99 protein-coding genes and 2 pseudogenes (1 of these 101 only partly in view) are annotated in these 115,343 nt (G+C 62.1%); 40 read left to right on the top strand and 61 right to left on the bottom strand.

Features of this window, described 5'->3' with window-relative positions:
• The 4 genes from G3O01_RS19460 to G3O01_RS19475 form a co-directional block, all read right to left on the bottom strand.
• On the bottom strand, positions 1 to 435 hold the 5' portion of the coding sequence (locus tag G3O01_RS19460; RefSeq protein ID WP_205806757.1) for a DNA-binding domain-containing protein. It extends 357 nt beyond the left edge of the window; only the first 435 of its 792 coding nucleotides appear in the window; it begins with the start codon at positions 433 to 435; its stop codon lies off the left edge, out of view.
• Positions 425 to 1,276, bottom strand: a complete 852-nt coding sequence (locus G3O01_RS19465; protein WP_205806898.1) for a DUF692 domain-containing protein — start codon at positions 1,274 to 1,276, stop codon at positions 425 to 427. Before G3O01_RS19465 ends, G3O01_RS19460 begins: the two co-directional genes overlap by 11 nt.
• 96 nt (positions 1,277 to 1,372) lie before the next feature.
• The gene (locus G3O01_RS19470) at positions 1,373 to 1,684 is read right to left on the bottom strand and encodes a DUF2282 domain-containing protein (RefSeq protein WP_205806758.1); all 312 of its coding nucleotides are present in this window, start codon (positions 1,682 to 1,684) and stop codon (positions 1,373 to 1,375) included.
• Positions 1,685 to 1,815: 131 nt separating this feature from the next.
• Positions 1,816 to 3,036 (bottom strand): ATP-binding protein, encoded by a 1,221-nt coding sequence (locus tag G3O01_RS19475; RefSeq protein WP_346779206.1) that lies wholly within the window; start codon positions 3,034 to 3,036, stop codon positions 1,816 to 1,818.
• Between the two features lie 94 nt (positions 3,037 to 3,130).
• Between G3O01_RS19475 and G3O01_RS45355 the strand changes: the two genes are divergently transcribed.
• The gene (locus G3O01_RS45355) at positions 3,131 to 3,661 is read left to right on the top strand and encodes a hypothetical protein (protein WP_241024092.1); all 531 of its coding nucleotides are present in this window, start codon (positions 3,131 to 3,133) and stop codon (positions 3,659 to 3,661) included.
• 143 nt (positions 3,662 to 3,804) lie between these two features.
• Here the strand turns inward: G3O01_RS45355 and G3O01_RS19485 are convergent, their stop codons facing one another.
• A complete protein-coding gene (locus tag G3O01_RS19485) occupies positions 3,805 to 4,551 on the bottom strand; it encodes a response regulator transcription factor (protein WP_205806760.1) in 747 nt (248 codons plus the stop codon).
• A gap of 815 nt (positions 4,552 to 5,366) precedes the next feature.
• On the opposite strand from G3O01_RS19485, the gene G3O01_RS19490 reads away from it, so the two are divergent.
• From G3O01_RS19490 to G3O01_RS19505, 4 genes are read left to right on the top strand one after another with little or no spacing between them, the layout of a single operon-like run.
• A complete protein-coding gene (locus tag G3O01_RS19490; RefSeq protein ID WP_205806761.1) occupies positions 5,367 to 6,173 on the top strand; it encodes an acetoacetate decarboxylase in 807 nt (268 codons plus the stop codon).
• A 20-nt stretch (positions 6,174 to 6,193) separates the two neighbouring features.
• Complete coding sequence (locus G3O01_RS19495) at positions 6,194 to 6,976, top strand: 3-hydroxybutyrate dehydrogenase (RefSeq protein WP_205806762.1); 783 nt, start codon at positions 6,194 to 6,196, stop codon at positions 6,974 to 6,976.
• 9 nt (positions 6,977 to 6,985) lie between these two features.
• On the top strand, positions 6,986 to 8,239 hold the full coding sequence (locus G3O01_RS19500) for a patatin-like phospholipase family protein (protein ID WP_205806763.1): 1,254 nt from the start codon (positions 6,986 to 6,988) through the stop codon (positions 8,237 to 8,239).
• A 5-nt stretch (positions 8,240 to 8,244) separates the two neighbouring features.
• Positions 8,245 to 8,766: a hypothetical protein gene (locus tag G3O01_RS19505; protein WP_205806910.1), complete on the top strand. Its 522-nt coding sequence runs from the start codon at positions 8,245 to 8,247 to the stop codon at positions 8,764 to 8,766.
• Between the two features lie 8 nt (positions 8,767 to 8,774).
• On the opposite strand, the gene G3O01_RS19510 is transcribed toward G3O01_RS19505, so the two are convergent.
• On the bottom strand, positions 8,775 to 9,674 hold the full coding sequence (locus G3O01_RS19510) for a LysR family transcriptional regulator (protein ID WP_205806764.1): 900 nt from the start codon (positions 9,672 to 9,674) through the stop codon (positions 8,775 to 8,777).
• A 121-nt stretch (positions 9,675 to 9,795) separates the two neighbouring features.
• Between G3O01_RS19510 and G3O01_RS19515 the strand changes: the two genes are divergently transcribed.
• The gene (locus tag G3O01_RS19515; RefSeq protein ID WP_205806765.1) at positions 9,796 to 10,206 is read left to right on the top strand and encodes a cupin domain-containing protein; all 411 of its coding nucleotides are present in this window, start codon (positions 9,796 to 9,798) and stop codon (positions 10,204 to 10,206) included.
• Positions 10,207 to 10,275: 69 nt separating this feature from the next.
• Here the strand turns inward: G3O01_RS19515 and G3O01_RS19520 are convergent, their stop codons facing one another.
• Positions 10,276 to 11,121, bottom strand: a complete 846-nt coding sequence (locus G3O01_RS19520) for a sugar phosphate isomerase/epimerase family protein (RefSeq protein ID WP_205806766.1) — start codon at positions 11,119 to 11,121, stop codon at positions 10,276 to 10,278.
• Between the two features lie 191 nt (positions 11,122 to 11,312).
• Positions 11,313 to 12,716 carry a PLP-dependent aminotransferase family protein gene (locus G3O01_RS19525; protein WP_205806767.1) on the bottom strand — a complete coding sequence of 468 codons (1,404 nt, stop codon included), beginning with the start codon at positions 12,714 to 12,716 and terminating at the stop codon, positions 11,313 to 11,315.
• 168 nt (positions 12,717 to 12,884) lie between these two features.
• On the opposite strand from G3O01_RS19525, the gene G3O01_RS19530 reads away from it, so the two are divergent.
• The 3 genes from G3O01_RS19530 to G3O01_RS19540 are packed head-to-tail and all read left to right on the top strand — an operon-like array spanning position 12,885 to position 16,749.
• Positions 12,885 to 14,294 (top strand): DUF4147 domain-containing protein, encoded by a 1,410-nt coding sequence (locus G3O01_RS19530; protein ID WP_205806768.1) that lies wholly within the window; start codon positions 12,885 to 12,887, stop codon positions 14,292 to 14,294.
• Positions 14,294 to 15,568: an enolase C-terminal domain-like protein gene (locus G3O01_RS19535; protein WP_205806769.1), complete on the top strand. Its 1,275-nt coding sequence runs from the start codon at positions 14,294 to 14,296 to the stop codon at positions 15,566 to 15,568. Before G3O01_RS19530 ends, G3O01_RS19535 begins: the two co-directional genes overlap by 1 nt.
• A gap of 59 nt (positions 15,569 to 15,627) precedes the next feature.
• Entirely contained in the window at positions 15,628 to 16,749 is a 1,122-nt protein-coding gene (locus G3O01_RS19540; protein ID WP_205806770.1) for a tyramine oxidase subunit B, read from the top strand.
• A 130-nt stretch (positions 16,750 to 16,879) separates the two neighbouring features.
• On the opposite strand, the gene G3O01_RS19545 is transcribed toward G3O01_RS19540, so the two are convergent.
• The 11 genes from G3O01_RS19545 to G3O01_RS19595 all read right to left on the bottom strand — a co-directional run bounded on the left by G3O01_RS19545 (position 16,880) and on the right by G3O01_RS19595 (position 28,918).
• A complete protein-coding gene (locus G3O01_RS19545) occupies positions 16,880 to 17,905 on the bottom strand; it encodes a 4-hydroxyproline epimerase (RefSeq protein ID WP_205806771.1) in 1,026 nt (341 codons plus the stop codon).
• Positions 17,906 to 17,997: 92 nt separating this feature from the next.
• Positions 17,998 to 18,888: a shikimate dehydrogenase gene (locus tag G3O01_RS19550; protein ID WP_241024094.1), complete on the bottom strand. Its 891-nt coding sequence runs from the start codon at positions 18,886 to 18,888 to the stop codon at positions 17,998 to 18,000.
• 64 nt (positions 18,889 to 18,952) lie between these two features.
• Positions 18,953 to 19,975, bottom strand: a complete 1,023-nt coding sequence (locus tag G3O01_RS19555; protein ID WP_205806772.1) for a proline racemase family protein — start codon at positions 19,973 to 19,975, stop codon at positions 18,953 to 18,955.
• 64 nt (positions 19,976 to 20,039) lie between these two features.
• Positions 20,040 to 21,335, bottom strand: a complete 1,296-nt coding sequence (locus tag G3O01_RS19560) for an FAD-dependent oxidoreductase (RefSeq protein ID WP_205806773.1) — start codon at positions 21,333 to 21,335, stop codon at positions 20,040 to 20,042.
• A gap of 46 nt (positions 21,336 to 21,381) precedes the next feature.
• On the bottom strand, positions 21,382 to 22,047 hold the full coding sequence (locus tag G3O01_RS19565) for an amino acid ABC transporter permease (protein WP_205806774.1): 666 nt from the start codon (positions 22,045 to 22,047) through the stop codon (positions 21,382 to 21,384).
• A gap of 10 nt (positions 22,048 to 22,057) precedes the next feature.
• Positions 22,058 to 22,729, bottom strand: coding sequence for an amino acid ABC transporter permease (locus tag G3O01_RS19570; RefSeq protein WP_205806775.1), 672 nt, complete (start codon positions 22,727 to 22,729; stop codon positions 22,058 to 22,060).
• Positions 22,730 to 22,738: 9 nt separating this feature from the next.
• A complete protein-coding gene (locus tag G3O01_RS19575; RefSeq protein ID WP_277403045.1) occupies positions 22,739 to 23,578 on the bottom strand; it encodes an amino acid ABC transporter ATP-binding protein in 840 nt (279 codons plus the stop codon).
• A 137-nt stretch (positions 23,579 to 23,715) separates the two neighbouring features.
• Positions 23,716 to 24,594 (bottom strand): transporter substrate-binding domain-containing protein, encoded by an 879-nt coding sequence (locus G3O01_RS19580; RefSeq protein ID WP_346779207.1) that lies wholly within the window; start codon positions 24,592 to 24,594, stop codon positions 23,716 to 23,718.
• A gap of 23 nt (positions 24,595 to 24,617) precedes the next feature.
• Entirely contained in the window at positions 24,618 to 25,088 is a 471-nt protein-coding gene (locus G3O01_RS19585; protein WP_205806777.1) for a RidA family protein, read from the bottom strand.
• A gap of 13 nt (positions 25,089 to 25,101) precedes the next feature.
• Positions 25,102 to 26,820, bottom strand: a complete 1,719-nt coding sequence (locus G3O01_RS19590; protein ID WP_205806778.1) for a hydantoinase B/oxoprolinase family protein — start codon at positions 26,818 to 26,820, stop codon at positions 25,102 to 25,104.
• A gap of 16 nt (positions 26,821 to 26,836) precedes the next feature.
• The gene (locus tag G3O01_RS19595) at positions 26,837 to 28,918 is read right to left on the bottom strand and encodes a hydantoinase/oxoprolinase family protein (protein WP_205806779.1); all 2,082 of its coding nucleotides are present in this window, start codon (positions 28,916 to 28,918) and stop codon (positions 26,837 to 26,839) included.
• A gap of 443 nt (positions 28,919 to 29,361) precedes the next feature.
• On the opposite strand from G3O01_RS19595, the gene G3O01_RS19600 reads away from it, so the two are divergent.
• Together G3O01_RS19600 and G3O01_RS19605 are read left to right on the top strand one after the other, a co-directional pair.
• On the top strand, positions 29,362 to 30,147 hold the full coding sequence (locus G3O01_RS19600) for an SDR family oxidoreductase (protein WP_205806780.1): 786 nt from the start codon (positions 29,362 to 29,364) through the stop codon (positions 30,145 to 30,147).
• 19 nt (positions 30,148 to 30,166) lie between these two features.
• Entirely contained in the window at positions 30,167 to 30,373 is a 207-nt protein-coding gene (locus G3O01_RS19605) for a tautomerase family protein (RefSeq protein ID WP_241024098.1), read from the top strand.
• Between the two features lie 79 nt (positions 30,374 to 30,452).
• On the opposite strand, the gene G3O01_RS19610 is transcribed toward G3O01_RS19605, so the two are convergent.
• Entirely contained in the window at positions 30,453 to 31,286 is an 834-nt protein-coding gene (locus tag G3O01_RS19610) for a GntR family transcriptional regulator (RefSeq protein ID WP_205806782.1), read from the bottom strand.
• Positions 31,287 to 31,522: 236 nt separating this feature from the next.
• On the opposite strand from G3O01_RS19610, the gene G3O01_RS19615 reads away from it, so the two are divergent.
• The 3 genes from G3O01_RS19615 (at position 31,523) to G3O01_RS19625 (ending at position 33,999) form a co-directional block, all read left to right on the top strand.
• Positions 31,523 to 32,275, top strand: coding sequence for a GntR family transcriptional regulator (locus G3O01_RS19615; protein ID WP_205806783.1), 753 nt, complete (start codon positions 31,523 to 31,525; stop codon positions 32,273 to 32,275).
• A 255-nt stretch (positions 32,276 to 32,530) separates the two neighbouring features.
• Positions 32,531 to 32,860: a helix-turn-helix transcriptional regulator gene (locus G3O01_RS19620; protein WP_205806784.1), complete on the top strand. Its 330-nt coding sequence runs from the start codon at positions 32,531 to 32,533 to the stop codon at positions 32,858 to 32,860.
• Positions 32,861 to 32,937: 77 nt separating this feature from the next.
• A complete protein-coding gene (locus G3O01_RS19625; RefSeq protein WP_205806785.1) occupies positions 32,938 to 33,999 on the top strand; it encodes an alkene reductase in 1,062 nt (353 codons plus the stop codon).
• A gap of 69 nt (positions 34,000 to 34,068) precedes the next feature.
• Here G3O01_RS19625 and G3O01_RS19630 read toward each other — a convergent pair whose 3' ends face one another.
• Positions 34,069 to 34,605 (bottom strand): GNAT family N-acetyltransferase, encoded by a 537-nt coding sequence (locus tag G3O01_RS19630; protein ID WP_205806786.1) that lies wholly within the window; start codon positions 34,603 to 34,605, stop codon positions 34,069 to 34,071.
• A gap of 108 nt (positions 34,606 to 34,713) precedes the next feature.
• Between G3O01_RS19630 and G3O01_RS19635 the strand changes: the two genes are divergently transcribed.
• Together G3O01_RS19635 and G3O01_RS19640 are read left to right on the top strand one after the other, a co-directional pair.
• On the top strand, positions 34,714 to 35,325 hold the full coding sequence (locus G3O01_RS19635; RefSeq protein ID WP_205806787.1) for a LysE family translocator: 612 nt from the start codon (positions 34,714 to 34,716) through the stop codon (positions 35,323 to 35,325).
• A gap of 27 nt (positions 35,326 to 35,352) precedes the next feature.
• Positions 35,353 to 36,507 carry an FUSC family protein gene (locus G3O01_RS19640; RefSeq protein ID WP_205806788.1) on the top strand — a complete coding sequence of 385 codons (1,155 nt, stop codon included), beginning with the start codon at positions 35,353 to 35,355 and terminating at the stop codon, positions 36,505 to 36,507.
• Positions 36,508 to 36,530: 23 nt separating this feature from the next.
• Here G3O01_RS19640 and G3O01_RS19645 read toward each other — a convergent pair whose 3' ends face one another.
• Together G3O01_RS19645 and G3O01_RS19650 are read right to left on the bottom strand one after the other, a co-directional pair.
• Positions 36,531 to 36,839, bottom strand: coding sequence for a helix-turn-helix domain-containing protein (locus G3O01_RS19645; protein ID WP_205806789.1), 309 nt, complete (start codon positions 36,837 to 36,839; stop codon positions 36,531 to 36,533).
• A gap of 29 nt (positions 36,840 to 36,868) precedes the next feature.
• Positions 36,869 to 38,296 carry a PLP-dependent aminotransferase family protein gene (locus G3O01_RS19650; protein ID WP_205806790.1) on the bottom strand — a complete coding sequence of 476 codons (1,428 nt, stop codon included), beginning with the start codon at positions 38,294 to 38,296 and terminating at the stop codon, positions 36,869 to 36,871.
• Between the two features lie 193 nt (positions 38,297 to 38,489).
• Here G3O01_RS19650 and G3O01_RS19655 point away from each other — a divergent pair, with 193 nt between their 5' ends.
• Entirely contained in the window at positions 38,490 to 40,811 is a 2,322-nt protein-coding gene (locus G3O01_RS19655) for an FdhF/YdeP family oxidoreductase (RefSeq protein WP_205806791.1), read from the top strand.
• Positions 40,812 to 41,568: 757 nt separating this feature from the next.
• On the opposite strand, the gene G3O01_RS19660 is transcribed toward G3O01_RS19655, so the two are convergent.
• Positions 41,569 to 43,458: a DUF3857 domain-containing protein gene (locus G3O01_RS19660; protein ID WP_205806792.1), complete on the bottom strand. Its 1,890-nt coding sequence runs from the start codon at positions 43,456 to 43,458 to the stop codon at positions 41,569 to 41,571.
• Entirely contained in the window at positions 43,455 to 44,417 is a 963-nt protein-coding gene (locus G3O01_RS19665; protein ID WP_205806793.1) for an AraC family transcriptional regulator, read from the bottom strand. Before G3O01_RS19665 ends, G3O01_RS19660 begins: the two co-directional genes overlap by 4 nt.
• Before the next feature lie 112 nt (positions 44,418 to 44,529).
• On the opposite strand from G3O01_RS19665, the gene G3O01_RS19670 reads away from it, so the two are divergent.
• Positions 44,530 to 45,078: a hypothetical protein gene (locus G3O01_RS19670; protein ID WP_205806794.1), complete on the top strand. Its 549-nt coding sequence runs from the start codon at positions 44,530 to 44,532 to the stop codon at positions 45,076 to 45,078.
• On the opposite strand, the gene G3O01_RS19675 is transcribed toward G3O01_RS19670, so the two are convergent.
• Both G3O01_RS19675 and G3O01_RS19680 read right to left on the bottom strand, forming a co-directional pair.
• Positions 45,075 to 46,463, bottom strand: coding sequence for a DHA2 family efflux MFS transporter permease subunit (locus tag G3O01_RS19675; protein WP_205806795.1), 1,389 nt, complete (start codon positions 46,461 to 46,463; stop codon positions 45,075 to 45,077). The genes G3O01_RS19670 and G3O01_RS19675 overlap by 4 nt on opposite strands.
• Before the next feature lie 124 nt (positions 46,464 to 46,587).
• The gene (locus G3O01_RS19680) at positions 46,588 to 47,802 is read right to left on the bottom strand and encodes an aminotransferase class I/II-fold pyridoxal phosphate-dependent enzyme (protein WP_205806796.1); all 1,215 of its coding nucleotides are present in this window, start codon (positions 47,800 to 47,802) and stop codon (positions 46,588 to 46,590) included.
• 149 nt (positions 47,803 to 47,951) lie between these two features.
• On the opposite strand from G3O01_RS19680, the gene G3O01_RS19685 reads away from it, so the two are divergent.
• Entirely contained in the window at positions 47,952 to 48,806 is an 855-nt protein-coding gene (locus G3O01_RS19685; RefSeq protein WP_205806797.1) for a LysR substrate-binding domain-containing protein, read from the top strand.
• Positions 48,807 to 48,828: 22 nt separating this feature from the next.
• Here the strand turns inward: G3O01_RS19685 and G3O01_RS19690 are convergent, their stop codons facing one another.
• Both G3O01_RS19690 and G3O01_RS19695 read right to left on the bottom strand, forming a co-directional pair.
• On the bottom strand, positions 48,829 to 49,878 hold the full coding sequence (locus G3O01_RS19690; protein WP_241024100.1) for an EAL domain-containing protein: 1,050 nt from the start codon (positions 49,876 to 49,878) through the stop codon (positions 48,829 to 48,831).
• A 255-nt stretch (positions 49,879 to 50,133) separates the two neighbouring features.
• Complete coding sequence (locus G3O01_RS19695; protein ID WP_241024102.1) at positions 50,134 to 51,831, bottom strand: methyl-accepting chemotaxis protein; 1,698 nt, start codon at positions 51,829 to 51,831, stop codon at positions 50,134 to 50,136.
• Positions 51,832 to 52,375: 544 nt separating this feature from the next.
• On the opposite strand from G3O01_RS19695, the gene flhD reads away from it, so the two are divergent.
• From flhD to fnr, 6 genes and pseudogenes are all read left to right on the top strand, one after another.
• Positions 52,376 to 52,690, top strand: a complete 315-nt coding sequence (gene flhD, locus G3O01_RS19700) for a flagellar transcriptional regulator FlhD (protein ID WP_205806798.1) — start codon at positions 52,376 to 52,378, stop codon at positions 52,688 to 52,690.
• Positions 52,690 to 53,262 (top strand): flagellar transcriptional regulator FlhC, encoded by a 573-nt coding sequence (gene flhC / locus G3O01_RS19705; RefSeq protein ID WP_205806799.1) that lies wholly within the window; start codon positions 52,690 to 52,692, stop codon positions 53,260 to 53,262. The genes flhD and flhC overlap by 1 nt, the downstream gene beginning before the upstream one ends.
• Before the next feature lie 71 nt (positions 53,263 to 53,333).
• Entirely contained in the window at positions 53,334 to 53,636 is a 303-nt protein-coding gene (locus G3O01_RS19710) for a flagellar transcriptional regulator FlhD (protein ID WP_205806800.1), read from the top strand.
• Between the two features lie 633 nt (positions 53,637 to 54,269).
• Positions 54,270 to 55,355: pseudogene (locus G3O01_RS19715) on the top strand (PAS domain-containing sensor histidine kinase); the annotation flags it as partial.
• Positions 55,352 to 55,999, top strand: a complete 648-nt coding sequence (locus tag G3O01_RS19720; protein WP_205806802.1) for a response regulator transcription factor — start codon at positions 55,352 to 55,354, stop codon at positions 55,997 to 55,999. The pseudogene G3O01_RS19715 and the gene G3O01_RS19720, both read left to right, overlap by 4 nt.
• Before the next feature lie 258 nt (positions 56,000 to 56,257).
• On the top strand, positions 56,258 to 56,992 hold the full coding sequence (fnr, locus tag G3O01_RS19725) for a fumarate/nitrate reduction transcriptional regulator Fnr (protein WP_241024113.1): 735 nt from the start codon (positions 56,258 to 56,260) through the stop codon (positions 56,990 to 56,992).
• 34 nt (positions 56,993 to 57,026) lie between these two features.
• On the opposite strand, the gene G3O01_RS19730 is transcribed toward fnr, so the two are convergent.
• The 8 genes from G3O01_RS19730 to hutH form a co-directional block, all read right to left on the bottom strand.
• Positions 57,027 to 57,689, bottom strand: a complete 663-nt coding sequence (locus G3O01_RS19730) for a hypothetical protein (protein WP_205806903.1) — start codon at positions 57,687 to 57,689, stop codon at positions 57,027 to 57,029.
• 363 nt (positions 57,690 to 58,052) lie between these two features.
• On the bottom strand, positions 58,053 to 58,862 hold the full coding sequence (hutG, locus tag G3O01_RS19735) for an N-formylglutamate deformylase (protein WP_205806804.1): 810 nt from the start codon (positions 58,860 to 58,862) through the stop codon (positions 58,053 to 58,055).
• Positions 58,863 to 58,892: 30 nt separating this feature from the next.
• Positions 58,893 to 60,296, bottom strand: a complete 1,404-nt coding sequence (locus tag G3O01_RS19740; RefSeq protein ID WP_205806805.1) for a formimidoylglutamate deiminase — start codon at positions 60,294 to 60,296, stop codon at positions 58,893 to 58,895.
• A gap of 26 nt (positions 60,297 to 60,322) precedes the next feature.
• Positions 60,323 to 61,540 (bottom strand): imidazolonepropionase, encoded by a 1,218-nt coding sequence (gene hutI / locus G3O01_RS19745; protein WP_205806806.1) that lies wholly within the window; start codon positions 61,538 to 61,540, stop codon positions 60,323 to 60,325.
• A gap of 30 nt (positions 61,541 to 61,570) precedes the next feature.
• Positions 61,571 to 62,182, bottom strand: a complete 612-nt coding sequence (locus G3O01_RS19750) for a HutD family protein (protein ID WP_205806807.1) — start codon at positions 62,180 to 62,182, stop codon at positions 61,571 to 61,573.
• Between the two features lie 11 nt (positions 62,183 to 62,193).
• Positions 62,194 to 63,882 carry a urocanate hydratase gene (gene hutU, locus G3O01_RS19755; protein ID WP_205806808.1) on the bottom strand — a complete coding sequence of 563 codons (1,689 nt, stop codon included), beginning with the start codon at positions 63,880 to 63,882 and terminating at the stop codon, positions 62,194 to 62,196.
• A 63-nt stretch (positions 63,883 to 63,945) separates the two neighbouring features.
• Positions 63,946 to 64,641: a histidine utilization repressor gene (hutC, locus tag G3O01_RS19760; RefSeq protein WP_205806809.1), complete on the bottom strand. Its 696-nt coding sequence runs from the start codon at positions 64,639 to 64,641 to the stop codon at positions 63,946 to 63,948.
• A gap of 36 nt (positions 64,642 to 64,677) precedes the next feature.
• The gene (gene hutH / locus G3O01_RS19765) at positions 64,678 to 66,201 is read right to left on the bottom strand and encodes a histidine ammonia-lyase (RefSeq protein ID WP_205806810.1); all 1,524 of its coding nucleotides are present in this window, start codon (positions 66,199 to 66,201) and stop codon (positions 64,678 to 64,680) included.
• Positions 66,202 to 66,588: 387 nt separating this feature from the next.
• Here hutH and G3O01_RS19770 point away from each other — a divergent pair, with 387 nt between their 5' ends.
• Entirely contained in the window at positions 66,589 to 67,494 is a 906-nt protein-coding gene (locus G3O01_RS19770) for an NAD-dependent epimerase/dehydratase family protein (RefSeq protein WP_205806811.1), read from the top strand.
• A gap of 177 nt (positions 67,495 to 67,671) precedes the next feature.
• A complete protein-coding gene (locus G3O01_RS19775; RefSeq protein WP_205806812.1) occupies positions 67,672 to 67,854 on the top strand; it encodes a hypothetical protein in 183 nt (60 codons plus the stop codon).
• Positions 67,855 to 68,633: 779 nt separating this feature from the next.
• On the opposite strand, the pseudogene G3O01_RS19780 reads toward G3O01_RS19775, so the two are convergent.
• A pseudogene (locus tag G3O01_RS19780) lies at positions 68,634 to 69,950 on the bottom strand (NCS2 family permease); the annotation flags it as partial.
• A gap of 666 nt (positions 69,951 to 70,616) precedes the next feature.
• Here G3O01_RS19780 and G3O01_RS19785 point away from each other — a divergent pair.
• Positions 70,617 to 71,645: a PRC-barrel domain containing protein gene (locus G3O01_RS19785; RefSeq protein WP_205806814.1), complete on the top strand. Its 1,029-nt coding sequence runs from the start codon at positions 70,617 to 70,619 to the stop codon at positions 71,643 to 71,645.
• Entirely contained in the window at positions 71,642 to 72,907 is a 1,266-nt protein-coding gene (locus G3O01_RS19790) for an MFS transporter (protein WP_205806815.1), read from the top strand. The genes G3O01_RS19785 and G3O01_RS19790 overlap by 4 nt, the downstream gene beginning before the upstream one ends.
• A gap of 757 nt (positions 72,908 to 73,664) precedes the next feature.
• Here the strand turns inward: G3O01_RS19790 and G3O01_RS19795 are convergent.
• Both G3O01_RS19795 and G3O01_RS19800 read right to left on the bottom strand, forming a co-directional pair.
• A complete protein-coding gene (locus G3O01_RS19795; RefSeq protein ID WP_205806816.1) occupies positions 73,665 to 75,014 on the bottom strand; it encodes an MFS transporter in 1,350 nt (449 codons plus the stop codon).
• Positions 75,015 to 75,032: 18 nt separating this feature from the next.
• Positions 75,033 to 76,205, bottom strand: coding sequence for a M20 aminoacylase family protein (locus G3O01_RS19800; RefSeq protein WP_205806817.1), 1,173 nt, complete (start codon positions 76,203 to 76,205; stop codon positions 75,033 to 75,035).
• A 126-nt stretch (positions 76,206 to 76,331) separates the two neighbouring features.
• On the opposite strand from G3O01_RS19800, the gene G3O01_RS19805 reads away from it, so the two are divergent.
• Complete coding sequence (locus G3O01_RS19805) at positions 76,332 to 77,282, top strand: LysR substrate-binding domain-containing protein (protein WP_205806818.1); 951 nt, start codon at positions 76,332 to 76,334, stop codon at positions 77,280 to 77,282.
• Positions 77,283 to 77,308: 26 nt separating this feature from the next.
• On the opposite strand, the gene G3O01_RS19810 is transcribed toward G3O01_RS19805, so the two are convergent.
• Complete coding sequence (locus G3O01_RS19810; RefSeq protein WP_205806819.1) at positions 77,309 to 78,736, bottom strand: aldehyde dehydrogenase family protein; 1,428 nt, start codon at positions 78,734 to 78,736, stop codon at positions 77,309 to 77,311.
• A 173-nt stretch (positions 78,737 to 78,909) separates the two neighbouring features.
• On the opposite strand from G3O01_RS19810, the gene G3O01_RS19815 reads away from it, so the two are divergent.
• Positions 78,910 to 79,281: a cupin domain-containing protein gene (locus tag G3O01_RS19815; RefSeq protein ID WP_205806820.1), complete on the top strand. Its 372-nt coding sequence runs from the start codon at positions 78,910 to 78,912 to the stop codon at positions 79,279 to 79,281.
• 752 nt (positions 79,282 to 80,033) lie between these two features.
• On the opposite strand, the gene G3O01_RS19820 is transcribed toward G3O01_RS19815, so the two are convergent.
• From G3O01_RS19820 to G3O01_RS19830, 3 genes are all read right to left on the bottom strand, one after another.
• Positions 80,034 to 81,425, bottom strand: coding sequence for an FAD-dependent oxidoreductase (locus tag G3O01_RS19820; RefSeq protein WP_205806821.1), 1,392 nt, complete (start codon positions 81,423 to 81,425; stop codon positions 80,034 to 80,036).
• Positions 81,426 to 81,485: 60 nt separating this feature from the next.
• Positions 81,486 to 83,084 (bottom strand): cytosine permease, encoded by a 1,599-nt coding sequence (locus G3O01_RS19825; RefSeq protein ID WP_205806822.1) that lies wholly within the window; start codon positions 83,082 to 83,084, stop codon positions 81,486 to 81,488.
• Positions 83,085 to 83,343: 259 nt separating this feature from the next.
• Positions 83,344 to 84,297: a LysR family transcriptional regulator gene (locus tag G3O01_RS19830; RefSeq protein ID WP_205806823.1), complete on the bottom strand. Its 954-nt coding sequence runs from the start codon at positions 84,295 to 84,297 to the stop codon at positions 83,344 to 83,346.
• Between the two features lie 126 nt (positions 84,298 to 84,423).
• Here G3O01_RS19830 and G3O01_RS19835 point away from each other — a divergent pair, with 126 nt between their 5' ends.
• Positions 84,424 to 85,776: an NAD(P)/FAD-dependent oxidoreductase gene (locus G3O01_RS19835; RefSeq protein ID WP_205806824.1), complete on the top strand. Its 1,353-nt coding sequence runs from the start codon at positions 84,424 to 84,426 to the stop codon at positions 85,774 to 85,776.
• Between the two features lie 28 nt (positions 85,777 to 85,804).
• On the opposite strand, the gene G3O01_RS19840 is transcribed toward G3O01_RS19835, so the two are convergent.
• Positions 85,805 to 86,698: a LysR family transcriptional regulator ArgP gene (locus G3O01_RS19840; RefSeq protein ID WP_205806825.1), complete on the bottom strand. Its 894-nt coding sequence runs from the start codon at positions 86,696 to 86,698 to the stop codon at positions 85,805 to 85,807.
• Between the two features lie 97 nt (positions 86,699 to 86,795).
• On the opposite strand from G3O01_RS19840, the gene G3O01_RS19845 reads away from it, so the two are divergent.
• On the top strand, positions 86,796 to 87,419 hold the full coding sequence (locus tag G3O01_RS19845; RefSeq protein ID WP_205806826.1) for a LysE/ArgO family amino acid transporter: 624 nt from the start codon (positions 86,796 to 86,798) through the stop codon (positions 87,417 to 87,419).
• Between the two features lie 41 nt (positions 87,420 to 87,460).
• Here G3O01_RS19845 and G3O01_RS19850 read toward each other — a convergent pair whose 3' ends face one another.
• The 8 genes from G3O01_RS19850 to G3O01_RS19885 all read right to left on the bottom strand — a co-directional run bounded on the left by G3O01_RS19850 (position 87,461) and on the right by G3O01_RS19885 (position 101,362).
• Positions 87,461 to 88,396 (bottom strand): endo alpha-1,4 polygalactosaminidase, encoded by a 936-nt coding sequence (locus tag G3O01_RS19850; protein ID WP_205806827.1) that lies wholly within the window; start codon positions 88,394 to 88,396, stop codon positions 87,461 to 87,463.
• A 9-nt stretch (positions 88,397 to 88,405) separates the two neighbouring features.
• On the bottom strand, positions 88,406 to 89,779 hold the full coding sequence (gene pelG / locus G3O01_RS19855; RefSeq protein ID WP_205806828.1) for an exopolysaccharide Pel transporter PelG: 1,374 nt from the start codon (positions 89,777 to 89,779) through the stop codon (positions 88,406 to 88,408).
• On the bottom strand, positions 89,779 to 91,392 hold the full coding sequence (gene pelF, locus G3O01_RS19860) for a GT4 family glycosyltransferase PelF (RefSeq protein ID WP_205806829.1): 1,614 nt from the start codon (positions 91,390 to 91,392) through the stop codon (positions 89,779 to 89,781). The genes pelG and pelF overlap by 1 nt, the downstream gene beginning before the upstream one ends.
• Positions 91,389 to 92,438 carry a hypothetical protein gene (locus G3O01_RS19865; protein ID WP_205806830.1) on the bottom strand — a complete coding sequence of 350 codons (1,050 nt, stop codon included), beginning with the start codon at positions 92,436 to 92,438 and terminating at the stop codon, positions 91,389 to 91,391. The genes pelF and G3O01_RS19865 overlap by 4 nt, the downstream gene beginning before the upstream one ends.
• A complete protein-coding gene (locus G3O01_RS19870) occupies positions 92,431 to 93,849 on the bottom strand; it encodes a PelD GGDEF domain-containing protein (protein ID WP_205806831.1) in 1,419 nt (472 codons plus the stop codon). The genes G3O01_RS19865 and G3O01_RS19870 overlap by 8 nt, the downstream gene beginning before the upstream one ends.
• An 88-nt stretch (positions 93,850 to 93,937) precedes the next feature.
• Positions 93,938 to 94,489, bottom strand: coding sequence for a penicillin-binding protein activator LpoB (locus tag G3O01_RS19875; RefSeq protein ID WP_205806832.1), 552 nt, complete (start codon positions 94,487 to 94,489; stop codon positions 93,938 to 93,940).
• A 59-nt stretch (positions 94,490 to 94,548) separates the two neighbouring features.
• The gene (locus G3O01_RS19880) at positions 94,549 to 98,511 is read right to left on the bottom strand and encodes a tetratricopeptide repeat protein (RefSeq protein ID WP_205806833.1); all 3,963 of its coding nucleotides are present in this window, start codon (positions 98,509 to 98,511) and stop codon (positions 94,549 to 94,551) included.
• Positions 98,501 to 101,362, bottom strand: coding sequence for a sugar ABC transporter (locus G3O01_RS19885; protein WP_205806834.1), 2,862 nt, complete (start codon positions 101,360 to 101,362; stop codon positions 98,501 to 98,503). The genes G3O01_RS19880 and G3O01_RS19885 overlap by 11 nt, the downstream gene beginning before the upstream one ends.
• Positions 101,363 to 101,863: 501 nt before the next feature.
• Between G3O01_RS19885 and G3O01_RS19890 the strand changes: the two genes are divergently transcribed.
• Positions 101,864 to 102,688, top strand: a complete 825-nt coding sequence (locus tag G3O01_RS19890; RefSeq protein WP_205806835.1) for an AraC family transcriptional regulator — start codon at positions 101,864 to 101,866, stop codon at positions 102,686 to 102,688.
• Positions 102,689 to 102,786: 98 nt separating this feature from the next.
• Entirely contained in the window at positions 102,787 to 103,440 is a 654-nt protein-coding gene (locus tag G3O01_RS19895; protein WP_205806836.1) for a LysE family translocator, read from the top strand.
• 7 nt (positions 103,441 to 103,447) lie between these two features.
• Here the strand turns inward: G3O01_RS19895 and G3O01_RS19900 are convergent, their stop codons facing one another.
• Positions 103,448 to 103,939: a DUF523 domain-containing protein gene (locus tag G3O01_RS19900; RefSeq protein ID WP_205806904.1), complete on the bottom strand. Its 492-nt coding sequence runs from the start codon at positions 103,937 to 103,939 to the stop codon at positions 103,448 to 103,450.
• A gap of 165 nt (positions 103,940 to 104,104) precedes the next feature.
• Here G3O01_RS19900 and G3O01_RS19905 point away from each other — a divergent pair, with 165 nt between their 5' ends.
• Positions 104,105 to 104,266, top strand: a complete 162-nt coding sequence (locus tag G3O01_RS19905) for a DUF1328 family protein (protein WP_109481802.1) — start codon at positions 104,105 to 104,107, stop codon at positions 104,264 to 104,266.
• Positions 104,267 to 104,344: 78 nt separating this feature from the next.
• On the opposite strand, the gene G3O01_RS19910 is transcribed toward G3O01_RS19905, so the two are convergent.
• From G3O01_RS19910 to G3O01_RS19920, 3 genes are all read right to left on the bottom strand, one after another.
• Positions 104,345 to 104,548, bottom strand: a complete 204-nt coding sequence (locus G3O01_RS19910) for a hypothetical protein (protein ID WP_205806837.1) — start codon at positions 104,546 to 104,548, stop codon at positions 104,345 to 104,347.
• A 204-nt stretch (positions 104,549 to 104,752) separates the two neighbouring features.
• Positions 104,753 to 105,424 (bottom strand): TetR/AcrR family transcriptional regulator, encoded by a 672-nt coding sequence (locus G3O01_RS19915; protein ID WP_205806838.1) that lies wholly within the window; start codon positions 105,422 to 105,424, stop codon positions 104,753 to 104,755.
• A gap of 144 nt (positions 105,425 to 105,568) precedes the next feature.
• Positions 105,569 to 106,465, bottom strand: a complete 897-nt coding sequence (locus tag G3O01_RS19920; protein ID WP_241024103.1) for a LysR substrate-binding domain-containing protein — start codon at positions 106,463 to 106,465, stop codon at positions 105,569 to 105,571.
• Positions 106,466 to 106,565: 100 nt separating this feature from the next.
• Between G3O01_RS19920 and G3O01_RS19925 the strand changes: the two genes are divergently transcribed.
• Positions 106,566 to 107,462, top strand: a complete 897-nt coding sequence (locus G3O01_RS19925; protein WP_205806840.1) for an EamA family transporter — start codon at positions 106,566 to 106,568, stop codon at positions 107,460 to 107,462.
• 82 nt (positions 107,463 to 107,544) lie between these two features.
• Positions 107,545 to 107,934 carry an SgcJ/EcaC family oxidoreductase gene (locus tag G3O01_RS19930; protein WP_205806841.1) on the top strand — a complete coding sequence of 130 codons (390 nt, stop codon included), beginning with the start codon at positions 107,545 to 107,547 and terminating at the stop codon, positions 107,932 to 107,934.
• A gap of 813 nt (positions 107,935 to 108,747) precedes the next feature.
• Here the strand turns inward: G3O01_RS19930 and mdeB are convergent.
• The gene (mdeB, locus tag G3O01_RS19935; RefSeq protein ID WP_205806842.1) at positions 108,748 to 111,462 is read right to left on the bottom strand and encodes an alpha-ketoglutarate dehydrogenase; all 2,715 of its coding nucleotides are present in this window, start codon (positions 111,460 to 111,462) and stop codon (positions 108,748 to 108,750) included.
• 168 nt (positions 111,463 to 111,630) lie between these two features.
• Here mdeB and G3O01_RS19940 point away from each other — a divergent pair, with 168 nt between their 5' ends.
• Positions 111,631 to 112,170 carry an Lrp/AsnC family transcriptional regulator gene (locus G3O01_RS19940; protein ID WP_205806843.1) on the top strand — a complete coding sequence of 180 codons (540 nt, stop codon included), beginning with the start codon at positions 111,631 to 111,633 and terminating at the stop codon, positions 112,168 to 112,170.
• 10 nt (positions 112,171 to 112,180) lie between these two features.
• On the opposite strand, the gene G3O01_RS19945 is transcribed toward G3O01_RS19940, so the two are convergent.
• Together G3O01_RS19945 and G3O01_RS19950 are read right to left on the bottom strand one after the other, a co-directional pair.
• A complete protein-coding gene (locus tag G3O01_RS19945) occupies positions 112,181 to 113,815 on the bottom strand; it encodes an acyl-CoA synthetase (protein WP_205806844.1) in 1,635 nt (544 codons plus the stop codon).
• A gap of 67 nt (positions 113,816 to 113,882) precedes the next feature.
• Entirely contained in the window at positions 113,883 to 114,410 is a 528-nt protein-coding gene (locus G3O01_RS19950; RefSeq protein ID WP_205806845.1) for an MgtC/SapB family protein, read from the bottom strand.
• A gap of 180 nt (positions 114,411 to 114,590) precedes the next feature.
• Here G3O01_RS19950 and G3O01_RS19955 point away from each other — a divergent pair, with 180 nt between their 5' ends.
• Positions 114,591 to 114,863 carry a hypothetical protein gene (locus tag G3O01_RS19955; protein WP_205806846.1) on the top strand — a complete coding sequence of 91 codons (273 nt, stop codon included), beginning with the start codon at positions 114,591 to 114,593 and terminating at the stop codon, positions 114,861 to 114,863.
• A 30-nt stretch (positions 114,864 to 114,893) separates the two neighbouring features.
• Here G3O01_RS19955 and G3O01_RS19960 read toward each other — a convergent pair whose 3' ends face one another.
• Positions 114,894 to 115,265, bottom strand: coding sequence for a DUF2591 domain-containing protein (locus tag G3O01_RS19960; protein ID WP_205806847.1), 372 nt, complete (start codon positions 115,263 to 115,265; stop codon positions 114,894 to 114,896).
• Between the last annotated feature and the right edge of the window lie 78 nt (positions 115,266 to 115,343).

Genomic DNA, 115,343 nt, shown 5'->3' on the forward strand with positions numbered 1-115,343 from the left:
TGCGAATACTTCGGCCGGCATCGCGGGCATGTCCGCGGCGTGATACGCGTCGAGCCAGGCGCGTTCGATGCGCGCAACATCAGCTAACCACGGGATCGATTGCGCGTATTCGTATTGCTCGATGAACGACGGAAAATCGCGCCCGTATTCGAATAACAATGGCGACACAGGCGGCGTCTTTCTGATGTGAAAGCGCGCCATCGCGCGGAAGAAATCGACACCCGTAATGCGCTGAACCGCCGGATAAATCGACGCAAGCGCATCGATAAGGCTGACCGTCACATTGTTTCGATAAACGTTGTACCGGGCCTGTACACCGTTCCCGTACGCCGTGCCTGCGTCATCCGGCACGCAAGCGCCGGGATTCAGCAGTCCCGCTGCGAACGTCGCTGCATATTCATGCCGGCTGTCCGATGCGGTCGTATCAGTCTGCATACGCCACTCCATCGGCAACGTACATCACTCGCTCGAGCCGTTCTCGCGCAGCAATGACCTGAGACCATAGGCCCGGCCAGGACGGCAGGTTGCTATCCCATTCGATCAGCGTGGGCACCGCGCCCAGTCGATGCAGCGTCTGTTCGTATAAGGCCCAGACTTCGTCGCTCACCGCACGATCGTGGCTATCGATCAGCAAGGGCTCGCCCGCTTCATCGACCTGTCTGCTATGGCCCGCGAGATGGATTTCACCGACCGCCCAAAGCGGAAAATCGTTCAGGTACGAGCCGGGCGTATAGCCGTGATTGACTGCCGATACGAATACGTTGTTCAGATCGAGCAGCAAGCCGCATCCGGTCTGTTTTGCAACCTCACACAGGAAGTCGGTTTCGGCGTATGTCGATGAATGGAAAGTCAGATACGTCGATGGATTTTCAAGCAGGATCGTGCGTCCAATCGCATCCTGCACCTGACTCACATGGTCGCAAACACGCGCGAGTGTCGACTTCGTATAAGGCAGCGGTAGCAGATCGTTGTAGAACGCGTTACCGTGCGTCGACCACGCCAGATGCTCCGACACCAGCACAGGCTCATAGCGTTCGATAACACGTCGAAAGCGCGCCAGATGATCGAGAGCGATCGCCTGCTCTGCGCCAATCGACATGCAAACACCATGCACTGATAGCGGATAGTCGCGCCGGATCGCCTGCAGCGCGCGATGCGGCGGACCACCGTCGCCCATGTAGTTTTCCGCATGAACCTCGAAGAACGCGCCCGTTGCACGATCGGCAAGAATGTCCGCGAGGTGCTCATGCTTGAAACTCGCGCCCACACGCGCCATCTGGTTCGACGCCGGGACGCGAAGGCGTGCCTCGCGATCCGTGACCGTTGCATCGCATGTCATTGCCATGACAGCCTCCCGTCCCAATGCGTCTGCTTACGACTTCATGGGTGACAACGAGCCGTGGCCGCCGCCCGGAACGCTAATGCTGGTACACGTTCCGCCCTGAACGAACTTCCACGAGTTGCCCTGGAAGTCGGTTTGCGATGTCCCCTGGCATGTCGTGCCCGGACCAGCGGCACAGTCGTTTTGCCCCTTCAGGGCGACGCCGTAGCACTTCTCCTTGTGGGCAGCCGTCGCCGCCTGGACTTCGCCCTGCGTCAACGGCGCGGCATTCGCCACAGACGACAGAAGACCTGCCACTGCGCCGGCAAGCAGAGCAACATTCACAACATTCCTGGAAGCCATGGATTCTCTCCGAATGATTGATTAGCGGTACTCAGGCGAGTACATCAGTCAATTCGTCTTCGCAGAGATGGCGGTTACAGGCGGGAGAAAATATTTTGCGGACGGCAACAGCGCGAGTCGTTTACGGCATCTCAACGATCATCGGGGAATGAGGCGATTGCCACGAAGCCGCCGTCGGCCGCATTTGACACTGTGAACATCCCGCCATTTTTTCGGACCAGCCTGTTGACGATCGCGAGTCCCAACCCGCTGTGCGAACTCGCGCCGCGCGCGGCGTCGAGGCGCACGAACGGCTGGATGACATTTTCCAGTTCGGTATCCGGCACACCTGCGCCGTGGTCACGTACGACGAGTCGAAAACTCCCCGCATATAGCGACGTCGATACTTCGACGGGCGGTTCGCCATAGCTCATTGCGTTTTCGATCAGATTCGACATGATCCGGTCGATATCGACGGCTGGCAGCCTGAACGATGGCCCCGCCCTCAAATCGAGCTTCACGAGCGCCTGCGCGTCGCTGCCTGCTGGTTCGTCCGTATAGTTTTGCCGGCAGTGCTGCTCGACGCTAACCTCTTCCGGTCTGTCCGTGCCCTTGCCTGCAAACGCAATAAACTGTTTGATGATGTGCGACATCGATTCGGTGTCGCGTAGAAAGCCGGCGCGATCTTTCTGATCGGCCAGCAGATCGGCTCGTACCTGAATGCGCGTGACAGGCGATCGCAGATCGTGCGCGATACCCGCGAGCATCACTGCCCGCTGGCGATCCGCTTCGGACAATGCGCTGACCATGTCATTGAAATCGCCAATCAGTTCTCTTATTTCCTGCGGGCCACGCACGTGGACCTTCCCGGATGGTCGCCCGCGACGATATTTGCGCGCTGCACGCGTCAGGTCCCGGATGGGCACCTGAATGTGCCACGCAAAGAAAATGGCGATGACGAGCACGGACGCAAACGTCACGATCAGAACCTTCGCGAACCGCTGGACGGACGGAATGCCTTCCGGAATGACGATCAGAAACGGTGACCGGTCGATCTGAACCCAGACCGTGCTGCCATCCGCGAGACCGACGCGACTGCCTGCAGGCAGTTGCGCTTTCAGTCTTGCCTCGATAGGGCCATGCGTTTCCTGACATCTGGCCGGACAGCCCGCCAATGCGGCGGCGTCGTTAGCGGCGACGTAGTTCACGCCCAGCGTCTCTGCCACATCGAATGACAGTGCCGGGTTCAGGTTGCGCACCTTTTCGGTTGCCATCACAACCCGAGACAGATGTTGCGCGTCAAGATCCATACGGTCCCGATCCACCATCACGAGCGCAATGAGATGGACGAGGATCATCAGGCCGACTGACATTAAAGCGAGTCGCCCAAATAGCGTATCGAATGGATTACTCAACTGTCGATTTATCCGGCACGAGTCAACTACATAGGGAATTGGGGTCCAGCGTATGTTTGTTACGCCAGAGAAGAACAACGAAGAGATTTTAAAGTGCGGTCAACAAAGAAAGCTTAGCGATTCTTTCCAGTTCATCTGGCGTGAGCAACTCACCATTGCGCGTGAATTCGGGGCGTTTTTTGCTGCATCGCAAACAACGGGAATCCTGAAGGATTTGCATACATCAGGGATTTCACCAAGTATTCTCGCGATGCCTGCTGTGCGACGCTATGTCGCAGTGCCATTCCTAATGGAGCCAGGCATGCAAACTGAAACACACAAGAAAGCGGTGGTCGGCGTTTTTCTCAACCGGTCAGCTCTGTCCCTGCTGTTGTTGCCAGTTGCGTTGTTTTTGTGGGCGCTCCACGCCTACCCTCCCCAGTATGCGTTCTGGCTTGGTTTTGCCGCTGTCATCTACATCTGGCCTATCGCCGGAGTCCTCTTCGTCATCGCCGCGGGCTTTCACGTCCGCCCTGCCGGTCAACGGCTGGGAGCCGCTGACGAGCATCCGCTGAGCAAGCGGAGATTCAGTTCCTTGCACTGAGAACGTCTGTTGCGGGGACGTTCGTTTCAGGGACGTCTACTCGCGCAGGTGCGCCGACAGCAAATCGCTGCCGGCAGCGCCGTGCTGCGTCGCAAGAGAAAACTGGATCAGCTGAGGCGATCAGCGGACACAATCCGGCCGACTCAAGCCGGCAGTGCGGCGCCCGCCCTCGCCGTGTGTGACTGACGCGCGCGAACCGGCTGGGAATCGTGCCGCTCGCGCATAGAGGTATCGGCAATTGTCAGCGTCCAGCCGACGCCACGCACGTTGCCAATCACGGAACGCCCGACGCGCTTGCGCATCGCGTGGATCAGGACGTCGAGTGCATTGCTCTCCATTTCCTTGTCGCCGCCATAGATGCGCTCTTCGAGTTGCGCGCGCGACAGAATCATTCCAGGCCTTTCGAGCAGCGCATACATCAACGTGAACTCACGCGCCGAAAGATCCAGCGCAACGCCGTGACGCCATAACGTACGGCTGTCGAGATCGAGGCTCATCTGTTCGTCGCCGAGCCGCGCAGCTGCATAACCCGCACGACGGCGCAGTACCGCCCGTATGCGGGCCAGTACTTCACGCACGTCAAAGGGCTTGACGATGCAATCATCTGCACCGGCATCAAGGATGTGCGCGCATATTTCCGGGTCGTTGCTGGACGTCAACGAAACGATAGGCACGCTGTTCCCCGCTTGCCTCGATGCGTCAATCAGATCGAGGCCAACGCAATATGAGAAACCGAGATCCATGACGACGGCCTCGTACCACGTGGCGTCGATAGCGGTACTCGCGGCTACCGGGTCGCGCACCCAATCGACTGCGTATCCCGCGTCTGTGAGACCTTGAAAAAGGCCTTCATCGAAATGTGGATCATCTCCAATCAGCAATACACGCATGATATTTCTTCGCCTGTTGAAAACGTACGTCGAAAATGAAACTGCGTTATGCATCGGCATTCTGTTTCGGATGCCGAATCATTCAACCATAAAGAAAATAAGTACCTTCGGTTATTCGATAAGAAAACCGAAAGCTGTTTCGAAGCAGTCAGAATCCAGGCATCTCAGACGGTGAGTCGAAGAGTGCCAATAACGGAGGATGAAAAGCGTTGCGATTTCATACGAATGCCCAATGCCCGAAAGGTGCGAGTTGCGCCCGAAGCATCTGGAAGATCGCCATCTGAGCGCAGGAAGGCAACCGCGCGCATGACATTGAATGGACCAAACAGGTTGAGTCCGTCCTGCGCGGTAACGACAGGTTCAGCAGAGTAGCAGACCTCTATAGATCCACTTGCGTACCAGTCGCTAGTTGGACGGCATTGTAGGAGCAGGTATTTCGGCTCGTCTTGCTCGAATTGCGCATGTTTTTCGATGATTTGAGCACAATTTCATGCGTCGCAACGAACGCGCTCGACACGCGCATTTCTGTTGCCAATGGCTGGCGCAGATTATAACGAACGTTCAGAAGAGCCTGTCGCATGGCGACAAATTCACGTCGGCTCGTCGATAGGGAGTCATTTTGCCGATCGATCGCAGGGTCAATCCGCGTGCGTTCTGATGCGCTGGTTAGCGCGATCTTTTTTACGCCATTACACGCACACCGAATAAGCGCTGCCTCTTAATTCCTTGCTAACTATGCCGGCTCAACATATCTGCAACGACACCTCTCGTACGTAACGCGAGCGGTTCCCTTCCCTCAGATATGAAGAGATGACATGGACATCAACACGATTCGCCAATCCGCCTTTGCGATGCCTGTTCACAATCCGGCTTACCCTCGTCCGCCGTTCCGGTTCCGCAACCGCGAGTATTTCATCATCTCGTACGAAACCGATATGGACGCGCTGCGCGCGATCGTGCCGGAGCCGCTGAAGCCGGAGAACGCGCTCGTCCACTACGAATTTATCCGCATGCCGGATTCGTCGGGCTTCGGCGACTACACCGAAAGCGGCCAGGTGATCTCCGTGCGCGACATGCAAGGGCGCCTCGCGAATTACACGCACTCGATGTATCTCGACGACGAAGGTCCCATTGCCGGTGGACGCGAAATCTGGGGCTTTCCAAAGAAGCTCGCGCACCCGACGCTCAGCGTCGACGGCAACGACACGCTGCTCGGCACGCTCGATTACGGCACGCAACGCGTGGCAACGGGCACGATGGGCTACAAGCACCACGCGCTCGATCTCGATGCGGAACGCGCGAAGCTCGCCGATACGCCCAACTATCTGCTGAAGGTGATTCCCCACGTCGACGGCAGTGCGCGCATCTGTGAACTCGTGCGCTTCTTTCTGCGCGACGTCACCGTGTATGGCGCATGGAGCGGCCCCGCCGCGCTCGAGCTGCACGCTCACGCGCTCGCGCCGGTCGCCGATCTGCCAGTGAAGCGTGTCGTCGGCGCGCGCCACGTCATTGCGGACCTCACGCTCGATATCGGTGAAGTGGCCTTCGACTATCTCGCGCCGGCTCGAACCGTCGCGTCGAACGTGAATAGCACACGCGAATCCGCCCTTCACGCTGTCTGATCTGCTCACAGGAAATCGCTATGTCATTGCAGAACAAAGTCGCGCTCGTCACGGGCGCCGCCAGTGGAATTGGCGAACAGTGTGCCCGCCGGCTCGCGAGCCTCGGCGCTACCGTCGTCATCGCTGATCTAAACCTCGCGGCTGCGCAAAAGGTGGCCGCAAGCATCACGCAGAGTGGTGGCAAGGCCTTCGCGCTCGCCATGGACGTGACGAGTGAAGACGCCGTCGAAAGCGGCATCGAATGGACTGTGCGGCAGCTTGGCCAGATCGACGTGCTGGTGTCGAACGCCGGCATCCAGATCGTTGCGCCGATCGAGAGCTATGCCTACTCCGACTGGAAGAAGATGCTCGCGATTCATCTGGACGGCGCATTCCTGACCACGCGGGCCGCGATCCGGCACATGTACGACAGCGGCCGCGGCGGCTCGATCATCTATATGGGCTCGGTGCATTCGCATCAGGCCTCGAAACTGAAGTCGGCCTATGTCACAGCCAAGCACGGCTTGCTCGGTCTCGCCCGTGTGGTCGCCAAGGAAGGCGGCCCGCGCGGCGTGCGCGCCAATGTCGTGTGTCCGGGCTTCGTGCGAACGCCGCTCGTGGAAAAGCAGATTCCCGAACAGGCGAAGGAACTCGGCATCTCCGGGCAGGACGTCGTGAAGAACGTGATGCTCAAGGAAACCGTCGACGGTGAATTCACCACGGTCGAAGACGTCGCGAATACGGTGGCCTTTCTCGCGGGATTCGAATCGTCGGCGCTAACGGGTCAATCGATCATCGTCAGCCACGGCTGGGAAATGAAATAAGGGTGCCCCATGCGTAACGACCTGAAAGAAATCAGCGGGCTGTCCGGTGAGTTCACCTTGCCGCGCTACGACGAGATCGCACTCGTTCTGCAAGGCGGTGGCGCGCTGGGCTCGTACCAGGCCGGCGTCGTCGAAAGCCTCGCCGAGGCGCGCGTCGAGCCGAACTGGATCGCGGGCGTGTCGATCGGCGCGCGGAATACGGCGATCATCGCGGGCAATGCACCGGAGAACCGCGTGAAAGCGCTGCACGGCTTCTGGAATGCGATCTGCCGGCCGCGCGACTGGGTCGCGAATGTCGGCGCATGGACGTTGCCGTATGCGGGCATGAATGAACTGGCGCGCAAATGGGCCAGCAACTGGGCCGCGGGACGCGCGCTGGCGGAAGGCCAACCGGGCTTCTTCGTGCCGCGTTTCCCGTTGCCGCTTGCGGGACTCGACAGACTCGATCCCGCCCGCGTCAGCTACTACGACACCACGGCGCTCAAGGCGACCCTGCTGAAATACGCCGACTTCGATCGTATCAACGACGGCCCGATTCGCGTGTCCGTGGGTGCGGTGAATGTGCGAACTGGAAACCTCGTCTATTTCGACAATACGAAGATCCGTCTCGTGCCTGAGCATTTCATGGCGTCGGGCGCATTGCCACCGGGCTTTCCTGCTATCGAAATCGACGGCGAGTACTACTGGGACGGCGGCCTCGTATCGAATACGCCGCTCACGGAAATTCTCGCCGAGGTCGAGCACAAGAGTTCGCTGATTTTTCAGGTCGATCTATGGAGTGCGCGCGGCAAGACACCTGTTGATTTCCTCGACATTTCGGAGCGCACCAAGGACATCCAGTATTCGAGCCGGACACGCGCAATTACTGACCTGCTCGCCGACCGGCAGAAACAGGCACGGCTTCTGAAGGAAGTGCTCAAGCATGTGCCAGAGAGCGTCGCGAAGACCGACCCGATCTTCCGCATCGCCGAAGCGGCTGCGGACGGCAGTTCGATCAACGTCGTGCATCTGATCTACCGTAACAAGCCGTACGAAGCTAACTCGAAGGACTACGAGTTTAGTGTCGATACGATGCGCGAGCATTGGCAGACGGGACTCGAAGATTGTCGCAACTCACTTGCGCATCGCGACTGGTTCGATATTCCGAGCCGGGAGCATGGCTTCGTCACGCACGATGTGCATCGGGTGGAGACGAGCTGTCGGGCAATGTCTCAACCGCCGCACGGGCAATCGCATCTGCGGGCACTGCCGTGCCACCAGTAAGCAGCGTGAGTGGCGCCGCGATAACCTCGATCGGTCAGGCAGAGCATGACGCCCATCCGGTTGCGCTTTCGCGCGCGGCGCTGGCTGTGCTGTTCGTCGGTGCCTTTCTCACGGCGCTCGACTTTTTCAGCGTCAATCATCCCATGTACGGCGCCATGCCGCCCGCCGCGTCGCAGGCGTTCAAGGACTTCGGCCTGTCCGCATTCGTTGCGGCAGTCGGGCTGGATTCGGGCGTGCAGGCGCTGTTGACCCTGAAAGAGAGCGGCGTCACGCTCCTGTTGCTCGGGATCTTCATCACGCTGTTCCCGATGATCCTGTCGATGCTGTTTGCCCGCTACGTTCACAGCTATCGCAACGCCGCTCTGCTGGCAGGCGCGATGGCAGGCTCACGCGGCGCGAGTCCCGCATTCGGGCAAGTGCTGGATAAGTCGGAGAGTCCGGTTGCCACCGTACCGTTTGCGGTCACGTATGCGTTGGGATCGGTATTGCTCGCGCTGTTGGGGCCTGTGCTGATAGAACTGGCCTGAACTCCCATTCAACCTCGCCGCCGATACCCCGATTTCAGCGCAGTCACCACAAGCTCGACTGCCCGCGACGATTTCCGCCTGCTCGGGTAGTAAACGTGATGCCCGCTGAAGGTCGGAAACCAGTCTTCGAGTACCCACGCGAGGCGTCCCGCCTCGACATAAGGCTCGACGAGGTCTTTCGGCACATACGCGAGACCAAAGCCAGCAAGCGCCGCCTCGACCATCTGATACACGTTGTTGAAGGTCAACTGCCCTTCCACCCAGACCTGCAATTCGCGCCGACCCTTGCTCAATTCCCATGGAAGCAGCGCATCGCGCGTCGGCAGCCGCAGGTTGATGCAATTGTGCAGCGTCAGGTCCTGCGGCGTCTTCGCTACGGGCCGGGTTTGCAGATAGTCGGGCGACCCCACGATCGCCATCGTCATGTCCGCCGCGATGCGTACCGCGATCATGTCTTTGGCCACCTGATCGCCGAGCCGCACGCCTATGTCGTAGCGATCGGCGACGATGTCCGACAGCCCGTAGTCATTCACGAGTTCGATCTTCAACTCCGGGTACTGGCGAAGCAACGCCTGCACCCGCGGCCAGACATACGTGTTGGCTGCGTAGTCCGTGGTCGTGATGCGAACGGTTCCGCCGGGCCGATCCGTCATCGCGCGCAGCGATTGCAGCTCCGCCTCGATCTCGCGAAAGCGCGGTTCCAGTGAGGACAGCAGCCGTTCACCCGCTTGCGTCGGCGACACGCTGCGCGTGGTGCGCACCAGCAACGGCAACCCCATTCGCTCTTCGAGCGCCCGCACCGTGCGACTCAGCGCCGATTGCGAAACACCCAGTTGCGCGGCCGCACGCGTGAAATTCCGCTCGCGCGCGACCGTCATGAAGGCGACGAGGTCGTTCAGGTCTTCCATCGATTGATGCTCCACAGCATAAGACCATGCCGATATTGCCATCTAGTCGCATGAATGGCGAGCCATTAAATTAGTGTCCATCGGCAACACTTTTTTAATCAACCTGATCTGCGAGAACACCATGGAACTGAAACGCGCGGGCTCTCAGCCCTCGATCAAAGGCCCCGAAGAATGGTTCACGGGCACCGTCCGCATCGATCCCCTTAACGCGCCGCCGCCGCCCGCACGTGTCTCGTGCGCGAGCGTCACGTTCGAGCCGGGCGCACGCACGGCCTGGCACACTCATCCGCTCGGCCAGACGCTGCTGGTAACGGCCGGATGCGGCTGGACGCAGTGCGATGGCGAGCCGCGTGTGGAGATTCGCGCCGGCGACGTCATCTGGTGTCCGCCCGGCCATAAGCATTGGCACGGCGCGACATCGACGACCGCGATGACGCATATCGCCATTCAGGAAGCGCTCGACGGCAAGAATGTCAACTGGCTGGAGAAGGTGACAGACGAGGAATACTACGGTCGCAACGAGCAGCAATGAAGATGAGCGCGGCTGCCATCGCTCGCACAGTTCGCTGTGTGAGCGATGGCAGCCGAATACGAATTCTGCTCAGGCGTGAGTGGAAGCTACCGTGCCGACATGTGGCCCACACCGTTCGATGGCCACACGCACCGTCTCCTCCGGCGGCCGCTCCCACCAGTCCAGTTCGGAAAAGATCTCCAGCTCGAAAGGCCCTGTATAACCAATCTCATCGAGCCATCCCTTGATGCGCGGAATATCGATAACGCCATCGCCGACCATGCCCCGATCGCGCAGGTTGCGCGTCGGCACGAGCCAGTCGCAGTAGTGAAACGTGATGATGCGCTCAGGTCCGGCACGGCGAAGTTCCTGCTCGAAGACGGGATCCCACCAGCAGTGATACACATCCGGGACGAGACCCGCCCCTTCCCCGAGTTCATCGCACAGATCGTTCGCCACCTTGATCGAGTTGAGTACGCTGCGGTCTCCCGCATACATCGGATGCAAGGGCTCCAGTCCGAGTTTGACGCCGACGTCTCTCGCGTGCGGGAGCAAGGCGAAAAGCGCATCGCGCACGCGGGCACGTTGCCCCTGAATGTCCTTGCTATCGGTCGGCATGCCGCCGACCACCATCATCAGGCAGGCGGCGCCGATCTCGGCGGCGGCATCGAGCAGGCGTCGATTCGTGTCGATCGCCGAGGACATGCTTTCGCCAACGCTCACGTTCAACCATTCGCTCGTGCACAGCGACGGCACCCACATCTCCAGTTCGCGAAGATGCTTGCGAGTGTTCGCTACACCGTACGCTTCAAGAAAATTTCTCCACACCGCAATGCCGTCGATGCCTGCACGCTTGTAGCCGTCCAGCGCCTCGGGCATCGTCCATTTGGGCGTGGTGATCTGATTGATGGCAAATCTCGACAGGTCGTGGCTCATGGTTCGTTGACTCGATAAGGTAGGCCGTCAGGTGGCTCGGATCGGCTTATCCGGATAGCGCGTGCAAGCGTACCGGGCTTCAGCGTATCGTCGCCCGAAGGCAATGCATCGACCATGTACACGCGCCGATACCTGTACAGGTGCGCGGGACTGCACAGTTGATACAGCCGCTGCGCGCCGCACAACGCGGCTCAGCGCCCGATGTTGTCTTCGAGAAAACTGAAAAGACGATCGAAATTGCAATGCGCCACGTTGAACCGCAGCCACCCCGTCTTTGCGCGACCCGCAAAGAAGAGATGCCCGGGCGCGAGCAATATGCGCTCCTTCAGGGCCAGTTCTGCCAGCCGTGCGGAATCGCGCTCCGCACCCGTCGGCTTCGCCCACACGAACATGCCTGAACGCGGCTCGCAGAAAATATCGAAGCCGACCGCCTCCAGCCTGCGACAGGTCTTTTCCTGCGCGGCCGCGAGCTTGTCTCTCAGTTGTTCCGTCTGCTTGCGGTAATGCCCTTCGGCCAGGATCGTGCTGACGAGCCGCTCGGTGACGGTCGGCGTCGACATGCCCGACACGAGTTTCTGATAAAGCAGTCCTTCGATAATGTCGTGATCCGCGACGACAAAGCCGACCCGCAATCCCGCGCCGATCGTTTTCGAAAAGCTGCCCACGTAGATGACATGCCTGAGCTGGTCCATCGACGCCAGCGTGAAATGCGAGCCTTGCACCAGATCGGCGGAAACGTCGTCCTCGACGATCAGGCAATCGTAGCGTTCAGCCACCTTCAACACCTTGTACGCGGCCGCCGAACTGTAGCTGGCGCCCGTCGGATTGTGCAGGCGGCTGTTCGTGAAGTAGAGCCGCGGACGATGCGTTTCGAAGGCTGCTTCCATCGCGGCGACGTCCGGTCCGGTGGGCGTCATGGGTATGCCGATGGTGTCGACATCGCGCATGCGCAGCGCAACCAGCAGATCGCTGTAACAAGGCTCATCGACCATCACGACGTCGCCCGGCTGCGTGAATTGCCGGATCACCAGATCAAGCGCCTGATTCGCGCCTAGCGTGGTCATCACGCCGGCGACATCCGTTTCGATTTCGTATTCGCCCAGTTGCCGCGCGATCTGCTCGCGCAACCGGTCGTAGCCGCTTGCCTGCCCGTAGCCCAGCAGGTGTTCCGGATGCAAGGCCAGTTGCCGCAGTGAGCGCGCTACGCCCTCGCTGTCGAGCCACGTTTCAGGCAGCCATCCTGCGCCCGCGTTGATCGCGCCTTCATTCGCGCCCAGAAAGTTGCGAACCAGCCAGCCGTTCGTGACCTTTTCGTCGAGCTTCTCGGCGGCTCTCTGCGGCGCGCCCGTTCGCCTGTCCGACACATAGAAGCCCGAGCCGCGCCGCGCGACCAGCACACCTTGCGCGACCAGCCGGTCGTACGCCTCCACCACGGTGAAGGTCGACACGTCGTGCGCGCTGGCAAAGGCGCGAATGCTCGGCACGCGCGAGCCCGCTCGCCAGCGCTTCGCTTCCACTTCCTGAACGACGCCGGCCACGATCTGCATGGTGAGCGAAATCTCTGAACTGGCATCGAGCGTAAGAACGGGTTTCATGAGCGTGCGCGAAGAAATGACGTGATGGTGTGCAGGCCGCGACGCCTATACAGCGATCCGACCGTGCGACCAAGTGTACATGTATCTGTGCAGGGTGTTTGTCTAAATTTCAAACCAGTTCGTCGCTGATTCACTCGCGCGACGTGGCAACCCTCATGGATTCCTCGTATGAAGAAAATACGCAATTCCGAAGCGCTCCTTTCGCACGGTGACGTGGCTTCCCGGCGCGTCGTGCTGGAGATCGCCGATCGCACACTCGCACGCCTGGACAGCTACCAGCGCATTCAGAGCATCATGCGTCTCGAAGGCGATACGCTTCATATCGGCACACGCACGTGGGACCTGTCGAAGAAGCGCAACGTCTATCTGATCGGCGCGGGCAAGGCCTGCAATCACATGGCAATGGCCGTCGATCACGTGCTGGGCGACCGGCTGACGCGCGGCATCGCCATCGTCAAGATTCACGAGGAATCGGACCGCTTTAACCGGACTGAAGTGTTCGTTGGCGGTCATCCGTTGCCTAATGAAGAGGGGCATCGTGCGTCGAAAGCGATCATCGAACTCGTCGATCAGGCCGGGCCGGACGATCTCTTCATCGCCGTGATCAGCGGCGGCAGTTCGGCGCTGATGTCGTGTCCGATCGACGGCATCACGCTGCAGGACGAAATCGACACCACGGATGTCCTGCTCAAGTCCGGCGCGGGTATCTACGAGATCAACGCGGTGCGCCGTCATATCTCCGCGCTCAACGGCGGCATGCTCGCCAAACGCATTCAGGCAGTCGGCGCAGAACTGATCGGCTTCGGTATCAGCGATGCCGTCGGCTCGCCCGCGACTGGCGACATCGCCGTTCCGTATGCGGCGTACAAGAGCACGCCGATCGGCCCCGATATGACCACGCTCGACGATGCGCGCGCGACCATCGTCAATCGCAATGTCGCGGATCGTCTGCCGAAGAGCGTCGTCGATTACCTGATGAACGCGGGCCCCGAAGCGGAAACGCCGAAAGCGTTCCCCGACAACACGTATTTCCTGCTCAACACGCTGCCGGATTCCTGCATCTACGCCAAGGAAATCTGCGAGGAAATGGGCCTGCCGGCGATGATCGTCTCGTCCTTCCTCGAAGGCGAGAGCCGCGACGCCGGCACGTTCTTCGCGTCGATGGCGCGCGAAATCCAGAGCTACGGCAATCCCATCAAACCGCCTTGCGTGCTGCTCAGCTCCGGCGAAGTCACGACGCACATCGGCGATAACAGCGTCATCAAGGGGCACGGCGGTCCGGGTCAGGAGATGACAATCAGCTTCGCCATCACGGCGGAGAAGACTCAAGGCGCGTGCCTGCTTTCTATCGACAGCGAAGGCACCGACGGCACCGCGAAGGTCGCCGGCGGCATCACGGATTCGAGCAGTTTCAAGGCGGCTGCGAAAAAAAGCGTGAGCCTTTATCAGGCTTTGCGCGAACACAGCTGCTTTGAGGCGCTTGCGTCGATCGATTCAGCCGTCTTCACGGGCAACACGGGGACCAATCTGTGTGACCTGAACATTCTGTATGTCCCTGCCCTGAAGGAGGGCGCGTGATGGAAGACAAGATCATTTCCGTTCGCGCGCAGCAGATCATCGACTGCAAATGTCGCCCAGCCGTCGAAGTCGAAGTGCAAACCCAAAGCGGCGCGCTCGGGCGCGGCGCGGCGCCGACGGGCACGTCGGTCGGCATGCACGAATCGTTCGTGCTGCGCGACGGCGATCCTTCGAGCTACAAAGGGCTTAGCGTGCACAAGGCCGTCGACCATGCGGTGAATGTGATTGGCCCGGCGCTGATCGGCATGAACGTGTTCGACCAACGCGCGATCGACGAAAAAATGATCGCGCTCGACGGCACGCCGGACAAGCATCGGCTCGGCGGCAATACGATCTACTCCGTTTCCATCGCGGTTTTTCGCGCGGCGGCGGCGGCTCGCTCCATTCCCCTTTACGAGCATATTGCGGGTCGCGAAATCTGGACCGTTCCCGTGCCCTGCTTCAACGTGATCAACGGCGGCCGCTACGATGGCTTCACGCAGGCGTTCAATGAGTTCCTTATCGTGCCCTATGGCACGAACAGCATCGATTACTCGATTGAAATGGCGGTCGCGGTCTTTCACAAGCTCTCGGATGTACTCACCGAATATCTCGGGCATAAGCCTCAGGTCGCGAGTTCCTATGGCTATGCCGCGCCATCCGATGATCCCGAAGTCATCCTCACGCTGATGCAAAAAGCGATCGACGCCTGCGGCTACACGAACCAGATTGCATTTGCACTGGATTGTGCATCGAGTGAAATGTACGACAAGCAAACCGGCCGTTATTTGCTGAAAGGCCGTCACGTTTCGTCGAGTGAGATGGTCGCGTATGCGAAGTCATTGACCGAGAAATTCAACCTCGTTTTTATCGAAGATCTGCTCGATGAAAACGACTGGACCGGCTACAGCCTCGCCGTGAAGGAACTCACGCGCACGATCGTATTGGGTGACGACCTCACGGTGACCAATCTCGAACTGCTGCGCAAGGCGCACGAAACGCGCGCAGTAGACGGCTTCGTGCTCAAGCCCAATCAGGTCGGCACGATCACCGAAGCGATGGACGCCTATCAGTTCGCTCAGGCGCACGGAATGATCGCGGTGCCGTCGGGCCGCTCGGGCGGCGTCGTCGATGACGTGGTGATGGATTTTTCCGTCGGTCTCGAAGTGCCGTTCCAGAAAAACGGCGCACCACGTTCGGGCGAGCGCATCGAAAAACTCAACTTCCTGATGCGCGCCAATGCGCGCAGTCCCGCTTGCCGTCTTTACGACATCTCGCCGTTGCTGCGGTTCTGATGCATCGCATAGCCGCGTTTTGAACCGTCACATCTTTAACTGTTGAAGAAGGACTTTCCATGTATCCGAAGATCGATTTCCTCTACCTCTCCGAGCCCGACATGATCGAGGCCGGCGTGCTCGACGCCGAGCGTTGCGTTGCCGTCTGCGAAGAGACGTTCAGCCTGCTCGGCAAGGGCGACTACCTGATGGGCGGCGCCAATCACAACAACCATGGCATGAACATCGTGTTCCCCAAGGAAACGAAGTTCCCCAATATGCCGGTGGCAGGTCCGGACCGCCGCTTCGCCGCGATGCCCGGCTATCTCGGCGGACGTTTCGATGTGTGCGGCAACAAGTGGTATGGCTCCAATCACGCGAATGCGCAGAAAGACCTGCCACGTTCGATCCTCACGATGATGATCAACGACAAGGACACGGGCGCCCCGCTCGCGCTTATGTCCGCCAACCTGCTGAGCGCGGCGCGTACGGGCGCCGTTCCGGGTGTCGCTGCCAAACATCTGGTCAACAAGGATGCGAAGACAGCATCGGTGATCGGCTGCGGTCCGATCAACAAGGCGTGCTTTACTGCGATCATGAGCCAGCTTGGCGCGATCGAGCAGGTTGTGTGCTTCGACGTGTTCATCGACAAGGCGAATGAGTTCGCGAGTTGGGTCGAAAAGAAATATGGCATTAGCGCGATTGGTGTCGACGAAGCCGAGACGGCCTTTCGCGGCGCCGATGTGATTACCGTTGCCGCCTCGCGACTCAAACCGCTCTACTTCAAGGACGAATGGATCAAGGAAGGCGCGACGATTCTGGTGTCCGGCCCGTTCAACACTGACGAATCCTTCCTGACCAATTGCAAGATCGTCTACGACCACACGCCTTTGCAGGAAGCGTATGTCGAGGATGCGATTGCTTCGGGTAACAAGGAAGGCTATTACAGCGGCGTGATCGGTGGCCCGTTTTATCGGCTGATCGACGCGGGGAAACTGCCGGCGCTGCCCGATTCGACGGGTCTCGGCGATGTGGTCAACGGCGACAAGCCCGGCCGCGAAAATGCGAAAGAGCGTGTGATTTTTATCGCTTGCGGTATGGCGGTGTTCGATATCAGCTGGGGCTTTGAGATGGTTGAAAGCGCCCGGAAGAAAGGCATTGGGCAATCGTTGAATCTTTGGGAGAAGCCGGCCGGGCTTTGATATTCGAAGCGCGCTTGACCTCGGCTTCGCCGGGGTCAAAAAACTGTCGCCCTATGACCGGATCATTCAGTCATAGGGCGACAGTTTTTTTTGTGCAAGGAAGCACCCGACGCATCGGGCGCTCACCATACTAAACGCCTGCCTTGGCAAACTCGGACAGATCGAAACCTTGTGCATACGGCTGTGTGTCATCGACATAATGCTCGCCACGGCCAGTGATATATGCGCGCCCTTCCACACTCGGATATACCGCATCGAGACCACTCTCCAGCCGCGTCTGCGATTCCACGCGACCGATAAAGCGGCTGAGAATCAGGCTTTCATGGCGGAACGCTTCGCCCTCCGACAGCAGACCGCGCGCGAATCGTTGCGCGACCCGTGCCGACGTGCCAGTGCCGCACGGCGACCGGTCGATGATCAGATTGCCCGCGATCACGACTGCGCGTGCATGCGAGTCGCTTGCGACCGCGCGTCCCGTCCACATGCAGTGCTTGACGCCGCGAATCTGCGGATTGTCCGGATGAATGACGTCGAGTGCCAGGTTCACGCGTTTCTGAACCTCGCGGCCCATTTCCAGAAGTTGCTCGGGCGTGAAGTGTTCGCAACCGGGGAAATTCTCCTGCACTTCGACGATCGGATAGAAGTTGCCGCCGTATGCGATATCGACCTTGAGCTTGCCGAGCGGGGACACTTCGATCTCGACGTCCCTGTGAAGCAGGAAACTCGGCACATTCGTGAAGCGAACCGACTCGACCTTGTCGCCGTTCATCACATACTTTGCCGTCACCTGCCCGGCGGGAACGTCGACCACCACCTGCCCCGGCGTCTTCGGTTCGATCAGACCGGATTCGAGCGCGAAGGTCACCGAGCCGATCGTCGCGTGGCCACACATCGGCAAACAGCCCGACGTCTCGATGAACAGGAGACTGAAATCGGCATTGGCGCTCAACGGCGGATAGAAGATTGTGCCCGACATCTGTCCATGTCCGCGCGGCTCGAGCGTCAATGCACGGCGAATCCAGTCGTGCTTTTCGACGAAGTAATGACGACGATGATTCATCGTCTCGCCCTGCAACTCCGGCCCACCGCTCACCACCATGCGCACCGGCATGCCTTCCGTATGGCCTTCAATGCATGAAAAGGTATGCTTTGTCATTGACGTTTCCTGAAAGAACATCCCACTGCAAAAAAAGAACCCGTGCCGAGGCACGGGTGAATACCCCCTTGGATTACCTTCCGTGACCTGTCTCACGCATAACGCGGCACGAGGTCACGCAATTCGGGCGGAAACAGCATGTCGCGAGCAATGGAATCGTCGCGTCGCAAGAACTCGGCCGCCGGATGTAAGCCGAAAAACTCGAGAAACAACGGCGATTGCAGGATCAACATGTCGAAACCCGGCAGCACCGTGTTTCCCTTCGACATGGCCGCCTGCAGGAACGGAGTGGGCTGGTTCTTCATCAGGATGTCGCAGACGATCGCATCACTATCGATCCGCTCCGGTGCCGTTGGCAGCGGATCGTTTGCCTTGAGGCCAAGCGGCGTAGCGTTGATGATCACCTCGAAGCCGCGAGGATCGTTCGTACCCTGCGCCGACGCCGGAATGCCGTAGCGCTCGCCGACCGAGCGTGCCAGGCTTTTCGCTTTCGCTTCGTCGACATCGTAGATCGCAATGCGCGCCGCGTTGCCTTCCGCGAGTGCCGCAGCTATTGCGCTGGCCGCGCCACCCGCACCAATCAACAGTACCGACTTGCCGCGATACTCCATCGAGTAACGGTCCATCGACTTCGCAAAACCCGTGCCGTCGAACACGTCGCCTTCCAGTTTGCCGTCATTGCCGCGTCTGATCGCATTCACGGCATTAGCAGTAATCGATCCATTCGACAGACGGTCCACAATGCCCGCAGCGGCATTCTTGTGCGGAATAGACAGCACCATGCCGCGCGTCGTCTTCGACTTGAAGAGCGACCGGACAGTACTTTCCAGATTGGCCGGCTCGACATGCAGCGGCACCATCACTGCGTCGAGATCGCACAACGGAAATACCTTGTTGAAGATCTCCGGCGTTCTGACCTGCTCGATCGGATCCGCCACCATGAAAAGCACATCCGTCTTTCCAGTAATCATGTTCTGCTTCAATTTCCACTCCTGATCTGCCTGTCGTTCCCTGAATACGCGGTCTCATCGACCCGGCGCTGAAGGTTCAGAATCCTTCGCCCCATGTATCGCTCAACATGAACCCCGCGCTCAGCGGGTCGTCGGGATCGACGCCAATCTGCTCGACGCTGTAGATCCACGCACGGCCCTGAATGCGCGGCAGTACGGCGGGCCGCCCGCCCACTTCGGTTCGTCCCAGCATCTCGACCTTGAACTCACTGCCGATAATCGATTTCGACTTCAATTTCGAACCGGTGTCAGCCTTGCCGCGCGCCGCGAGCGTTGCGAGGTTGGCGGAGCTTCCCGTTCCGCACGGCGAGCGGTCCACGCGTCCAGGCGGCAAGGTCGTGCACGTCTGATATTCCGCGTCCGACACGCGGTTGCGGAACATCACGTAGGCAAGCTGGTTGATCTGCGGATACAGAGGATGTTGCAGCTTCACCTGTTCATTGATGACCGCGCGGAGCTTGACCCCGAGATCGGCGAGTTGACGCGCGTTTTGCGGCGCAATCGTGAGGCCCACCTGTTCGACATCGACGAGCGCGTAGTAGACGCCACCGAAGGCGACGTCGACGGAGAGGGTGCCGAACGCTTCCGTTGTGACTGGAACGTCGAGGTGCTCGACGAACGCGGGAACCATATCCAGCGACACACCGATGCATCGGCCGTCCTTGCAGGTCGCGCGGGCGGTCACGAGCCCTGCAGGCGTATCCAGCACCACCGTCGTCTCCGGCTCCTGCATTTCCACCATGCCCATTTCGAGCAAGGTCGTCACCACGCAAATGGAATTGCTGCCCGACATCGGATGCGCCTTGTCCGACTGAAGCACGATGAAACCTGCATGCGCTTCCGGACGCGTCGGCGGCAGCAGCAGATTCACCGACATCTGCAGACATCCGCGCGGTTCGAACACGACGAGCCTTCGAACGCTGTCGTCGACTTCATTGATGTAGTTCATCTTGTCCAGCATGGTCTTGCCGGGAATGTCGACGACACCTCCCGTAATGACCTTGCCGATTTCGCCTTCGCAATGGACACCGACCAGTTGCAAACTCTTCTTCCAACGCATGATTTAGCTTCCCATTTCTGTTGATTGCCTCACCGCGAGCGTCTTGTAGCGGTGCGCCGCCTGCTTATCCGAACCGTTGCGCGCTGAAAGGCGCGAGATCCTGCTTCGGTGTTCGTCCCGATGCGAGATCGGCAATGAGCCGCCCGGTGGTTGCACCCAGCGTCAGGCCGAGTTGCCCGTGACCGAGCGCGAGCAGCACATTCGGCAGACGTTTCGAGCGGTCGATAATCGGTTTCGTGTCCGGCAGGAACGGCCGATAGCCCACGCCGAACTCGTGCCTCGATGTATTCAACTCGGGCAACACCTTTTTTGCTTTCGCCAGGATGATCTCCGCACGCTTGAAATTCGGTTGGGCGCCGCGTCCCGCAAATTCGATGGTTCCGCCGATCTGAAGCCCGCGCAGCATCGGCGTAAAGCAGAACCCGCCATCCGCGTAGATGACGGAATGCCTGAACTCGACTTCCGGCTCCGGCACGAGCACCTGATAGCCAGCGACGCCTTCCAGCGGCGCGCTCACGCCGAGTTGCGAGAAGAAGCGCCGGGAACCCGCCCCGGCCGCGAGAACAACCTGTTCCCCCTGGACGCTCTCACCGCTCTCGAGCGTTACGCCCGTCGCGCGGCCCCCGTCCTCATTGATACGTGCTACGGCGCTCTGCACGCGACGGCCACCGTTAGTCACGAAGTGATCCGTAAGCGCCTTCAGAAACCGTTCCGTGTCGCTAACAAAACGCCATTGCGGAAGCAGCAGACCATGCGAGAAACGCCCCTTGAGCGCGGGTTCGAGATCGTCGATTTCCGCGCGCCCGATGATCTGCGTGTCGAACCCCAGCGACTTTCTGAGTTCGATATGCGGGCGTTCGTGCTCGATTCCCGCCGCGCTGTCGAACACTTCAAGAATTGGGCGCTGGCCGATCAGCGCATCGTCATCGATCGATTCCAGCAGGTTTGCGTAGTCCGCGAAGACATTGCTCGTGAGCGAGGCCATTGCGGTTGCGATATCGACGATCTTCGCGTGTCGCGCACAGGAAAGGAAGCGCAGGAACCACGGCACGATTCCTGGCAAGGCGCTGGGCCGCAGCGCGAGCGGCCCCGTCTGATCGAGCAGCCACCCGGGCACCTTCAGGAGAATGCCAGGCTTCGACAGGGGAATGACCTCGCCGACGGAAATCTGACCGCAACTCCACTTCGCGGTGCTATCGCCCGGTGGCGCGGGATCGATCAGCGTGACCTGGAAGCCGCTTCGCTGAAGATAGAGCGCACAGCAGGTGCCGACGATGCCGCCGCCGATGACGACCGCCTGCTGCGGCGATGCAGCAGCCGCGTCCGGGGTGAAGTATTGCTCGCGAGGTACCGAATTCATCTTTGTTGTCGTCCGTGATTCAGGTAGAACCCAATTTTCTGCGTACTCAATACGCAAAACGCCGCAGGAATCTCGATTCCACTACGCCGACTAACCGGGTCAACGGGAAAGCGACGACGAAGTAGATGATTCCAACAGTAGTCAAAAATTCGAGCGGCCGTGCAGTGGCATTGGAAGCGCTCTGACCGACGTACATCAGATCGGCCACGCCCACGGACGAAATGAGCGCACTTTCCTTGAACAGGCTGATGATGTTCGAGAGAAGCGGCGGGATGGCACGCAATAGAGCTTGCGGAAAAATCACATGCACGATTTTCACGTTCGGTGTCAGCCCCAGCGCAATGCATGCGTCGTGCTGTTCCGACGAAATCGATTTGAGCGCGCCGCGAAATGTCTCGCTGGTGATTGCCGTCATGTAGAGCGTCAGCGAGATGATCACCGACAGGTACGGCGGAATGGGCAAGCGAAACACGACGGGAAAGCAGAAGAACACCCAGAACAATTGAATCAGCAGCGGCGTACCGCGGAAGAACTCGACGTACAGCGTCGTCAACGTCTTGACCGGCCGCGAGGGCGACATTCTCAGCAGGCTCAGCGCAAAGCCGAGCAGACTGCCCAGCACCGCACAACCGCTCGTGAAGGCGACGGTCAGCGCCAGGCCTTTCAGCAACACCAGCCAGTAAGACGCGACCACAGAGAGATCGATGCTCATTCTTTTCTCCTCAACGCTGCATAGCCGCATCTTGCCGGCGCTCGATCACATGAACGAGACGCGAGATCGGCAACGAAAGCGCGAAGTAGATGAGCGCCACGACGGAGTACGTTTCGAGCGGCCGGTACGCTTCCGTTGCGAGACTCTTGGCGACATACATCAGATCCGCCACCGCGACGATCGCAACCAGCGCGCTCTGCTGCAACGTGCCGATGCCGTTGGTCATGAGCACAGGAAGCGCACTGCGCAGTGCCTGCGGCAACACCACGAACAACGTGCGCTGCCACGGCCTGAGGCCGAGTGCGATACACGCATCGAGATGTTCTTTGGGCACGGCCTGCACACCTGCGCGATATGCTTCGGCATTGAACGCCGTCAGATTCAGCCCGAGCGCGAGAACGCCCATCGCGACGGGATCGATGAAGACATCGACCATCATCGGAATGCAGTAGAAGAACCACACGATCTGCAGCAGCGCAGGCGTGCAGCGAAAGAATTCGATGAAGAGCTGCGCCGGCCAGCGAATGATCTGCCAGCGGCTCATCACCATCAGACAGAGAAAGAAGCCCAGCACGAGCCCCATGATGTTCGCCGCCAATGCCAGCTCGATCGTGACCTTCAGGCCTTTGAGCAGCGTATCGAAGCTTCCGTGCAGAAAGCCGAAATCAAATTGATAGCCCATGTCGCTCTCTCAATCCAGATGAAGCACTTTCTCGAGGAATTCGCGCGTGCGCGGTTCCTTCGGGCATTTGAAGATCTCTGACGGCGCGCCCTGCTCGACCACCTTGCCGCTCGCGCAGAACACCACGCGCGTTGCGATGTCGCGTGCGAAGTGCATGTCGTGTGTGACGATGATCATCGCCATCTTCTGCTCTGCAAGCTGGAGCATCACGTTCTGTACTTCGATCACCATCTCGGGATCGAGCGCGGAAGTGACTTCATCGAAGAGCATGAGCTTTGGCTCCAGCATCAGCGCACGCGCAATCGCGACACGCTGCTTCTGGCCGCCGGAGAGCTGACTCGGATAAGCATTGAGCTTGCTTTCGAGTCCGAGCCGCGCGAGATACAGGCGTGCGCGCTCCGATGCCTCTGCCTTCGACAGCCCGCATACCTTGACGGGCGCCAGGATCAGATTGCCCAATACCGACAGGTGCGGAAACAGCGTGTAGTGCTGAAACACCATGCCGATCTGCTTTTGCAGCTTCGGATCGATCCGCTTCGAGCCACCGATATCGGCACCGCGAATGTACGGCTTGCCCTGAAACGCAATCTCGCCGCCCTGTACGCCTTCGAGTCCCATCAGAACGCGAAGAAGCGAGCTTTTACCGCTACCGCTCGGTCCGATCACGACGAGCCGGTCGTCGGCCCGCATATCGAGGCTCATGCGGTCCATGACGACGAGGTTCTCGCCGTAGGACTTGTACACGTTCCTCAACTGTACGAAGTCGCCCGACACCGCCGACAGGGACGAGACGTTCGCAGGGCTGGTCGGGTGCACCAACGGGGGTGCCTGTGTCTGAGATAGAAACATGAGGACTTTCTCCAGCAGAGCGCAACGCTGGCGCTCGCGACTTCATTCAAATGGCCGACCGTGCCGTTACGTCACGCATGGCCCTGCGAATCCGGTCACGGAGCTGCCGATTCGCAGCTCCGTCGACTGAACGTGAATTACTTCGTCTGGGCGATCGTCTGTTTTACAGACGTGTCGACATACGCGTTCACCGTCCCGCTTTTCTTCTGCTGCTCGATGAACTGATTGAATACGGCAACATCCGCCGCCGGCGTGTCCTTGCGAATGCCGAAGCAGATCCCCTGTTGGGCAAGCAGCGGATTCGGTTTGAATACGTCGGCCCAGTCCGGATGGGCACGCGTGAGCAACAGGTTTGTCATGCTGTCGTCGGCCAGCAGATCGGCGCGTTTGGACATCAGCGCGAGGCGTGTTTCGTCGAAGCCCGGCAGGCGCATGATGGTTGCCTGTTTGAGCACCGCCGAGATCGCCTTGTCCTGAGCCGTACCCGACATCACGGTAACGGTGATGCCAGGCTTGTCGATATCGGCAATGGATTTAACCGGCTTCGGCACTTTCGGGTTGTTCTTGTTGTAGGTGAAATCCACGCTGTAATCGACCACCGGCTCGGTGAACGAAATGGCCTTCCTGCGCTCGGGCGTGTCGTTGAGTGAAAGCGAAACGTCCCATTTGTCCGACTGCAGACCCGCAACGATGTTGTCCCACGTCGTGTCCACGTATTCGACCTTCACCTTGAGCACCTTTTCCGCGAAATCACGGCAGAGATCGGGGAAGACGCCGCTATACGTATTCGTCTTCGGATCCTTCATCGTGTACGGAGGCGAAGTTGCGATACCGCAACGGAGCACACCTGCTTTTTTAACGCTTTGCCACGTCGCGTCATCCTGGGCATGCGCAATAACGGGAGTCGTTGCGAGGGCACCCAATGCAGTCGCACAGACCAATGCGCGACCAAACAAGCGGGACATCTGGAACATGATCGACCTCTGACAGATAAAGAATGAAGGTGAAGCGGACATTCAAAACAACGCGTATTCGCGGGCTATTTGAGTTCGAAAACCCCTTCGAGCTCGACAGCGACGTTTCTTGGCAGTGAGATGCAACCGACTGCGGCGCGGGTATGCCGGCCGCTATCGCCCAGCACGGCGACGACGAGATCGGATGCTCCGTTGATCACTTTGGGATGCTCGGTGAAGTCTTCGGTAGCGTTGACGAAACCGCCCAGACGCACGCATCCCGCCAGCCGGCTCAGGTCTCCCTCCAGTGCACGATCAACCTGTGCGAGCAGATTCACCGCGCAAAGACGTGCGGCCGCCTGGCCATCCTCAATCGATACGTCTCGCCCGAGCTTGCCAACGTATTGATCGACTCCATCGCGCACCGGCACCTGCCCCGACACGTAGAGAAGATTTCCAACTCGCTTCGCCGGCAGGAAGTTTGCTCCGGGCCTGGGTGCGGCTTGAGGCAGATCGATGCCCAGTTCACTCAGGCGCTCTTTCAGGTTTTGGCTCATCTGGTTTCTCCCTTCAGTCCGCGCGACGGCCGGCTTTCGAGCGCGCATGATCGATGCGCTCGCCGTCGAATACGACCTTGTGATGGCGTTCCGCGTATTCGCGCGTGATCTTTCCATTCGCGAGATCCGCTTCGATGCGCTCCAGCGTTCTCGCCGCGGGATCGCCATACCCGCCGCCGCCCGCCTGTTCGTGGCGAATGATCGCGCCGCGATGAAGCGTTCGCGTGAACTTGCTCGGCAGCGGAGCAAGCCCTTCGTCCGAGCGCAGATAGTTGGCCGAATGCGCGCCGGGCGCACCGCCGAACAAGCCATACGGCGCATGCGATGCACGGTCGGAGCGAATCTGCGCGACCACTTCTTCCGCTTCGATCCGGTATTCGCGAACGAGACCCAGGCCGCCGCGATACTCGCCCGCGCCGCCCGAGTCGGCTGCGAAGCCGTACTCTTCCATCACGATCGGATAGCGCGCTTCGAGTGTTTCGATCGGCATGTTCGACATGTTCTGCGACGGGTTCGTCACGCCTTCGATACCGTCCTTGTTGAAGCGGCCGCCCCACGCGCCGTTGATCATGTCGACGAGGATGAACGGCTCGCTGGCTTCCTTGTCGTAACCGCTCAGTGCGATGACGGTGTTGCCGCCCTCGCCTGCCGCCATCACCTTCTTCGGCGCGATCTGCGCGAGCGCGCCGAACACGCAGTCGACCACGCGATACCCTGTGAGCGCGCGGGCTGCAACCGGTGCCGGCATGCGCGGGTTCAGGATCGAGCCTTCTGGTGCGGTGATATCGATGCAACGATAGACGCCCGCATTGTTGGGAACATCGGCATCGAGCGCACAGCGCACGCTCAGATACGTTGCCGACTTCACGAACGACAGCGTCGAATTGATTGCACCGCGTACCTGCGGCGACGAGCCCGCGAAGTCGACCTTCACTTTCGAGCCTTCCACCGTGATCGCGCATTTGATGGGAATCGCGTCGTCGGTGAAGCCGTCGTTGTCGATGTAATCGGTGAATTCATACACGCCGTCCGGCCACGCTTCGATCGCACGACGCGTCAGGCGCTCGCCGTAGTCGAGCAGTTCATCGAAATAGGCTTGCAGGTTCTCTTCGCCGTATCGATTGATCAGGCGAAGCAATTCACGCTCGCCGATGTTGCAGGTCGCGAGTTGCGCGTCGAGATCGCCCAACACGAGGTCGGGCAGACGCACATTCTTCTTGATGATGTTGATGAGCGTTTCGTTCGGCTCGCCGCGGGTGTAGAGCTTCGTTGGCGGAATGCGCAGCCCTTCCTGGAAGATTTCCGTAGAGTCCGCAGCATTCGAACCGGGCACACGTCCGCCGACATCGCAGTGGTGCGCGATAACGACCGAAAATCCCTGCAAGCGCTTCTCGTGGAAGATCGGCTTGAACATGAAGATATCGGGCAGATGCATCCCGCCTTCATACGGGTCGTTGAGAATGATCACATCACCCGGCTCGACGGTAGCCGCGTACTTGTCGATGATGATGTCTACAGCGTCCGGCACCGCGCCGAGATGCAGCGCAACCGTCTTCGCCTGCGCGAGAATCCGGCCCTTCGCGTCACACATCGTGACCGAGTAATCGAGCACGTCGCGGATGATGGGCGAACGCGCAGTGCGCATCACGGCGAATGCCATGTCGTCCACGATCGTATCCAGCGCATTCTTGACGACTGCAAAGGTAATGGGGTCAACGTTTCGTTGGGTCATGATTGCTCCATTCAATTCATTCGATCGACGCGATGACACTGCCCACCTTGTCGGTACTCACGCGCCAGCCCGGCGGAATGACGATGGTGGTGTCGGAACTTTCGAGGATCACGGGGCCCGTGATCGGTTGGTCGAGCTTCGAGCGCGGCAGGATCGGCGTATCGATCCAGCCTGTCTGGCGATCGAAATAAACACGCCGCGTAGCCGCCGATGCTTCGAATTGCGCCGCTTTCGAACTGCGGATATCGTTGAAATCAAGCGTGCTGGTTGCGATGCCGCGTGCGAGGAGACGCACGTTCGCGCATTCGATCGCATCGTTGGATGCGTAACCGTAGATGCCTGCATACGCGTCGCGGAACGCCTTGCGCAAGGTCTCGCGCGTCGATTCGTTCAGCTGCTCCGGCAGCGGGACAGGAATCTCGTAGTCCTGGCCCTTGAAGCGCATGTCGAGATCGAACACGTATTGGATGCGGTCCGCTGAATAGCCTTCTTCAGCGAGCGCGCCGCGAGCGTCTTCACGCATTTGCGCAACCGTTTCGGCCAGCGCATCGATGTCGAGCGAATCCAGCAGATTGAGCGACGGCTTCACGAAGTAGCGTTCGACCGCGCCCGCCAGCATGCCCATCGCCGTGAAGACGCCAGGCGCGGCCGGAAAAACGACTTTCTTCATGTCGAGCGCGCGCGCCAGATCGCACGCGTGCACCGGCCCTGAGCCACCAAAGGCCACGAGCGTGAAGTCACGCGGATCGACGCCGCGTTCAACCGTCACCGCCTTGATCGTGCGCGCCATGTTGACGTTCACCACTTCGCGGATACCGACGGCGGCTTCTTCGACCTGAATGCCGAGCGGTTTGGCAAGCAGCGTATCGACGGCTTCGCGCGCGGCGTTGATCTTGAGTTCCATCGTGCCGCCTGCCAGACGCTGCGGCAGGAAGCCGAGAATCGCGTTCGCGTCGGTCACGGTCGGCTTCTCGCCGCCGATGCCGTAGCACACCGGCCCCGGAAACGCGCCCGCGGACACGGGGCCAACGCTGAGCAAGCCACCCGCGTCGATCCAGGCGATCGAACCCGCACCGCTGCCCACTTCGGCGACGTCGATCGTCGGCACGCGCATCATGTAGCCGCCCGCCTTGATGAAGCGGCTCGGCGTCGAGATGCCGGCGCGGAATTCATACTCGTTGGTGCGCGCCAGTTGTCCGTCGTGAATGAGCGATGCCGACGCTGTCGTGCCGCCCATGTCGAACACGACGAGATCCTTGTCCTTGCGGGCATCGCCGAGACGGCCGGCGCCGACCACACCTGCGGAACGTCCCGAAGAGATGAAGAACACCGGTGTGTCCTGCGCAATCCGCGCGCTGGACAGTCCGCCATTCGAATTGCTCACCAGCAACGGTGCTTTCACGCCGATGCGCTTGAGACCCGACTCCAGACGCTGGAGATACGTGCGAAGCGCGGGCAGCACATAAGCGTTCACGACCGTCGTCGACGTGCGCTCGTACTCGCGGAGTTCCGGCAGCACCGAAATCGAAGCGGTCACGCTGATGTCCGGAAACGCGCGCTGAAACGCTTCGAGCGCGGCAGCTTCGTTCGCCCCGTTCTTGTACGAGTTGATGAAGCAGATCGCGACGGACTCGATGCCTTCCTTCTGGAAGAATTCGCCCGCCTTGATGACTTCATCGACGGGTGTCGGACGCAGCACTTCACCCGACGCCAGCACACGCTCACTGATCTCCAGACGGTAGCGGCGCTCCACCAGCGGCACGGGCTTGTCCCACGACAGATCGAACATCGTCGGAGTACGCACGCGCCCGATTTCGAGCACATCGCGAAAGCCTTTGGTCGTGATCAGACCGCATTTCGCGCCCACTTTCTGCAGCATCGTGTTGGATCCGACCGTCGTGCCGTGCAGCACCTCCTTCACGTCGGCCGTCGCCAGACCGGACTGCTCCAGGATGCGCTCGACACCCGTCAGCACCGCCTCTTCCGGCGCCTTGGGTGTGGACGAGACCTTGGTGAAGTGAACGTTGCCCTTATCGTCGAGCAACACAAGGTCCGTGAAAGTACCGCCGATGTCGACGCCGATTCTCGCGCTTGCCATATCGATTCCCGATGTTCTCGAGTCCTCGTGCTGGTTTCCGGACGAGGCGCTCGTTACCTAGTTGAAAGACCACAGCGAATCCTGCGAAAGCCCGTCACAAACAAACCGGACCTCAACAGGTTATGGATGATTGGCGCCAATTATCTGCATCGCAGAAAGTGCTGCTTCGCGGTAGAAACGCGTCGCCGTTCCATGCGTTGCATTGTCGATCAAATGACGACAAAGTCAAAGGTGGAAAAAAATAATTCGAGAACGTGCGCGCCTCAATCCCTTATCCGATAAGGCTTTAAAGGCCAGATAGGTGGTTTACCTGGTCGGAAAAAGCCCGAGCAAAACAGCCTTGACAGCACTAAATGATCATGAAAATATTGTCGACATAAGATCGACTTCACGCCGACACACCGGCTCGGCGCGGTCGTTTCCATTGAGGTAACGAGGCACTTATGAAAGACGAATCGAACCTGATAGTTGTGACCGGGGGCGCGAGCGGGATCGGCGAAGCAACGGTGCAACGCTTCGCAACGGCCGGCTGGCGTCTGGCGGTCGCGGACGTCAATGCCGAAGGTGGAGAAAAGGTGGTCGCATCGCTGCGCAAAGCTGGCGTCGATGCCCGGTTCTTCCCGGTGGATCTGGCCGACGAAGCCTCCGTCACGCGCTTCGCCGATGCAGTCGTTCGCGAACAGGGCGTGCCGAATGCGCTGGTGAACGCGGGCGGAATCCTGCAAAACGCCGTGCGCCTGCTCGACCTCGAACTGGCGGAATTCGATCGGCTGTTTCAGATCAACGTGCGCGGCACGCTCGTCGCCTCACGCGCGTTTGGGAAGTTCATGTGCGAAGCCGGGCAAGGGTCGATCGTCAATCTTTGTTCGCTGACGACGTTTCGCCCATCGGCGCAGATCGGCTACGCAGTCGGCAAATCGGGACTCAAGTTGCTGACCGAAACCATCGCGGCGGAATGGGGCCCCAAGGGCATCCGCGTCAATGCGGTGGCACCGGGCTACACGCTGACCCAGGCGATGCAGGCCCGGATCGATGCAGGTCAGCGCGACCCCGAAGCGGTCATTAACAAGTCGGCGCTGCGCCGGTTCGTCAAGCCTTCCGAGGTGGCAGACGCCATCTATTTCCTCTGCTCGCCTGAGGCGGCGGCCATCACGGGCGTCACCCTGCCTATCGATTGCGGCTGGCTCGTCAGCACGGCGTATCAGGCGTATGCGTCACAACCCGCTTAACCTTCAAAAAGGAACTGAAATGCCTATCCTCACACTGGAAATGCTGTCCGGCCGGACGGAAGAACAGAAGATCGAACTCGCCGACGTGCTCACCCGCGAAACCGCGCGCATCGCAAAGTGCTCGCTTCAGGATGTGCAGATTGTCTTCAGCGAAGTGCCGCGCTCAAGCTGGGCAGTTGGCGGGAAATTGGCGTCGAAGAAAGAGGCTTCCGGCAGCGGGAGCTAGAGAAGGAAGCCGGTCGGTTGAGTTTCCGGCCGGCCAATGCATCAACTTGCGGAACGACTCTGGCGCCACGCGCCAGAGATCAGCTGAGTGACGAGCTGGTTTCTTTTGCCGTCTTCGTCTGCCGGGAACGGCCTTTCTCCTGTCGCTCATCCGTCGACGCAGCGCTGCGCGACTTGCTCGCGGACGCGAACTTGACCGGAATCTGCGCGGTGAGATTGCGATCCAGATACTCCATGAAGCGCCCCTTGAACTGCGTCGCGTGTTCGTGAGCCCACGACTCTGCGCGATCGGCGTCACCTTCCTCGATAGCCTGCAGCAACTCAGTATGATGAGCGGCCATCCGTTCGGGTGAGATGTTCGGATCGAGCGCCTGGTACTTCAAATGCAGGTGCAGCATTCGCCGCCCTTCGTCGAGCAAACGCCGGTACAGGTCAGCGAAATAGGCATTGCGTCCCGCTTTCGCGATCGTCATGTGGAATTCGTAGTTGCGCTCGATCATCGGCAGGCTGTCACCCGTTTTGATGCTCTCCGCCACGCCCTTCAGATACGCCTTGTGTGCGGCGAGGATCGCACGCACGTCATCTGCCGTTCGATGGACGGCAGCCAGCCGGTGCGTGACCCGCTGAAGCAGATCCAGTGCATCGAGGAACTCAGGAACACGCTGGAAATCGATTGGCGTTACGACGTTTCCGCGATTCGGCAGGATCGTCACCAGACCTTCGGCCGAGAGCCGAACGAGCGCTTCACGAACCGGCGAACGGGACACGGAAAATCGCTCCGCCACGCCCAGTTCGTCGAGATGCGTACCTGGCGCGAGCTTCATGGTCAAGATTTCGTTGCGCAGCGTCTGATAGACGCGCGTCGTGCCCGTTTCCTTTGCTGCGTCGACGGGTTGCTCTGCTGCCTTTGCCATAACAAATCCTGGTTTGCTGCCGAGATGACTCCGGGGCCGGAACATTGTCGACATCTTGCCGACAATTCTACGCCTTTCGTGCACATTCATGTGCGCGTGGCGGGGTATGGTTGACCCGGAGACGTTGCCCGTTTCGCTGAAAAAAGTTTATTGGCTACAATTATTTGCGTCCTGAACGCGGCAATTCTCGCGCGCTTTTCGGGTGAAACCAATCTCTCTTCCCGTTGGCCCACATCATGTCGTCTGTCCTTGCCATTCCGAAGATCATCAAGCAATCAATGGGTGCGCAAGCGGTCGATGTACTTCGACAGGCCATCACTCGCGGCGACATAGCCGCAGGCTCGCGCATCACCGAATTGCAGTTATCCGAACACCTGGATCTGTCGCGCGCCACGGTACGAGCGGCGCTGCATCAACTGGCCAAAGAAGGATTGACGAAGCTCGTGCCTTACACCGGCTGGACGGTTGTCGCGTTGACGTCGAAAGACGCGTGGGAACTGTACACGTTGAGGGCGAGCCTGGAGCGACTCGCGGCCCAACTGGTTGCATCGAAGCTCGATCGTCACAAGCACAAGAAGATCAGCGCCCGTTTCGCAACGCTTGAAAAGTGTTGCGCACGCGCCGATGCGGAGGCAATTGCCGAGGCGGATTTTGCCCTTCACAAAACGATCATCGAACTGTCCGATCACGAGCGGCTTCGAATGCAATACGAGATCGTCGAGCGGCAGATCCGTATCTTCATCCGCTCGAGCGACGAACTGGCGACTGACCCGCAAGATCTGATCGACCAGCATCGCCCTATCGTCGAGGCACTGCTCGCGAGAGACGTCGATGAAGCGGGAAGGCTGTCCGAGGCGCACAACATGACAGAAGGAAGCAAGCTGGCCGCGCATCTGCTTTCTCTTGAGGCGCAACTGCCTGCCACGGAAAAACCGGAATCGACGGGGCGATTGAAGAATCTGAACGCGCGACGCCGCAAGGGAACGTGAGTGTTCCGCCGGAGCCTTCCTGAGACCCATACCGGGTCAAACACACGCGGCGCAAACTGATCGACACCCAACTCAAAACGCGCCTACGTCTCCAGTCATTCAGCCGCAAAAAAGTGCCAGCTTTTTTGCGCGTCAAAAGCTATCACCCCCATTACGAGTAAGGCCATCCGTCAATATCGTAAAAACACGATATATGATTCGACCCATAGCGATGCAGATGCCGACGTTCCGGCCAGAGAGTCTGTCCGCTGTTTCATGAACACGAAGACCCATACGACCATCACCGATATCGACGTCGACGCGATCCACAAGGCCTTGGCCAACCCGGCGCGTCGCGTGATTCTGACCAAGCTGCGCGAGCCGGAGAAGTACTTCCCGACTCAGGAGCTGTCGTACGACCACGGCGTCTGTGCCGGGCAGTTCGACGACTGTTGCGGCCTGTCGCAGTCCACGGTATCCGCGCACCTCGCCGCGCTGCAGCGCGCGGGGCTGATTACGTCGAAACGCGTCGGTCAGTGGGTGTTCTTCAAGCGTAACGAGGCCGTCATCCAGGCGTTCCTCGCGCACATGAACGCGGATCTCTGACGCACGTCTCGCGTCTTCGCTTTCCCCGAATGCAGTATCGACACAACGGGCCATGCGCCCGCAAGGATTGAATCAACATGCCGACACTTTTCGACCCGCTCCAGATTGGCGACATCACGCTGAAGAACCGTATCGTGATGGCGCCGCTCACGCGTCAACGCGCCGGCGACGTGCGCGTGCCCAACGCGCTGATGGCGAAGTACTACGCCGAGCGCGCTACCGCGGGCCTGATCCTTTCCGAAGCCACGTCCGTCACGCCGCAAGGCCTCGGCTACGCCGACACGCCGGGCATCTGGTCGGATGAACAGGTGGAAGGCTGGAAGCTGGTGACGGAAGCCGTCCACAAGGAAGGCGGCAAGATTTTCCTGCAACTGTGGCACGTCGGCCGCGTGTCGGACCCCGTGTTCCTGAACGGCGAACTGCCCGTTGCGCCGAGCGCGATCGCGCCGGAAGGCCACGTGAGCCTCGTGCGTCCGCAACGTCCGTTCGTGACGCCGCGTGCGCTCGATATCTCGGAGATTCCGGGCATCGTGGCTGCGTACCGCAAGGGCGCGGAAAACGCGAAGAAGGCAGGCTTCGACGGCGTCGAAGTGCATGGCGCGAACGGCTATCTGCTCGACCAGTTCCTGCAGGACAGCACCAACAAGCGCACCGACGCGTACGGCGGCTCGATCGAAAACCGCGCGCGTCTGCTGCTCGAAGTGACGGATGCGTGTATTGAAGTGTGGGGCGCGGACCGCGTCGGCATGCACCTCGCGCCACGCGGCGATGCGCACACGATGGGCGATTCCGATGCAGCCGCGACGTTCGGCTATGTCGCGCGTGAACTCGGCAAGCGCAAGATCGCATTCATCGCGGCACGCGAAGCGGTGGGCGACGACCGCCTTGGCCCGCAACTGAAGAAGGAATTCGGCGGCGTATATATCGCCAACGAAAACTTCACGAAGGACAGCGCGCAAAAGCTGCTCGACGCGGGCGAAGCGGATGCCGTCGCATGGGGCAAGCTGTACATCGCGAATCCGGATCTCGTACGCCGCTTCGAACTGGATGCGCCGCTGAACGCGCCCGTTCCGGCAACGTTCTATGCGGAAGGCGAAGCAGGTTACACCGATTATCCGGCGCTGGAAGCAGTCGCCTGAGTCTGCGCAGCAGAGGTAGTCCGGTAGCACCGAAAAACGCGGCGGGAAGTCATTCCCGCCGCGTTTTTTTCATTCATGCTCAGCAGGCTTCACCGTGCGCCGCATGAACACACGCTTCGTTTCATCGACACCGCGCGCGATCCTCAACTCGCGCACGCGCAACAGCGCGGCATCGAGTTCGTCGTCGGCCAGCACGCTGAAGCCGAGCCGCTGGTAATACGGCGCATTCCACGGCACATGCCGGAACGTCGACAGCTCGACATGCGCTGCGCCCGCCGCGCGCGCCCGCTCGTCGACCTGATCGAGCAAGGCCGCGCCGATACGCCGCCCGGCATGCTGCGGCACCACGTCGAGCGCCTCGACATAGATGCGCCCGCGCAGCATCGCGAACATCACGAAGCCGACGCATGCTTCGCCGCATTGCGCGACGATCACTTCCGACGCCCTCACCTTCTTCAGCACGAACGGCGCATCCATCGGACGCGCCGCCGCAATGCCCGTCAGTCCGACCGAGACGAAACGCTGCGCCGCTTCGTATTCGACGATGCGAATCGACGGAACGTCTTCGGGCACGGCTGGGCGATAGTGAACGGCGGGCGCTTGCATGGGTTCATCGGTTGGGTCCGAGCGGACATATTGACACCGCTTGCCCGCGCAACTCAACCCGCCGCGCCGATATAATCCAGCACAGACCGTCCCGCAAAGGAGTCGCCGATGGCACTGTCAGGTCTTCTCGTCTTCGCGCTCGCGCTGATCGTCGCGGCCGGCTCGCCCGGTCCCAGTATCGCGGCGCTCGTCGCGCGCGTGCTCACCAACGGCTTCAGGGACGTGCTGCCGTTTCTCGCCGCGATGTGGATCGGCGAAGCGTTGTGGCTCACCTGCGCGGTTGCGGGCCTCGCCGTCGTGGCGCATACCTTCGCGTTGGTGTTCATCGCGCTGAAATTCGTGGGTGTCGCGTATCTGCTGTTCCTCGCATGGAAGATGTGGTTCGCGCCCGCCGACGTTCGCGAAAGCGCGCTGCCGAGCGGCCAGTCGCCGTGGCGCATGTTCGTCGCAGGGCTGATGGTCACGCTCGGCAACCCGAAGATCATGGTTTTCTATCTGGCGCTGCTGCCTACCATCGTCGATCTGTCGCGCGTCGGCACGCTCGCCTGGCTCGAGCTGACACTGACGATGCTTGCCGTGCTGATGTCCGTCGATTTCATCTGGGCGCTCGCCGCCGTCAAGGCGCGCACGCTGCTGACCAGCCGCCGCGCAGTGAAGATCGCCAACCGCACCAGCGCGACGCTGATGGCAGGCGCTGCGGCCGCCATCGCTGCACGCTGAACCCACACTCCTTTCAACGAGGGCTGCATGCGCACCCGCATGTTCACGGAGATCAGCCACGACGCGCTGCGCGCGCTCGGCCGCGAACTCGCCGCGTGGAAGCCGACGCCGGAACGCGCGCTGTTCGGCCTCGAAGCGGTGATTTCGGTGGTGCTGTCGGTAGCGCTCGCGCACCTGCTGCATCTGCCGTACACGTGGTGGGCCGCGATCAGCGGCTTCGCGGTGATGCAGACGCGCTTCTCGGCGTCCGCGCAGCGTGCGATGCATCGCGTGCTGGGTACGATACTCGGCGGCCTGCTCGGTGCGTTACTCGGGCCAATGATCGGCGATCGGCCGTGGCTGTTCGTGCCCGTGCTGGGCGTGATCGGCGGCGTGTGCGTGTATCGCGCGAACGGTTCGTCGGCGTCGTATGCGTGGGTGCTGGGCGGCATCACGTGGGTGATGGTCACGTTCGAGGCGCACAAGCTGCTCGCATTCGGCCCGACCGCTTCGTTCGCGATGCTGCGAATCGCCGAAGTGTGCGTCGGCGTGTTCGCCTGCCTTCTGGTTTCAGCGGCGTTTCATATTGGCATTCGCTGGTATGAGCGGCGCAAGCCGGCATCGAAGGTCGTCGCGGCAGCGGCCGCTACTGCGAACGCGTTGCCGCCTACATTCGAGACATTGCGCCATGCGCGCATGGTGCTCGGCGTGCAGGCGGGTATCGCCGTCGCGATCCTGGCGGCGCTCACCTACACGTTCGATCTGCCCGGCTTCGCGCAGGCACTCGTCACGACGATCGCGGTGATGATCCTGCCGCCGAGTTCCATCATCGTGCGCTCGCAAAAGCCCGTCGCCGACAAGATGGTGCAACGCGTGGTGGGCTGTCTGATCGCGGGCGCGGTGGGCATTGCGCTGTTGCCGCTGATGCAAGGCCAGATCGTGCCCTGCCTGCTCGCGCTGGCTGCGGGCATCTGGGCTGGCTGTCACGTGCAGACGGGCAAGGAAGGCGCGAGCTATATCGGCCGGCAGTTCACGATCGCGTTCATCATGGTGTTCGTGCAGGACCACGCGTGGTCCGCCGACCCACACCCCGCGATGCTGCGGCTCGCCGGTATTCTCATCGGCATCGCCATTCTCACGTGCGTGATGCTGATCGCGTCCCGGCTATCGTTTTTGCCTGCATCGGAAGAAGCGACGCCGTAAGCCGGGCATGAACGTCGCCGCGCTCACGGCTCGCCGAACAGCGCCTCGCACAGTTCCAGCCCTTCGGCGGTCAGCGTCGCCGAGCCGCGCCCTTCCTCGTCCATCTGCACGGCGATCACACCCGCCGTCTGTAATTGCGTCAGATAGCGCCGCAGCGTGCTCATCGGCAGATCGCTGCGCTTGCTGAGCTTCGCAAGCGACCACGGTTTGTCCCGCGATTCGCGCGACGCTTCCCATAGCAGCATCAGCAACTGCTCCACGGTGGGATCGAGTTCGTTGTCGTCGTCATCGTCGTCGCAATGCTTGTCGTGTGCCGAGTCATTTGGGTTCAATCCGCTTCTCCTGTCGACCAAACGTCTGCTCATTGGCGCATGCTGGCGGCGGCGAGCTTGCCGACCGTCATCAGCGCGCTCTCGATTTCCGGCGACCATGCGTAACTGTAGTTCAACCGTATGCAATGGCTGTACCCGTCGGTGGTCGAGAACATATAACCGGGCCCGACCGTGATGCCGTGTTCCAGCGCGAGCTTGTAGAGGTGCATCGAATCGACGCTCGGCGGCAGTTCGACCCACAGCACGTAGCCGCCCATCGGATGCGACACGCGCGTGCCTTCGGGAAAGAAGCGCGTGACCATCGTCGTCATCAGTTTGGCGCGCTGCGCGAGGCCTTTGCGCAGCTTGCGCAGATGGTGTTCGTAGCCGTCCTGCTTCAGATATTCGGCAATCGCGAGTTGAGGAATCGACGGCGTGGTGAGCGTGTTGAGAAACTTGAGCTTCTCGACCTGTTCGCGATAGCGCCCCGGCATTGCCCAGCCGATCCGGTACGCGGATGTCAGCGTCTTCGAAAACGACGCGCAATGCAGCACCAGCCCTTTCTTGTCGTAGTTTTTGAGCGCGCCGGGATGCACGTCGCCGAAGTACAGTTCGTGATACACGTCGTTCTCGATCACGGGCACGTCGTGCTTCGCCAGCAGCTTGACGAGTTCGCGCTTCTTGTCGTCCGGCATCTGGAAGCCGAGCGGATTCTGGAAGTTCGGCATCACCATGCACGCGGCGATCTTGCGCTTGTCGAGTATCTGCGCGAGCGCGCCGAGGTCGATGCCTTCGCGCGGATGCGTCGCGACTTCGATCGCGCGCATGCCCATGCGCTCGATTGCGTGCAGCATCGCGTAGAACGTGGGCGATTCGACGGCAACCGTGTCGCCCGGTTTCGCGACGGCCTGCAGGCACAGATTGATCGCCTCCGTCGCACCGACCGTCACGACGATCTCGTTCGGATCGATCGCAATGCCGTTCTCCAGATAGCGCCGCGCGATCTGCCGGATCAGGTCGGGGTTGCCTGGCGGCAGTTCGTCGGTGACGCCCCACTGCGTCTTGCGGCGGCCGATCCCATGCGCGTAGCGGTTGATCTTCTGGAACGGATACAGACTGGGATCGGGATACGGCGAGCCGAGCGGCACAGCCTCGTCGCTGCCGATGGAACGCAGCGTGGACAGCACGAGCCGGCTCACATCGACCTGCGCCGATACGGCGATCGGCTTGGACACATCCAGTTCCTGCACGGGCGGCGGCGCCTCGTTCGCGCCCAGCCGCACGAAGTAACCCGACTGCGGGCGGCTCTGGATCACGCCCTTGCTCTCCAGCATCAGATACGCGCGCAGCACCGTTGTGATCGAGATCTGCCGGTGCTGGCTGGTCTGCCGCACGGATGGCACGCGCTCGCCCGGGCGGAACACGCCGCGCCGGATCTGCCCTTCGATTTCCTTCGCCAGTTCTTCGTAAAGCTTCAAGGGATGCCTCTAACCTGGGCACTGCGGACGGGCGAAGCGCCCAATTTTTGAGCACAGTTCACCGGATTTGGGCCTTTCGGCGGATAACAGTCGCAACTGTACTCTTTTTCTATCGCACATTGTGTACACGCCGGGTACGCGTATTCCCCACTACCCTAGCCGCAAGATAACGTCACACCGGACGCAAAAACACATGGATAAGACCAGCACAAAAACGGGCCGCATCGAACCTTACACGGGGCCTGCCGCTGGATGGGGCGCATTGAAGTACGTCGCGATCAATCTCGTCAAGGAGAAGGTCGCCGGGGGCAAGTACAAGACGCTGTTCAAGCAGAACCAGCCGGATGGCTTCGACTGCCCGGGCTGCGCATGGCCGGACCGCCAGCACGCGTCGACTTTCGAGTTCTGCGAAAACGGCGTGAAAGCCGTCGCTGCGGAAGCGACGAGCAAGCGCGTGACGCCTTCGTTCTTCGCGCAGCACACCGTCGACGAGCTGATGAAGCAGGACGATTACACGCTCGAGCAGCACGGCCGCCTGACCGACCCGATGGTGTTCGATCCGCTGACTGACAAGTACAAGTCCATTTCGTGGGACGCCGCGTATCAGTTGATCGCGAAGCATCTGAAGGGACTGGACAGCCCGCACCGCGCCGCGTTTTACACGTCGGGCCGCGCGAGCAACGAAGCTGCGTTCCTGTACCAGCTGTTCGTGCGCATGTACGGCACCAACAATTTCCCCGACTGCTCGAACATGTGCCACGAGGCGACGAGCCGCGGCTTGCCGACTACCGTCGGCATCGGCAAGGGCACGGTGACGCTCGAAGACTTCGAGCACGCTGACACGCTGATGATCTTCGGCCAGAACCCGGCGACGAATCACCCGCGCATGCTCAACGAACTGCGTGATGCAGCGAAACGCGGCGCGACGATCGTGTCGATCAACCCGCTGCGCGAGCGCGGACTCGAACGGTTCGCGAGCCCGCAGCACGTGGCGGATATGCTGACATCGGGCGTGCAGATTGCGTCGACGTTCATCCAGCCGAAGATCGGCGGTGATTTTGCGCTGATCAAGGGCGTCGCCAAGCGCGTGGTGGAACTCGACGACCTCGCTGTCGAGCAGAACGCGGAGCGCGTGCTCGACGTGGCGTTCATCGAAGAGCACACGGCAAACTTTGCCGCATTCGCCGACGACCTGCGCGAGCAGAGCTGGGATGCGCTGGTCGAGGAATCGGGCGTGCCGCGCGAAGACATCGAGAACCTTGCGCGCATCTATGCAAACGGCAAGCGCGTGATTTCGACGTGGGGCATGGGCATCACGCAGCACAAGCATTCCGTGCCGACCGTGCACATGCTGTCGAACCTGATGCTGATGCGCGGCAATATCGGGCGTCTGGGCGCGGGTTTGTGCCCGGTGCGCGGTCACTCGAACGTGCAGGGCAACCGCACGGTCGGCATCGAAGAGAAGCCGACTGACGCGTTCCTCGATCGTCTGGGCAAGGTGTTCGATTTCGAACCGCCGCGCGGTCATGGTTACGACGTGGTCGAAACGATCGAAGCGATGCTCGAAGGACACGTTAAGGTGTTTATCGGGCTGGGCGGCAACTTCTCGATTGCGACGCCGGATACGCCGCGCACGTGGGATGCGCTGCGCGCGTGCGATCTGACGGTGCATATCACGACGAAGCTGAATCGCAGCCATCTCGTGCATGGTCGCGAAGCCCTGATCTTGCCGACGCTCGGCCGCACGGAAATCGATCTGCAGAACGGTGTTGCGCAGGGCGTGACTGTCGAGGATTCGATGAGCATGGTCCACATGTCGTACGGGATGAACAAACCGGCGTCGGAGAATCTGGTATCGGAGACGCGTATGGTCGCGGAGATTGCGCACGCGACGCTTGGCAGCGCGAAGGTGGACTGGCTCGCCTACGCGAATGATTACGCGAAGATCCGCGATGCGATCGAGTGGTCTGTCGACGGCTTTTACGAGTACAACAAGCGGATCGAGCAGCCGGGCGGGTTCCATCTGCGAGTGGCGTCACGCGAGCGCGACTGGAAGACGGGTACGGGCAAGGCGAATTTCGTCGTGCATCAGATCCAGCGCGATACGCCGATTCAGCGGGCTCGCAAGTTGCACGGCGAGCGTGCGATGACGTTGATGACTACGCGGTCGCATGACCAGTACAACACGACGATCTACGCACTCGACGATCGCTATCGCGGTGTTTATAACCAGCGGCGTGTTGTGTTTGCCAATGCGGCCGATATGGCGATGCTTGGTTTTAAGGCGGGCGACTGGGTCGATATGGAAACCATCTGGGATGATGGGATCGAGCGGCGTGCTGAGCGGTTTTTGCTCGTTGAGTATGATATTCCGCGTGGATGTCTTGGGGCTTATTATCCGGAGACTAATCCTTTGGTGCCGTTGTCTAGCACCGCTGATGTGTGTAATACGCCTACTTCGAAGTCGATTCCGGTTTTGTTGCATGCTTCTGCGCCGGTGGCTGTTGCTGCTTGATTTTTTGGTTTGTCTTGCGATGCTGGGTGGTTTGGTTTTGGTTTTCGCTGGCATCCGCGATTTGTCTTGCCTGCTTCATGCGTCGCCCCTGTGCGGGGCGGCACCTACTTTTCTTTGCCGCGGCAAAGAAAAGTAGGCAAAAGAAAGCCGCTGAACACCGCTAATCCTTGTGCCTGCCTGAGGGCCCCCGACGGGTCCTCTCCTTCAAACGGCAACCTCCCTTTCACTGCCCGTTGCCAACGCGCTTATTGAGCGCCTCACCCGCTTCACACTCCCGCGTCACCACACGCGCGATCAAATCTCCCACGTTCTATAGCGGCAAACTGTGTGTCGGCTTTCCCGGTGTACGCGCTTCACTCCGGACTGAAAAACACGGTCGGTGTCGTAAGAGCGCTGAGGTGTGGAGCACTACGACCTACACACAGTTTGCCACCTGGGCGGCCTTGGCCATTCGCTGCCGCTGGCTGCGCTACGGGTGATTGAAGTGGGTGAGGCGCCTGTTCGAAGCGTTGGCAACGGGCAGTGAATGGGCAGAACGCCGTGTGAAGCGGAGGACCCGTTGGGGGCCCTCAGGCGGTGGTCACGAACGGGCGGTGTTAGCCCGCTTTCTTTGCTTACTTTCTTTGCGGCGGCAAAGAAAGTAAGTGCCGCCCCGCACAGGGGCAACGCCTGAAGAACCGATAACAAACCGCGGATGCCAGCGAAAGCGAAAGCAAAAAACAAAACCAAAACCAAAACCAAAACGTCGCAGACAACCTCACCCAGCCCTCACCACTATCTGCGCCAACGCATCGCGTTCAATCCTGACCAACGCCCCCCGCGCCTGCGCAAATTCATCAGCGCCACAAACCTGGCGCCCAAACTGCGCCCGCAATCGCCGGGAAACCTGCACGATCCGCGTCGCAGGATCAAACACATAGTGCGATTCATAATCAAAAAACCGGTCCCGCACCGCAGTATCCTGCGGCAGATCGGTCACGCGAACGTTATCGGGTAGCGTAATCTGCACGGTCTCATCGAAATCTCCGCCGATACACACCCACGGCTGCGTGCGCTCCGGCTCTGCCAGCCAGGCCTGCACCTGCGTCGCAATACCACCCGATAAGCTCGTCAAAGCAGGCAACGCAGTCGTACCGTCAGGCCAGGTGAAATGCTCGAGCGACCCCTGCATCGTGGTCGAAAACGGCCCGATGGTTGGCGTCACCTCGCCTGGCTGCATCCGCGCAATGCCATGAAGCCCCGTCTGCCGCAAACGGTCGGCGGCAATCTGCTGCCAGCGTTGCCGCGTCGCGCGCCGGAACACATTGCGCTCCAGTTCCGCCGACACCCCCACGTCCTCCACGCGATACGTAAATGCCGCCGTCCCCGTCCGGTCGATATCGATCGCGAGCCGCGCAGTGCGCCCGCGCTCCTGCGTCGCAGGCGTACGCGCAAGCACGCCGTCGTCGACCAACAACACCGGCCGGTCCATCGCACTCGGCGGCAGATAACCAAAGCCGATACCACCCGCCGTCGTATCCGCATACATGCGCAACGAAGGAATCCACGTGATCGCATGATTGATCGCGCTCGCGCCATATCCCGGCACGTCGGGCAGCGCGTAGATGGGTCCAAGATTCAACAGCACCGCCTGACTGTCGATACCGACGGCCGCGAGCATCGCCCCATACAGCGCGACATGGTCCTTGCAGTCGCCATAGCGGTTGCGCAGGATATCGCTCGCCTTGTGCGGCATGGCCGCCGTCTCGCCGAGAAACAGCGCGACATAACGTATGTTCAGACGCACCCAGTCATACAGGATCTGCGCCTTCGCGCGCGGGTCGTCGGTATTGGCGGTCAGCGCCTGCGCCAGTTGCGCGATCGCGGGGTCGCGCCACGTCGGGTCCAGCGCCGCCGTCCGGTAGCGCTCGGCAAACGATGCGAAGTCGCGCGTCGTCGATACCATCAGCCGGTCGCCCCACGTCGCGTAACCCACGGCGCCCGATTCGATGGGCGCGTACGGTCCGTGCCGGTACTCGAACGTGTAGCGGGTGCGGCCGTTTTCCGTGACGGGCGGCAGCGCGACATAGCCGCGCGCGTCGGCATAGAGCGGAATGTCGGCGGGCAAGTCGAAAATCAGTTGTTGCATGTCGACGGGACCGCGCGTCGGCTCGACGAAATACGCGAACGTGCCGCCCTGCAGCGGCAACGCCCGCGTCTTGCGAAACGCCAGATGAACACGCGAGCCCGGCTCGACGCCCGGAAAGATCACCGTGCGCAGCACGCCGTCCTGGAAGGTCGGCGCGCCCGCCGAACGCGGCTCCTGCACGTCGCGTATGCCGTCCGGTCCGACGGGATGCGCGACGCCGTTCACATCGATCGTCTCCGCCGCGAGCAGTTGCACCTGCTCGATATCCTTGTTGAACCACACATAGCGCTGCGCCACATCGTCGACTCCGCTCACCGTGTTGGCGCGCAGGATCGTATCGTCGTGTTCCTCGATGGAGCCATCCTTCTGCACGACGAACAGATGCACGTCGCGCTCGATCGTCGATGGCGGCACATCGTCGGGCGCGATGCGCTCCTGGGCGTGGACGCCTGCTCCATAGGCATACACGATCAGCGGCAACACCGCCGCCGCGCGCAGACGATGCGCACGCCGGCTCATACGCGGCGCACCGTGTCGCGCCGTACGGCAAGCCGCCCGCGTGCGCCGCGCTGCATGCGCCATGCGCGCGGACTCATGCCGAACTCGGTGCGAAACGCATGATTGAAATTGGACACGTCGTTAAAGCCGCTATCGAAGGCGATATCGACGATCTTCGTATCTTCGTCGGCAAGACGCAGCGCGGCGTGGCGCAGGCGCGCGCGCAGCACGTACTGATGCGGCGTCACGCCCGTGACGCGCTCGAAGGTGCGCAGGAAGTAGAAATCGGACAGCCCGCATTGCTGCGCTAGACGCGACAGCGTATGCGGCGCATCAGGTGTTTCGTCGATCAGACGCGCGGCCTGGGTGACGCGCGACCACGCCGACGCGCTCGTTGGCGCGGTATGGCGCTTCGCGTCGGCCCGGGTCGCATGCAGCGTGGCGCTTGCGAGTTCGACGGCAAGCTCGTCCCATGCCAGGGACGACGCGGTATCTGCAGAAGCATCCAGGGCGCTCTGTGTCGCCCCGGCACACGCCCGGGCAATCAACCCGGAAAACGCGCGCAACGGCGGCATCCGTCCATGCCGGAACGACGTGTCCGCGCGAGCAAAACCTGCATCGGCGGCAAGCCGCTCGAAGTACGCACGATGATAGTGAAACGACACACAGCGGTCGCCGGGCGCATGCCGATGCCCGCACTCGAAGCATTCGCCCGCATTGCCGAGCAGCAGCGATCCCGGCGTGAGCAGTTCGCGCCCCGCCGCCGACCGGTAGCCGAACGCGCCCGCCGCCACCACCGCGATGCACACGCCCGCGTGCCGCTCTTCGAATGGCCGGTCGTGCGGGCCGAAGGTGCACAGCACGTCCATCACCGACCAGCCGTCGCCCGCGGCCAGCCTGCGCATCTGCGTGTCGCCGGGCACGCCCAGCGTGTTGCGGCGCGCGAGAGCGGCTTCGAGATCGACGGCAATTTTTCCCAAGATGTCACCTCTTCGGATCCGTATGCTCGTTTTATCACAACGGCGGTGGACGTGACGGGTTCGCCGCGCCCTTCCGCCCGACTGGAAAACGAAGCAAACAGGAGCACGTGCAATGAATGCATTGGATCATGGTCCCGCTTCCGGGTTTCTCGCAGCACTTGCCGCGCCTGGACGTGCGGCGGACATCGACGCGGCGCACGATCTCTACGGCTGGCTCGTCGGCAGTTGGGATATGGAAGTGCTGCACTATCGCGTCGACGTGCGAGAGCGGCATCTGACCGGCGAGATTCACTTCGGCTGGGCGCTCGAAGGCCGTGCCGTGCAGGACGTCTGGATCATGCCGCGCCGCGCGGACCGCCACGCAGCGCGCGAACCCGGCTTCGACATGTACGGCACCACGCTGCGCGTGTGGGATCCGGCGATCGAAGCGTGGCGCGTCACCTACATCAACCCTTCGAACGGGCAGCGCGACGAACTGGTCGGCAGACAGATCGGCCGCGATATCGTGCAGATCGGCACGCACGCGAACGGCACGCCGATCCGCTGGAACTTCACCGACATCACCGCCGACGCATTCCGCTGGACAGGCGTCGCGCTCGCGCCTGATGGCATTACGTGGAATCTGGAAGGCGAATTTATCGCCCGACGCAGGCGCGGCTAGTTCTGCCGCAACTCCGCGCCCTCGTCCTTCGACAGCTTGACGAAGAAGAACAGCGAGCACAGCACGGCCGCGCCGACGACGAAAAATGCCGGAGAAAAATCACGGGCGGTGAGATGCGCCGCGCTGCCGCCATGCAGATGCGCGGTCAGCGCCAGCAGCGACGCGCCGAACGCAACGCCCAGGCTCACCGACAGTTGTTGCGCCATGCCCGAGAGCGCCGTCGCGCGGCTCATTTTCGGCTTGGGCATGTCGGAGTAGCCGAGCGTGTTGAGCGTCACCATCGCGAGCGAATTGAACAGGCCGCCCACCAGCAGCACGCAGAAGATCAGCAGATGCGGCGTACTGGGCTTGAACAGCCCATAGCAGGCGTAAAAGCAGCCCGTGACACAGGTGGCGACGATCAGCAGCGTGCGAAAACCGATGCGGCGGATCGCTGTCGTCATCACGCCGCGCACCGCGAGCGAGCCGACCGCCGTCGCGACGCTGAGCGACCCTGAGGTCAGCGGCGAGAGGCCGAAGCCGAGTTGCAGCATCAACGGCAACAGAAACGGCGACGCGCCGATGCCGATGCGCAGCGGCATGCCGCCGAGCACGGCGGTCCGGTACGCCTTGTAGCGCAGCAGCAAGGGATCGATGATGGCATCGACGTGACGGCGGCTATACAGCCAATACAGCAGCATCGACAGCGCGCCCGTGCCGGTGAAGGCAAACGTCACCCATTGCGGCACGAGCCCGCGGCCAGCCGTATCCAGCCCGCCCACGAGGCCGACGAGACCCGTCGACAGCAGCACGAAGCCCGGCAGATCGAAACGCTCGTCGATACGCTCGTGGGTGTCGTCGATGAAGGCGAGCGCGCACAGCACGCCAATCACGCCGAACGGCACGTTCAGCAGGAAGATCCAGCGCCACGACGTGACGGTGACCACCACGCCGCCGAGCAGCGGCCCAGCAAGCCGGCCGACGGCGCCCGGCACCGTGAACCACACCATCGCCGCGACCATCCGCGCGGGCGGCACGCTGCGCAGCAGGATCAATCTGCCGACGGGCACCATCATCGCGCCGCCCATGCCCTGCAGCACGCGGAACACGACGAGCTGCGGCAGCGACATCGCGATGCCACATAGCGCTGAAGCCAGCGAAAACAGGCCGATCGCCGAGCAGAACACGCGGCGCGCGCCGAAGCGGTCGGCAAGCCAGCCGCTCGCCGGGAGGAACACGGCGAGGCTCAGCAGATAGGAAGTGATCGCGAGATTCAGATGCAGCGCCTCGACGCCAAGCGAGCGCGCGATAGAAGGCAGCGCGGTCGCCATGATCGACGTATCGAGGTTTTGCAGGAACAGCGGACAGGCAACGATCAGCGGAATGATGCGGGCGCGGTCGGTCATCCTGCTCTTTTACCGCAAAACGGCGACCGATGGAGAAAACCGCCGCGCGCGCGGGTGTTACGGTTTGTTGCGGTGCGACCGCTTTCGTGCGGCACGACGCGTGTCAGCCTGGGCCGTCGCGCGCCTATTCTTCCAGCGCTCGGCGCAACGACAGCGCAATGCCGCGCGCCGCCAGCGTCACTTCATCGAGCGAGGGGAAAGACGGCGCGATACGCAGATGCCGGTCTTCTTCGTCGCGTCCGTACGGATACGCCGCGCCCGCCGTCGTCAGCACGAGGCCAGCCTGTGCCGCGAGTTCGACCGTGCGCTTCGCATAACCCTTCGGCGCATACAGGCTGATGAAATAGCCGCCTTCCGGCCGGTTCCACGACACTTCGGGAAGATCGGCTAGCAGCGCTTCGAAGGTCGCCACCACCGCATCGAACTTCGGACGCAGCAACGCGCGATGCTTCGCCATCAGACGCTCGAGCCCTTCGCGGTCGCGCAGATAGCGCACGTGCCGCAGCTGGTTGAGCTTGTCCGGACCGATGGTGCGCACCCTCATATGCTTCTGCCACCAGCCGATATTGCCCGTCGACGACGCGAGAAACGCAATCCCGCCGCCCGCCACCGTGACCTTCGACAGCGACGCGAACACCAGCGCGCGGTCCGCATGCCCTGCGCGCTCGCACAGTTCGACAATATTCGGCGTGCTGTGCAGCGTATCCGTCAGATGATGGAAACGGTAGGCATCGTCCCAGAACAGGCGGAAATCGCTTGCGGCGGCAGGCAGCGCGGCGAGCCGCTCGACCGTTTCGCGTGACCAGATCGCGCCGCTCGGGTTGCTGTAGAGCGGCATGCACCAGATGCCCTTGATCGACGCGTCGCGCTTCACATGCGCTTCGATGGCATCCATGTCGGGGCCGTCGTGCGTCATCGGCACGGCAATCATGCGGATGCCGAGCGCCTCGCAGATCGCGAAGTGCCGGTCGTAGCCTGGCACCGGACACAGGAACGCGACCTCGCCCTGCCGGCTCCACGGTGCGTGCCCCGGCACCCCGTGCAGCATCGCGAAAGCGAGTGCGTCGTGCATCAGTTCGAGACTGGAGTTGCCCGCCGCGGCGATCTGCGCAACATCGACGTCCAGCAGTTGCGCGCCGAATTCGCGCGCCTCGGGCAAGCCCAGCAGATGCCCGTAGTTGCGGCAATCGATGCCGTCGCGCGACAGATAACCCGCCGTGCCCGCTTCGTCGAGCAGCGCGCGCGACAGATCGAGTTGCTCGGGCGAAGGCTTGCCGCGCGACATGTCGAGACGCATCGCAAGCTGTCGGAATTCGTCGTAGGTGGAAGGCGTGGTCATGATGGTTGTCCCCGGATGAGCGCGCTCGGTTTACAAGCAAAGCGCCGCATGTGAATCCAGTATGCCGCTGCCCCATGGTTCAGACAAACGCGTTATATTGAACATTTCGATCAAGATTTCTGATACCGGATTCAGGAGAACACAAGCGGATGAAAGGCCTCGATCTCGACGTGCTCGCAATGTTCGTCGCCATTGCCGACACAGGCAGCTTCGTGCGCGGCGCGGCGCTCGTGCATCGCTCGCAATCCGCGCTGAGCATGCAGATCCGCTCGCTCGAAAGCTCGCTCGGCAAGCCGCTGTTCGTGCGCGGCCCGCGCAGCGTGACGCTCACGCAGGAAGGCCAGGTGATGCTCAGCTACGCGCGCCGCATGCTCGCGCTGCGCGACGAAGCGTGGGCGTCGATCGTGCATCCGGAAGTCAAAGGCCGCGTCGCGATCGGCGTGCCGGACGATTACGCGTCGTCGCTGCTGCCGTCGGTGCTGCGCAACTTCTCGGCGATGTATCCGAAGGTCGAGATTCAGGTGGTCAGCCTGCCGAGCAACGCGCTCGCGCCGCTCCTGAAAGACAACAAGATCGACCTTGCGTGCGTGACGAGCGTGAAGGAGTTGACGGGCGAATTCATCCGCTTCGAACCGATGGTCTGGGCAGGCTCGTCCACGCCGGGACGTGAAGTGTGGAAGGAGCGTCCGTTGCCTGTCGCGATGTTCGGCGTGGGCAGCGTCGCGCGCGCGAATGCGGTTCAAGCGCTGGAACGCGCGAAGATCACCTATCGAACGTCGTATGAGAGTCCGAGCCTGATGGGCCTTTTCAGCATGGTCGATGCGGGGCTTGCCGTCGCTCCGCTCGCGCGCTGCGCGGTGCCCGAGCGCTTCGTCACGCTAGGCCGTCAGCATGGGCTGCCAAAGCTGCCTGAACTGGAGATCATCCTTGCGCGCAGCGCGCGCTCGAACCGGCCGCCGTGCGATTACCTTGCCGGGCAGATCCTCAGCGAGCTGCGCGACTGAACTCTCTGGCGTGCGGCTTGTGTCACATCAATGCGATCAGCCGTTGCCGTGCCGCGCGGTACGCATCGCTGCGTATACCTGAAGTGCGTGCTGCCTCGAACAGATCGTCGCGTGCCCGTGCGTTAGCGTTATCGAAGGGAAACCACGCGTCGATGTCGGTCTGCATGCGCGCTCGCGCGGTTGCGTTGGATGATTGCAAATACGCATCGGCGAGCAGACGCTCTTCCCACACCATCAGATGCGCGAGCCGCGCATAGCGGCTGTCGCATGCTGCAAGCGACAGCGTAAACCCCGTCTTTGCGATCCATTCAGGCAGATGCTCGCCCGGCATCGGACGCGCAATGCCATAGCCCTGCGCAAAATCGACGCCGAAGATCCGCAACGCGTCGAGCAAGCCCGTATCTTCGACGCCCTCGACCACCACCGCCTTGCCAAGCGCCTGCCCCAGTCGCGTCAGATGATGGATGAACGGCAGCACGTCGGCGGCGTCATCGTTCTGCAGATCCGCGATGCTGCGATCGATCTTCACGTAGTCGAACGGCAGCTCGCGCAGCCGGCTCAGACTGCTATGCCCTGTACCCAGATCGTCTTGCGCGAGTGCGACGCCGAGCCGTTTGTAGCGCGCAATCTGCCCGTCAGTCTCGACACCGGCGGGCAACGCACCCGACTCCAGGATTTCGAGCACGAGTTCGCCCGCCTTGCAGCCGAATTCCGCGAACGCATCGCGCGTCGCCTCGAAGTAACGCGAGTCGCCGAGTGCAGCAGGCGGCAGATTGACGGACACGATCATGTCGATGCCCACGCGTCGCCACGCATTGCGTTGCGCGAGCACCTGCGCGAGTCCACGCACATAGAGTTCGAAATGGTCGTCGCTGTTCAATGCGTGCAGAAACTGGCGCGGCGCGAACAACACGTCGCCGTCGCGTAATCGCGCGAGCGCCTCGACCTTCGTCACCCGGCAGGCGCGCAGATCGAGCAACGGCTGATAGTGCATGCACAACGCGCCGCCGCGCAGCATATCGGCCCATCGCTGCCGCGTTTTGCCGGATCCGGAGGAAGTCGACCTGCACATGAAAATTTGATCCGATGAGGGGACGCGTTACACGCGCACAAACAGCGCAACCGTTACCACCGCTCGAAAACGCTGACCGATATCAATGCCTTTGAGGAACACTGTGCCGACAATCCTTGCATCGGCTAGCGCCTGGCCGATACGTTGGCGCGCAACACTCGAACGCGCGCCGCGTCTTTTAGGGCTCCGCAGTTCCCCGGCTGCGGAGCCGCTTTTTTTAGGGACTCGCAGTGCGTGCCGTTCTCTCCGTGGCGCTCAAAACGTTTCCCAATCGCCGTCGGCCGTCACCGCGTCTTTCGAGACGATCTGCCTGGGTGCCGACTCGACGCGACGCGCCCCTGGCGTACCCTGCTTCGCAGCGGCAACGCTCGCGCTCAACGCGCCCGGCCGCGTGTGCGACGGCGCAACGGCAGGCATATCGGCGAGACTGAAGACAGCAATGGCGCCCGTCATCTGGACGGCCTGCTCTTCAAGCGCCTGTGCAGCCGCGGCCGACTCTTCGACGAGCGCTGCGTTCTGCTGCGTGACGGCATCGATCTGGCTGATCGCCTGGCTCATCTGCCCGATGCCCTGGCTCTGCTCTTCCGACGCCGCCGAAATCTCGCCGACAATATCGGACACCTGCTTGATCGCGCGCATCACCTGGCTCATCGTCGAGCCGACTTCTTCGGCCTGGCGCGAGCCATCCTTGACGAGCGCCGTCGACGATTCGATCAGATCCTTGATCTCTTTCGCTGCCGCCGACGAACGCTGCGCCAGCGAGCGCACCTCGCCTGCAACGACAGCAAAGCCGCGCCCCTGCTCGCCCGCGCGCGCCGCCTCGACGGCCGCGTTCAACGCGAGAATGTTGGTCTGGAACGCGATGCCTTCGATCAGCGTCGTGATGTCGGCGATCTTCGCCGAGCTTTCGCTGATATTGCCGATCGTGCGCACCATCGCCTGCACCGCATCGTTGCTGGCATCGGCCATCGAGCGCGCATTCGCCGACAGCGCATTGGCCTGGCGCGCGTTGTCGGCGTTCTGCTTCACCGTTTCGGCGAGTTCCGTCATCGTTGCCGCCGTTTCTTCGACGGACGCAGCCTGCTCCTCCGTGCGAGACGACAGCTCCATGTTGCCAGCGGCGATTTCTCGCGACGCCACCGTCACCGAATCGCTCGACGTCTTGATGCGGCGCACGGTATCCGAGAGCTGGGCGCTCATGCGTTTCATCGCGTCGAGCAGCGCACCGAACTCGCCTTTCACGTCGATCACGATCGGCCGGTCCAGACGTCCGTCGGCGATGTCATTGGCAATGCCGAGCGAGCGGTTCAACGGCCCCGAGATTGCCTTCGACAGATAGATCGTCGCGCCCACGCACACGAGCGCGCTCGCCGCGAGCATGCCCAGCGCGATCCAGAACATCTGCGTCGCCGCATGTTCGCTGTCGCCCGTGAAGTCCTTCGCCTGATCGAGGTTCAGTTCCATGTCCTGCTGGATCATGGAGTTGAGCGCCTCGGCCGACTTCAGGACAGTACTGCGCTGTAACTCGACAGCGCCCGCGATATCGCCCTTTTCGATCATGTCGATTTCCTGATCGATCAGCGTTCTGAAGGTGCCCGCCTCCGTGTGGATGCGGTCGGCGAGCGCCTGCTCTTCCGGGCTGCTGATACCCGCCGAATAGTATTGCGTCCAGCCCGAACTCATCGACGTCTGCAGATCGCGCACGCGCCGCAGATTGTCCTTGTCCTGCGTCACGAGCGTCTGCCACAGCAGACGGCGGATTTCGATCTCGTCGATGCGAAACATCGCAAGCTTCGTGACGGGAATCAGATTGCCCGTATACGCGGTTTGCAAGTTTTCGCTCATTGCTCTGACGGCACGCATGCCGAACAGCGCGTTGCCGACCATGACCAGGGTACAGACGGCAAATGCCGCGATGATCCTGAAGCGGATCGTTTGAAGAAACTGACTCATTCCATTCTGCCGGATGATGGCGCTCGGCCGGCGCACGCACCGCACCTCGCGATTGAAGGAGAAGACGGCTCGCGTGCACATTGCGTGGCCATCGCGGAACGCGTGTTTGTTAGTTCGCGTTCGCAGCTTGATCTAGCCGGAGCAGATGACGTGCGTCATCGATGGCTATTGTTGGCTGGATCGTAAAGTTGGCCTGTCAAGCGGAGCAATGATGGATGTCAATTAGGAGATAAGCAGAAGTATCTGAAGCGATTTCTCGCTTTCTTCAACATATAAGGATGCCTACTTTTATTTTTCTCATTCCATGCCTTATACCGGGCTATACCAGATGGAAACGACGTCATCCATCCCCTACACGATGTGTCGGCGACCTACGAGCAATTCAACCGAACACCCATTTTATTTTGAGACAGCAAACGCAATACTTTCACCTGTGGGTTACATGTCAGCGCTGCGAACGGATCACATGAGTTGTCTTTGCGATGCCTTTCGTCCGGAACGGACCGGCTGTTCGTAGCGTCGTCGCCTCGCTTGCTGGATCACTATGAACGCTGATGAAGTACTCCCGGAAATTCGCGAAGTCAATCTCGCGTATCTGATGCTGGCGCAACACCTCGCGCGCACCAATCCTGTCGAAGCGCGCGTGCGCCTTGGCATGTCGGCGGAGTTGACGGACATCGTCGCGGGTTTGTCGTCCGCGCAGATCGTGCGGCTCGCCGATTCGGACATGTTGCTGTGCGGCTTCGGGCTGTCCGCGCAAACCGTGCTGGGCGCGCTCAACGACACGCTCGGCCGCCACGACATGCAGGCCATGCATGCGGCGATGCTGCTCGCGCAACTGCCGCCGGGGAACCTGTGATGACAGCGCCCGCCTCACTGAAAAGCGTCGTTGCGCGCGCCGATGCCGGCCATCGGCGCCTGCTCGACGACGTCAGCGAGACGCTGCTCGCCATCGAACTGTTCGAGCTCGGCGCACGCCTGCAGGTGACGCAAGCCGAAACGACCTTGTCGCGCGACCGTCTGATCCGGCTGTACAAGGAACTGCATGGCGAGTCGCCGCCGAAAGGCATGCTGCCGTTTTCCGAAGAATGGTATGTGACGTGGCTGCCGAACATCCATGCGTCGCTATTTTACGCGATGTATCGCTCGATCTCCACCCAGCAGGACATCACACGGATCGCGGCGATCATCGCGGCATACCGGCTCTATCTCGAGCACATTCCGCGCGGCACCGAGCCCGTATTGAGCTTTACCCGCGCGTGGACGCTCGTGAAGTTCATCGAACGCGACATGCTGCATCTGAAGAGCTGCAGTTGCTGTAACGGCCACCTCATCGTGCTCGCCTACGAACTGGAACCTGGCTACGTGTGCGGCCTGTGCAAGCCGCCATCGCGGGCTGGCAAAACCGGCCGTCTGGCAAAAACCGAATGATGTCCCGTCGGCCCAACAGCATGGCCTACGGCCCGCGGACCGCATGCAGATTGTCACTGGAGACCCAAAAGTTGAACCGCAACGAAACGCTCGATGAAATCCGGGAAGTCAATCTGTTATTTCTGATGCTTGCACAGCGACTCGCACGCCTCGACAGTCAGAAGGCGATGCGTCTGCTGCGCGTCAGCGCGGATTGCATCGACGCGATTGCAGCGCTCCCGCCCGGTCAGATCATGAAGCTCGCCGCGACGAACATGCTGTTCTGCCGCTTCGCGCTCGACGATTGCGCGTTGCTTGCCTCGCTCGGCCAGCGCGTTCGATGCAGCGCGGGGCCGCAAGCGATCGAAACGCCGCCGCCCGCGCTGGCCGCGTGACTTGCTGCGTGACCGGCGTCCGGCTCGCGGCTTCTCGTGCAATTGCATGGCATCGACCCGATACATGCTCGCCGATGCACAACACTGCATACGAAGGCTCTTCCAGATTTGAGAACGTCGTTTTCAGCGGCACGCATTGATCGCGATCAGCCAGTACCTATCATTGTTGACAAGCTTGTTGACCGTTATCCGGCGCGACATGCGAGCGCGGATCATGCCGCGTCGGCGCATTTGGGCACCTTCCGCGCTTTTCGATGCCGGCCAGCAAGCATCGCAGGACAAGCCGTTCACGACGCACATCGGCGCGAGCATGCGACACGACACCGGGAATCGCGGCGCAGCCTGCCATCACCCGACGATTTGAACCAGAACATGAACACTGCTGCTTCGCCATCCGGCCTATGCCTGCGCACGGCCTTGACGACGCTCGCCGCTTTCACCGCAGGCGTGCTCGCGGCCTCTCTCACCGCCGGCCTCACGCTGCGCTGGACATCGGTCGTCGCGGGCGCTTCCGTACTGATGTGCCTCGCCGCCTGCATCCTCTGGTCGCGCCAGCAGGAACGACGCGGGCGGCTGGCCCGCGCAGTCTCGGCATGCATCGACGGAGCCGATTCCGCGCCCAACCCGTCTTTCGACGCCGCGCGACTGACGGCCATCATCCGTTCGTCGCGCGAGGCGATCATCACGATCGACGCCGCGCAGCGCATCGTGCTGATGAATCCGATGGCGGAAGAACTGTTCGGCTGCGATGCAGCGAGCGAGATCGGCGGGCCGCTGTCGCGCTTCATCCCGGAGCGGTTTCGCCTCGCGCATGCGACGCACGTCGAGCATTTCGGTGCGGCGGGTGCGTCCGACCGCCGCATGGGGCGCCGCCGCGTGCTGTATGCGTTGCGCGCCGACGGCCGCGAGTTCCCGATCGAAGCGTCCATTTCTCAGAGCCAGTACGGCGACGAGAAGCTCTACACCGTGATGCTGCGCGATATCACCGAGCGCGTCGCCGCTGAAGACGCGCTCACGCAGTCGCGTGAAGATCTGCGCGAGCTGTCGGCGAACCTTCAGCACGTGCGCGAACAGGAAAAAGCGCATATCGCGCGCGAACTGCATGACGATCTCGGGCAATCGCTGACGGCACTGAAGATGGACCTGTCGGTGATTGCGCATGCGCTCGACAGCGCTCCCCTCGACAGCGCCTACGTGCACGAACGCCTCCATGCGATGGCGCGCGTGATCGATGCGACCGTCGCGTCGGTGCGGCGCATCGCCGCCAACCAGCGCCCCGCGATGCTCGACGATCTCGGCCTCGTCGCGGCCATCGACTGGCTTGCTGATGACTTCTCGCAACGCTACGGCATCCGCGTCGTGCGCCGGCTCAACGCCGGCCAGGCGGCGTTCTCGCACAGCGCGGCGACGGCCATCTTTCGCATCGTCCAGGAAGCGCTGACGAATGTCGCAAAGCACGCGCAGGCATCGCTCGTCACGCTCGCACTGCATGTGTCCGACGGGCGCTGCACGCTCGACATCGTCGACGACGGCCGCGGCCTGCCCGCCGCCGCGCCGGCACGCGATCCGCGCACCGACAGGAACTTCGGCCTGCTTGGGATCCGCGAGCGGGTCAGGATGCTCGGCGGCACGCTGCAGACGGGCGAGCCCGGCAAAGGATTCAACCTCTCCATCACGTTTGCCCTGAACGCATTGCAACCCGAAGAGACGCAGCCATGATCCGTATTCTCATCGCCGACGACCACGCGCTGATACGCGAAGGACTGCGCCATATCCTGAAAGGCTCGCCCGACTTCGAAGTGGCGGGTGAAGCAGCCGATACGGCCAGCACCATCGCCCTCGTGCGTTCGACACACGCGCACATCCTGATCCTCGACCTGTCGATGCCGGGCCGCAACGGCGTCGAAATGATTCCGCAGCTCAAGGCCGTCAACCCTGCGCTGCACATTCTCGTGCTGACGATGCACGGCGAGCACCAGTACGCAGTGCGCGCGTTCAAGGCGGGCGCATCCGGCTATCTGACCAAGGAGAGCGCGAGCGGCGAACTGGTGAGCGCGCTGACGAAGATCGCGAGCGGCGGTGTCTACATGAGTCTGTCGATGGCCGAGCGTTTCGCGCGCAACCTGCACGAGCCGCTCGAGACACTGCCGCATCAACGGCTGAGCGATCGCGAGTTCGACGTGTTCCGCCGCATCACGGCCGGCCAGACGATCGGCGAAATCGCCACGCAACTGTGCGTGAGCACGAAGACGATCAGCACCTACAAGGCGCGCATTCTCGACAAGATGCAGATGCCGCACGGCGCGGCGCTGGTGCGTTACGCGATGCGCCACAAGCTGTTCGACGACAGCGAGGAGCCGTGAACACATCGCTCGCTGTAGGGCATGACCGACACGCGCTCCGATTGACTGACCGCAAATTCATTCGCCGCCGATTCAATTTTGAGACAGCCACAAACATACTTTCACCACTGACGCCGCATGCGCTTTCCGCCCTTTTCCGGCGGCGCATGCGGACGACACAACTTCATCGCGCGCGCATCACGGCCCGCACGCGCGTTCCCTGAGAAGGAGGCCATCATGTTACTTGCCGATGCACCGACGAGCCCGCCCTCGCCTTTCATGCAGGCGTCCGACTTCGCGCTCAGGTTTCCGTCGGGCGTCACACAACGCCCTGCGCCGCGCTGCTCGCAATGCGCGATCAGTTCGCTGTGCACTCCCGGCGACCTCAGCACGGACGAGCTTGCACAGGTCGATTCGCTCGTTCACGAAGTGCGGACGGTGCAGCGCGGCGCGAGCCTGTATCGCGCGAACGATCCGTTCAACAACGTCTACATCTTGCGCAGCGGCTCGTTCAAGACGGTCGTCATGCATCGCGAAGGACGCGAGCAGGTAACGGGCTTTCAGATTGCGGGGGAAATGCTGGGACTCGACGGCATTGTCAGCGGACAGCATCTGTGCGGCGCGATTGCGCTCGAGCGCAGCACCGTGTGCGCGATTCCGTTCGAATCGCTCGAAGACGTGTGCCGCGAAATCAAAACGATGCAGCGGCATCTGCACAAGGTCATGAGCCGCGAGATCGTGCGCGAGTCGAACATGATCATGCTGCTCGGCACGATGCGCGCCGAGCAGCGCGTCGCGGCCTTCCTGCTGAATCTCGCCGAACGCTACGGCACGCGTGGCTACTCCGCCACCGAGTTCAACATGCGCATGACGCGCAGCGAGATCGGCAGCTATCTGGGTATCACGCTCGAAACGGCGAGCCGCATGTTCTCGAAGCTGCAGCAGGACAAGCTCGTGCACGCGCGCGGCAAGCAGATCCGGATTCTCGATAGCGGCGCACTTGCCCGGCTGTGATGCGCGATGCGATACCGGCCACTACGGGGCGTGTTCATTCCTCCTCGCCCAACTGGACCAGCAGCGCATGCAGCCGCTCGGTGTGACGCAGCAGCATACTGCGGTGCTTGTCGATCTGCTCGAGACGGCCGGCGAGATCGGCGTGAATCGGGTCGTCGAGTTCGGCGGCCGACAGCACGTCTTCGACTTTGGCACGCACCGAAGCGAACTCGACGGTCGGGTGCGTCAGCGAGCGCTCGAAGCGCCGCACTTCCTGCACGGCGAGATCGCGCACCTTGCGGAAATACGCCTGGCGCCGGTGCAGTTCGGCTTCGTGGATCTCGTCTTCGGGACGGCGCGGCGCCTGCTGTCCAAAAATCGGCTCGGGAGGACGCAGCACCGATTTCTTTCGCACCGGGTGCGCGGTGCCGCGAAAGCGTGCGAGCGGCGTTTCGTTATCGATCGCTTCGCGTGCGTTGTCGGGCACTTCGGGCGCCTCGTGCGGCGCATCCATCCAGCCGCCGGGCAGCCCGGTCACCGCTTCGACGCCGCGCACGAATTCCTCGCTGAAGTCGCGCTGGCCGGCGAGCATCAGCTTCAGATACGACGCGGAGAAGGTCATCATCCGCGCAAGACGCGTCGCCGCGCCGACCTCGCGTGTCAGCAATGCCAGATTGGCACGCCAGATGGGAAGCAGGGATTCGTCGGAATATTCCATCGCTGGGTCTTCCTTCATCAGTCTTGCTGCTAGCAGCGGTTTGCCGGGCTGCATCAGTTGCAAGGCGCATGCCCGTGCGCCGCGTCCGACAAAGATAGACGCATCGCCGTGCGGCGCGCAACCGGATTTGTACGGGCGCTGCGGCGCAAAGACAACAGTGGCGCAGGTTCCATGAACTGATGAATTGACCCCGGCAAACGCGCGGTGTTCCGCATTGCGCGCGCGGGCTGCGGGATTTCGCCGTGTGGGTTTCGCCACGCGGCTGATCGTAGAAGATGCAAGAGGCGTCCCGACGGACGCCTGCGAGATCGAAACGCGCGAGGCCTTCGCCCCTGTTGCCCCCCCCCCGCGCGCCGGCGTGACTCAGGCCGCAGCGACGCGCGCGAGCGCGGTCTTCACGAGCTTTTCGAGCAGCGGCTCGATCTTCGCCGCAAGCGCTTCGTCATACGCATACGGCATCTGTTCCTGCATGTAGGTGATCTGCGACAGCTCGAGCTGCACCGCATGCACGTTCTGCTGCGGCTGGCCGTAATGACGCGTGATGTAGCCGCCCTTGAAGCGGCCATTCGCGACAGCCGTGTAACCGCCGTGTTCATCGACGATCTTTGCCAGCGCTTCGGCGAGTCCCGGCACGGCACTCTCACCGTTCGACGTGCCGAAGTTGAAATCGGGCAGACGGCCGTCGAAGAAGCGTGGCACATGCGAGCGGATCGAATGCGCTTCCCATAGCAAGACCTTGCCATGCTGCGCCTTCAACGCCGCGAGTTCACCCTGCAGTGCCTCGTGATATGGCTTCCAGTAAGCATCGCGGCGACGCGCGACTTCGGCGTCGTCGGGCAGATGGCCGTCGCGATAGAGCGGCTCCTTGTCGAAGGTATCGACGGGCAACAGGCCTGTCGTGTCCTGGCCCGGATAGAGATTCGCGCCATCGGGCGGACGGTTCAGGTCGATCACGTAGCGCGCATAGCTCGGCGTCAGGATCGATGCGCCAAGGCGCTTCGCGAACGCGTACAGGCGGTCCAGATGCCAGTCGCAATCGTCGGTTTGCGCAGCGACGGGCGTCATCTGCGCGGCCACGTCGGCGGGCAGGCGCGTGCCCAGATGCGGAATCGAGATCAGGAACGGCAGGCTTCCCCGATGCAGCGAGAAGACGGGCAAAGTGTCGGTGGTCATATCGTCAGTGCGTCTCAAGGTTGATCCGGTTCACTTCAGCAGCTCGGCGAGCGCCGCACGATAATCCGCATACGCGCGTTCTTCATCGCGATGCCGGCCGTTTTCGACGACTTTCGCGCCGCCCGCGTAGACATCGCGAATCGGCGTTTCGCCATGCTCGCAGAATACGACACCGGAGAGCCATGCATCGTTCGCGTGTTCGGCGATGCTCGAATGATTCGCGTCGAGCACGACGAAATCGGCGCGTGCGCCCGTGCGCAATGCGCCGACAGAACGGCCCGTCGCCAGCGCGCCGCCTTCCAGCGACGCCGAGAACAGACGATCCGCCACGCGCGGCATATCTGCCGAGGCAAGCACGTTGCGCTGCCGTCGCGTCAAACGTTGACCGTATTCGAGCAGCCGCAGTTCCGCGCGCCAGTCGACGCCGATATGGCTGTCGCTGCCGACGCCGATGCGGCCCTTCTGCTCCAGATAATCATGCGCCGGGAAAATGCCGTCGCCGAGATTGGCTTCCGTCGTCAGACACAGGCCCGCGATCGCCCCGCTCTTCGCGAGCGCTGCCGTTTCAGCGGCATCGACATGCGTCGCATGCACGAGACACCAGCGTTGATTGACATCGAAACGATCGAGCAGCCATTGCACGGGCCGCGCGCCTTCCGTTTCGATGCACGCGTCCACTTCCGCCGTCTGCTCGGCGATATGGATATGCACGGGCGCGCCCGGCGACATCGAATCGAGTCCGTCGAGCAGCGCACGCAATGAATCGTTCGAGACTGCGCGCAGCGAATGCGGCGCCACGCCATAACGCAAGCCGCCATGCTCCGGACGCGCAGTGCGCAGCGTATCGAGCAGGCCAAGCAGGCTGTCGGGCGTGTTGATGAAGCGGCGCTGGTCGTCGCGCGGCGGCTGCGCGCCGAAGCCCGCGTACTGATACAGCACAGGCAGCATCGTGATGCCGATGCCGCTCGCGCCCGCCGCATCGACCACGCGTTGCGCGAGTTCCGCATCGTTCGCGTAGCGCTGGCCGTCCTGCATGTGATGCACGTAATGGAACTCGCAGACGGATGTGTAGCCCGCCTTCAGCATTTCGATGTACAGCCACTGCGCGATCGACGCGAGCCCTTCCGGCGTGATGCGCGCAGCGAAGCGGTACATCAGGTCGCGCCAGCTCCAGAAGTTATCGGTGGCCGCCGTGCCAAATGAAGCGCGGTATTCGGTGAGGCCCGCCATCGCGCGTTGAAACGCATGCGAGTGCAGATTAGGCATGCCCGGCAACACAGGGCCGCTGGCCTTCGCGACACCCGCGGGTGCTTGCATATCGGGCGTCACGGAGACGAGCGCGCCCTGCGCGTCCCATTGCAGCAGTACATTGCGCCGCCAGCCTTCGGGCAGATACGCGTGATCGGCGAAAAGCGATTGAGTGGCTTGTGTCATGTTCGATTCCGTTCGCGTTGCGTTCATTAAGCGCGACGCGTGTAGACGGTTTCACCGCCGCGCACGACGCGCTCGCACAACGGCCGTCCGATCCAGTAAGCGAGTTCCGCGAGCGACTGCACCGACCATACGGCAAAATCCGCCGCGCGACCGGCAGCAAGCGTGCCATGCGTGTCCGCCTTGCCAAGCGCCTGCGCCGCGTGGCGCGTCACGCCTTGCAGCACTTCGGGCACGGTCATGCGGAACAGCGTGCTCGCCATGTTCATCATCAGCGGCAACGACGTGGAAGGCGAGGTGCCCGGATTGCTGTCCGTCGAAATCGCAATCGGCACTTCGTAGCGCCGCAGCAGTTCGATTGGCGGCAATTGCGTTTCGCGGATGAAATAGAACGCGCCAGGCAGCAACACGGCAACCGTGCCCGCTTCCTTCATCGCGGCAATGCCTGCCTCGTCGAGAAACTCAAGATGATCCGCCGACAACGCGCGATGCCGCGCGGCCAACGCCGTGCCGCCGCCATTCGACAGCTGCTCGGCGTGCATCTTGACGGGCAAGTTGCGGCGCGCAGCCGCGTTGAACACGCGCTCGCTCTGCTCGAGCGAAAAACCGATGCGCTCGCAGAACACATCGACGGCATCGACGAGGCCTTCGTCGGCGAGCGCGGGCAGCATGCGCTCGCATACTTCGTCGATGTAATCGTCGGCGCGGCCCGCGAATTCGGGCGGCAACGCGTGCGCGCCAAGGAACGTCGTGTAGACGGTCACCGGATAGCGTTCGCCGAGTTGCCGCGCGACGCGCAGCATCTTGCGTTCGCTTTCCAGATCGAGGCCGTAGCCGGATTTGATTTCGATCGCGGTGACGCCTTCGGCGAGCATCGCTTCGAGCCGCGCGGCCGATTGCGCAAACAGCGACGCTTCATCGGCGGCACGCGTGGCGCGTACCGTCGACACAATGCCGCCGCCCTGCTTCGCGATCTCCTCGTAGCTCACGCCGGCGAGCCGTTGCGCGAATTCATCCGCACGCTGGCCGCCGTACACGAGATGCGTATGGCAATCGACGAGACCCGGCGTCACCCACGCGCCGCCGAGGTCTTCGCGCGGCCACGCGGCGTATTGAGCAGGCAAATCGCGCGCCGCGCCGAGCCACGCGATGCGGCCGTTCTCGACGGCGATCGCAGCATCATCGATCGTTTGGTTGGGATCGCCCTGCGGGCAGAGCTTCAGATGGTTCCAGACGGTTTGCTTCATGGCAGGGCTGTCTGTGATGTGGGCAAGCGCTCAGGCTTGGGGTGTGTCTGAATAGCGGATGCTGATGGCGAGCAACGCGCCCTTTCCTTTGACTTCGCATGGCAGCGCGCGTGCGTTGTCGATGCGCAGCGTGTCATTCGTCGTGAGCGTCGTGGTGTCAGGCGTGGTGTCAGCCATGTTGCCGGTCGTGACCTGCACTTCGCCTTGCGCGCAAAACAGCAATACGACGTCGGCATCGAGTTGCGTGCGCGTGTCGTCGCGCAGAATCGCGACGTCGCCGGTTGCTGCGCCACGCCGCACCATCAGGTTGAAATCTCGCGTCGCGCCATCGACAAGACTCGCTTCGATCGCCGTTTCGCCAGCGAAGCGCGCGATGTCGAGCGACTCGCGCAGCGCGTGCACGACAGGCTGCGCGCCGCTCACTTCGTCGAGCACCATACCCGCGCCCGACAGCAGCACGAGCGTCCGGTCGATTCCCGCGAATCGCGAGAACGGACCGGGCTGCGCAACATCGGCGACGCTCACGCGCCACACGAAGGTGTCGAGCGCCGCGCCCTCAGGGAACGCGGCGACTTCGCGCGTGACGCCGCCGCCGTTCTTCCACGGCGACGCCACGAGATCCGCAGCGCGGATGACCGTCATGGTCATCACGCCTAGCGGCCCAGCATCGGCAGCTTGAGACCGGCTTCGCGCGCCGTTTCCTGCGCGAGTTCGTAGCCGGCATCCGCGTGACGCATCACGCCCGTGGCGGGATCGTTGAACAGCACGCGGCCGAGGCGTTCATGCGCGGCGTCCGAGCCATCGGCGACGATCACGACACCCGAGTGCTGCGAGAAGCCCATGCCGACGCCGCCGCCGTGATGCAGCGACACCCACGACGCGCCGCCTGCCGTGTTCAGCAGTGCGTTGAGCAGCGGCCAGTCGCTGACGGCGTCCGAACCGTCCTTCATCGATTCCGTTTCGCGGTTCGGGCTCGCAACCGAACCCGTGTCGAGGTGATCGCGGCCGATCACGATCGGCGCCTTCAGTTCGCCGTTCTTGACCATCTCGTTGAACGCCTGGCCCAGACGATAGCGATCCTTCACGCCAACCCAGCAAATACGCGCCGGCAAGCCCTGGAACGCGATACGCTCACGCGCCATGTCGAGCCAGTTGTGCAGATGCGGATCGTCGGGGATCAGTTCCTTGACCTTCTGGTCCGTCTTGTAGATATCTTCCGGATCGCCCGACAGCGCGACCCAGCGGAACGGGCCCTTGCCTTCGCAGAACAGCGGCCGGATGTACGCGGGCACGAAGCCAGGGAAATCGAACGCGTTCTCTACGCCCATTTCCAGCGCCATCTGGCGGATGTTGTTGCCGTAGTCGAGCGTCGCGGCGCCGCGTTCCTGCAGCGTGAGCATCGCCTGAACCTGTTTGGCCATCGATTGTTTGGCCGGCGTCACGATGCTTTGCGGGTCCGTCTTCATGCGCTCGCGCCAGTCTTCGATCTTCCAGCCTTGCGGCAGATAGCCGTGAATCGGATCGTGCGCGCTCGTCTGGTCGGTCACGCAGTCCGGCGTGATGTTGCGCTTGACGAGTTCGGCGAACACATCGGCGGCATTGCCGAGCAGGCCGATCGAAACCGGATTGCCCGTCTTCTTCGCTTCTTCGATCATCGCCAGCGCTTCGTCGAGCGTCGTCGCCTTCTTGTCGACGTAACGCGTCTTCAGACGGAAGTCGATACGCGTCTCGTCGCATTCGACGGCGATCATCGAGAAACCAGCCATCGTCGCGGCCAGCGGCTGCGCGCCGCCCATGCCGCCGAGGCCGCCCGTCAGGATCCAGCGGCCGTTCGGGTCGCCGTTGAAATGCTGGTTCGCCACCGAGAAGAACGTCTCATACGTGCCCTGCACGATGCCCTGGCTGCCGATATAGATCCAGCTGCCCGCCGTCATCTGGCCGTACATCATCAGGCCCTTGCGGTCGAGTTCGTGGAAGTGATCCCAGTTCGCCCAGTGCGGCACGAGGTTCGAGTTCGCGAGCAGCACGCGCGGCGCGTCGGCATGCGTGCGGAACACGCCGACAGGCTTGCCCGATTGAATCAGCAGCGTTTCGTTTTCTTCGAGATCCTTCAGCGACGACAGAATCTGGTCGAAGCAATCCCAGTTACGCGCCGCGCGGCCGATACCGCCATACACGACGAGCGCATGCGGATGCTCGGCGACTTCCGGGTCCAGATTGTTCTGGATCATCCGGTACGCGGCTTCCGCGATCCAGGTCTTGCAGGTTTTCTCGCTGCCACGCGGTGCGCGGATCGTGCGGGTCGGGTCCAGACGCGGGTCGATGTGTTTCGGGTTGTTCATGTTGCCCTCGAAAAGCGCAGATAACTCGGTAACGGAGTCGAAGATTGAACGGAAAGCCAGGGTTTAAAAGTGGCCGGTGAACCGGTAGCGGTTGCCGGGATGCCAAAGATTGGCCACCGAAGCGACCACACCCTGCGACCACGTGCGCCTGTGCAGCACGAGACAAGGTTCGGCGTCGTCCATCGTCAGATGCCGGCGGGTGTCGGCATCGGGCGCGGATGCTTCGATGCGGTACTCGACGCGCTGTAGCGGCGCGACGCGCACGAGATACTGGTTAGGCGTGGTGTTCGTGAAGTCCTGCAACGCGTACTCAGGCGCGACAGCGGGATTCACCCAGCGCTCTTCGAGCTGAACGGGTTCGTCGTTCTCGAAGTGCAGCACGCGCGAATGAAAGATCGGGCTGCCCGCGCTCACCTGCATTTCGGCGGCGAGTTCTTCATCGGCGATGGCCGCGCCCACATTCAGCACGTTCGCGTGATAGCGATGGCCGCGCGCGACGATTTCGTCGGAGATGCTGCGGATCGCCACCAGCGTCGATTCGTACTTCGGCCGCGCGACGAACGTGCCCGAGCCCTGAACGCGCGTGAGCACCTGTTCGGAAGTCAGTTCGCGCAACGCGCGGTTGACCGTCATGCGCGCGACGTTGAATTCGCGTGCAAGCTCGTTTTCCGATGGAACCTGATGACCTTCGCTCCATTCGCCCGCGTGAATGCGGGCGAGGATGAAGTCCTTGATTCCCTGGTAGGCCGGTGCGTTCATGCCGGGCGTCTCGTTGTGCGGTGAATGTGCGGTGGATTAACGTTGCTCGGAGATGAACGAGAACGGGCTGTGAGACGCGATCGTGCCGTCCTGCACGAGCTTCGTGCACGCGGCGATGTCCGGCGCAAAGTAGTGATCGAGTTCATAGTGCGCGACGTGTGCACGCACCGTGTCCATCACCTTCTGCAGCGCCGGGCTGGTCTTGTGCGGCGCGCGCAGATCGACGCCTTGCGCAGCGGCGAGCAGTTCGATCGACAGGATATTGGCCGTGTTGTCGGCGATGTCGGCGAGCTTGCGCGCAGCGAACGTGGCCATCGACACATGGTCTTCCTGGTTCGCCGACGTCGGCAGCGAATCGACGGAAGCCGGGTGAGCCAGCGTCTTGTTCTCCGATGCGAGTGCGGCAGCCGTCACGTGCGCAATCATGAAGCCCGAGTTCACACCGCCATCCTTGACGAGGAACGGCGGCAGACCCGACAGCGTTGCGTCGATCAGCAGCGCAATGCGGCGCTCGGCCAATGCGCCGATTTCCGATGCAGCAAGCGCGAGATTGTCGGCGGCGAATGCGACAGGCTCCGCGTGAAAGTTGCCGCCCGACAGCACTTCGCCCGTGTCCGGGAAAATCAGCGGGTTATCCGACACGGCGTTCGCTTCGACGAGCAGCACTTGCGCGGCAGCGCGCATCTGGTCGAGACAGGCGCCCATCACCTGCGGCTGGCAGCGCAGGCTGTACGGGTCCTGCACCTTGTCGCAATCGGCGTGCGACACGTTAATTGCCGAGCCGTCGAGCAGCGTGCGATACGACGCAGCGGCATCGATCTGGCCTTGATGGCCGCGCAGCGCGTGAATGCGGTGATCGAACGGCTTGACGGAACCCATCGCCGCGTCCACCGACAGCGCGCCCGCCACGAGGCCGACGCGATACAGATCTTCGATCGCGAACATGTTGTACAGCGCGAGTGCCGTCGATGCCTGCGTGCCGTTGAGCAGCGCGAGACCTTCCTTCGCTTGCAGCGTGAGCGGCTTGAGGCCGACGAGACGCAGACCTTCCGTTGCCGGGACGCGCTCGCCCTTCGCGAACACTTCGCCGACGCCGAGCAGCACGGCCGACATATGCGCGAGCGGCGCGAGGTCGCCCGATGCGCCGACCGAACCCTTCACGGGGATCACCGGCAGCACGTCAGCGTTGAACAGCTTGATGAGCGCTTCCATCACTTCGCGGCGGATGCCCGAGTGGCCACGGCCGAGGCTCGACAGCTTGAGCGCCATCAGGAGACGCACGACGGGCTGCGACATCGGCTCGCCCACGCCGACGGCGTGCGAGAGCACCAGATTGCGTTGCAGCAGCTCGAGCTGGTCATGCGGAATGTGCGTGCTGGCGAGACGGCCGAAACCCGTGTTGATGCCGTACGCCGGCTCGCCCTTCGCGGCGATGTCCGCGACGGCTTGAGAACAGGCGTCGATGGCGGCGAAGCTCGCGGGATCGAGTTCCAGGGTGACCTGTTCGCGCGCGATCTGGCGCAGTTGCGGGAGAGTCAGGGAGCCGGGCGTAAGGATCATGATGTGAGTTCCTGTCTATACAAATTTTGAGAAAGTGTAGCGGCGCCAGCTTGTATATACAACTCAAATTTCGAGAATCTGGGTAAGGGCTTTCCATTAGTCGCAGGCCTTTGGCTGGCATGGTTCTGGCAGTTTGGGCCGACCGGCCGTCGTGACTGCATCAGGCGGTCAGATCGGAGAAGCCGCACAACTTGTATATACACGTCCAAATTCCGGATTGGCAAGCGGACAAAAACCGGCCGAGCCCTTGCCGTGGCCGCCCTCGCGCCCCCAGCCGCGCCGATTCTTGATTCCAGATCAAGATTGATTTGAAACTGACGCTCTTTTTGCAAGACTCGCTCGCCTCCATACTGAAGTCATCCCAGCTTTCTCTCGAAGGAGAACCTCTTGAATATCTTCATTACTGGTGCGAGCGGCTTTATCGGCGGATCGATTGCGGCGGGTCTCGTGCGCGCGGGGCACCGCGTGACGGGGCTGATCCGCAATCCGGACCATGCGGCCGAGCTGAAGCGCCTGGGCATCGAGCCCGTCGTCGGCACGCTCGACGACCGCGATCTGCTGATCGCGCAGGCCAAAGCCGCCGATGCCGTCATCAATGCGGCGAGCAGCGACCATCGCAGCGCGGTGGAAGCGTTGATCGAAGGACTCGAAGGCTCGAACAAGCCGTTTCTGCATACGAGCGGTTCGAGCATCGTCGGCGACGCGTCGGGCGGCGAGCGCGGCGACGCACGGATCTACACGGAAGACGCACTGCCCGAGCCGACGCCCGACAAGGCGCCGCGCGTCGCGATCGACAATCTCGTGCTCGACGCGGCAAAGCGCGGCGTCCGTTCGTCGGTGCTGTGCAACACGCTGATTTACGGGCATGGCGCGGTGAAAGGCAGCGCGAGCGTGCAGCTGCCGCGCCTTGTGCGCCAGGCGCAAAAGAGCGGCATCGTGCGGCACGTGGGCAGCGGCGGCAACATCTGGTCGAACGTGTTCATCGACGACGTGGTCGAGCTGTATCGCCTTGCGCTCGACAAGAGCCCTGCCGGCACCTTCTATTTCGTCGAAAGTGGCGAAGCGTCGTTCAGGGAAATGACCGATGCGATCGCGGAAGCGCTGCATCTCGGCCCGGCGCAGGACTGGCCGCTCGATGAGGCGATCAAGGAATGGGGTTACGAAATGGCCTCGTACGGCCTCGGCTCGAACAGCCGTGTGCGCGGCACTCGCGCGCGCAAGCTGCTTGGCTGGGAGCCGAAGCATACGTCGGTGATCGAATGGATCGAGAACGACATGATGAAGGACGCGTGAAACGCGTTCAGCAAGCACATATAAAAGTACGCGCTTGAGCGCAGGCGTGAAGCGTTGGCCAGCGCACACGTTGTAAGCCAGACTGTTGCTTATCCGTAAGCTCGCGCCGCTAGAATCGGCGATGTTCGGTGAGGTTGTCGATGACCTCGATCTATCGGCACGAGCCCGGATCATTCAATGCTGCTTGCACTTAACTTCGACTGGCTAACCAATCTGCTCGCGATTCTTTTTGTGGTCGCGTGTTTGTATGACTCGCGGTATGACGAGTACGGCACTTTGACGCTCGCGTCGGGTGCGATGGGTCTTGTTGTGATGGGGATTCAGGTGTTTTTGCGGCCTGCGTTTGAGATGTCGCTTTGAGGTTTTGGTTTTGGTTTTGGTTTTGGTGTTTGTCTGTCTTTGCGACGCATTGATCGGTTTACTTGTGGTGTCGCTGGCATCCGCGTTAGCACCTTCGCGGCGCATGCGTTGCCCCTGTGCGGGGCGGCACTTACTTTCTTTGCCGCCGCAAAGAAAGTAAGCAAAGAAAGCGGGCTAACACCGCCAATTCTTGACCACCGCCTGAGGGCCCCCAACAGTTCCTCCACTTCAAACGGCGTTCTGCCATTCGATGCCCGTTGCCCGCGCTTCGAACCGGCGCCTCACCCATCCCAATCACCCGTAGCACAGCCAGCGACAGCGAATGGCTAATGCCGCCCAGGTGGCAAACTGTGTGTCGATCGTAGTGCTTCACACCCTGGCGCTCCTACGACACCGATCGTGTTTTTCAGTCCGGAGTGAAAGGCATAAGCCGCGAAAACCTACACACAGTTTGCCGCTATGGAACGTGGGAGATGCGATCGCGCCAGTGGCAACGCGAGAGTGTGAAGCGGGTGATGAGCCAATTCGAAGCGTTGGCAGCGGGTATCGAGAAGAGCGACGCCGCATGAAGGAGAGGACCCGTTGGGGGCCCTCAGGCAGGAACAAGAACTAGCGGTGTTCAGCGGCTTTCTTTTGCCTACTTTTCTTTGCCGCGGCAAAGAAAAGTAGGTGCCGCCCCGCACAGGGGCAACGCATGAAGAACCGATAACAAAACGCGGATGCCAGCACGGACCGAAGCAAATCAAGCCAACACCCCGTGCATCGCAAGACGAAAAAAATCAGATCGCCCAACCACCAAGATAAAACACAGCGAGAACAACCGCGATAGCGACAGTCCCAACATTCAGCTTGCGCCATTCGCCACTAACCACACGACCAATCACCAGCGTGCAGAACCCCAGCATGATCCCGGTGACGATATTAGCGGTCAGCACAATAAACACAGCGCAGACGAGCCCGGACATCGAGTCGACCATATCGTCCATATGCAGCTTGCTAACGCTGGAGAGCATCAACAGTCCCACATACATCAACGCAGGCGCAGTCGCATAAGAAGGCACAAGCGCTGCCAGCGGCGAGAAGAACATCACAACAAGGAACAGCAACCCAACCACAGCAGCAGCCAGCCCGGTCTTCGCACCGGCAGCAACGCCAACCGTCGATTCGATATAAGCAGCAGCCGGCGCACCGCCCATAAAACCCGAGAAAATCGAGCTAAGCGAATCGGCCGTCAACGCGCGACCACCATTGATGATGCGGCCATTCTCGTCGAGCTGACCGGCCTGCCCAGCAACAGCGCGAATCGTACCCGTCGCATCGAACACCGCCGTCATCACGAGCGCCAAAACGCTAGGCAACACGGCAAGCGACAACGCACCCTTGATATCCATCGCGCCAATCAGCGAAGCGTGACCCGGCGCACTCAGCGACGGCAACGCAAACACGCCATGAAACGCGACAGCAGGATCGAGCAGCAACGCCAGCGCCGAAATCGCGACGATCACGATCAGGATCGAACCCGGCACGCGGCGGCGCACGAGACCGAAGATCGCAGCCAGCCCAGCCACCGACATCAGCACGGGAAGCGACGTGATATGCCCGAGCGAAACAGGCAAGCCCGGTCCCGGATTCTTCACGACGAGGCCTACATCGTTGGCAGCGATCAGCAGCAGGAAGAGACCAATACCGATCCCCGTGCCGTGCGCCACACCCGCAGGCAGATTGCGCAGAATCCATGACCGCACGCCCGTCACCGAAATCGCGGTGAACACGAGGCCCATCAGGAATACCGCGCCAAGCGCAACATTCGGCTGCAAGCCCTTGCCAAGCACGAGACCGAACGCGGTGAACGCCGTCAGTGAAATCGCGCAGCCTATCGCAATCGGCAGACGTGCCCAGATGCCCATCAGCAGCGAGCCGAAGGCCGTCGTCAGACACACCGCGACGAATACCGCACTGGTGTCGAAGCCCGCCTTGCCGAACATGCCCGGCACGACGAACACGGAATAGACCATCGCCAGAAAGGTCGTGATGCCCGCAATGATTTCCTGCCGCCCGGTGCTGCCGCGCGCAGTGATGTCGAAGAATCGGTCGATGAACGCCGCCGGCCGGTCGCGAGTCTCGTCGAACGTCTCGCTCCCGGCTTCCGCGATGCTCTGGGCCTGGGGTTCCATCATGATGAGTGCCTCCTTTATCAGCATGCTGAAACGGCTGCCTCACCGGGCTCGCCGTCATCAGGTTCGTCTCGTTGATTTGAGTAGTGGATGTATTGCGCTTTCCGCATGGCGCACAGGTGCGCATCGTCCTCGTTACGGCGGGTAATCCGTCGTCGGACGATCGACTGACATCGCGCGCTGTGTTCACCAGCCCACGACACACCTCACGCCGTTCTTTTTATGCTGAAGCGAAGGTTAGGCGAATCCCAATATATCTCCCATCGCAATAAAAACATGCCGTGCATGTCGCAATGCTTATATCGTTTGACACACGGCAATGCGGGCCACCGACCCGGGTGTTAACACCTACGCGCGCAGCACGCATAACAGACGCGTAAAGCCCTGCTGAAAGGGCTTTGAAGCCTGCGGCCCGCTCCGTTCAACGCAGACAAAACGGGGGCCATTCGACGTCACGGGTTAAAATCCCGGCAAACCATGCCTTTAACGCATTGCCGGCGAGGCTCTCGATGCCTGCATGAATCGCTGGATCGTCGTTTGCGACAGCACCTGCATCGGCCCGCCGCCCTGGCCACGGAGTCCCTCTTGATGAATGGCGGTTTCCTACGTCCAGTCTTCCGTCTTTTACTGTTGGCCGTTTTTGCGGCCCTTGCTGCCATGATGTCGGGCTGCAGCCTGTTCGGACCGACCGAGCAGCCGCCTGCGCCCATCACGGAAGCCACGGTGACGCCGCTGGTCGTCCCCGCCCTCGAGCCCTCCACCGAGCCGGAGCCTGCCGAGGCGCCTGAACCCAAGGAACCGAAGAAGCCGAAAGCGCCCGTCGTCAAGCCGCACAAGCCGGAGCCGCCGCCGCCCGTCGCCGCGCCCGCGCCGCCGCCTCCGCCGCCTGCTCCTGCGCCGATCATCGTGACGCGCACGCTCGATCGCAGCACGATGCACGGCCTGCTCGACAGCGAAGTGCAGAAGCTCGACGGCAAGGTGATCGGCCGCGCCGTCGACATGACGGCTGACGCGAGCGGCACGCCGCGTCAGATGATCGTCAACCTGCAGGGCTTTCTCGGTATCGGCGATCGCAAGGTCGGTTTTCCGTGGACGGCATTCCGCTTCACGCCGAGCGCGAAAACCGCGCCCATCACGATGACCACGCCGCCGAACCAGCTGGCCGCGGCCAACCGGCCCAAGCCATCGGCTTCGCTCGCGACGCCGCTGGCGGGCGTGACGGCTGCGCCCGCGGTGCCGCCCGGCCAGCTTGAGCTGCTCGACGCCGATGTCGAGCGTCCGAACGGCGGCAAGGTCGGCCGCGTGATCGACGTGCTGATCGATGCGAACGCGCAGCCGCAGGCCGTCGTGCTCGACGTGAGCGGCATCATCAGTCCGGATCGCCGTTCGATCGCGGCGAACTGGTCGGCGCTGCGCTTCGTCACGAAGGACAAGACACTGCGCCCGCTGATGGATCTCAACGACGCGCAGATCAAGGCGTCGCCGAGTTACGAAACGGACAAGCCGATCCGCGCGGTCTCCCCTGCACCGCCCCCTGCCCCAGCGTCCGCGTCTGCTGCGACGACTGGCCCTTCATCGTCCGCTGTGGCGGCATCAACCGCACGCACTACACGATGACGAGCCGTCTTATGGTCAACGCACGCAGTCTCCGCGCCCTCGACTGGCTCAACTTCTTCGTCGCCAACGTGCAGACGGGATTCGGGCCGTTCATTGCTTCCTACCTCGCGTCGCACAAGTGGACGCAGGGCGAGATCGGTCTCGCGCTCTCCGTCGGCACGATCAGCGCGATGGTGAGCCAGGTGCCGGGCGGCGCCGCTGTCGATGCGTTACGCAACAAGAAAGGCGCTGCCGCCTGGGCGATCATCGCGATCATTCTGAGTGCCGTGCTGCTCGCGGCGAGCCCGACGGTGCTGCCCGTGATGGCCGCCGAAGTCTTCCACGGCTTCGCGAGCTGCATGCTGGTGCCGGCGATGGCGGCGATCTCGTTCGCGCTGGTCGGCCGCGCAGATCTCGGCGACCGGCTGGGGCGCAATGCACGCTGGGCGTCGATTGGCAGCGCCGTTGCGGCGGGGCTGATGGGTCTCTTTGGCGAGTATTTTTCGGCACGCGCGGTGTTCTGGCTGACGGCGGTGCTCGCGGCGCCTGCGCTGATCGCGTTGTCGATGATCACGATGCCCGAGCATCCGCCAATGCCTGCGCATTCGCCTGCGAAGAAACGCGACGACGAGGAGAAGGAATCGATCTTCGAGTTGCTGCGCGACAAGCGCATGTTGATTTTCGCGGCGTGTGTGGTGCTGTTCCACTTGTCCAATGCGGCGATGCTCAACCTTGCTGCGGGTGAAGTGACGGCGGGCATGGGCGACAACGTGCAGCTCGTGATTGCCGCGTGCATCATCGTGCCGCAGGCGATTGTGGCGATGTTGTCGCCGTGGGTTGGGCGGACTGCCCAGCGATGGGGACGGCGGCCTGTGCTGTTGATCGGGTTTTCTGCTTTGCCCGTGCGGGCTTTGCTCTTTGCTGGCGTTAGCAGCCCTTATCTGCTCGTGCCGGTGCAGATGCTCGATGGGATCAGCGCTGCTGTGTTCGGTGTGATGCTGCCGTTGATTGCCGCCGATGTTGCTGGCGGTAAGGGGCGCTATAACCTCACTATCGGCCTGTTTGGGCTCGCGGCCGGGATCGGGGCTACGCTCTCTACTGCTGTCGCTGGCTTTATTGCGGATCGGTTTGGGAATGCTGTGAGCTTTTTTGGGCTTGCAGCGGCGGGGGCTCTCGCAGTGTTGCTTGTTTGGGCTGCTATGCCTGAGACTCGCGATGCTGAAGGTGGTAAGCAGGAGGAGCCTGCACCCGCTTCGTCGTCTTCTACTTCTGAAGCGGGGTGAGTGAGGTTGGTTTTGTCTGGGACGCTTGGTCGGTGTTTTTGGCTTCATCGCTGGCATCCGCGATTTGCCTTGCCTGCTTCACGCGTCGCCCCTGTGCGGGGCGGCACTTACTTTCTTTGCCGCCGCAAAGAAAGTAAGCAAAGAAAGCGGGCTAACACCGCCCGTACTTGACCACCGCCTGAGGGCCCCCAACGGGTCCTCCACTTCAAACGGCAATCTGCCATTCATTGCCCGTTGCCAGCGCCTTGAACAGGCGCCTCACCCACTTCAATCACCCGAAACACAGCCAGCGGCTGCGAATGGTTAATGCCGCCCAGGTGGCAAACTGTGTGTCGGTCGTAGTGCTTCACCCGGCAGCGCTCCTACGACACCGATCGTGTTTTTCAGTCCGGAGTGAAAGGCATAAGCCGCGAAAACCTACACACAGTTTGCCGCTATGGAACGTGGGAGATGCGATCGCGCCAGTGGCAACGCGAGAGTGTGAAGCGGGTGATGAGCCAATTCGAAGCATTGGCAACGGGCATCGAGAACAGCGATGCCGCGAACAGGACGGGGCCGCTGGGGGCCCGTGGGCAACAACAAAGAACTGGCGGTGTTCAGCGGCTTTCTTTTGCCTACTTTTCTTTGCCGCGGCAAAGAAAAGTAGGTGCCGCCCCGCACAGGGGCGACGCTTGAAGCAGGCAAAACAAATCGCGGATGCCAGCAAAAGCGACAACAAGACCAAACCAAACCAGCGTCGCAGACAAACAAAAACCCACTAATCGATTGGCCTCCCAGCAGTCTCACGAACAAACGGCAGAGCCAACAAAGAAACCACCCCACACCCAATCAGATACCACGCCGGCGCGAGCGTATTCCCTGACAACTGAATCAGCCACGTAGCAAAAAACTGCGCGAATCCACCAAAAATCGACACCCCGAGACAATAAACAATCGACATCCCGGTAGCGCGTATTTCACGCGGAAACATCTCCGGCAACATGACGATATTAGGCACCGCAGTGAACGCAACAAGCACACCCAGCACAGCAACAACAGCAAGCAGAACAGGCACAGTAGGCACGGCATTGATAACCATAAAAGCCGGATACACAGCCGCAATCAACAACACCCGCGAAACCCACAGCACGCGCTTGCGCCCATACCGATCAGACAGAGAACCCGCAAACGGCGAACAGATAACCGTCACAAACGCAGCCGTCCACGACGCCCACAACGCGAGCGACATCGGCAGATGCAAAATCTTGATCGCGTAAGTGGACAGATAAAACAACACGATATAGTTCGCAGCAGTTCCGCCAATCGTCGTCACGACCCCCGCCGTAATCGCACCCATATGCGTGCCAAATATCTCACGCACCGGCTTCGCAACGGTTGAAGCCTCAAGCACCGGCACGTCCGACGAAGCTGCCGGCATCGGCAAGGTTTCATCCAGATGCCGCCGGATGTACACACCAATCGGACCCATCGCCATACCGATCACGAACGGCACGCGCCAGCCCCAACTCTCCAGCGCATGCGTCGACAGCATCGCCGCGAGCGCGACGCCGAGCAGCGAGCCGACCACCGTGTTCAAGCCCTGACTCACGAACTGCCAGCTGCCGTAAAAGCCACGCGTGCGGTCGCTGCCGTACTCCATCAGCAACGACGTCGATGCGCCGATCTCGCCGCCCAGCGCAAAGCCCTGAATCAGCCGAGCAAGAATCACGAGCACAGGCGCGGCGAGCCCGATCGCCGCATACGTCGGCGCAAACGCGATGATCGCCGAGCCGAGCGTCATCAGCCACAACGTGAGGCTCATCGCCGCCTTGCGGCCCGCGCGGTCCGCATACGCGCCGAGCACCACGCCGCCCACGGGCCGCATGATGAAACCGACGCCGAAGGTGCCGACGGCCAGCATCAACTGCGCAAGCTGACCTTCAACGGGAAAGTACAGCTTGCCGATGATCGTCGCGAAGAAGCTGTAAATCGTGAAGTCGAAGAACTCGAGGCCGTTGCCGAGCGTGATCGCGGCGATCGCTTTTGCGTGGCTCACGCGCTGCGGTTGCGTATCGTTCGTCGCGGCGTTGTCGTTCGGCGTGGAAGCCGGTGCGGCTGTCGTCGTCATGTCCGTCTCCCGAACGGGTCAGGCCAGAAACGCCTGCGCGAGTCGCACCCAGTAGGCGGCGCCCGTCGCGAGGCAATCGTCGTTGAAGTCGTAGCCAGGGTTGTGCACCATGCAGCCGCCCTCGCCGTCCCCGTTACCGATGATCAGATACGAGCCCGCGCATTGCTCCAGCATGAACGCAAAGTCTTCGCTGCCCGTCAGCGGCTGCATTTTCCCGATCAGGCCTTCGTCGCCAACCCAGTCGCGCGCAACCTGCGTCGCGAACGCCGTCATCTCCACATCGTTGACGAGCACGGGATAGCGGCGCTGATAATCGACCTCGGCACGCGCGCCATACACCGACGCCTGCCCATGCACGACTTCCAGAATGCGCGTCTCCAGATAGTTGCGCACCTCAGGGTTCAAGGCGCGCACGGAAAGGCGCATCTCGGCCGTTTCGGGAATCACGTTGGGTGCGTCGCCCGCGTGAATCGCGCCGACGGTGATGATCGCCATGTCGAGCGGCGCGACGTTGCGCGACACGATGGTCTGCAACGCCAGCACCATCTGCGCGCATACGACGACGGGATCGACAGCCTTGTGCGGCACGGCGCCGTGGCCGCCGCGTCCCGTCACCTTGATGATGACGGTATCCGACGACGCCATGAACGAGCCGGGCAGAAAGCCGAACTTGCCCGTCGGGAAACCCGGCATGTTGTGCATCGCGAACACGGCGTCGCACGGGAAGCGCTCGAAAAGGCCGTCTTCGATCATTTTCTTCGCGCCCGCGAGCCCCTCTTCCGCGGGCTGGAAAATCAGGTTCAGCGTCCCGTCGAACGAACGTTCCTGTGCGAGATGCTTCGCAGCCGCCAGCAGCATCGCTGTGTGGCCGTCGTGGCCGCATGCGTGCATCTTGCCGGGCAGCTTGCTCGCGTACGGCAGGCCCGTCTTCTCGTGAATCGGCAGCGCGTCCATGTCGGCGCGCAGGCCCAGCTTGCGTGAGCCGCTGCCTACTTTCAGTTGCCCGACAACACCCGTTTGACCCAGCCCGCGCGTCACCGTGTAGCCCCACTCGGCGAGCTTTTCGGCGACCAGATCGCCGGTGACGTGCTCTTCGTACGCAAGCTCGGGGTGCGCATGGATGCGGTGCCGCAACGCAATCATTTCTGCTTCGAGATCGGCGATGCCGGCGGGGATGACCATGGTGTTCACGCTGCTGTCTCCATCGAATGTCCGTGAACCCAGCATAGCCAACCGTTTTTTTGACGGGCAGACGGGAAACGGTTACGGTGGCAACCAGTAGTTGCCACCCACGATGCCACCCTTCATCCGTCTGACATGAAACTGCATCAACTCAGCACGCTCGCCGCCATCGCCGAGACGGGCAGCATTCGCGCCGCCGCGCGGCAACTGGGCCTGTCGCCCGCCGCCGTCACCAAGTCCGTGCGCGAACTGGAGGCGGATCTGCGCGCGCCGCTCGTGATTCGCGGCACCTCGGGCGTGGCGTTCACCGAATACGGTCGGGCGCTCGTCGTCCATGCGCGGCTCGTGCTCGGTCAACTCGCGCGCGCCGAGGCGGAACTCGAAGCGATGCGCGGCGCGGCGGCGGGAAAACTCTCGGTGGGCGTGACGCCGTGGCTCGCGCTGACGTTCCTGCCGGAAACGGTCAACCGCTTCAAGCAGCGCATGCCCGATGTGCAACTGGAATTCTTCGAAGGCTTATTGGCTGTCGTGCAGCCGCGCTTGCGCGACGGCAGTCTCGACTTTTCGATTGGGCGGCCCCCGCCTGCGTCGCCGCAATCGGAGTTTCACAACGTGCCGCTCTTTTCGACGCACTCGGCCGTCGTCGCGCGGCGCGATCATCCGCTTGCGGGATGCCGCTCGCTGCACGAACTGCAGGATGCCGAATGGGTGTTGAACTGGGACCCGGCGAGCCGTGAGTCGATGGCGGACAACCTGTTCCGCAAGCGTGGCATGAGAGTGCCGCACACGATCCATCTCGCGCATTCGTTCGCAATCGTGCTGGGCCTGCTTCAGCAGACCGATTTGCTCAGCATCTTTCCGTGGCCGCTCGTCGAGGTGAACATCGCGAAGGCGAATCTGCGCGCGCTGCCGCTGGGTGAAGTGGTCGACGAGACGATCGTCAGCATTACGTCGCGGCGCGGGGTGCCCGTGAGTCCGGCGGGCGCGTGCTTTATCGAATGCCTGCGTGAAGTGATCGATGAAGGCGCGCGGTCGCAGGATGCGGACCGCCGCCGTCTGTTTCATTCGATCGAACTGCTTTTTTAGGGCTTTATTTACCGCTTATTTTCCGCTTATTTCCCGTACCCGACGACGCCCTTGATCTCCAGGAAGTCCTCGAGACCGAACTCGCCGTACTCGCGCCCGTTACCCGACTGACGATAACCACCGAACGGCGCTTCGGGCGAATACTCCGCGTAGTTCAGATAGATCGTGCCCGTGCGCAGCCGTTTGGCGACGGCGCGCGCGCGTTCGAGCGAGGCCGACTGCACATAGCCTGCGAGACCGTAGATGCTGTCGTTGGCCATCGCGACGGCTTCGTCTTCCGTGTCGTAGCCGAGAATCGACAGCACGGGTCCGAAGATTTCTTCGCGCGCGACGGTCATGTCGTGCTTCACGTGACCGAACACCGTCGGGCGCACGTAGTAGCCTTCGCCCAGACCTTCGGGCTTGCCCGGTCCACCTGCTGCGAGCACGGCGCCTTCGCGCACGCCGGCTTCGATCATCGACTGGATCTTGTCGTACTGCTGCTGGCTGATGACAGGACCGAGATTCGTCGACGGCGCATCGGCCGGACCGACGACGAGCGCATCGGCGACTTCCTTCGCATAGCTCAATGCTTCGTCCATGCGTGCGCGCGGCACGAACATCCGTGTAGGCGCGTCGCATGACTGGCCGCTGTTGTCGAAGCATGCGCGTGCGCCGCGCGTGACGGCATCGCGCAGATCGGCGTCTTCGAGAATCAGGTTGGCGGACTTGCCGCCCAGTTCCTGATGCACGCGCTTGACGGTATCCGCCGATGCTTTTGCGACCTGCACGCCTGCGCGCGTCGAGCCCGTGAACGACATCATGTCGATGTCCTTGTGACGCGACATGGCCTCGCCGACCACCTGCCCTTCGCCGTTGACGAGGTTGAACACGCCGGCGGGCACGCCTGCTTCATGCAGGATTTCCGCGTACAGCATCGCGCTCATCGGCGCGAGTTCGGACGGCTTGAGCACCATCGTGCAACCTGCTGCGAGCGCGGGCGCGACCTTGGTGGTGATCTGCAGTGCGGGCCAGTTCCATGGCGTGATGAGACCGCACACGCCGACGGCTTCCTTGCGGATCAGCATGCTGCCTTTCATGTGTTCGAACTCGAACGCCTGCAGCGTGCGGATCATGGTTTCCAGATGCGCGGTGCCGGTCCATGCCTGTGCGTCGTTCGCGAACTGCTTCGGGGCGCCCATTTCGCGGCTGATCGCGTCGACCATATCGTCGTAGCGCTTGTTGTAGACCTCGAGAATCGATTGCAGCAGATCGATGCGCTGCTGCACCGTTGTTTCCGAGTACGAGACGAATGCTGCTTTGGCTGCGGCGACGGCGCGGTCTACATCGGCTGCGCTGCCGAGCGAGATTTGCGCGAAGGGCTTTGCGGTGGACGGATCGATGACATCGAGTGTTGTCGGCTCGATCGGGTCGATCCATTTGCCGTCGATGTAGAACTGTGTGGCGTTTTGCATGAAGGGTTCCTCTAACTGGTTTTGATCGAATGCATGTAATGCGTTACATCGACCGTCCTCAAACTACATGTCTTCAAATCGAAATTCATTGGCGGGCGGGTTTGGCTCAGACTCCCGTTTCCCATTCAACCGCTTTGACATTCTTCACTGCGATTTCATTCTGGAGACTACGTATGAGCAACATTACTTTTACCCGTATCGATGCCAAGGGTCCTGGTGCTTCGGGCTTGCAGCCGGCTTTGCATGATCCTGCTGACGTGATTCTCGATGGCGCTAAAGCGCCGCATGCTTTGACTGCTTTTGCTGATGCTGACAATGTGTTGACTGCTGGTGTGTGGCAATGCGATGCAGGTACGTTGAAGCTTTCCGATCTGCCGATTCATGAAGTGTGTGTGCTGATCGAAGGTGAAGTTGTGATTACCAGCGATGATGGGCGTAGCGATAGCTATAAGGCTGGTGATGCGTTCATTTTGCACAAGGGGTTTTCGGGTACCTGGCATATGCCTGTTGCTACCAAGAAGTACAGCATCGTGTATTGTGGGTAAGGGTTTTTCGCGGTTTGCTTGTGTTGTTGCTGGCATCCGCGATGTGAGGTTTGCTTGTGTTGCCACTGGCATCCGCGATGTGATGTACCCCTTCACGCGTCGCCCCTGTGCGGGGCGGCACCTACTTTTCTTTGCCGCGGCAAAGAAAAGTAGGCAAAAGAAAGCCGCTGAACACCGCTAATTCTTGTCTCTGCCTGAGGGCCCCCAACAGTTCCTCCGCTTCACACGGCGCTCTGCCATTCACTGCCCGTTGCCAGCGCCTTGAATCGGCGCCTCACCCGCTTCACACTCCCGCGTCGCCACATGCGCGATCAAACTTCCCACGTTCTATAGCGGCAAACTGTGTGTAGGCTGTCGCGGCGTACGCGCATCACTCCGGACTGAACAGCACGATCGGTGTCGTAAGGGCGCTGACGTGTGGAGCACTACGACCTACACACAGTTTGCCACCTGGGCGGCATAAACCATTCGCTGCCGCGCGTTGTACAGCGGGTGATTGAAGCAGGTGAGGCGCGAATACAAGGCGTTGGCAACGAGTGGCGACTGAGAAGTTACCGTGTGAAGGATAAGAACCGTTGGGGTCCCTCAGGCAAAAACAAGAGCTGGCGGTGTTAGCCCGCTTTCTTTGCTTACTTTCTTTGCGGCGGCAAAGAAAGTAAGTGCCGCCCCGCACAGGGGCAACCCAGGCAAACCAATAACATCACGCGGATGCCAGCAAAAGCCCAAGCAAACCAACACCAACCCAACCCCAACTACATAGGAAACCCAAGCGCCTTAATAGAATTAATCCACCACCGGCGCCAGCCACCTCGATCATCCGCACCATCGAAGGCATTAAAAGTAATCTTGGCAGCAATCCAACGAACGGGTTCCGGAGGAATATAAGAAGGCCCTTTCCGCGAGATATCGAGCGAAGTAATCAGCGTATCGCGATTCCAGAGCATCTCAAGCCCCATGCGCGCGCCGAAGCGGCTTCCGGCAACACCAAACCCCGTATACCCGGCAACAAAAACCGTCTTCCCACCGTGATACTTGCGAGCAAAAACCGCCCCACGTGAGCAGTAATCAATCGGCCCACCCCACGCATGCGTGAACTTCACATCATCAAGCTGCGGGAAAGTACGATAAAACGCTTCAGCGAGCTTATAGTAAGTCCGCTCATCACGATCCTGCGCGGGATTGTTATCCCCGCCGAAGTGATAACTGACACGTCCGCCAAAAATAATCCGGTTGTCCTTCGTGAGACGGAAGTAATTGAGCTGCGTACGCGTGTCATACACGCCCTGCCGGTTCTTCCAGCCAATACGCGCCATCTGCTCTTCCGTCAGCGGACTCGTCGCGATGATGTGATCGCGCACCTGCATCACGCGCCGGTTGATGTCCGTCACGCCGACGTTCGCCGTACCCGTGCCAAGCAGCACGCGCGGCGTGTCGATCCGCCCAGCCTGCGTGTACACGACCATCTTCTTGCCCGCGTCTTCGAGACGCGTCAAAGGCGAATGCTCATACAGCCGCACGCCGAGTTTCAAGGCAGCCGCCTTCAAACCCCACGCAAGCTTTGCCGGATGAATCGTGCCGCTGCGATTACGCGACCACATCGCGCCCGCGAACAATGGCGAATCCAGTTGCTCACGCGCTTTCTCGCTGTCCAGCAACACGACATCGTGTCCATGCGACACATGCAGTTCGAAATCCGTTTGCAGATGGTCGAGATGCTTTTCCTCGACGGCCACCGTCATCTCGCCATTCCATTCGACATCGGCTTCGATGCCATAGCGCACCAGCGATTCCTTGAAGCCGTCGAGGTTCTCCTGACCAAGACGCTCGAGCACGTCGAGATCTTTCGGGAACACACGCGTCGCGTTCGGCAAACCGTGCATCACCGACGTCGAGATAATGCCGCCCGGTCGTCCCGATGCACCATACGCAACCTTGCCCGCTTCGATCAGCACGACGTCCAGACGCGGATCGTTTTCCTTCGCCTGAATCGCGGCCCACAAGCCCGTAAAGCCGCCGCCGACGATCACCAGATCGGCCTTGGTCGGTCCGATCAGCTCACGTTCGACGGCAGGCGCCGCCGGGTTGTCCAGCCAGAACGGAAACAGCTTCACACCTTCGAATGCGCGTTTGATCGACTCGCTCATCTCTTCACCTGCTCTATTCCTGTCTTTGATCCTGATGCCGCCAGGGCATGCTCCGTTTTATTACGCGGCGTCCTGCGTGTCGAATACTTCTTCGCGGGGCGCCGTCATGCGGTTGCCTCGCATGCCTTCCGCGGTGCGCGGCTCGACCATCTTGATGTGCGCATGCGTCGCCTTGTGGCTGCCGCGCAGCCAGCGTCGGCCTTGCGGGCCATACACGCCATCCGGTTCCGGGAAGCATTGCAGCAGCGTCACGTACAGCGTGCAAGCCATCGTCAGTGCAACCGGCAAGCTGATATCGAGGCCGCCTGCCAGCTCGCCAAGCGGGCCGACGAACTGATCCGGCAGATTGACGAAGCACAGGCCCGTCAGCGCGCTCGGCACCCACGCGCCCATCGCGCGCCAGTTCCAGCCGTGCGTGAACCAGTAGTGGCCGCCACGTCCGCCGCGGTTGAACACCTGCAGGTCATCCGACAGATAGAACCCGCGACGCGTCACATAGCCGATGATCATGATCACCATCCACGGGCAGCTGCATGTGTTGATCAGCACCGAGAACGTCGACACGCTTTCCACGAGGTTGAACACGAAGCGCCCGAGAAAGATGAAGCCAATCGCAGCGCAACCGATCAGGAACGTCGCACGCACACGGTTGAGCAGCTTCGGGAACATGCTCGACATGTCGAGGCCCGTGCCGTACAGCGCCGTCGTACCCGTCGACATCCCGCCGATGATCGCGATCAGACACACAGGCAGGAAGAACCAGTTCGGCGAAATCGCCAGGAGGCCGCCCACGTAATTGTTCGATGCGATGAAATCAGGCGCCTTCTGCGCGATGATCGTCGCCGTCGCGAGGCCGAAGAAGAACGGCACGAAGGTGGCGATCTGCGCGACGAGCACAGCAAGCATCGTGCGATGCTTCGGCGTGTTCTGCGGAATATACCGCGCCCAGTCGCCCATCGTCGACGCGAACGAAACGGGATTGCTCAATGCAACCAGCACGGCGCTCACGAACGCGGGCCAGAAACCGACCGTGCCCATCGCGAACTTGCCCGCGTAGTGGCTATCGAACGGACCGGCAAAGGCAAAGATGCCCGCGATGAACAACAGGCTCGCCGTCCACACAGCAATCTTGTTCACCCACAGCATGAAGCGGAAACCGTAGATACACACCGTCAGCACGAGCACCGCGAAGATGCCGTACGCCACGCTCAGCGTGAAGCCATTCACAGGCAAGCCGAGCAGATGGTTCGCGCCGCCGACGAGCGCATCGCCCGAACTCCACACGGCCAGCGAGAAGAACGCGACGGACGTCAGCAGCGCGAGAAACGAACCGACGATCCGTCCATGAATACCAAAGTGCGCGCCCGACGAAACCGGGTCGTTGGTGCCATTGCGCATGCCGAACAGGCTCATCGGCGCAAGAATGCACGAGCCGACCAGCACGCCGACCACGATCGACGCGACGCCCGCCCAGAACGACAGCCCAAGCAGCACGGGAAAGCTGCCGAGTACCGACGTGGAAAACGTGTTGCAGCCGCCGAACAGCAGCCGGAAAAGATCGATGGGCCGCGCATAGCGGGACGCGTCGGGGATGCGTTCGAAACCAAAGGTCTCGACGGTTGTAATGCTGTTGTTGTTGCTATCGGTGGGGCTGCTCATGTCTCCGACTCCTCTGACGGCCAGGGAAATCACGCGGCTCGCTACTGGCTGGCGGCGTCCGCTTTTTAACAAATGTCTGGACGCCACTGTAAAGAGAAACAATTCGGCCACAAATATCGTCGGCGCAACCTTTACTTCGATATCGATCGATGTAAGCCAAAATCCTTATGCAGCAAGCGTTTCAGACCGCCCCACGCGGCCTGAGAAAGTCTCCGGAGTGCCACACACGGCACAAAACGTCGAAAAAAATCGGCAGATTTCACACGTGACGGCGTTTCCTTGCAGCCGCAACGGCAGGCATCGGAATCGGCACGCTGCCTTTTGTCCCCTCTTCGATCAAAAAGTCGCGGAACAGACTCGCCACCTGCGGCAGACGCTTGTCCGACACATGCATCACGTACCAGTCGCGCTCGATCGGGTTGTCGGGCAGCGGTAGCAGCGCGAGCAGTCCCGCCTGAAATTCCAGCGTGCATGCGTGCAGCGACAGAAACGAAATGCCAAGCCCCGCTTCCACCAGTTGCTTGATCGCCTCGTTGCTCGACAGCTCGGAACCGATATGGATCTTGTGCCCGGCCTGCTTGAACAGGTTTTCGACCGTCGAGCGCGTGCCCGAACCACGCTCGCGCACGAACAGGTTCGCCGATTCCAGATCGCCGAGCGTGAGCCGCTTCTTTTTCATCAGCGCGTGAGCGGGCGACGCGACGAATGCCATCGGATGCTTCGCGAACGCCGTCGCGACAGTGCGCAATTCGCGCGGCGGGCTGCCCATCACGGCGAGATCGATTTCATGCGTCGCGAGCATGCGGATGATGTCGGCGCGGTTGCCCACCTTGAATTGCACCTTCACTTGCGGACGCGCCTCCGTGAAGCGCACCAGAAACGGTGGAATCAGATACTCGGCCGTCGTGATCGCACCGATGCGCAGCGTGCCGCCCTGCTCGCCATGCAGCGCGGCGAGATCGTCGGCGGCGCCGTTCCATAAGTCGAGAATCTCGAGTGCATAGCGCGCCAGGATTTCGCCCGCTGCTGTCAGTTGCACGCCACGCCCGACGCGTTGCAGAAGCGGCGCGCCCGCCGACTCTTCGAGCAGACGGATCTGTAATGAAACCGCAGGCTGCGTGAGGCGCAATTCCTCCGCCGCGCCCGACACGCTGCCGAGCTTCGCCACCGTATGCAGGGCCTTCAACTGACGAAACGTCGCCGCTTTTAACATAAGTGAAAACCTATATGTTTCGTACAAACATTAAATTGTGCTTCTGTTTTCCTCAATTTTATACTCGACCTCACTGATGACGTTCACGCATCAATCGCATTGAAAAACGTTCAGGAGAGTACGCATATGACCTCGATCGATCGACACACCGCAAGCAGCACACGCACCGCGCCGCACCGCATCGTCGTCGTTGGCGGCGGCGTGGGAGGACTGGGACTCGCAACGCGTCTTGGCGAATCGCTCGGCAAGAGCGGGCACGCGCAGGTCGTGCTCGTCGACCGATCGACGACGCACTTCTGGAAGCCGCTGCTGCACGAAGCGGCGTCAGGCCAGATCGATCCCGCCACGCATCAGCTGCAATATGCGGTGCAGGCGCGCCGGCATGGCTTCGAGTTCGAACAGGGCTCGCTGCATTCGCTCGATCGCACACAGCGTCGCATCACGATCAGCGCCACACGTGATGAAAACGGCCGTGAAGTATTGCCCGCGCGTGACATCGAGTTCGATACGCTCGTGCTCGCGCTCGGCAGCGTGACCAATTACTTCGGCGTGAAGGGCGCGGCGGATCACGCGCTGCCGCTCGAATCGGTCACGCATGCGGAATCGTTCCGTCGCAAGCTGCTCGATGCATGTACACGTGCGAATCACGTGCGGCGAGTGAGCGGCGCGCAACACGTGCAGCCGGTGTCGATCAATATCATTGGCGCGGGCGCGACGGGCGTCGAACTCGCGGCGGCGCTGCGCGACAGCATCCGTTTGCTGCATCGCTATAGTCTGTTCGCGCTGGATCCGGAACGCGATTTTCGTATCCGGCTGATCGAAGGCACGGAGCGCGTGTTGCCTGCACTATCGCAACGTATTTCAGCGCGTGCGCAGCGGATACTCAGCGGTTTGGGCGTCGATGTGCTGACCACCACGCGCGTCACCGAAGTGCGCGAAGATGCCGTGCTCACGCACGACGGCCAGCATCTGCCGAGCGATATTGCGATCTGGACGGCGGGCATCGCCGGGCCGCCTGTGCTGCGCGTGCTCGATGGCATCGACGTGAACCGTAACGCGCAGGTGCTGGTGAACCGCACGCTGCAAACCACGCGGGACGCGAACATCTTCGCGCTCGGCGATTGCGCGGCCTGCCCTTCGCATGCGGATGGTTTTCTGGCGCCGCGTGCACAGGTCGCGCATCAACAGGCGATGTTCCTCGCGCGCGCGCTGAAGTGCCGTGTCGGCGGCGAAGCGCTGCCGGAGTTCACGTATCGCGATGCGGGCACGCTGGTCGGGTTCGGCGATGTGGGCACCATCGGCAGCCTGAGCGGATTGCGCGAAAGGCCCATGTACGTGGATGGATGGCTCGCCACCGTCGTGTACCGGCTGATCTATCGGAAGCACGTGATGACGGTCACCGGCTTCGCACGCATGGCGCTCGATACCGCGAGCCATTGGTTACGCCGCCGCGCGCATCCTGTGATCCGGCTGCATTGACCAGCGCGGCATAGCAACACACAAGCGGTCAGTCGAGAAACTCGGCGGACCGCTTGCGCAATGCGGCGCCAAAATCATCGAGCCAACCAATCGACAGCCGCCAGCTTTGCCAGTACAGATCGACATCGAGATGCTTGCCCGGCGCCATATCGATCAGTTCGCCGCTTGCCAGTTGCGCGGCAATCATCCGCTCCGGGCACATGCCCCATCCCAGACCCGTCGCGCACGCGCGCAGAAAACCGGACACGTGCGGAATCCAGTTCGTCGGCGCGTCGACTTCGCCGCGTGTGATCTTGTGCACGAAGCGCTTTTGCAACTGGTCCTTCGGATTGAAGTCGACGCACGGCGCGAGGCTCAACGTCTCGCGGCTGACGCCTTCGCTGAAATAGCGCTCGTAAAACACGGGCGTGCAGACTGCCAGATAGCGCATGCGCCCCAGACGCGTCGAGCGACAACCCTGCACAGGCTCCGATTGTGTCGTCACCGCGCCCTGCACACTGCCGTCGCGAATCCGCTGCGCGGTATGGTCCTGATCGTCGATCACCAGATCGAGCAACATGCCGCGCTCCGAGCAGAAGTCCGCGACGGCGTCGATAAACCACGTTCCCACACTGTCGTCGTTCACGGCGACGCGCAGGGTCGGCCATGGTTCGAGCAACGCACCGGGCAATTCCGGCATGCGCCCATTCAGTTCCGCTTCCAGCAGTTGCACACGCTCCGTGTGCCGGCATAGCAGCGCGCCTGAGCGGGTTGCCGTGCATGGCTGCCCGCGCTTCACGAGCACGCTGCCGACGCGCTCCTCCAGCAGTTTTACCCGCTGCGACACGGCGGAAGGCGTGACATTGAGCGCGGCAGCCGCGCGATCGAACGAGCCGTGGCGCACGACGGCCGCGAGCGCATCCAGCAGAGCATAGTCGAGCATTAGCGTTCCTTAACCGGCGTTACCGAAATTAGTTTCTCTTATTCTAGCCAGCACGGCACACTCTCGTCATCCGATTCCTCTCCTTCGTCAAATTCTTATGAACTGGCTGGCTTTTTCGCATGGCGCCGCGTTGTGCGCCTCGTTGATCGTCACTATCGGCGCGCAGAACGCGTTCGTGCTCCGTCAGGGCATCATGCGCTCGCATATCGGCAAGATCGTGCTGCTGTGCACGCTGTCGGACTTCCTGCTGATCGGCGCGGGTGTCGGTGGCGCGTCGGTGCTCGCCGAGCGCTATCCGACCTTCATCCACGCGCTGCTGTACGTCGGCCTTGCGTATCTCGCGTGGTTCGGCATCAGCGCGCTGGTGCGTGCGCTGCGGCCCGGCCATGCCGCACTCGACACCGATGCCAAAGGCGACACCGCCCCGCCCGCGCAACGCGCGCTGCCCATCGTGCTGATGACGCTCGCGTTCACGTGGCTCAATCCGCACGTTTATCTGGACACGTTCCTGCTGATCGGCACGGCGGGCGCGCGGGAAGCGCAAGGATCGCGTGTCGAGTTCGCGGTCGGCGCGATGGCGGTCAGCGCGCTCTGGTTCGTCGCGTTGGGCTATGGCGCAAGAGCACTGGCGCCGCTGTTCAAGCGCGCTACGGCGTGGCGTGTGCTGGATGGCGCGATCGGCAGCATGGTGTTGCTGCTGGCTGTCACGCAGTTGCGCTGAGTGAAAAACACACTGCGAGACGCAGTAGAAGACGCGCCGCGTCAGCGGCGCAAAGACACCTTCGTAAGCGGTTCGGCGTCTTTCAGGATCGAATGGCTCATGCCGATGGTCTGCAAGCCGCCGTCCGCCACATACGGCACGATGCCGAGCGCACCAATTTTCTCGACGATGTCATGGCGGCACGCATCGTCGTCCGGCGGGCAATAATCGATTGAGATGACGGGCAAGCCGTAGCGCTCGTGAATCTCGCGCGCCTGACCGAGCAGCCATTCGCGGTCGTTGGCAGGCACTTCGTCGTAGCGCTGGTTCGCCTGATCCCAGCGGCCGAACAGCGATTCGAACGCAACGGCCGCAACCTGCCCGTGCACCTGCGGCAGCAGTTCGAAACCCCGGTTCAGAATCAGACGCGCTTGCGGATAGCGCGCCTTCAGTTCGCGCAACACCGCAGCGATGCCCGCCTGCTGACGCGCGCGCTCGGCATCTGTCTTCGCGACCAGCTGGTACGAATCCAACGTGTCCAGGAAAAAGCCGCGATATCCGCGCTCCCACAGCGGCTTGACGATCTCGTCGACGAAAAATGCGGGCCAGCCTGACGCCGTCTGGTCGACCACCATCGACGACCACGCCGCGTTGCTGCCCGTCACCCACGTCTTCGGCATCTTCGCGTAGTACGCGCGCTCTTTCGTCACTTCACCGACGCTCACATACGCATACCAGTTCGGACAATGGGCCGTATGCGCGCGCGGATCGAAGCCGCTGTCGGGCTCGATCACGACGGTATCGAACCGCTCGAAGCGCTCGGCCTGCACATTCGCGCCGTAGAAGAACGCAACAGCCCCGATTCCCGTCGATGAAGCCCGCTTGCAAGCGGCCAGCGCCGGCCGCACCCACGCCACCGACAGCAACAGGATGATCACCGCCGCACACGCGACGATGATCCACGAAAAGCCGAAGCGGGCGATAGAACTGGCAGTCATAAAACCCGATCAGTTGCGCAGCATGTAAGTCTCGTACTCGAGCTTGCTGAACTTGCGGTCGAGCAATTGCACGGCGGCGACGACGAGTATCAGCAGCGTCAGGGCAAAGCCATAGCCGTAGAAATCCGGCTGCATGTACAGCGTAATGCCTGTCAGGATACCGTTCAACAGCACGAATGCAATACACAGGCGCAGCACCGTGCGGCGCGCGTCCAGATAGAAGAACACATTCAGCAGGCCGAGCAGCAGCACCTGCAGGCTCGCCGCGATCACGTCGACGATCATCAGCGGCATGTACAGCGTCGAAATGCCAAGCGCATCGAGCACGAGCCGGCCGAACGCGAGAATCAGCAGCAGCACCACGGCCTGAATCTTCACGATCTCATACAGGCCAGCACGCACGCTGCCGACCATCATGTCGCGCATGTCGTTGATGTGCCGCAGCGTGGCGCCACTGCGCACGGCATCGTAGAAGCGGTCGTAGTATTCGACGAAGTCAGCTTCGATCCGCACGAGGAAGGTCGCCATGCCCGGCATCACGCACACGTACGCGATGAACACCGGGATATCGTAGATCACCGATGCATTCAGCGGCCCGATCACTTTCGCGCCCGTGCCCGGCGCGTACCAGAACATGAACTTGTCGAGCCACACGCCGAGGTTGAACAGGAAGCCGACCAGCGCGAGACTCGGATACGCAAAGCGTTTCTGGACCACCTCGAACGAGATGAAACGCGGGCTGCGATAGTTGCGATAGATGAGACCCGACAGGCCCGCGAGCAGCACGATATGCCCCGCAACGAAACCGCCGAGCAAACCCGAAAGACCATGCGTGTTGAGCATCAACGCGAATGCGACAGTGCATCCGTAGCCGATCGCGAACACAAATAGAATCTGCCGGTACTGCTTGACGCTCGACAGAAAGATCACCGCGATCCAGATATTGCTGACCACGACGAAGCCCGCCACCATCAGCAGCCGGTACATCAGCGGCTCGCCGCGAAAGCCGAGCGCGACGGCGATCACGCCGAGCATGCCCGAGGCCGCTGTCGAAATCAGCACGACGCCGTTGTAGTTCGACAGCACGAGATCGTCGCGCTTCTCGAAGATGCGATCCGAGATGAAACGCGTGAACGACAGTTGCAGCGGCCCGGTGAGTATCAGACTAGCCGCGATCAGATAGGTGACCGACACTTGGAACTGCACGATTGCGTACTTCGGTATGACGAACGCGAGGCTCATCACGCCGATGATCAGAATGCCGAAAATCGACAGGATCAGCGGACCCGAACTGATCAAACCCGCATACGCGTACGCACGCGCGACGCCGAACAGCGTCTGGCTCTTCAGGATCTTGCGAAGCTCGAAACCAATGCCAGCCATCAGCGCACCTCTTCCGTCGTTGCCGCCCTGCCCGCGTGCATCGGACAACCGCCGCCCTGTTTGCCTTCAGCGGCCTTGACGCGCGACGGCGCCGCAATCAGGCGCTCGTACAGCACGCGATACTGATCGATCATCATCGCCTTCGTATAGAAACGCCGCACGCGTTGCAAACCGGCCCGCTGCGCCGCGAGCCAGCGCGGTTCGTCGCCGAGCAGATCGAGCACGGCCTGCGCGAACGCCGACGGGTTGGCGATCGGCACCACGCTGCCCGCCGCGCCCAGTGCGCGGTCTTCGTCGCCATAGCCTTCGATCAGCTGCCGGCACGAGCCGACGTCCGTCGTAATCGACGGAATGCCTGCTGCGAAGCCTTCCAGCACGACGAGCGGCAAGGCTTCACTGATCGACGTCAGCGCGATCACATCGACCTTCGGCAGAATCTCGTCGATACGCTGGAAGCCGAGGAACTTCACGTTCTTCGCAAGACCAAGGCTTTCCGCGAGCGCACGGCATTCCTGCGCGTAGGCGGGGTCTTCTTCCTCGGGCCCGACGATCCAGCCTTCGATATCCGGCATTGCGCGCGATGCGATGAAGAGCGCGCGAATAAACGTCTTGATATCCTTGATCGGCACCACGCGGCCGATCAGCGCGACCACGTTGCGCGGACGCACCGCGCGCTTCTCGACGAGCGGCGCGAGACCATCCACGTCCACGCCGTTCGGAATGTTGCGCGTGCGCGCGGCTTGCGCGCCGTCCGCGATCTGCCGCTGACGGTTCGCTTCATACAGCGCGACGATGTCATCGGCGGCGTCATACGCGAGCTTGCCGAGCGCCTCGAAGAAACGCACCCACAGTTCGCGGAAATAGCTGATCTTCGAAATGTCGCGCTCGAACGCACCGCGGTTGTCGCGAATCCACTGGCTTTGCAGCAGGTCGATCTTGCGTTCTTTCGTGTAGATGCCGTGTTCGGACACGAGCAACGGCCGCCCCGTCCGGTAATGCAGCAGCGCACCCAGAAAGCCTGCATAACCCGTCGACACCGTGTGATACACCTTCGCGGGCGGCAACTGCTCGGCCACGCGCGCAAGCTGCCACAGCGGCTTGTGCATGATGCGCACGGTCCAGAAGTAGTCGGTAAACGACGGGTCCGTACAATAGCGGTGATACTGATCGACGATGAAATCCCACGCGGCGCGGCTGCTGAGGAACTGCTCCTCGCTAAGCGGCGCCTTGTCGCCGATCAGTTGCACCATGTCGGCCATCATCGCGCCGGCATCCACGTTGCCGTTGTTGCGCCACGCGTCGTGCAGCGCCGCCGATTGCGCGAACGCCTGCGCATCGCCGGGAATCTCGCGCGCGGCGTTTTCGTCGGCGGCGCCCGCTTCGTACAGGTAGTGCGTTTCGAAATGCACGACGTTATCGGGCAGCGCATACGCGGCGCCCTTGTAATCCTCTTCGCGGCTGCCGATAAACGCAATCGCAAAACGGATCTCCGGATACGAGCGGAGCATTTCGTTGACCCAGCTCGACACGCCGCCGCGCACATACGGGAACGTGCCTTCGAGCAGCAGGCAGACATCGGCGTCCGCAGCGCGGCGCATCAGTGACGGTTTCATGTTGACCAGTAACGCGCAACAGGTTTGAGCATCGGCAGCGTCGCGGCATTGCCGAGCGACGCGAGCAGTTCGGACACGCGCGCATAATCGCCGCGCAGATATTCGACTTCGGCAAGCCACGGCACGAGGCGCTCGCGCGGGAAGCCGAGCGATTGCGCGCGATCCATGTATTGCGCGGCTTCATTGGCGGCACCGTTGGTCAGCGCAAGACGGCCGCGGATCATCCACAGCGCGGCATCGCTGCCGTCGATGTCGAGCGCGGCGGCCGCATAGCGGTCGGCCTGTTCGAGCGTGTGTTTATAGACCACGCCCTGCACGAGGTTCTGATAGATCAGCTCGAAATACAGCTCGGCCAGTTGCCGGTTGATCGCGTGACGATCGCCTTCTGACTGCGCGTCCTCCAGCGTCTTCGCTGCATGAAAGATGCGCTGCATCACGTCGTTTTCGGCCTGATCGAGTGTGCCGTAAGCAATCAGCCGCACGTCTTCGACGGGATCGGCGAGCAGGTCGCGCAGCAGCGTGCCCGTGGTGCGGGTCGGCATGCTCTGGATCGCAACGAGTGCCGACAGGCGATCCGCCGCCGCGACCTTCGTGTTAACCAGCCGCGCCTGCAAACGCGCGCCGCCGCCATGCGAGACACGCGACATCAGATACGTGACGAACTCGGGCGCAGGCACGTCGCCCATTTCATCTTCGGCATGCGATGCCGGAAAGCACGCGGCCCAGATGCAGCTCACCAGCACGACGAGGCCGCCGAACAGCGGCACGAACGTGCACGCCAGTGCCAGCCACAGCAGGCTCAGCATGCGCGGCTCGCGATAACGCAGCGGCAGCAGCAGGCGGAACAGCAGCGCCTGCAGCACGCCGCACAGGATATCGAACGCGACGACGGGCAACAGCGGATCGTAGTCCACGGGCGTGTTCGCGAAGTACACGATGCCCACGCCCTGCGCGCACGCCACCACGACGATGCCGAGCGCCGCGAGCACGGACAGCACGAAAGCGAGCGCGCCGCCTGAGGCGCTCTTTGCGGTGGACTTATCCATCGATGCCACTACGCATGAGAAGGCGTTTGATCGCCGGGCCCGGTTCGTCGCTGCCCAGATGTAGCGTGTGCACGCCGATACGCGCGCCTTCGAGGTCGAGATTGAACTGCGAGCGCAGACTCGATTCGATCCGCGCGAGATAGCCGTCGACGCCCGTTGCATCCGTCGCGGGCATCAGGTTCAGCAGCACCGACTGCCCGGCTGACTTGACCGGCCACATCAGGTCGAGCGACCGGCGGCGACGCATCACATGTTCGAAGAACGAGTCGCCCGCATCGTCGTGCGGAAACACCAGCGCGACCAGCGAAGACGTGATGCCTGCCGAGCGCTCCAGCCGCGTCAGACGGCTCACGTCGAGCGCGAATTCGTACGGGCAATCGGGCACGGCGTGCAGGATGTCGCGCACCTGCTGCGAGTGCTCGACGCCATCCGCGTAATAGCCGAGCAGCACCAGCAGCAACTGCAGATTGTCGAAGTTCAGCGACAGGAACGGCATGCGGCGGATCGCCAGCATCGCGAGCATGCGGCCGTCGGCGGAAATCAGCGGCGCACACACGAGCAGATGCGTGTTCGTGACGGGCCGCTCTTCGCTCTTCAGATGCGCAACGGCACGCGTTTCGAGCGCGCGCTGCACGAGTTCGTCGCGCGGATCGAAGTCGAACGTATCGCCGATATGCGCAAGCGCGTCCCGACCGACCTTGCCGTCCCGCACGGGATACAGCGCGGCCACTTCGATCTGGCACGCCTGCGCCACGAACTCCAGCAGCTCGCGCGCGCCGGGCATGTCGTCGGAATGATGCGGCTTCGTGTCGAGACCGTGCGCGACGGAAATGCGGCGCAGTTCCGTGATCGAGTCGCGCAAGGTGGTCGGTTTCGTCAGCAGATCCTTTTCGAGCCGCTCGTGCGACAGGCGCATCAGATAGTGGCTGTTGGTGATCGCGACGAGCCGGTCGTTCAGGTAATCGTTGATGGCATTCGCGCGCTGCGCGCGGCTGCCCCACGTATCGCCGAAGTGGCCCGCAATCACGGTCTGCAGCACGCCGCCCGTGAAGTACACCACCGGCCATGCAACCGTGCTGCCCGGCGTGAGCATCCGGGTCATCACTTCGTAGGCGCCGATCAGCATCGCGCAGCCGAGCAGGCCCAGCAGCGTGCCGTAGCGCAGCGCGACGATCAGCGGCGCGAACCACAGCCACGGGAATCCCGCGTGCAGCATGAACGGATCGTTGCGATCGAGCGCGTACGAGGCCGCGAAGACCACGCCGATGAACACGACCGTCTCCGCGATGGAAAACGGCCGCGACACCGCGGGCGCGACGAGGCGCCGCCACGCGCTCAGGTTGCCGAACGGGTTCGATTGGCGCGGCTTGGCCGCGGCACTGGCGGCGCTTTGCGCGGTGACGGTATTCACAGCCGACTCCTCATCACGTGTCGAGTTGCTCTCGTATTACGGATTGCCGCGCGCCTGCCGCACATCTCACGGCAGACACGCGACGCCATCAGCCGCGCGTGCGCAGCGGCGACAGCAGGCTGCCGATCAGCGACGATGCGACGCTCGACAGGCTCGAGCGCGTCCAGCCGCTCTTCGAACCCGTTGCGCTCCACACCACCTGGCCCGACGCCACGTCGATCAGTTCGAACGTCACGCCCGCAACCGGCTCGCCGTCCACGCCGACCTTGTAGCGCCACTCTTCCACTGCGCCCGTCAGCACGTACTTCACGCGCTGCTCACGCGCCCATGCGAGCTTCTTCTCGCCGATGTCGCGCTGCGCGGTGTCGAACATCGCATTCGCCGATGCATCGACGGGCGCGAGGCGCACGTCGGCAAAACCGTTCTGGCGCAATGCATTCGCGGCGATCGCGGCGGCGCTGCTGCCCGCTGCCGGCGTCTCCGTAAAGTTCGCCATCGTCACGACGGCGACGGAATCCTTCGATTCGAGCGACGGCGAACCCGCCTGGCGAATCGAACCGCATGCGCCCAGCACCAGCGCCGAAGCGGCTGCTGCCGCCACCCACTTGATCAAACGTGACCAGCCGTTGATGTTGCTCATCGAACCACTCCTCAGAAATGTCGTTATCGCCCGGATGTATCGAGTCAGTAAAAACGCAATCAGTAGAACCATTTGTAACGCGCGCCCACCAGCGTGACGGGCGTGCCGATCTTCGACACGCGCTGATGCTGCAGGAACACCGCGAGGTGATCGCCGCCCAGCACCGTGCCCGCAATGCCGAGGCTCACGTCCGGCCCCCAGCCCTGAATCGAGTCGTGCACGATGCCGACGTCGAAGAACGGACGCCATGCATGCGTGTACTGCTGCTCCAGATCGTTGCCGAAGCCGAAGAAGAACCCGTACTGCGTGTACGTGTCCGGCATGAAGTCCTGCGCGGTTGCGGGCTGAAGCGCCGTCGGCAGCAGATTCGTCATCAGTGCGTCCGGCTGGCCGCTTGCGCCGTAGCCACCGTGCGTAATCAGCGCACGCAATGTGTAATCCGGGTAAGTCGTGCGGATGCGATAGGTCACTTCCGCCGTCGACAGCACGCCGCTGCCGATGTAGTTGCGTGCCTGGCTATAAAAGCGGTCCGCTTCGACACTGCCCGTCAGCGTGATGCGTTCGGACACCCGGTACGTCAGGTCGCCGATCACGTTGTCCTTCATGCCGCCGATCAGCAGCGCCTGGTTTTCGTCCGCGACCTGATTGCGGCCCGCGCGCACGCCGAGCGTGAGCGCCGAGTTGCGCCCTACTTCGGCGGCGAGATCGAGCGTATAGAACGCGTTCGCACCGTCGCGACGGCCGCCCGTGATCATGAACGACGTATCGCGCGTCCGGCGCTCGCCGTAGATGTTCAGCCAGCGGTCGACGGACGGCACGTTGACCAGCTGCGTGATATCCGTCGAATGCTGGAAGTGCTGCACGTAGGTCGCGCCGACGAGATACCGCTCGGCGACCTTGCGGCTCGCGTCGAGCGTGGTCTCGACGTAATCGAGCGGATGTTCGATATGGTTGACGACATCGAGATCGACCGATTGCGGCCAGTCGAGCGTCGTTTCCGTCACGCGCGTGTGCAGATCCGTATCTTCCGGCGCGCCATCGAGCGCGTTGAACGCGAGCTGCTGCGCGCGGTCGGGCCGGTCGACGGCGATCGTCGCATCGATACGGTCGTTGACGGGCAGGCGCGAGCGCTCCACCGCGAGCAGACGCTCCATCTCGGGGATGTCGTTTTCGGCGAGCGCGATGGTCAGCTGCGCATCGGCGGGACGCGACAGGCGCTCCGCGTACTGCTGCGCGAGCCAGCGCTTCGCGAGCGGATTGCTTTCCTTCGACAGCGCCCACGCAACGGCCACTTCCTTCGCCACTGCGCCGCGCACGCGCGCGTTCTCCGGCAAGCCGGCGCCATCGAGCGGCGCGCCGCCCGGCAGTCCCTTCGCCGTGCCGATCATCGTACGGCGCGCGATGGCGTTGTCCGCCGTTGCGGGCCGCGCCGACATCAGGCTGTCGAGCAGCGCAGCGGACTCGTCGCCCGTTGCGTATTCAGCCGACAGCGTCACGCGACGGCCGCGCAAGTCTTCGAGCGTCTCGGCGTCCTGCGCGGTGCGGCCGCGCATCGCCGCGCGCTGCGCGCCGTGCAGCTTGACGAGCTTCGCTTCGTCCTGCTGCATCTGCAGCCATACCTTCTTGCGGATCGACCATGCGAGGCCGTCGTGGCCCGCCTGCTCCTGCGCGTCGGCATACGTGAGCAGCCACAGCGGATCGCGCGACATCATGGCCGACTGGCGGCGCAGATATTCGAGCGCGGCGACAGGCCGGTTCAGGCGCATTTCAGCGGCGGCATACGGCTCCCACAACGCCGAGCTTTGATCGGCGCTGCCGCGCCAGCGCTTGAGCGCTTCGCGCAGATCGCCGTCGCTGCCATAGTCGACGAGCGTCCACAGATACGCTGCGCGCAGATCGGAACTCGCGCCCGGCAGATCGACGGCGCGCTTCAGATCGGCGAGCGCCTTCTGCGGTTCGTTGATGAGGCGATAGTATTCGGCGCGCACGCCGAGCAGCGCGGGCGATGCTTCCGCTGCCTTCAGTTCTTCGGGCGTCAGGCTCGCGAGCAGGAACGTGATGCGATCCATCGCCTGCGCGTCGGTGTAGTAGAAGATCGCGTCCTGCAACGCGCGCACCGTGTGATCGCGGCGATAGCGCAATTCGGCGACACGGCCCGCATCGATCGGATACGGGTCGTAGAAGTACGTCATGTCGCCGAGATCTTCCGGCGTCGCCACGCCGCTTGCGATCAGATGGCGATACGCCTCGTTCGCGTCGTCGTCCTGTTGCAGCAGGCGCGCGAGTTCCGCGTAGTTGCGCCAGAAGTCTTCGTCGGTGTCTTTCGCGCCCGCGCGCGCCGTTTTCAGCGCAGCCAGCGAGCCGCGATAGTCGCCCTGCCGGTACAGCACGCTGGCCGTACGCAGCGCCGCGTTCGCATCGTTCGGATGACGCGCCTGCACCGCGCGATACGTCGCGAGCGCCTGATCGTCGTGACCGGCGCGCTCGGCGAGCTGGCCGATACGTTGATCGAGCGCGTCGGCGTTCGTCGCGCGCGGCATCGAACGCAGGAATGCGAGACCATCGTCGGGACGGCCGAGACGCTCGTACGTCGCCGTCACGTTGTCGATCAGCTTCAGGTCGTTCGGCGCGGCGCGCGATTCATGCACGAGCGCCGTCAGATACGCTTCGTCGTCGTCGAGCATCGGCGCGATGCGCAGCACGTTCTGCCAGCCGACCTGATCGTTCGACAGTTGTGCGTAGTCGAGCCACGACTTCAATGCCAGCGACGGATCGCGATTCCATTCGGCGACCTGCGCAAGACGCTTGACCCATTCGACCGAACGCGGATCGCGCTGCACCTGCTGCGCGGCGACTTTCTGCGCGCTGGCCAGATCGCCCGATTCGACAAAGGCCTGAAACACGACATTCGCGACGTTCGGGTCCGAGCGGATCGCTGAAGCACTTGGCGCGGCGAGATCGCTGGCCGCTTGCGGTGCTTGCGGTGCCGCTGCTGCCACGCGAATCACGCGCACGCTGCCCTCTTGCTGCGCCGCTGCCGCGCGCATCGCTGCACGCAAACTGACGAGTGCATCGCGACGGCGATATGCAACGGGACCGTCCATATAGGCATAGCCCGCTTGCGCCACTGCGCGCACATGCTCGCCGAGCGGCGACGTCGGTTCCGCCAGCGCGTACTTCGCGAGCAGCTTCGCGTAATGGTCGACCGCATCCGGACGGTTCGCCGCACGCGCGAGATTCAGCATCACGATAAGCGTCGCGGGGTCGTCGGCGAGCTTGCCGAGATGCGCGTCGGCGGCCGTGAGCGCGTCGTCGAGCAGATTGCCCGATTGCAGCGTGCGCACGCCCGCAACGAAGCAGCGGCGCTGTTCATCGCGTGTCTGTGCAACGGCTTCCTGACGGAACCATGCGTCGGCAGCGGCGTGATAATCGCCGACCTGCAACGCGTAACGCGTGATCTGCGTGTCCCACTTCGCGCGCTGGTCGGGATCGTTAGCCGACAGCCGCGCATACAGATGCGCGGCCAGATCCGGCATGCCGACAGCCGCCGAACGCTGCGCGAGCCATTCGAGATCCTTCGGCGCCCACGGCAGCTTCGACGCCTGTGTCAGGCGCGCGCGCAAGACTTCGAGCGCGGGCGCACGGCGCGGATCTTCTTCGGGAATCGCGAAGGTGCGCTGCTCCGTCACCGCGAGATGCAGCATCATCGCGCTCTTGAGCATGTCGTCCGTGCCGAGCGCTTCCATGCGCGTGGCAATGCGTTCGGCGTCGTCGGTGCGTCCCAGATACAGATACTGCGCGCCTAGCAGCGAGAGGAACTCCTCGTTGTCGGGCCGCACCTTCGACCACGCTTCCAGATACGCGACGCTCAGCTCGCTCGGCTTGCCGACCGAGGCGACGCGCTCGCGCAAGCCGCCGCGCGGCGACACGCCGTACATGGTCGTGACCACCACGCCCGCGAGCGTGTAGACAAGCCACGTCGGAACGATACGGGGACGTTTGTCGTTCGTTTTATCGTTCACAGCGGATCTCGACGGGCTGATAGTGGACTTCGAGGGCATTGAGCGCGGGCGTATCGAAGCGGACGTATGCGCCGTCGCGTTGCAGCGGCACTGCTCGGCCCGCGACACTCGCGGTGCAGCTCTGCGCGTTCGCGAGCTTCACGAACGGCTGGTAATAGCTGCCGAACTCGAACGACAGGTTCTTGCCATCGCGCCTGAAGTCGCGCACGAAACCATTCGCTTCGGCGATGTACGGCAGCGCACTCGCCTGCGGTTTTGCATTCGCTGAGTCGAACGACACGCGCGCTGCGCCATCGGTGATATGGATATACGTGCCGTCCGGTCCTGCTGCGTAGCCCGTCACGCCATGCGACGACTGAAGATCAGGCGAAGTCGTCAGCGGCCAGTGCAATTCACGCACTTCGCCATTGCCGCGCACAACCCAATCTGCCGACTTCGCGTTCGACGCTTCGCTCTGCACCGTGCGCGCAACCGCGAACGAGCGCCAGTCGAGCACCTTGTGCGCGTAGTCCGTCATGTGTACGGGCAGCACGGACTGCTTCAGCACAGCGGCGAAAATCTGGTCGAGCGCGCGCAACGACGCGACCTTCGTGCCGCTGTACATGTGGTAGTAGATGTCGATCGGCTTGAAGCGCAGCGGCTTGTCCGTCATGTCGAACGTTTCGAGCACGCGCGTGAAGCCGTAGAACGGGCCGAGCCAGTCGTTCGTGTAGACGTTCTCGTCCTGGTTCGGCGCGTACACCTGATACGCGCCCGGCCCTTTCAGCACGCCGATCGGCGCGATATTGGTCCAGCTGTTCGCGCTCTTCGTGATGACGGTGTCGCCGCCGTTCACGTTATCGACACCGGCTTCATACACCTTGCGCACGACGATCGCAGGCGGCTCGCAGTTGCCCGGCCACTGCAGGATCGTCGTCTTCTTGCCGGCAGGCGCGAGACGCGAGTTGATGTAATCGATCGAACCCGTGACTTCGCGGTCGATATTGAACGTGTAGTTCGGGATGTTCAGCGAGAACGCCGTATCGCCGCCACCGCGATCGATACGCTCGCCCGTCTTCGCGTCGACGTTCTCCCATTCGAACGGATGCGAATACGTGTGCGTGCCGATCGCCACATAAGGCAGCGCGAACATCTTGCGCGCGATCTCTTCCAGACGCGGCGAGATCTGCGGATACAGACCCTTCGGCCCCACTTCGCCTTCGATCACCGACAGCGTCATCGGCACCTTGTAGCGCGTGAAAATCTGCTGATACAGCGCTTCGCCCGAATAGTCGGCGCCCGGAAACTCCGCGCGCGATGCGAAACCGTCGCCGTCCACGTGCGACATGAAAAGACGCCGGCCGTTTTCCGTGGTGACGCTCGGCGAGGGCATCGGTTGCAGACGCAACGCTTGCCGCAGGAAGTCGATTGGCTGGATCGCCCAGCGCTCCTGGCCAATGCCATTGAGCGACACGACCGTATACGGGCTCATCGCAAAGCCGCCCCACGGTGTGATGGCAATCTGGTCGAGCGTCGCTTCGCCGCTCTTCACGCGCAGCAGCGACCTGCTCTGGCTGCCAACCTGCACGCCCGTGAGATCACGCGTGCCGAGCTTCGGATCGACTTCGAAGCCGACCATCGGATCGCGCGACACGGTTTCGATCCTGTCCGTAAACGGTCCCGCGACGGCTTGCAGATCGAGCGCGCGGCCTTCGTCTTCCGCCGCGTCGAAGCCGAACTGGCCGAGAAACACCATCGGCACATGCGAAGCGATGCGCTCGTCGACCCACGCGCGCCACGCGCCGCTGTTCGGCGTCTCGTCGCCCTGCAGCCACGCGACGACGCCCGCATAGCGGTCCGGCGTGATGCCTTCGGGCAACGGCTCATGAACGTTCGCGTATTCGACGTCGTAGCCGAGGTAATTGAGCGGCGTCGCGAGATCGCGCACGCCCGGCGTTTCGTCGAGCGGCAAGTCTTCGTCGCTGTCCTGCACGATCAGCACCTTGCGCGGCAGCACTTCGATCGCGCCGATGCCGACTGCGTTCAGCGACGCGTTCGTCACATAGGGCGTGACGCCCGCGGCGAGCACCTGTGCAGCCGTCGTGCGCGCGCAGGCGCGGTCATCGGCGGGACAGGTTTCGATCGACACGACGGGCACGCCCGTCGTTTGCGTGAACTGCTGCGCGGCGGCGCTGCGTTTGTCACGCTCGCCTGCTGCCACACTGCCGTTCTGCGCGTCGCGAACCAGCGCCGGGCCGGCCACGGCATACAGCGCGCCCGCGTGCGGCAACGCCGCCTGCAGTGCGTTGTCGCCGCCGATCACGAGACGCGCATCGGGATGCGCGGCGCGGATCGCCTCGACGGCTGCGATGGCCGCAGGCGTGTCGAGCAGGAAGCCGCGAAAGCCGCGCTGCCACAACGGCTCGATCTGCGCGCTGACGAATGCGTCCGGCGTAGCCTGCGCCGCATCGGCATGCGTGCGCGCGAGCCATACCGTGTGGCGCAGCGGATGCGCGGCGGGATCGAAGCCGCTGGCGGGATCGATCACGACAGCATCGAATGCCTGCAGCTCGCCGACGGGCACGCGCGAACCATAGAAGAATGCGAGATTGACGCGCGATGCTTGCGCGTGCAACTGAGTGGACGGTTGTGCTTGCGGGCTGGGCAGCGCGGACGTCTGCGCATGTGCGGCGACGCCATGCAGCGCGAACGCGGCGGCGGCTGTCAGCGCAACCAGGCGTGCGTGTGCGAGCGCACGCACGAGAGCGCGCGGTTGCGCCATCATGGTCCTGTACGCTGCCGGCTTTTCGCCTTGAAACACCCCGTCGAGCGCGGATCGCGCTTCGAATATCGTTTGAATCCCCAATGGCATGTGATTTTTTCTTCGGTTTATTGCTTTTTACTGACCGGCTTTAAGCGCGGCTTTCCCAGGGTATTTGCCCCTCGGTCAGCAACGGATGTCCAAATGTTAAATATCTGGCCATCTCTTCATACGGATGAAAATCTGCAGACTGGAAAGATCAGAGGATATGAAGCGCTATCTCTGTGAATCGGCGCGCATTTTAACGTGTTCTATCGCAAAGAAAAGGGGTGTCGTAAAAATATCACGGAGCTTGAAAAACCTTTAACTGGCGGCCGTGAAAATATCGAATTAAGCCTGAGAACGGCTCGCAAACGTTAAACAGATAATCGCGAACGGATATTCACTTTTCGTTATTCCTTCAATTTGCCGTCGTCGTATTACCAACTATTTCATGCATGCGCCGGCCATTTAAAAACCGATAATCCCGGTTTGAAAGGCGCGCAAACGATTTCGTGGTTGCAACGTGTTGCAACTCGCAGCGACACGCGGGTTCATGCGATCATCGGTCGCATGAACGATCAACGTTACTGGTGCGATCCGCAGTTACCATTCGTCGAAAGCCGGCTGGCTTCTAAATCGCGTGCGTGCTATGTGCCGCATACGCACGACACGCTTTCGATCGGCGCCGTCGACAGCGGACACAGCAACTACGCATGCGGCGACGACCGCGCGCGCCTGGGCCCGGGCAGCCTCGTCCTGATTCCCGCAACGCGGGTTCACTCGTGCAACCCCGACATGGACGGCGAGTGGAGCTACCAGATGCTTCATCTCAACGTCGAATGGGCGAGCGGCGTGCTGCAGGAATGCGGCATTGCGGATGCGCAGGACGTGCTCGCGCGTTCGTCGATCAACCAGAACCGCGCAGCGTATCTGCGCTACTGCGCGCTCAACCGCCTGCTGTTCTCGAACGCGGATTGCGCGGAGAAGGAAGCGGCACTGATCCTGTTCGTCAGCGAGCGGTCGTGGCTCGGCGAGCCGCGCGAGATGCCGCCGGTGCCGCGTATCGCCGCTGATCGACTTGCGCGCATCACCGAGTTCCTGCGTGTCGCGTATGGCGAGCGCCTGCCCATCGAGCAGCTCGCGCAGATGGCGGACATGAGCCGCTATGCGTTCATTCGCGCGTTCCGCGCCGCCACCGGCATGTCGCCGCATGCCTGGCAACTCGATCTGCGCATCAATGCCGCACGTCGGCTGTTGCGTCATGGACATGCGCTCACGGCAATCGCCCATGAACTCGGCTTCGCGGATCAGGCGCACTTCCAGCGCGCATTCAAGGAACGCGTCGCGATGACGCCGGGCGCTTACCGGCGCGCCGCCGTGTCCACTGCTTCATAAGCGCCCTTCTCCCGCCCTTTTCCTTTACGACTGCGCACTTTTCTTCAATATCTTCGTTGCGCGCTCGCGCAGACTCCTCGCACACACAAGGAGTCGAGATGGGTCTTTCTCTTCAGCAGTTCGCGATGGTCGCGGGCGCGCATCTGCTTGCGCTGCTTAGCCCCGGACCGGATTTCTTTCTGATCGCACGCAGCGCGCTGTTGCGCGGCTGGCGCAAGACGGGCGCCGTATGCTTCGGCATCGCGTGTGCCAATGGCGTGTTCATCGCGCTTGCGGTCGGCGGCTTTGCGGCACTGCATCGACATGGCGTCGCGTTCGCGCTCGTGCAGGCAGCCGGTTGCGCGTATCTGGCCTATCTCGGCGCGATGATGCTTCGGCATGCCAGCGCGGCGTCTGTCGTGCCGCATGGGCGAGATGGCGCGACTGCGCCCGGCAAGACAGGCGCGTGGCACGCGCGCTTCGCGATGGGCTTTGCTTCCGCGATTCTCAATCCGAAGAACGCACTCTTTTACGCGAGCCTGTTTGCCCTGCTCGCGGCACGCGACGCGCCGTTCGGCGCGCAGATCGTCTATGGCGTGTGGATGTTCGCTGCCGTGTTCGGCTGGGATCTGCTCGTCGCGATGGGCATCGGGCATCCGTCTGTGGTCGCGCGCTTCACCACGCATCGTGCGTCGATCGAACGTGTCACGGGCGTTGTGCTGCTTGCCATCGCGGCAAGCGTATTGACCATGCTTGCGCGCGACTGGCTATGACTTCATGTCATCGATCGCAGTCGATCAATGCTGCAAGCTCATCGATCCTGTCAGGCGCGAACACACGGATGCCGTGCCGTTCGAGCAACGCAGCTGTCACGCCGGATGCGGCGTGCCGGATGCCCGCGAACATGCCGTCGTAGATATAACTGCTTCCGCACGATGGACTGCCGTCCGCCAGCAATGCATAGCGGCAGTCGTAGGCCTGCGCCTGTTCGAGCGCATGACGCGCGCCGTCGACGAACAACGCGGTAACGTCGACGCCCGCGTTATCGCAGATACTCGCGGTGCCGTCGAGCACGTCGCCGCCATGCCGGCGCAACTGGATTTCGGCGGGACGACGCGGCGTGCTGAAGCCCGCCGCCACTTCGGGGCACACGACGACGAGCCGCCCTTCATCGCGCCACGTCTGCAGCAGCGAGTCCGCGAGCGTCTTCGCCGAGCCGTCGTAACGGACGGGCAAACCGGCAAGGCACGCGCTTACGAGTATCCTGTCCATATTGCGAGTATCGGGTTCCAGCAGCATCTCGCGGAGCGTCCGTTCCCGTTGGGCACGGGTGTTGCTCCAGCCGAACACGGCGTCGCCCATATCAGTCGACGCGGTTCCCGCGAGTGGGTCGGTCATTGCATCGATCTGTCCAGCAACCCTTTGGTGGAGGCTTCCATGCTTCGATACGCTGCCATCTTTTTCATTATCGCCATTATCGCGGCGGTCTTCGGATTCGGCGGCATTGCCGCTGGCGCTGCGGAAATAGCGAAAGTGCTGTTCTTTATCTTTATCGTGATCTTTCTGGTCACGCTGCTCATGGGCGTGATCAGGCGTTGACGTTCAATGCGATTCTCGCTGCGAGCGGGCGTGCAATTTGTAGCGCGTCCGCTTGCAATACTTGCCGGCCCCACGCCATCAGTTTCCTGAGCGCAACTCCAGCGCGCTCAACGCTTCGTCGAGTCTTCTTGCACGGTTCACCTGAGCCGGAATGCGGGCGGCCGCCGTGACGTCGTCGACACGCTTGCGCCAGTACGACAGCGGAATCGGCTCCGTGCCGGAAATGCGCGCCAAGACGTGTTCGAGATGCTCGAGGGTCGACTCGAGCTGATGATGGTTCATGCCTTTCCCCGGTCGCGCCGTCCGCGCGGATCGACTGTGCGGTCGTCGCGGCGGCGTCGAATTGATATGTCCTTCAGGAGGCTGTCGCGCTGCGTGGATCGGCAGGCGCTTGCAGCCCTCGGACGCACAATATGACATCGGGAAAAAATCCTCGGCAAGCCCGCTTTCGCGCGCTGTTGCATATACGAGGAATCCTCATAACTTTCACGCGCGCGTAAAACTGTCATCCTCTGGCGCGAGCCGTGGAATATCGGGGCTGAGGTCGTAGTTCAGGAAACCCAGAATCAGGCGCACCATCTCGTCTTCGAATGCGTCGGTGCCGAAGTATTTCGGCCGCTCCAGTGCCGTGGCGAGCAGCACACCGGAGATTGCACGAAACAGCACGAAGCGCGCTTCGTCGCGTGCGATGCGTTTGCCCAGATCCGGGTTCTCGCGGTTCAGCGTGCCCGCGATCAGCTCGAAGTAGCGCCGCATGCCCTGCCCGATCGGCGTATCGGGCGCGGCGTCCGCCCATTCGGCGCGCAGGATGCTGTAGAAACGCGGGCGATCGCCAATGAACGCCGCCGTCACACGCATCATGCGCCGGGCGTTGAGGCCCGTGCCGAATGGCGCGGGTTGGGAAAGCGCATCCCTCATCATTGCCGTCAGGCGCTCCAGTTCGCGCCGCGCAAGCGCTTCGATCAGCCCCTCCTTGTTCGGAAAGTACTGATAGATCGCACCGATGCTGAAGCCTGCCGTATCGGCGACGCGCTGTGTCGTCAGCCCGGCCTTGCCATGGGATTCGAGCGTGCGGGCGGCGGCTTCGAGAATGCTGTCGAGCGCGAATTCGGCGCGCGCCTGCTTGGGCTGCCGACGCGACGTATGAGTCGTGGGCAAGGAAACTCCGCGATTGATGGTTATAGGTCGTTGAACATGCAACGTGATGCACGCAGTTTGCATGAACCGCGGCGAAGATGGAACGCGCTCCCATGTGCGCAATGCATCATCCGCCAGCGAGGTTATCACGCGGCTGCGCGCGGATCACCGGCGCAGGGTTCTAGAAGCACGCTCGACAAAGCCGAGATCGAGCTCTTCGCAGAGGAAGGTCTGCAAGGCGTCGACGGCGGATTCCTGTGCACCTGCGGCGTGGCGCACGAACAGGCCGAGATCGGCGGCGGGCGGCTCCGGCAGGCCATCCGCGGGGCCGAGCACGCGCATCGTGTCGTAGCGGATATTGCCGTCGAGCAGCACCGATACACCCAGCCCTGCTTCGACGGCCGACTGCACGGCAGGCAGGCTCGTGCTCGTGCAGACCACGCGCCACGCGATACCCGCGCGCCGCAGTATCGACATCACCTGCTGCTGCCACAGACACGCGCCGCCGAACGCGACGAGCGGCAGCGGCACGCCGGGATCGGGCAGATAGCCGCGCGCGCCGACCCAGAAGAGCGGTTGCGTCCACGTGACGAGCGGTGTCGCATCGACCATCGCGGGATCGCCGACGAGCACGTCGAGCGCACCGTCGGCCAGCCGCTGCGACAGCGCGGCGCTCGCATCGACGACGATCTCCAGCGCGACCTGCGGGTGCGCTGCCGAAAAACGCCGCAACGCACGCGGCAGTCTGCCGACGGCCACGTCTTCGAGCATGCCCAGCCGCACAGTGCCCGCCACATCGCCGACTTCGAGCGCGCGGCGCGCATCCTCGCCCGCGCCGAGAATCGCGTGGGCGTATGGCAGCAGCCGATGCCCGGCGTCCGTCAGCCGCACACCGCGCGGCGAGCGCTCCAGCAGCCGCTGGCCGATGTCGTCTTCCAGCCGCCGCAACTGCATGCTGACGGCTGCCTGCGTGCGCGCAAGCCGCGCCGCTGCCGCGCTGACGCCGCCCGTTTCGGCGACGGTTACGAAGGCCCGCAGAAGACTGCTATCGAAGTCGCGCATTATCAGCGTCCGTGATAGTGACATAAGAAATATCAGCTTATCTTAATGCTCAATTCGTCGATATGATGGATCTGTCTGCTGCACACGATTGCCCAATTACATGAAAGATTCCACGCTCGCCGATTCCCTCGCTTTCGACGCCACGTCCCCTCCCGCCGTCCCGCAACGCCATATTGGTCTCGCCGCGCTGCTCGGGCTGCTGTCGATGTCGTGCGTGCAGTTCGGTGCGGCGCTCTCCGCGCCGACCATGGCCGCGTTCGGCGCGTTCAGCACGACGTGGCTGCGACTGGCGTGGGCGGCGGTGATATTGGCGCTTGTGGTGCGCCCGAAGCTGCGCAGCTATTCGCGCGCGCACTGGCTCGCGGCGGGCGTGCTGGGCGTCGCGATGGCGGGCATGACGCTGTGCTTTTTCTCGGCGATCGAGCGCATTCCGCTTGGGCTTGCCGTTGCGATCGACTTTCTCGGCCCATTGACTGTCGCGACGCTGGGCGTGCGGCGTCTGCGCGCGCTGCTGTGGCCGCTGCTGGCCATCGCAGGCGTGCTGCTGCTTGCGCATGACCGCGCGGGCTGGATCGGCGAGCCTGTGGGCATGCTGCTCGCGATGGGCGCCGCGTGCGGCTGGGGCAGCTATATCGTGCTGATGAAAAAGACGGGTGCGTTGTTTCCCGGGCTGGAAGGTCTGTCTGTATCGCTGATTGCTGCGGCGCTCGTCGCGACGCCGTTCGGTCTTGTCGAACATGGCTTGCATATTGCGCCGATGCAACTGGCGGCCACTGCCGGTCTTGCAGTGCTCGTGCCATTGCTGCCGTATGCGCTCGAGATGATCGCGCTGCGTCATATGCCTGCTTCGTCGTTTGGGATTCTGATGAGTGTCGAGCCCGCTATTGGCGCGCTGGCAGGTTTTGTCGTGCTGCATCAGCCGATGACGGCGTTGCAACTGGCGGGCACGTTGTTTGTCGTGAGTGCGAGTGTCGGGGTGATCGTGACGTCGAAGTGAGTTTCGCTGGCAGGCGCGAATGATGCGTTCTCTGGTCCGTCTACAATCGACGGCTCACATGCCGATTTGCGAGGACCGCATCATGACCGACGACGAACGCGCTATCCGACAACTGATCGATACATGGCTTGCCGCGAGCAAGGCCGGCGACACAGCCACCGTTCTGAGCCTGATGACCGACGATGCGGTTTTTATGGTGCCCGGGCAGAAGCCGTTCGGTAAGGCTGCTTTTATGGCTGCGTCTGAAGCGCAGAAGCATATCGATATCGATGGTAAGAGTGAGATTCTTGAGCTTCAGGTGTTGGGGGATTGGGCTTTTTTGCGCTCGCAGCTGGAGATCACGATATCGCCAAAGGATGGCTCTGCGCCGCCCGTGCGTCATGCCGGTTGTACGCTGACTATTCTGCGGAAGGAGACGGATGGGCGGTGGTTGTTGGCGAGGGATGCTAATTTGCTGTTGCCTTCGGTTTGATGGTTTTTGGTTTTTGTTTTGGTTTTTGTTTTGGTTTTTGTTTTGATTTTTGGTCTTGTTGTTGGCTTTTGTCGTTGCGGGCATCCGCGATTCGCCTTCGTGCTTCAAGCGTCGCCCCTGTGCGGGGCGGCACTTACTTTCTTTGCCGCCGCAAAGAAAGTAAGCAAAGAAAGCGGGCTAACACCGCCCGTGCTTGACCACCGCCTGAGGGCCCCCATCGGGTCTTCCGCTTCACACGGCAACTTCTCAGTCACCGCCCGTTGCCAACGCTCCGAACCTGCGCCTCACCCACTTCAAGTACCCGTAGCACAGCCAGCGGCAGCGAATGGTTGCGGCCGCCCAGGTGGCAAACTGTGTGTAGGTTGTAGTACTCCATACCTTAGTGCTCCTACGACACCGATCGCGCTTTCGAGCCGTGACCCTGGTTTTCAGTCTGGAGTGGAGCGCATTCGGCGCGAAAGCCTACACACAGTTTGCCGCTATAGAACGTGTGAGATTTGATCGCGCGTGTGGCGACGCGGGTGTGTGAAGTGGTTGATGAGCCAATTCGAAGCGTTGGCAGCGGGCATTGAGAAGGGAGATGCCGCGAACGGGACGGGGCCGTTGGGGGCCCGTGGGCAAACGTCAAGAATTGGCGGTGTTCAGCGGCTTTCTTTTGCCTACTTTTCTTTGCCGCGGCAAAGAAAAGTAGGTGCCGCCCCGCACAGGGGCAACCCAGGCAAACCAATAACAAATCGCGGATGCCAGCAAAAACACGAGCACACCAAACCAGGCGCCGCAAAACAACCAAACCAAACAAAACCAAACCAAAACCTACTTCTCCCAAGGCGTCGCCTTACCAGCCTCAACCCGTTTGTACTGTCCACGCGCCTGCGCAACAACATCCCGCGAAATCGAGCCATCATCAGCAAGCGCCTTCAGCGCCGCAATCACAATCGACGCCCGATCCACTTCAAAAAAAGCCCTCAGCGCCGCACGCGTATCACTCCGACCGAACCCATCCGTACCAAGCGTCACATAACGACGCGGCACATACGCGCGAATCAGCTCAGGCACAGCACGCACATAATCGGTTGCGGCGATCACCGGCCCGCGCGATGCAGCAAGCACAGAAGTCACATACGGCGTCGCCCCTGCATCATCATCGAACAACCGTTCAGCACGCTCCGCTGAAACCCCATCTCGATGCAACTCGGTGAAACTCGTCACACTCCACACGGCAGCATCGATATTCCAGTCATCCTTCAACATGCGCGCCGCCGCCTGCACTTCGCCGAGAATCGCACCCGAGCCAAGCAACTGCACTTGCGCTACTTCGTGCGCAGCGCGATCGAGCGGATACATACCCTTCAACACACCTTCGCGCACGCTATCGAACGACGCCGCAGGCAAAGAGGGCTGCGCATAGTTCTCGTTCGTCACCGTCAGGTAATAGAACACATCGCGCTGACGTTCGATCATCTCGCGCATGCCTTCATCGACGATCATCGCCACTTCATACGCGAACGCGGGATCGTACGCGCGGCAGTTCGGCACCGTCGATGCCGCGAGATGACTCGTGCCATCCTGATGCTGCAGACCTTCGCCGCCAAGCGTCGTCTTGCCCGCTGTCGCGCCGATGAGAAAGCCTCGCGCGCGCTGATCAGCCGCGGCCCAGATCAGGTCGCCGATGCGCTGGAAGCCGAACATCGAGTAGTAGATGTAGAACGGCAGCATCGGCAGATCGTGCACGCTGTACGACGTCGCCGCCGCAATCCACGACGACACCGCGCCCGCCTCCGATATGCCCTCCTCCAGAATCTGGCCGCCCGTGTCTTCGCGGTAATAGAGCATCGAACCGAGATCTTCCGGCTCGTACAACTGACCGAGCGGCGAATAGATGCCGACCTGCCGGAACAGGTTCGCCATGCCGAAGGTGCGCGCCTCGTCAGCGACGACGGGCACGACGCGTGACCCAAGCGATGCATCCTTCAACAGGCTGCCGAGCATCCGCACGATCGCCATCGTGGTCGACATCTCCTTGCCGTTCGCGTCCAGCGCGAATTGTCCCCAGGCTGGCATCGCAGGCACGGTCGGTGTCTGCGATGCCGCTTTCCGCCTTCTGGGCAGATAGCCGCCAAGAGCAGCCCGGCGTGCATGCAGGTACTGCATTTCCGGGCTGTTTTCTGCGGGTTTATAGAACTTGAGCTGCTCGACGTCTTCATCGGATAACGGCAGGCGGAAGCGGTCGCGGAACGCCTTCAGCTGTTCGACGTCGAGCTTCTTCTGCTGATGCGTCGTCATGCGGCCCTGGCCGATCGAGCCCATGCCGAAGCCTTTCATCGTCTTCGCGAGAATCACGGTAGGCTGGCCGCGGTGTTTCAGCGCACGCTCGTATGCTGCATGCAGCTTGCGCACGTCATGGCCGCCGCGGCGCAAGCGGTCGATGTCGTCGTTGCTCAGATGCGCGGCGAGCGCGGCCAGTTCAGGGTTCTGTCCGAAGAAGCGCTCGCGGTTGTACGCGCCGTCATTCGCCGAGAAGGTCTGGAACTGGCCGTCGACCGTGTGCGCGAATGCGCGCAGCAACGCGCCCGTACGATCGCGTGCAAAGAGCGCGTCCCAGTCCGAACCCCACAGCACCTTGATCACGTTCCAGCCCGCGCCCGTGAACTGCGCTTCGAGTTCGTCGATGATGCGGCCATTGCTGCGCACGGGTCCATCGAGCCGCTGCAGATTGCAGTTGATCACGAACACCAGATTGTCGAGCCCCTCGCGCGCCGCCAGCGACAACGCGCCGATCGATTCCGGCTCGTCCATCTCGCCATCGCCGAAAAAGCCCCAAACCTTGCGGCCTTCCGTCTCCAGCAGATTGCGGTTCTGCAGGTAGCGCATGAAGCGCGCCTGGTAGATCGCGTTGATCGGCCCGATGCCCATCGAGCCCGTCGGAAACTGCCAGAAGTCCGGCATCAGCCACGGATGCGGATACGAACACAAACCCGGTCCCGCGATCTCGCGTCGATAGTGTTCGAGATGCGTCTCGTCGAGAAAGCCTTCGAGGTAAGCACGCGCATACACGCCCGGCGACGAATGCGGCTGGAAGTAGACCAGATCGCCGCCGTGCGAATCACCGGCCGCGTGAAAGAAATGATTGAAGCCCACTTCGAACAGATCGGCCGCCGATGCATAGCTCGCGATATGCCCGCCCAGTTCGCCATACGCGCGATTGGCCCGCACCACCATCGCCAGCGCGTTCCAGCGCAACGCGGCGGCGAGCTTCTCTTCGGTGTCGAGATCGCCCGGATACGGTGACTGCTGATCGACGGAAATCGTGTTCGCGTAGGGCGTCACGTTGGCGCGCGCCGTCGCCACGCCATTGCCGAGCGCATGCGCGGCCAGCCGGTCGAACAGATATTGCGCGCGCTCGATACCAACATGCTGGACGACGCCGTCGAGCGCAGACAGCCATTCGGCCGTCTCCTGCGGATCGGTGTCGATACGAGCTTGTGTGAGGGCAAGAACGGGGCGGGCACCGCTCGATAAGTCCGTCATGGCGCAACTCCGGCTGAAAAGCGTAATTAGGCGTAGGTGAAAATCGCTCGAAAACGTGTAATCAGCTTACCCACGCACCCGCAAAATGTGCGTCTCTTTTGCGTCGTTGGCCGCTTTCAGATAGTGTATTTATTCCTGCGGATTGACCAAATACGGAATATTTACACTATGACTTCCGACGCAAAACCCGCCGCGCGCCAGCTGGACCGGATCGACATCGCGATCCTGCAGCAGCTTCAGCAGAACGCGCGCATCACCAACGCGGAGCTGGCGCGCGCCGTCAATCTGTCGCCCACGCCGTGTTTCAACCGCGTGCGCGCGCTCGAAAAGCTCGGCCTGTTCCGGCAGCAGGTCACGCTGCTCGACGCCGAGGCGATCGGGCTGCGCATCAATGTGTTCATTCAGGTGAGTCTCGAGAAGCAGGTCGAAGACGCGCTGCGCCGCTTCGAGCAGGAAGTGGGCGAACGCCCCGAGGTGATGGAGTGCTATCTGATGACGGGCGACGCCGACTATCTGCTGCGCGTGGTCGTGCCCGATATGCAGAGCCTCGAACGCTTCATCGTTCAGTGGCTCACGAAGATTCCCGGCGTGTCGAATATCCGCTCGAGCTTTGCGCTCAAGCAGGTGCGCTACAAGACAGCGTTGCCGCTGCCTGTGGCAGGGCTCACGCTGTCGTCGCAGGACGATGCGCCGCGTGAATGGGCATAACGGAGCTTGATCACGTCGACGGCGTCACGCGTTCGCGCAGTTCGCGGCGGATGATCTTGCCCGTTGCCGTCATCGGCAAGGCGTCGACGAAATGGATCGTGCGCGGATATTCGTGCGCGGCGAGATGCGTCTTCACATGCTGCTGGAGCGTCTGTACGAGCGCGTCGCTCGGCTGATAGCCGGGATTCAGCACGACGAACGCAGTGACGATCTCCGTGCGCTGCACATCGGGCGCACCGACCACGGCCGCCATGCGCACGGCGGGATGACGCAGCAGGCAGTCTTCGATCGGCGCAGGACCGATCCGGTAGCCGGCGCTCGTGATCACGTCGTCGTCGCGGCCGACGAAGCGGATAAAGCCGTTCTCGTCCATCAGGCCCATATCGCCTGTGAGCAGCCAGTCGCCGCGAAACTTGTCGCGCGTCGCGCGTTCATTGCGCCAGTAGCCGAGGAACATCACCGGGTCGGGCGCCTGAATCGCGATGTTGCCGGGCTCGCCGCGCGGCAACGTGTGCCCCGCATCATCGAGGATCGCTACGCGATGGCCAGGCACCACCTTGCCGATCGACCCGAAGCATGGCTCGAACAGCGTCGCACATGACGCGACGACCACGTTGCATTCCGTCTGCCCGTAGAACTCGTTGATCGTCACGCCGAGCGCGCGCCGCCCCCAGCCGATCAGTTCCGCACCGAGCGATTCGCCGCCGCTGGCCACCGCGCGCAGCGACAGTGTCCAGCGTTCGGGATGCTCGATGGTGCGCATCATCTTCAACGCAGTCGGCGGCAGGAACGCATGGGTGACGGCGTGACGCTGCATCAGATCGAACGCGGCCTCTCCATCGAACTTCTCGAAACGGCGCGCAAGCACAGCGACGCCGTGATGCAAGGACGGCAGCAGCACATCGAACAATCCACCGATCCACGCCCAGTCAGCGGGCGTCCACATCAGGCGGGCACCGTCCGGAAAGAACGCCTGCGGCATCTCCACACCCGGCAGATGACCGGGCAACACGCGATGTGCGAGCAGCGCGCCCTTAGGCTTGCCCGTCGTGCCGGACGTGTAGATGATGACAGCGGGATCGTCGGCTGCGGTCGGCTCCGCGTCGAAATGGGCCGGCGAGGCATTGAGCGCCGACCAGAACGACTCGACCTGAAGCGCGGCGTCGGCGTGGTCGGTATCGATGCAGAAGATCGAGCGCAATTCAGGCAGACTCGCACGCACCGACGCGATCTTCTGCGCGCCAGCCAGATCCGTGACGAGCGCGACGGCACCGCTATCGGACAACCGATATTCCAGTGCATCGGGACCGAACAGCGCGAAGAGCGGCACCGCGATCGCTCCGCATTTGTACACGGCAAGATGCGCGAGCGCCGTCTCCACCGATTGCGCGATAAAGATGCCAACCCGGTCGCCCTTCTTCACGCCGCTTGCGCGCAATGCATTGGCGAAACGGTCCGACAGCGATTTGAGTTCGTCGAAGGTATAACGCGTGGCCTGCCCTTCGCGCGTCTCGCAGATCAACGCAAGGCGGCCGCTGCCATCGGCCCATTTGTCGCATACATCGATGCCGATGTTGTACTGCTGCGGAATGCGCCATTCGAACGCGGCAACGAGGCCTTCGTATGTGTCGGCGGCAGGAAGCATGCGTGTCTCCCAATTATTGTGTTCGCCCATGCTACTCCGCCGGCGATGCAGCGAACCACCGCGCGCTTCACTTCTCGCGCGGCTTTTCATTCGACGCGGCCTGTTCGTCATGCTGGTGGGGCACGGACGGTTTGATCATTCGCACGCCCGCCAGAATCACCAGCGCGACGACTGTGCTGAGAATCGCCGTCGCTTCGCGCCCGAGCCCTGCTGCGACGCCGACGCCCGCTGCCAGCCATAGACTTGCTGCCGTCGTCAGGCCGCGCACTTCGCGTTCCGCGCTGAGTTTGATGATCGCGCCAGCGCCGAGAAAGCCGATGCCCGACACGAGGCCTTGCAGCACGCGGCTCATGTTGTCCTGCGAGAAGCCGGCCTGCAACGGCACGAGTACGAACAGTGCCGAACCCGTCGCGACCAGCATGTGGGTACGCAGTCCGGCATCGCGCCCCGCCATCTCGCGCTCGAAGCCCAGCGCGCCGCCCAGCAGCAACGCAAGACCGAGGCGCAGCACGACCTGCGTGATCGCCTTGACGTCGTTCAGATCCGAGAATTCCCGGGCCACCGTCAACCAGACTTCATGCCACAACCCGCCCATGCCGTCCTCCGCTGAGACAACGCGTGCGCCACACGCTCATCGGAAAGCATAATGTAATGACATCGCGAGCCGCCTGACAGGCGTCGCGATTACGTGGCCAGATGCCCGAGACGGTTAGAGTTTTTTTCAGTTGCCTGTTGCGGCCCGCGCCCGCGACAATGCGCCAACCGAGGGAGGACTATGAAGAAGTGCATTCTGTTTGCCGGCATAGGCATGCTTGCCGCGTGCACAGCGGTATCTGGCGTGGACAGAAAGCAGAACGGCTACCTCTCCGTCACGAGTCATGGACGCATCAGCCTGATTTCGTGGAATTCCGTCCGCAACGCGGGGATCAAGCATGCCAGGGCATATTGCCGCGAACAGAACAAGGAACTGCACACCGTCGAGATCCACACCAGCGGCGTGCGTGGAGCGGGCACACAGACTGTCGAGGTCATCTTCGAATGCATATGACAGCGGGCCCGGCTTCGCGATGACACGCGCTCAGTGCGTGCCCGGCGCATCCGCGACGGTGTCGCCGAAATGGCTCGCGACGAACGCGCGCATCGCGGCGATCAGCGCTGTGGCGCCCACCTGTTCGATGGTGCTCGCGCCCGCCGGAACGGAGCCCGTCCACGAGACATTCGCGCCCGCCGCGGCAGGCACCAGATGGATGTGCGCCCGTTCGATGATCGGGCCGCATTGCGCCCAGTCCGTGGACGGCGCAAACGCGGCTTCGAGCGCGCCGGCGGGATCGCCGTCGCAGGCGGGCTCCTCGATCCAGCAGAAGCCGTCGTCGACGCGCGGCTTCGGCAGATTGTCCGCTCGTGCAACCCAGTAATCGAGTAACGCGCCTTCCAGATCCGAAACTCTCATCTCTGCTCCTCGTGGGGATCGTATGTGCCGAACGCAGCATCGATTGTGCATCAAGTTCGTGTTGCGCTTTATGACGCC

This window comes from Burkholderia sp. Ac-20365 (assembly GCF_017104715.1).
Classification (GTDB): Bacteria; Pseudomonadota; Gammaproteobacteria; order Burkholderiales; family Burkholderiaceae; genus Paraburkholderia.

What these genes read in the sequence shown, in the direction of transcription:
- G3O01_RS19605 (WP_241024098.1), top strand. Translation starts at nt 30,167, where the DNA reads ATGCCTATCCTCACACTGGAAATGCTGTCCGGCCGGACGGAAGAACAG.
- G3O01_RS19905 (WP_109481802.1), top strand. Translation starts at nt 104,105, where the DNA reads ATGCTTCGATACGCTGCCATCTTTTTCATTATCGCCATTATCGCGGCG.
- G3O01_RS19940 (WP_205806843.1), top strand. Translation starts at nt 111,631, where the DNA reads ATGACTTCCGACGCAAAACCCGCCGCGCGCCAGCTGGACCGGATCGAC.
- G3O01_RS19530 (WP_205806768.1), top strand. Translation starts at nt 12,885, where the DNA reads ATGAAGAAAATACGCAATTCCGAAGCGCTCCTTTCGCACGGTGACGTG.
- G3O01_RS19490 (WP_205806761.1), top strand. Translation starts at nt 5,367, where the DNA reads ATGGACATCAACACGATTCGCCAATCCGCCTTTGCGATGCCTGTTCAC.
- G3O01_RS19790 (WP_205806815.1), top strand. Translation starts at nt 71,642, where the DNA reads ATGACGAGCCGTCTTATGGTCAACGCACGCAGTCTCCGCGCCCTCGAC.
- G3O01_RS19785 (WP_205806814.1), top strand. Translation starts at nt 70,617, where the DNA reads ATGAATGGCGGTTTCCTACGTCCAGTCTTCCGTCTTTTACTGTTGGCC.
- G3O01_RS19575 (WP_277403045.1), bottom strand. Translation starts at nt 23,578, where the DNA reads ATGTTTCTATCTCAGACACAGGCACCCCCGTTGGTGCACCCGACCAGC.
- G3O01_RS19680 (WP_205806796.1), bottom strand. Translation starts at nt 47,802, where the DNA reads ATGACCACGCCTTCCACCTACGACGAATTCCGACAGCTTGCGATGCGT.
- G3O01_RS19925 (WP_205806840.1), top strand. Translation starts at nt 106,566, where the DNA reads ATGAAAGATTCCACGCTCGCCGATTCCCTCGCTTTCGACGCCACGTCC.
- mdeB (WP_205806842.1), bottom strand. Translation starts at nt 111,462, where the DNA reads ATGACGGACTTATCGAGCGGTGCCCGCCCCGTTCTTGCCCTCACACAA.
- G3O01_RS19825 (WP_205806822.1), bottom strand. Translation starts at nt 83,084, where the DNA reads ATGAGCAGCCCCACCGATAGCAACAACAACAGCATTACAACCGTCGAG.
- G3O01_RS45355 (WP_241024092.1), top strand. Translation starts at nt 3,131, where the DNA reads ATGTTTGTTACGCCAGAGAAGAACAACGAAGAGATTTTAAAGTGCGGT.
- flhC (WP_205806799.1), top strand. Translation starts at nt 52,690, where the DNA reads ATGACAGCGCCCGCCTCACTGAAAAGCGTCGTTGCGCGCGCCGATGCC.
- G3O01_RS19560 (WP_205806773.1), bottom strand. Translation starts at nt 21,335, where the DNA reads ATGAATTCGGTACCTCGCGAGCAATACTTCACCCCGGACGCGGCTGCT.
- G3O01_RS19835 (WP_205806824.1), top strand. Translation starts at nt 84,424, where the DNA reads ATGACCTCGATCGATCGACACACCGCAAGCAGCACACGCACCGCGCCG.
- G3O01_RS19885 (WP_205806834.1), bottom strand. Translation starts at nt 101,362, where the DNA reads ATGCCATTGGGGATTCAAACGATATTCGAAGCGCGATCCGCGCTCGAC.
- G3O01_RS19775 (WP_205806812.1), top strand. Translation starts at nt 67,672, where the DNA reads ATGCTGCTTGCACTTAACTTCGACTGGCTAACCAATCTGCTCGCGATT.
- G3O01_RS19805 (WP_205806818.1), top strand. Translation starts at nt 76,332, where the DNA reads ATGAAACTGCATCAACTCAGCACGCTCGCCGCCATCGCCGAGACGGGC.
- G3O01_RS19565 (WP_205806774.1), bottom strand. Translation starts at nt 22,047, where the DNA reads ATGAGCATCGATCTCTCTGTGGTCGCGTCTTACTGGCTGGTGTTGCTG.
- G3O01_RS19675 (WP_205806795.1), bottom strand. Translation starts at nt 46,463, where the DNA reads ATGACCGACCGCGCCCGCATCATTCCGCTGATCGTTGCCTGTCCGCTG.
- G3O01_RS19890 (WP_205806835.1), top strand. Translation starts at nt 101,864, where the DNA reads ATGAACGATCAACGTTACTGGTGCGATCCGCAGTTACCATTCGTCGAA.
- G3O01_RS19625 (WP_205806785.1), top strand. Translation starts at nt 32,938, where the DNA reads ATGCCGACACTTTTCGACCCGCTCCAGATTGGCGACATCACGCTGAAG.
- G3O01_RS19475 (WP_346779206.1), bottom strand. Translation starts at nt 3,036, where the DNA reads ATGTCAGTCGGCCTGATGATCCTCGTCCATCTCATTGCGCTCGTGATG.
- G3O01_RS19620 (WP_205806784.1), top strand. Translation starts at nt 32,531, where the DNA reads ATGAACACGAAGACCCATACGACCATCACCGATATCGACGTCGACGCG.
- G3O01_RS19930 (WP_205806841.1), top strand. Translation starts at nt 107,545, where the DNA reads ATGACCGACGACGAACGCGCTATCCGACAACTGATCGATACATGGCTT.
- G3O01_RS19850 (WP_205806827.1), bottom strand. Translation starts at nt 88,396, where the DNA reads ATGACTGCCAGTTCTATCGCCCGCTTCGGCTTTTCGTGGATCATCGTC.
- G3O01_RS19580 (WP_346779207.1), bottom strand. Translation starts at nt 24,594, where the DNA reads ATGTCCGCTTCACCTTCATTCTTTATCTGTCAGAGGTCGATCATGTTC.
- G3O01_RS19795 (WP_205806816.1), bottom strand. Translation starts at nt 75,014, where the DNA reads ATGACGACGACAGCCGCACCGGCTTCCACGCCGAACGACAACGCCGCG.
- G3O01_RS19610 (WP_205806782.1), bottom strand. Translation starts at nt 31,286, where the DNA reads ATGGCAAAGGCAGCAGAGCAACCCGTCGACGCAGCAAAGGAAACGGGC.
- G3O01_RS19820 (WP_205806821.1), bottom strand. Translation starts at nt 81,425, where the DNA reads ATGAGCGAGTCGATCAAACGCGCATTCGAAGGTGTGAAGCTGTTTCCG.
- G3O01_RS19720 (WP_205806802.1), top strand. Translation starts at nt 55,352, where the DNA reads ATGATCCGTATTCTCATCGCCGACGACCACGCGCTGATACGCGAAGGA.
- G3O01_RS19730 (WP_205806903.1), bottom strand. Translation starts at nt 57,689, where the DNA reads ATGGAATATTCCGACGAATCCCTGCTTCCCATCTGGCGTGCCAATCTG.
- G3O01_RS19465 (WP_205806898.1), bottom strand. Translation starts at nt 1,276, where the DNA reads ATGGCGCGTGTGGGCGCGAGTTTCAAGCATGAGCACCTCGCGGACATT.
- G3O01_RS19630 (WP_205806786.1), bottom strand. Translation starts at nt 34,605, where the DNA reads ATGCAAGCGCCCGCCGTTCACTATCGCCCAGCCGTGCCCGAAGACGTT.
- G3O01_RS19695 (WP_241024102.1), bottom strand. Translation starts at nt 51,831, where the DNA reads ATGAGTCAGTTTCTTCAAACGATCCGCTTCAGGATCATCGCGGCATTT.
- G3O01_RS19485 (WP_205806760.1), bottom strand. Translation starts at nt 4,551, where the DNA reads ATGCGTGTATTGCTGATTGGAGATGATCCACATTTCGATGAAGGCCTT.
- hutG (WP_205806804.1), bottom strand. Translation starts at nt 58,862, where the DNA reads ATGACCACCGACACTTTGCCCGTCTTCTCGCTGCATCGGGGAAGCCTG.
- G3O01_RS19515 (WP_205806765.1), top strand. Translation starts at nt 9,796, where the DNA reads ATGGAACTGAAACGCGCGGGCTCTCAGCCCTCGATCAAAGGCCCCGAA.
- G3O01_RS19910 (WP_205806837.1), bottom strand. Translation starts at nt 104,548, where the DNA reads ATGAACCATCATCAGCTCGAGTCGACCCTCGAGCATCTCGAACACGTC.
- G3O01_RS19640 (WP_205806788.1), top strand. Translation starts at nt 35,353, where the DNA reads ATGCGCACCCGCATGTTCACGGAGATCAGCCACGACGCGCTGCGCGCG.
- G3O01_RS19830 (WP_205806823.1), bottom strand. Translation starts at nt 84,297, where the DNA reads ATGTTAAAAGCGGCGACGTTTCGTCAGTTGAAGGCCCTGCATACGGTG.
- fnr (WP_241024113.1), top strand. Translation starts at nt 56,258, where the DNA reads ATGCAGGCGTCCGACTTCGCGCTCAGGTTTCCGTCGGGCGTCACACAA.
- hutI (WP_205806806.1), bottom strand. Translation starts at nt 61,540, where the DNA reads ATGAAGCAAACCGTCTGGAACCATCTGAAGCTCTGCCCGCAGGGCGAT.
- G3O01_RS19960 (WP_205806847.1), bottom strand. Translation starts at nt 115,265, where the DNA reads ATGAGAGTTTCGGATCTGGAAGGCGCGTTACTCGATTACTGGGTTGCA.
- G3O01_RS19510 (WP_205806764.1), bottom strand. Translation starts at nt 9,674, where the DNA reads ATGGAAGACCTGAACGACCTCGTCGCCTTCATGACGGTCGCGCGCGAG.
- G3O01_RS19555 (WP_205806772.1), bottom strand. Translation starts at nt 19,975, where the DNA reads ATGCGTTGGAAGAAGAGTTTGCAACTGGTCGGTGTCCATTGCGAAGGC.
- G3O01_RS19895 (WP_205806836.1), top strand. Translation starts at nt 102,787, where the DNA reads ATGGGTCTTTCTCTTCAGCAGTTCGCGATGGTCGCGGGCGCGCATCTG.
- G3O01_RS19585 (WP_205806777.1), bottom strand. Translation starts at nt 25,088, where the DNA reads ATGAGCCAAAACCTGAAAGAGCGCCTGAGTGAACTGGGCATCGATCTG.
- G3O01_RS19635 (WP_205806787.1), top strand. Translation starts at nt 34,714, where the DNA reads ATGGCACTGTCAGGTCTTCTCGTCTTCGCGCTCGCGCTGATCGTCGCG.
- G3O01_RS19685 (WP_205806797.1), top strand. Translation starts at nt 47,952, where the DNA reads ATGAAAGGCCTCGATCTCGACGTGCTCGCAATGTTCGTCGCCATTGCC.
- pelF (WP_205806829.1), bottom strand. Translation starts at nt 91,392, where the DNA reads ATGAAACCGTCACTGATGCGCCGCGCTGCGGACGCCGATGTCTGCCTG.
- G3O01_RS19945 (WP_205806844.1), bottom strand. Translation starts at nt 113,815, where the DNA reads ATGCTTCCTGCCGCCGACACATACGAAGGCCTCGTTGCCGCGTTCGAA.
- G3O01_RS19525 (WP_205806767.1), bottom strand. Translation starts at nt 12,716, where the DNA reads ATGAAACCCGTTCTTACGCTCGATGCCAGTTCAGAGATTTCGCTCACC.
- G3O01_RS19660 (WP_205806792.1), bottom strand. Translation starts at nt 43,458, where the DNA reads ATGAGCCGGCGTGCGCATCGTCTGCGCGCGGCGGCGGTGTTGCCGCTG.
- G3O01_RS19865 (WP_205806830.1), bottom strand. Translation starts at nt 92,438, where the DNA reads ATGGATAAGTCCACCGCAAAGAGCGCCTCAGGCGGCGCGCTCGCTTTC.
- G3O01_RS19750 (WP_205806807.1), bottom strand. Translation starts at nt 62,182, where the DNA reads ATGACGGTCATCCGCGCTGCGGATCTCGTGGCGTCGCCGTGGAAGAAC.
- pelG (WP_205806828.1), bottom strand. Translation starts at nt 89,779, where the DNA reads ATGGCTGGCATTGGTTTCGAGCTTCGCAAGATCCTGAAGAGCCAGACG.
- G3O01_RS19545 (WP_205806771.1), bottom strand. Translation starts at nt 17,905, where the DNA reads ATGACAAAGCATACCTTTTCATGCATTGAAGGCCATACGGAAGGCATG.
- G3O01_RS19655 (WP_205806791.1), top strand. Translation starts at nt 38,490, where the DNA reads ATGGATAAGACCAGCACAAAAACGGGCCGCATCGAACCTTACACGGGG.
- G3O01_RS19495 (WP_205806762.1), top strand. Translation starts at nt 6,194, where the DNA reads ATGTCATTGCAGAACAAAGTCGCGCTCGTCACGGGCGCCGCCAGTGGA.
- G3O01_RS19845 (WP_205806826.1), top strand. Translation starts at nt 86,796, where the DNA reads ATGAACTGGCTGGCTTTTTCGCATGGCGCCGCGTTGTGCGCCTCGTTG.
- G3O01_RS19740 (WP_205806805.1), bottom strand. Translation starts at nt 60,296, where the DNA reads ATGACACAAGCCACTCAATCGCTTTTCGCCGATCACGCGTATCTGCCC.
- G3O01_RS19600 (WP_205806780.1), top strand. Translation starts at nt 29,362, where the DNA reads ATGAAAGACGAATCGAACCTGATAGTTGTGACCGGGGGCGCGAGCGGG.
- G3O01_RS19955 (WP_205806846.1), top strand. Translation starts at nt 114,591, where the DNA reads ATGAAGAAGTGCATTCTGTTTGCCGGCATAGGCATGCTTGCCGCGTGC.
- G3O01_RS19690 (WP_241024100.1), bottom strand. Translation starts at nt 49,878, where the DNA reads ATGTGCAGGTCGACTTCCTCCGGATCCGGCAAAACGCGGCAGCGATGG.
- hutU (WP_205806808.1), bottom strand. Translation starts at nt 63,882, where the DNA reads ATGAACAACCCGAAACACATCGACCCGCGTCTGGACCCGACCCGCACG.
- G3O01_RS19950 (WP_205806845.1), bottom strand. Translation starts at nt 114,410, where the DNA reads ATGGGCGGGTTGTGGCATGAAGTCTGGTTGACGGTGGCCCGGGAATTC.
- G3O01_RS19840 (WP_205806825.1), bottom strand. Translation starts at nt 86,698, where the DNA reads ATGCTCGACTATGCTCTGCTGGATGCGCTCGCGGCCGTCGTGCGCCAC.
- G3O01_RS19900 (WP_205806904.1), bottom strand. Translation starts at nt 103,939, where the DNA reads ATGGACAGGATACTCGTAAGCGCGTGCCTTGCCGGTTTGCCCGTCCGT.
- G3O01_RS19875 (WP_205806832.1), bottom strand. Translation starts at nt 94,489, where the DNA reads ATGAGCAACATCAACGGCTGGTCACGTTTGATCAAGTGGGTGGCGGCA.
- flhD (WP_205806798.1), top strand. Translation starts at nt 52,376, where the DNA reads ATGAACGCTGATGAAGTACTCCCGGAAATTCGCGAAGTCAATCTCGCG.
- G3O01_RS19520 (WP_205806766.1), bottom strand. Translation starts at nt 11,121, where the DNA reads ATGAGCCACGACCTGTCGAGATTTGCCATCAATCAGATCACCACGCCC.
- G3O01_RS19815 (WP_205806820.1), top strand. Translation starts at nt 78,910, where the DNA reads ATGAGCAACATTACTTTTACCCGTATCGATGCCAAGGGTCCTGGTGCT.
- G3O01_RS19920 (WP_241024103.1), bottom strand. Translation starts at nt 106,465, where the DNA reads ATGCGCGACTTCGATAGCAGTCTTCTGCGGGCCTTCGTAACCGTCGCC.
- G3O01_RS19540 (WP_205806770.1), top strand. Translation starts at nt 15,628, where the DNA reads ATGTATCCGAAGATCGATTTCCTCTACCTCTCCGAGCCCGACATGATC.
- G3O01_RS19470 (WP_205806758.1), bottom strand. Translation starts at nt 1,684, where the DNA reads ATGGCTTCCAGGAATGTTGTGAATGTTGCTCTGCTTGCCGGCGCAGTG.
- G3O01_RS19535 (WP_205806769.1), top strand. Translation starts at nt 14,294, where the DNA reads ATGGAAGACAAGATCATTTCCGTTCGCGCGCAGCAGATCATCGACTGC.
- G3O01_RS19595 (WP_205806779.1), bottom strand. Translation starts at nt 28,918, where the DNA reads ATGGCAAGCGCGAGAATCGGCGTCGACATCGGCGGTACTTTCACGGAC.
- hutH (WP_205806810.1), bottom strand. Translation starts at nt 66,201, where the DNA reads ATGATCCTTACGCCCGGCTCCCTGACTCTCCCGCAACTGCGCCAGATC.
- hutC (WP_205806809.1), bottom strand. Translation starts at nt 64,641, where the DNA reads ATGAACGCACCGGCCTACCAGGGAATCAAGGACTTCATCCTCGCCCGC.
- G3O01_RS19670 (WP_205806794.1), top strand. Translation starts at nt 44,530, where the DNA reads ATGAATGCATTGGATCATGGTCCCGCTTCCGGGTTTCTCGCAGCACTT.
- G3O01_RS19570 (WP_205806775.1), bottom strand. Translation starts at nt 22,729, where the DNA reads ATGGGCTATCAATTTGATTTCGGCTTTCTGCACGGAAGCTTCGATACG.
- G3O01_RS19500 (WP_205806763.1), top strand. Translation starts at nt 6,986, where the DNA reads ATGCGTAACGACCTGAAAGAAATCAGCGGGCTGTCCGGTGAGTTCACC.
- G3O01_RS19590 (WP_205806778.1), bottom strand. Translation starts at nt 26,820, where the DNA reads ATGACCCAACGAAACGTTGACCCCATTACCTTTGCAGTCGTCAAGAAT.
- G3O01_RS19615 (WP_205806783.1), top strand. Translation starts at nt 31,523, where the DNA reads ATGTCGTCTGTCCTTGCCATTCCGAAGATCATCAAGCAATCAATGGGT.
- G3O01_RS19810 (WP_205806819.1), bottom strand. Translation starts at nt 78,736, where the DNA reads ATGCAAAACGCCACACAGTTCTACATCGACGGCAAATGGATCGACCCG.